The sequence below is a fragment of the Bacillus sp. RE35 genome (assembly GCF_052146655.1).
Taxonomy (GTDB): domain Bacteria; phylum Bacillota; class Bacilli; order Bacillales; family Bacillaceae_G; genus Bacillus_A; species Bacillus_A cereus.
This window is the reverse complement of the sequence record NZ_CP197377.1, coordinates 4,986,726-5,102,068: the sequence shown is the minus strand read 5'-3', so window position 1 is coordinate 5,102,068 and position 115,343 is coordinate 4,986,726. Positions and strand designations below refer to the sequence as shown.

The window sequence follows — 115,343 nt, the reverse complement described above, 5'->3', positions numbered from 1 at the left end:
GATAAAGCTGATGTCCTTTTACTTGGACCGCAAGTACGTTATTTATTACCGAAAATGAAAGAATTATGTAAGGATAAAGGGATACCTGTTGATGTCATTCAATCCGTTCATTACGGACTTTGTAATGGAGAAGCTATCTTGCAAGCAGCTTTGTCAATGAAACCATGAGGAGAGTGGGATAGATGATACGGTTTTTAGAGAAGTACGTGATGCCAGTAGCAGGGAAGGTTGCAGAGCAGAGGCATTTACAAGCAATTCGAGATGGAATTATTTTAACGATGCCTTTCTTAATTATTGGATCGTTTTTCCTCATTATTAGTGCACTGCCAATACCCGGATATAACGAGTTTATGGCAGGTTTGTTTGGTGAGAATTGGCAGAGAGCTTTAGGGTATCCAGTTAGTGCAACTTTTAATATAATGGCTTTAATAGCTGTTTTTGGAATCGCTTACAGGCTTGGAGAGTATTATAAAGTGGATGCTTTAGCATCCGGGGCATTGTCGCTTGTGACGTTTTTACTTGCGACGCCATTTCAAGTTGCATATATTATACCAAGTACAAAAGAAAGTGTACTTGTAGAAGGCGCTATCCCAGCTGCATTAATGGGAAGCCAAGGGTTATTTGTAGCAATGATTATTGCACTTATATCTACTGAACTTTATCGATTTATTGTACAAAAAAAGATAATCATAAAGATGCCAGAGACAGTTCCACCAGCTGTCACGCGTTCATTTGCGGCACTTGTTCCAGGATTTATTGTTGTAACAGTTATTTGGATTTTACGCTTAATTATAGAAAATACTTCTTTTGGCAGTATCCATAATATTGTAGGACAAATTTTACAGGAACCACTTAGTGTACTTGGTGCTAGTCTTTGGGGCGCAATAATAGCAGTTATTCTCGTTCATGTTCTTTGGTCGTGTGGAATTCATGGTGCTACTATTGTTGGTGGTGTAATGAGCCCCGTTTGGTTGTCGTTAATGGATCAAAACCGAGTCGCTTTTCAAGCTGGGCAAGATGTACCAAATACGATTACGGCACAGTTTTTTGACTTATGGATTTATATGGGCGGTTCTGGTGCAACGCTTGCTCTAGTTGTCGGAATGTTACTATTTGCACGAAGTCAACAATTAAAAAGTTTAGGGAGATTGTCAATTGCACCTGGTATATTTAATATTAATGAGATGGTAACTTTTGGTATGCCGATTGTGATGAACCCACTTTTACTAATTCCATTTATATTAGTTCCAGTTGTGTTAACAATTGTTTCGTACTTTGCAATGGAATGGGGATGGGTCGCACGTCCGAGTGGGGCCGCTGTACCTTGGACGACACCTATTCTTTTTAGTGGATATTTAGGATCGGGCGGGAAAATTTCAGGTGTTATTTTACAACTTGTTAACTTTGCGCTAGCATTCTTCATTTATTTACCGTTCTTAAAAATATGGGATAAACAAAAACTGGCGGAAGAAAAGGGGGAGTAAAGAACTAAAATGGATACGATAGAGACGAAAGCTTTTCATTTAATCTTGCATGGGGGAAACGCGAGAAGTTGTTCAATGGAAGCAATTGATTGTGCGAAGCGTGGGGAGTTTACAGAAGCTGAAGCTAAATTACAAGAAGCACTAGAGGAATTAAAAGAGGCGCACCGTGTACAAACGGAGCTTATCCAGAAAGAAGCTGGTGGTGAAAAGACCGAAGTTACTCTTTTAATGGTACACGCACAAGACCATTTAATGAATGCAATTACGGTGAAAGAATTAGCGAGTGAGTTTGTAGAGTTATATAGGAAGATGTCGGTGGATGAATGAACCTTGCTTATGCAAGGTTTTTTTATCTCGAATTAACGGGCAGTAAAACTTCCACTAATTAAAATTTCATTTTATGTATGTGCCTGTACCATCAGTGGAATGTTCATCCCACTGATGGTATTTTACAATCCTCCTTTTTTCGGATGAGTAAGAGTTATAATTAATCGGCAGTAACAATTTCTCCTATACCACGAATTAATCTTTTTATATGCATCCGTTCCGGTTTTAATATATTTACGATATAATCAATCGCTATTTGTGGTTCAACGGTTGTACCGCAAGTATAACAGTCAATAGCCGCAAAATTTTGTTCCGGGTAAGTGTGAATGGAAAGATGGCTTTCTGATAATAACACTAATACAGTAACACCATATGGCTGGAACTCTTTTTTACTTACGTTTAAAACATGGGCACCAGAGTAATCTGCAGCTGTAACTAGATGATATTCTAAAAAGTGCATATCATCTAATAGGGAAAAGTCCACTCCCCACAAATCTACTATTATATGCTTGCCAAAAGTAGAATATTCCATAGGGTAGCACTCCTTATTATAATATTGTCAAAACTTCATTTCCTGTTTGTAGCATTGATGTAAGATAAGATTTGATTCTGAATTTAAAAGAGCGAGGTTACGTTGTTCTAGATGTTCTTCTTTAAATTGAAATAAAGGAAAAAGAAGAGCAGGCAATGTTCGAGGAGTTGGTACTACATATAATTGTTCAATTTGATCGAGTACATGTGCAGAATTAGTAGCAAGATGAAATCCCCAGTCAGTTCCGAAAGAAGGAACGATTGTATGATAACTCTTCACAGTTAATCCAGCGTGTTCAATTGTATTACCGATACTCCAATATACTAGAGGTGCATCAGCAGGTGAATTAGATTGACAGACGAAAGCCCCATCTTCTGTTAAGAATGTAGCTATACGAGCAAATAGTTCGCTTGTATATAAAGTACTTAATAATTCTGTCGCTGGGTCTGGAAAATCAATAATGATTACATCGTATAAAGATGAAGGTGAATTTAGAAATTCTTTTGCATCGCATACGTGCACGTTCACACGATTATCAAAAAAAGCATTTTTGTTTAAAGATACTATTTCTGGAACATTACGTGCCATATTAATCATTGCCTCGTCTAAATCAACAAGGTCTACATGTAGCACAGTTTCATATTTCAAAACTTCTCGTAAGGCAAGGCCATCGCCACCACCTAATATGAGAACACGTTTTGGATCAATTACTTTTGCCATAATCGGATGTACAAGTGCTTCATGATAAATTTGCTCATCAACGGAACTGAATTGTAGTTGCTTGTCCAAGTATAAGCGAACATCGTTTACTTGGACTAAATTAATATTTTGATAATTACTCTTTTCTTCAAATAGGCTCGTATGTTCACCAGCTTGTATTTCCTTTAGAGAAATTTCATCCCACACATCTAAGCTGTGTGAATCTGTAGGTACTATAGTTACATTTTCCGATTGTACTTGCTTATCTTGCTTATTCTGCTCATCCTGTTTGTCCTGTTTGTCTTGTATATCATGCTTGTCCTGCTGTTCTAGTTCAAATTTGTCAGAGTCTAATTCAGAACGCTTGTCTTTTTTATAGCTTGTTATTCTATAAATCTTTATTTTGCTTTGTTTTCTATGTTTTGGCATAGGAATCCCCTTTCGAATTGTGTTATTTTATTCTATTCTATTTTATTTTATTTTATTTTATGTAATCTAGTAGAGTATGCTTGGACAATAGAATAGATAGAAGACTGAGCTCAAGAAAATGTTGTTTTTTACTAGATTTCTACGATAAAAAATTTTTTTAGTGTTTTTTCATATTAAACATAACTAGACAACTAAACACTAATCTATTTTCATACAGTTATGTGTTAAAAGCGTGTTGTTTTATAACACACTGTGTGTTTTTTAGACGACACACTAATTGAAAGCGTTAACACACAAAGAAAATGCTCGAAAAAGCACTGATTTTAGTGGTTTTAAAAAGTTGGCACGCTAATTGCATTAATAAATAGCGTAAAGAAAAATAAATAAAACATAAATTTTTTATACTACACAAGGGGGATTTTCAAATGAATATTTTATTATGTTGCTCAGCAGGGATGTCTACAAGTTTACTAGTTACAAAAATGGAAGCGGCTGCAAAAGCTCGCGGTTTAGAAGGAAAGATTTGGGCTGTATCTGGGGATGCAGTAAAAACGAATATCGATCAAGCAGATGTATTATTACTAGGACCACAAGTTCGTTACATGCTTTCTTCAATGAAAACGCTTGCTGATGAGAGAAACGTTGGAATCGACGTTATCAATCCAATGCACTACGGCATGATGAATGGAGAAGCAGTTTTAGATCACGCATTAACACTTAAAAAATAATTAGGGGGGAAGCGAAATGCAAAAGTTTATTGCATTCATGGAGAAATATATTGTTCCTGTCGCTGGTAAAATCGGGTCGCAACGTCATTTAGCTGCGATCCGTGACGGATTTATCGCAGTTATGCCACTTATTTTAGTTGGTGCACTGGCATCACTAATTAATGGTTTTCCATCTGAGGCTTTCCAAGATTTCATGAAAGGTTTGTTTGGTGAAACGTGGAAACAAGTTGGCGGTGGAATGTGGACTGGTTCTTTCGCGATTCTAGCACTAATCATAGCATTTACAACAAGTTATAACTTAGCAAAATCTTACGGCGTTGATGGTTTGTCAGCAGGTATTATTTCATTTGGTGCGTTAATTATTCTTACGCCAACAACACCGAAAGAAGGCGGATTGAACTTAGCTTGGACAGGTGCACAAGGGTTATTCGTAGCAATTATTGTGGCACTCCTTGTTACTGAAGTATTCCGTTTCTTCGTACAAAGAAACATTACTTTTAAAATGCCTGATGGAGTACCACCAGCAGTTTTAAGATCTTTCGCAGCTATAGTTCCAGCATTTGTTATCTTAACAGTAGTTGCAGGTATTCAATTAGCAGTGAAATTAGCTGGTACAAGTGTTCATGAATTTATCTTTAATACGATTCAATCACCACTGCAAAGTTTAGCAGGGACATTACCAAGTGCAATTGTCATTGTACTCCTTGTTCATCTTCTTTGGTTCTTCGGTTTACATGGTCCAAATATCGTTGGTGGTATTATTGAGCCGTTATACTTACCAGCATTAGAGAAAAATATGAAGTTATTCCAAGGTGGCACATCTGCATTTGATGTTCCAAACATTGTTACAAAACCATTCTTTGATACTTTCGTATATCTTGGTGGTTCTGGTGCAACATTAGCGTTCTTAGTAGTTGTATTACTTGTAGCAAAAAGTGCACAATTACGCGGTGTATCCCGCTTATCAATTGGTCCAGGTGCATTCAACATTAACGAACCAGTAATCTTTGGTACACCAATTATTTTAAATCCAGTTTTATTCTTGCCGTTTATCATAACACCAATTGTATTGGTAATTACTTCTTATACAGCTATATCTATTGGTTGGGTACCAAAAACAGTTGCAATGATTCCATGGGCAACACCACCAATTATTAGTGGTTATCTTGTAACAGGTGGGCATCTTTCAGGTGCAATTCTACAGTTATTCAACTTTGTAATTGCGATGGTAATCTACTATCCATTCGTTGTATTGTGCGATCGTTCTGTTGTTCGTACTGAAAAAGCAGCAGCAAAAGGAAATAACAACTCTGTACCTATGTAACACAGTAATTGTTCTCACAGATAACACTATCTGTGAGGACAATCACCTTTATATCATGTTCAAAAAGATGAAACTCATCTACAAGAACACCAAACTATCATTCATAAAATAATAATGTAATAGAAATGTTCAAACTGAAGGGGTATTTAAATCGGTTGAACCTTATAGAGAGGGCGGTAATTATGATGACTACAGCAGAACAAATTCCATTCCAATTGATTTTAAATAGTGGTAACGCACGAAGCTTTGCGATGGAGGCACTTCAATTTGCCAAACAGGGGAAAATGGTAGAAGCAGATGAAGCGATGGTAAAGGCAAAAGAAGCGATTAATGAAGCGCATCATTTCCAAACAGAGCTCATACAATCAGAAGCAAGAGGAGAAAAAACAGAGGTTAGTGTTCTTTTAATTCACGCACAAGATCATTTAATGAATGCGATTACAGTGAAAGAATTAGCAGCAGAGTTTATCGATCTTTATAAAAAGCTTGAAGCGAAAGGGGAATAAAGCATGACTGGAATTAAAATTGCTACAATCGGCGGTGGATCTAGTTATACACCAGAGTTAATTGAAGGATTTATTAAGCGTTATGATGAACTGCCTGTTCGTGAAATTTGGTTAGTAGATATTGAGGCAGGAAAAGAAAAGTTAGAAATCGTTGGTAACTTAGCGAAACGTATGGTGAAAAAATCAGGTTTACCAATCGAGGTACATTTAACACTTGATCGTCGCGAGGCATTAAAAGATGCTGACTTCGTAACAACACAACTTCGCGTTGGTTTATTAGAAGCACGTGCAAAAGATGAAGCAATCCCATTAAAATATGATGTAATCGGTCAGGAAACGAATGGTCCTGGTGGTTTATTCAAAGCGTTGAGAACGATTCCTGTTATTTTAGATATTTGTAAAGATATGGAGGAGCTCTGTCCGAATGCATGGTTAATTAACTTTGCAAATCCAGCTGGTATGGTAACAGAAGCTGTTCTTCGTTATACAAATATTCAAAGAGTAGTTGGTCTATGTAACGTTCCAATCGGAATTCGTATGGGTCTTGCAAAATTACTTGAAGTAGATGCGAGTCGTGTTCACGTTGATTTCGCAGGTTTAAATCATATGGTATATGGATTAGACGTATATTTAGATGGCGTGAGTGTAATGGACCGTGTGTTAGAGCTTGTGACAGATCCAGAAAAGCAAATTACGATGGAAAATATCGCAGCGCTTAACTGGGAACCAGACTTTATTCGAGGACTTCGTGCAATTCCATGTCCATACCACCGTTACTACTACAAAACACGTGAAATGTTAGAAGAAGAGAAAGAAGCTTCTGTTGAAAAAGGTACACGTGCAGAAGTAGTAAAACAATTAGAAAATGATTTATTTGAGTTATATAAAGACCCGAACTTAGATATTAAACCACCACAATTAGAAAAACGTGGCGGAGCTTATTATAGTGATGCAGCATGTAGCTTAATTACGTCTATTTACAATAATAAAGGTGATATCCAGCCTGTTAATACACGAAACAACGGAACAATTGCAAGCTTACCACATGATTCAGCTGTTGAAGTGAACTGTATTATTACGAAAGAAGGCCCAAAACCAATTGCAGTGGGAGATCTTCCAGTACCAGTTCGCGGTTTAGTACAACAAATTAAATCATTTGAGCGCACAACAATTGAAGCTGCTGTTACAGGGGATTATCATAAGGCGCTGCTTGCTATGACAATCAATCCACTTGTACCATCAGATAAAGTTGCAAAACAAATTTTAGATGAAATGTTGGAAGCACATAAAGAGTATCTTCCGCAGTTCTTCAAAAAGGTAGAGAAGTAAAAGCGGCGCTATTTAGCCCGCTTTTTTTATTCTATTAGGAGGTATTATGATGATTAAGTTAATTGTAAATGCAGATGATTTCGGTCTTACAGAAGGTACAAATTACGGCATTATTGATGGGCATATAAATGGACTTGTAAATTCAACGACGATGATGATGAATATGCCAGGAACAGAGCATGCGGTACGCTTAGCGAAAGAGTACAACCTACTCGGAGTAGGCGTACATCTCGTATTAACGGCAGGAGAACCACTGTTAAAGGATGTACCGTCACTCGTAGGGGAAAACGGATCGTTTCATAAACAAAGTGTTGTAAGGGAAGGGAATATAAATCCAGAAGAAGTTGAGAGAGAATGGACTGCTCAAATTGAGAAGTTTTTATCTTACGGATTAACACCAACTCATTTAGATAGTCATCATCATGTGCATGGTTTACCGATCTTACATGATGTTCTTGAGAGATTAGCGGCTAAATATAATGTTCCGATTCGTCGTTGTGAGGAAGATAGAGCGGTGCATCCATTTTCTGATGTGTTTTACAGTGATTTTTATGCGGATGGTGTGACGGAAGATTACTTTGTGAAGTTAAAAGAAAGAGTACAAGGTGAACAAACGGTAGAAATTATGGTTCATCCAGCATATATTGATCCAGAGCTTGTGAAGCGTTCTTCTTACGTAATGGATCGTGTGAAGGAATTGCGTATTTTAACAGAGAGTGAGTTGCCAGAAGGCATAGAGCTTGTGAAGTTTTAATAGAAAAAACGACGGCTACATCATGCCGTCGTTTTTTATTTATAAAATGGACAGAATATATCCGCCAAAGGCTCCCAGTATAACGATAACCCAAGGTGGTGTTTTCCAAAAAGCTAGTAAGCAAAAAAGAAGCGAAGCGAAAACGAAATCTGAAGCATTTATAACTGTACTCGTCCAAATAGGATCGTAAAAAGCGGCAATTAAAATACCAACAACTGCGGCGTTAACACCAAGTAGTGCGCCTTGTATGAATGATATTTTTCTCACACTGTTCCAAAATGGTAAAACACCAATAACGAGTAAGAAAGCAGGGAGGAAAATCGCAATTGTTGCGAGTGTTGCCCCAAGCGTCCCGTTTAATACTGCTCCTATATAAGAGGCGAATGTAAATAGTGGTCCTGGTACTGCTTGTGTTAATCCGTATCCAGCTAGGAACTGTTCTTTCGTCATCATTCCGTTTTGTACGAACTCACCTTCAAGAAGGGGCAGCACGACGTGTCCTCCTCCAAATACAAGTGCGCCAGAACGATAGAAACTATCAAATAAAGCGATGTAATAAGAAAACGGTCTTAATATCGGTAGCAGCAGTAATAGTCCAAAGAATAAGACGAGACAAGAAACTGCTATCTTTTTTGAAATAGGTACTTTTATATTTTGTGATTGGCTAATTGGTTGGTTGCGATATAAAAACCAGCCGATAAAGCCACATATTATAATAAGGATGACTTGTGTCCAACTACTTGGCCATAATAAGGCAATTGCGGCAGTTACAATCGCAATCGTCGCACGGTTGCGATCTGGAGTTAACTTTCGCGCCATTCCCCATATGGCATGAGCGACAATAGCTACTGCTACAAGTTTTAGTCCATGAATCCAGCCAGCACTTCCAAGATCGAACTGATTAAGGAATGAGGCGAAGAAAACCAAAACAAGTACAGACGGTAAAGTGAATCCAATCCATGAAATAATAGCTCCTAATAGTCCGCCTCTTAATAATCCAACCCCCATACCGACTTGACTGCTGGCAGGACCAGGAAGGAATTGACATAGCGCTACTAAATCTCCATAGCTTCGTTCATCCATCCATTTTCTTTTTTGCACGTATTCGTGGTGAAAATAGCCGAGATGAGCGACAGGACCGCCGAATGAAGTAAGTCCTAATTTAAATGAGACGAGAAAAATCTCTAATAATGTGTGAAAGATGTGTTTGTTTTTTTTCAAAATAACCTCCTATAATGTTTTTCTATGTGCATTATACAAGAGACTTTCAATCTACAGGAACGATTTTAATGTAAAGATTTTGTGAATCTTTTCTTTGTAATTAAAAATTGAAAAAGTCATAAATGATTATGTCTAAACCATAAAGTAGTAGAAGTAGTGCTGGGAAATTTATATAAGGAGAATGCCTTATGACAACACATTTCTTTGCCAGGTTAACAGGTAAGAGGGAAGTGCCTCCTGTAAATACAGAAGCTTTTGGGGTAGCAGAGTTTATTTTTAGTGATGATTTAACGAAATTGCATTACAGAGTAATACTAAAAAATATAGAAAAGGTTACATCGTGTCAAATTCATTTAGGGAAGTCTACTCAAATTGGTCCTGTTGTTTTATATTTGTATGGTCCACTGGAGCAAGGGATTAGTTTGAACGAGGGAAGTATTACTGGTGTAGTGAATGTAGAGGATTTTGAGGGACCTTTACAAGGGAAATCATTTGTACATTTACTTCAAGAAATTATTCAAGCAAATGTATATGTTAATGTCCATACGAAATCACAAAAAAGAGGAGAAATAAGAGGGCGAGTTAGAAAAGTAAAGAAGTAGATGAAAAGGCTGTCCATATGTTGGAACAGCCTTTTCTCATTATATAAGGTGCTAGTTTTAGCGATTATTGTCGGTAAATCGATATGTTTTGAAAATCGCCGATATAACTCACGTTACGGTCGATATTTTTAAAAACGGCCTCAATTAATTTTTAACAGGCTGATTTTTAATAAAGAAGTCCATAACGTAAAATACTTCGTCATCAGGTATTTGTATTTCAAATGTATTTTCAATCGGTTGCAATGCTTTTTTTACTTTCATATACATCCAGTATTCATCTTGTCTTCTTTTCTCTTTATCAGGGTGAGGAAGAAGGCTTTCTCCTTTTTGAAGACGGTCAACCATACAGCTCATATGCAGAATAACCCCCATTAAGCTATCAGGAGTTAGCTGTAAGGAAATTAATTCTTGAATTGTATTTAATGCGTAACGAATTGTTTTAATAAGTAATGCCCCATCGTTACGCTGCATTTGTTGTTCAAGAATATCCGCCATTTTTGCATATGTTTCTTCATACGTAATTAATTCTTGAATGGGCTGAATCGCTGTGTAGTTTACGATGTCTTGGAAATGATATGTTAAGCACGGCACTTGCACATCGAAATTCGTGACGATACAAATGATATTACGCTCTTTTTTTATGTTCTCGATCATTTTCGTTAAATCTTTTTCATGGACGATACTAATCGGAATAATTTCAATTAAGTCTTTATCAAATCGTAAATAGTTCTCTAACATTTTTTGAATAGCTAAAGCACTTCCTTCACCAGTTAAACAAGCTGTTAAAATAACAGATTTCATTGGAGAGAGAGGTTTTTTCTTTTCTTCTTGTACGTTTAAGTAAAACGGTGTTAAATTTTTTACTGTTTCATACAGCGCATCTAATGAATAACCGAGCTGAGCTTTTCGAGCTGCTTCTAGTGCATGTGGTGTGCTCGTCATCGAGAGAACACGTACAGGGATTTTGAACTCCGTTTCTAATATGTCACCGATATAAGCAAGTGACCCCATATCGACAAGTAAGAGAAGCCCATTTACATTTTGTAGTGTTTTCATATACACTTTCACACGTTCCAAGAAATCTTTCGGTGATTCGTGTAACGGCATATCAATACCGGTTACTTCCTCAATGCCGAGAAGTTCGTTTGCAACGTTTGCCATTTCAGTTGCGATACCATTACCGTGTGCTAATATTAATACTTTTACTTCTGTTTGTGAGGCAGGAATTGGATCAACAACGAAGAACATTGTTAAAAAGCCAGCTTCATCAATAGGCATTGTTATTTGTAATTCTTCCTCCAGTAGTTGAATGCATTGCATAGCTACGGAAAAAGCTTCTTTATATTTCGTACGAATTTGATTTAATTGTGGGTGATGTATTTGTTTTCCGCTTTGTAAACGTTGTAGAGTTGTCTGTACATGTAAACTTAAAGCAAGAAATACTTTTTCATCAAACGTCTTAGATAAATGCTTTTCAGCAAGTTCCGCTATTTTTTCACATACGGAAACGATATTACGATCCACAATTTTAAAAACATTTTCATGGCTTGTTTTTTTGGATATTTGGTTAAAATATTGTACGAAAAAGCTTTGAACATCATTTTCTATTAGTAATTCTAATTCTTCCTCTTCGATACCACGTGCTTGAAGTTCTTCGTATTTATAGTCAATATAATCGTAAATAGAAGAGCGTTTTTCATCTTCTGTTTTATGATTACTCCAACCTTCCTCACCTGTAAATACAAATGTTTCATTTGGTATTTGGTATAAGTGACGGCTCTTCCTTTCAATGAACAACCCTTCTTTCATATACCAAGGTAAATCTGTACTTGAAACATAGACAGAATCACGTTTCTTTGTGACCAAATCAGAATAGGCTTTCGCACAGGCAATTTGAACATCTGTTTTTAATTGACCGATGTTATTGGGACAATTGTAAAAGACGAAAGCACGCATTGCATTTGGGCTAACGTGAATGTCTTTTCGCAGACGAATTGCTTCATTTGTGAAAAATAGCTGTAGTAAAGCAAAGCGCTCTTTATGTGTACGCTCACGAAGTGGTGGCAGCGTAACAGTCATCGGTATACGTCTTGTAAATGTTTTTAATAAAAATGAATTTGGTTCTTCTGTTGTTGCAGTAATGATTAATACTTGTGCTTTACGTTCGTTCTCTGTTTCTCCAAGGCGGCGGTATACTCCGCGGTCAATAAAGGTGAAAAGCATTTCTTGTCCCTCTGGAGGCAGGCGATGTACTTCATCTAAGAAAAGAATTCCTTCATGTGCTTTTTCAATTAACCCTTTTTGATCACTTGCTCCTGTATAAGCTCCTTTTTTAATCCCAAATAATTGCCCGAGTAGTAACTGTGGATTATTTGCATAATCAGCACAGTTAAAGACGATAAATGGTGCATCTTTGGGAAGCTGTTCAACTTCAATTGCATATTCGTGCATTAAAGAAGCAAACATAGACTTTCCGACCCCTGTTTCTCCCAGTAGTAAAGTATGCATACCGTTTGGAGGATAGAGAATAGAAGCTTTCGCTTTTTCAATTGCAATTTTAAGGCTCGTATTTTCAATTGCAAATGTATCCAATGAAGTTATGTCTTTTGAATGCGTTTCCAACGAAGTGTTCGTTTCTATGTAAAAACGAACAGGTCGCGTATTTGTTTTTAATAAACGTTTATCTTTTACAAGTTTGTTTAAATCGCTACTTACATTGGCGCGATCTAGTTGCAGAAATGTAGCGAGTTCTGATGCGGTTACACCTTCTGTATAATTGCCTTTTTGTATTGCGTTAAAAATGAGATCTATTCGTTTCATTTCTATTCACCTCGAAACTTCATCACTATTTAAAATTTTACACAAAAATGGGAAGGGTGGGAAGAGAAAAATAAAACAGCTTTAGCACATAGGCACTAAAGCTGTTACAATCTTGTGTCTTTCCAAAAATTCACCTTGAGATGAGAAGAAGGATTATAGGGAAGAAGTTTGTATCCTTGTGACTGTAAGTAATCAATTACTTTTGGCAGTATTTGTACGGTTACACTCGAATCATGCATTAAAATGACTTCGACTTGTTCATCACTTTGATTACGTACTCTTTCGAGTATGGCAGAAGGATTGTCATAGCTTTTCCAGTCGTATGTATCGATCGTCCAATCCCACATTTTATACTGGGCCGATACAAGTGCGTCACGGTAATTCTTCTTTAAGTAAGGCATACTACCATATGGAACGCGAACGAGATGTGTATTTAATTTCGTAACTTGCTGGACAATGCTTTGTGTTTGTTCCATTTCTGCAATTAAAGTGGAAGGGTCACCAGTGTAAAGGCGTTTTACATCATGTGACATACTGTGAAGTCCGATATAATGTCCGTCTTTAATTAATCGTTGCATTGTCTTTTTATAATGTGGTACTTTTCCACCAATAACAAAGAAAGTTGCTTTTCCGTTCTTTTCTTTTAAGATGTTTAAAATTTGTGTAGTATATTTGTTTGGCCCGTCATCAAATGTTAAGTACGCAATTTTTTGTGTAGGAGAAGTTGTTGCAGTATTTGGATGATATTCAGCAGGAATAACAATTGTTGCTTCAGTATTAGATGATACGTACATAGTAATCGTTAAAAATAAAATAATACATTGAAATACTCGCTTGATCATAACATTCACCCTCAGTTTGACAATCAAGATGTAAAAAAGAAAACTTGATACTTTTCTTATTATGTATATCTTTCTCCAATAGAGGAACTCTCAAACAATCTATATTTTGGAAATATAAAATGAGAATAAAAAATAGCATCCTCTTATAAGAAAGAGGATGCTATTTGAATATTTCATAATTGAAAAGGCTATACTACAATTAGTCTTCGCGTTTTTTCACTTTTTTATAAAAGGAAATGATTGGTTTGTAGCGTTCATGTACAAGCCCGATTATTTCAGCGATGATTTCTGTGAAGAAAATCAAAGCGAAAAGAAGAATAATGGATAGCCATAACGTTGCACTAGTGAAAATAATGGCATTTACACTAAAGAAAATACCGAATGCGTATATAATTAGTACCGTTTTGCGATGAGAGAATCCCATTGCAAGTAAGCGGTGATGTAAATGCGATTTATCTGGTGCTGAAATAGGTTTTTTATTTACGATACGACGGATGATTGCAAATATCGTATCAAATATAGGTACACCTAAAATGATAATTGGAACGATAAAACTGAATAACGTTACACTTTTGTATAATCCAAGTAACGATATAACAGAAATACAGTATCCTAAAAATAGTGCTCCTGTATCTCCCATGAAAATTTTTGCTGGATGGAAGTTGTAGAATAAAAATCCAATTGTACTTGCTAATATAATTAATGCGAGTGGCAAGATAATAGCTGTTCCAGTGCCCCATGGGCTAGTGAAGGCCATATATGCTAGCGTTGCAAGTACGATAGATGAAATCCCAGCAGATAATCCATCTAAGCCGTCAATTAAGTTGATTGCATTTGTAATACCTACAAGCCAAAATACTGTAATTGGATAAGCAAGCCATCCAAGTTCAGTATCCCCAAGGAATGGGATATATAATACTTGCACTAATAATCCACTTTTTACAATCATAATGGCAACTAACAGTTGTCCACCGAATTTTACTCTCGCAGATAACTCGTACATATCATCTAAAATTCCGATGATTACAATGATAATCGCACCTAGCGTTATCGATAACATTCTTTGCTCATATAAGCCGCCGACAACAAATCCTACAGCTACACCAATAAATATTGCTAACCCGCCAAGACGTGGCATAATCTTTTGGTGCACTTTACGTGCGTTTGGCTTATCTGTCGCTCCTATTTTAAAAGCTAATTTAATAACTAAAGGAGTAACGACGAGTACAGTGATGAAAGATGCCAAAATGGCATAAATCACTTGTGAGTCCATTAATACCCCACCCTTTATAGTCTAACGTAATTTTTTTTTGAAAATATATTTATCTGAAAATTATGATGTTTATTTACAGGCTCATAACATATGGTATCACAAAAAGATTAGAATTCAATCTTTTTTTCTTTTTACGGTTAATGGAAGCGAATAGAATATATGACAATTGTATATAGAATGTTGAATCATATAAGAAGGTTAATCGTACTGGACTTCGGAATGTGACATTTCTTCTTTTTCTTCGATAGTGAATACTTTTATTTCAGTATTATAAGTGTTGCACGTAGAAATGAGTAAGTTTCGTGTTAAAATGTGGGAATTTATCACGCGTGACGTGGCAGCCTGATTCTCACTGATTAAGTTTTACTTTATAGTGCATTTAATTTTACAAAAACTTTAAAAAAAGTAAGGGAAGTAATTCATATAATGAAGAAGGAAAAGGGTTTTCTCATTTTTAATATGAGAGGGGGAAGCGCAGGGAGAGTTCTATATTTCATATCTTTTCTATTGTAAATTCCTGTGCGAAAAGGAAATGAAAATTACGATAGTAGGTACTGGATATGTTGGATTGATTACAGGAGTAGGATTGGCAAAATTAGGGCATTCAGTTACATGTTTTGATATAGATGATGAAAAAATTGAACGGATAAAACAAGGGGATTTACCTATTTATGAGGTTAGATTACATGAATTAATAAATTATGCATATGAGAATAATGCTTTAACTTTTACATCAAATAAAGAAGAGGCATTTGATGATGTAGAGTTTATATTTATTGCAGTTGGAACACCACCTTTATTAGATGGGACGGCAGATTTAACGTATATTCAGAGTGCTTGTAACGATATTGGATTATATGCGACGAACGATATTATTGTTGTTACGAAAAGTACAGTTCCAGTAGGTACAAATGATGTAATGAAGGGATGGATTGAGGAGAAGTTAAAAGGGAGGCATACAGTACATATCGTATCGAATCCAGAGTTTTTGCGTGAAGGTTCAGGTATTTATGATTTCTTTCATGGAGATCGTATTGTAATTGGAGCGGATAGTGAGGAAGTAGCAAGAAGAGTAGAGAGTTTGTATAGTGAATTATGTTTAGAAACGTATGTTACAGATATTAAAAGTGCAGAGATGATTAAATACGCGTCGAATGCCTTTTTAGCTACAAAGATTAGTTTCATTAATGAAATTTCAAATATATGTGAGAAGGTAGGCGCGAATGTATTGGATGTTGCCAAAGGGATGGGAATGGATAAGAGAATTGGTGCATCTTTTTTAAATGCGGGCATTGGCTACGGAGGGTCGTGTTTTCCGAAAGATACGAAAGCGTTGGTGCAAATTGCGGGAAATGTTGCTCATGATTTTCGTTTGTTAAAAGCGGTTATTGAAGTAAATAATAAGCAACAGCTGCTATTGATTGAAAAAGCGAAAAAAGTTATGAACATGAGTAAAAAGCGGATTGCAGTTCTTGGCGCATCCTTTAAACCGAATACGGATGATATTAGAGAGGCATCATCTCTTATTATAATAGAAGCATTACTTAATATAGGTGCAGAAATTGTTCTTTACGACCCAAAAGCAATTCAATATGTAAAAAATATATTTGGAGATGCTATACAATATAGTAGATGTATAGATGAATCGATTAGAGATACGAGTGCGGTTTTTATCGTAACAGAATGGGAAGATATTCAAACTTATCCGTTAGAAAAGTACGTACAACTTATGAGGGAGCCTATTTTATTTGATGGGAGAAATTGTTATACTGATGAAGATGTTAAGAAACAAAAGATAGATTATTACTCGGTGGGAAGAAAAAGTATTTGTAATAGACATGTTTCTATTATGCGTTAAAAAGGGATGTACTCATGCATATTTTTATATGTCATAATAGAAGCTGTAAATAGTGAAAGAAAAGAGGCAATCACATGACTGAACGTTTAAAAGTAATGACAATTTTCGGGACACGTCCAGAAGCAATTAAAATGGCACCTCTTGTATTAGAGTTGCAAAAACACCCAGAAAAAATTGAATCGATTGTGACTGTAACAGCACAGCATCGCCAAATGTTAGATCAAGTATTAAGTATCTTTGGAATTACGCCAGATTTCGATTTAAATATCATGAAAGACCGCCAAACTTTAATTGATGTTACAACGCGTGGTTTAGAAGGTTTGGATAAAGTAATGAAAGAAGCGAAGCCGGATATTGTACTTGTACATGGTGATACAACAACAACATTTATTGCAAGCTTAGCTGCTTTTTATAATCAAATTCCAGTAGGTCATGTTGAGGCGGGCCTTCGTACGTGGGATAAGTATTCTCCATACCCAGAAGAGATGAATCGTCAATTAACAGGTGTAATGGCGGATCTTCATTTCTCACCAACAGCAAAATCAGCAACGAACTTACAGAAGGAAAATAAAGATGAGTCACGTATTTTCATTACAGGAAATACAGCGATTGACGCGCTACAAACGACTGTAAAAGAAACATATAGTCATCCTGTACTAGAGAAACTTGGGAATGATCGTCTTGTACTTATGACAGCTCACCGTCGTGAAAACTTAGGTGAACCGATGCGTAATATGTTCCGTGCAATTAAGCGTCTTGTTGATAAGCATGAAGATGTACAAGTTGTGTACCCTGTTCATATGAACCCTGTTGTTCGTGAAATAGCAAATGAAATTTTAGGTGAACATAACCGTATTCATTTAATTGAGCCGCTAGATGTAATTGATTTCCACAATGTTGCAGCTCGTTCATACTTAATGTTAACGGATTCTGGTGGTGTACAAGAAGAAGCTCCATCACTTGGGGTACCAGTTCTTGTTCTTCGTGATACAACAGAGCGCCCTGAAGGTATTGAAGCAGGTACGCTGAAATTAGCAGGAACAGACGAAGAGACAATCTTTGGTCTTGCTGATGAGTTGTTATCAGATAAAGAAGCTCATGATAAGATGGCGAAAGCATCTAACCCTTACGGTGATGGTCGTGCATCAGAGCGTATTGTAGAAGCGATTTTACAACACTTTAATAAGTAAATAAAAAGGGCCCAATCGGATAGATTGGGCCTTTTTTTTTACGGCTGATTGCGCATAATCCACTCTGCATGAGCATTTGTAGAAGGTGGCGGATCAGTTGGTGTTTTATTTTGGTTTGTCTCTTTTTTTGTTTGTTCGTTAGAGTTAGAACTTGAATCAGGATTTGAGTTGTTTTTTGTAGTTGGATTTTTTGCTTTTTCTCCTAATTCTTTTTCAATTTCGTTACGCACCGTTTCTACACTGATTGGATCTGGAAGGAAGTAATAAATACCGCCTATCTTTTTGTCTTCTCCTTCAAGCTTTAACGTTTGCATTGTAGAAGGATCAAATCCAGAAAGTTTATTGTAAAGAGCAAGTCCGTCTGAAATAGGAATGTCGGTTTTTATATATTTTCCAACGACAGCTGTTAAATCTTTAATTTTAAATACAGTAGAGGTGGAGTTTAGTTTATGAGCAACAGCGGCCAGTAATTGTCTTTGTCTAGCAGCTCGACCATAATCGCCATTTGGATCTTGCTTTCGCATACGGACGTAAGCAAGTGCTTCTTCACCGTTTAAGTTTTGCTGTCCTTGCTTAAATTGAATTTTTTTGTAGTAATCCACGTCAGAGCGCTCCCAGAAATCGAAGGGTACGTCAACGGTAACGCCGCCAACAGCATCAACGATACCTTTAAAGCCTTGGAAATCAATTTTCAGATAATGGTCTACAGGAACTTTTAGAAAGCCTTCGACAGTTTTGATTGCCATTTCTTCTCCGCCGTAAGCATGGGCAGCGTTAATTTTGTCTTCCTTATTTTTGCCAACAATTTTAACTCGAGAATCACGAGGAATACTCATAAGTGAAATCTTTTGCGTTTTTGGATTGACTGTTGCAAACATTAATGAGTCTGTACGACCATTTTGACCATCTGTCGCATAATCTTCTATACCCATAATGAGAATTGTAAAAGGTTCTTTTGTAATTTCTACATCTTTGTTTCTTAAATCTGATTTTTCACGAGTAAAACCACTATACATCCCCATGAGAGAAGAGTAAGAATTTAACACATAAACTCCTATGCTGCCAAATAAAAATGCGAAAATAAGGAAGAAGAAAAGTTTCCTTCTTCGCTTCTTTTTTATTCTGCTATTTTGGAGATGATAATAACGTTCTTCCATATATAATCTCCTTAGTTCGTTAGTTCATTTGTAGGGAAGTAATTCACTACATTAATCTTTGAAGGTGATAAATGGGTTATGCTTAGATAACATCTTGTTCTAAGTACAACATATCTCCTTCTGTAATTGTACATTTCCCGTTTGTTAATTCAATCATCCAATCTGTAAATGCTTGTTTGCCGTCTTCTTCTACATACGTATCAAATGTGACATTTTCTAGATAATGAATATTTTTAATGGCATATTTTGAATTGCGTAATTCATTTTCCACTTTGCCAAGTAATGTGTAATCAATCTCGGTTTGCATCACACGCATTAGTTTTCGCTGGACAACACCGACATGATTAATGCCTTCGCTTGTACACTTTCCATATGCACGAATTAATCCACCTGCACCAAGTTTAATGCCACCAAAATAGCGTGTTACAACAACAACGGTATCTTTTAGTCCACGTTTTTTAAGTACTTCCAGCATTGGTACGCCAGCTGTACCGCTAGGCTCGCCGTCATCATTTGCTTTTTGAATATGATCTTGTTCGCCAATTAAATAAGCGGAACAATTATGTGTTGCATTCCAATGTTGTTTTTTTATTTTTTGTATAAATTCTTGAGCCTCTTCCTCAGTCGTTGCTCGGCTAATATAACAAATAAATCTTGATTTTTGAATGACGATTTCGTGTTCGCCGTAGTCTTTGATTGTTAAATATTGTAATAGCACTTGTGTACGCCCCTATCTATCAAAATGACTAGTACTTTCCATTTTAAAAGCGAGCCTTTTTATATTCAAACATTTTTTCTAAATATGCTGAAGTTTTTGGTGAGTATTTTATCTTTTTGTTGTAATTTGTCGAGATGGTAGGTATAATTTCAACCGGCATTTTCATGTATGGATGCACCATTTGTAGTTTTCGTGTAAAATTAGGAAATAAAACTTTTTATAAGGCAGGTACGAAAATGAAAATAGCTATTGTTACTGATAGTACGGCATATATACCGAAGCAAATTCGTGATGAACTCAATATATATATGATTCCATTAAACGTTGTGTTTGGAACAGAATCTTATCAAGAAGAAGCTGAAATTTCAGCAGATGATTTTTATGTGAAAGTACGTGAACAAGAGGAACTTCCAAAAACTTCTCAACCAGCAATCGGAAAGTTTGTTGAGCTATATGAAGAACTAGCTAAAGATTATGATGCAGTTATTAGTATTCACCTATCAAGTGGAATTAGTGGTACATATCAAACATCAACGACAGCTGGACAGATGGTAGAGGGTATTGATGTATACACGTATGACTCTGAAATTAGTTGTGAAGTACAAGGATTTTATGTGCGTGAAGGTGCAAAGTTAGCAAGTGAAGGAAAGAACCCAAAAGAGATTATCGCTCGTTTTGATGAAATGAAGAAAACGATGGACGCCTATTTTGTAGTTGATGATTTACATCATTTACAACGTGGTGGTCGATTGAATAGCGCGCAAGCTTTCATCGGCAGTCTGTTACAAGTGAAGCCAGTTTTATATTTTAGAGATAAAATCATTATTCCGTTTGAAAAGATTCGTACACGTAAAAAAGCATTAAAACGTATCATTGAAATTTTTGATGAGCAAGCAAGTAAAGGTGTACCTATGGAAGCAGTTATCATTCATGCACAACGTGAAGAAGAAGCGAATGAATGGAAGAAAGAATTAGAAGCAAAATATCCTCACGTCACAATTCGTACAGGTTATTTTGGAGCTGTAATTGGTACGCACTTAGGTGAAGGTGCATTAGGTCTTGGATGGTATACGAAGTAATAAAGATATAAAAAGCTCTCTTTTTAAGAGGGTTTTTTTACGGGTATGTTACGTTTGGTTGACAAGTTAATATTTGGAAATGGTAAAATGTACGTAAAATAAAATAATGAGGAAAGTTTTATAACTTACTTTTTACAAGAAACTATATTATAATAGAAGAGAGGTGAAACATATGGAGCATAATTCTTGTTTATGTCCAAAGTTTGAGTCAGCTTTTACTCTGCTTAGTAAGAAGTGGACTGGCTTAATTATTAAATCTTTGCTTGAAGAGTCGAAACGTTTTAGAGAAATCGCAGATATTATCCCAAATATGAGCGATCGTATGTTGTCAGAGCGTTTGAAGGAATTGGAAAGCGAGGGCATTGTAGTTCGTAATGTCTATCCAGAAGTACCAGTTCGAATCGAGTATGGCTTAACTGACAAGGGGAAAGCGTTAGAAAGTGTTATGGATGAGGTCCAAAATTGGGCTGAGAAATGGATGAAGTAGCATTTCATTTGTATTCGTATATTTAATAAAACGTAAGGGATTCCTTACGTTTTTTCTTTGTTTATAGAAGTAAGAAAAGTATGTAAATTTCTACACACACATACAAAAATATACGAATTTTGCGCTAGAGCTACATATAATATTACATTTGTTTTACAAAAACGTAACATTAGCAAAAAAAATCCCGAATTATGGTATAAATTTTATAGGTTATATACGGAAAAAGAAAAAAGAAAGCGGTGTAAAAAATAAAATGAAAAAGCTAAAAATGGCATCTTGCGCATTAGTTGCAGGGTTAATGTTTTCTGGGCTAACACCAAATGTATTTGCAGAAGATAAAATTTCTGACGTGAAATCACAAATTAATACACAAAATGACACTTTACATAAACAACAACAAGAACGTGATGAATTACAAAACCAAATGAATGACTTAAACAAAACAATTCAAGGTTTAGATAAATCTGTTCAAGAGAATGCTGCAAAGCTTGATGAAACAATGAAAAAAGTTTCTGATACTGAGCAATTAATTGAAAAGAAAAATAAAGATATTGCAGAATTACAAACAAAGATTGCAAAACGTGAAGAGCTATTAAGAAAGCGTTTAGTTGCACTTCAAGAACAACCAAATACGAACGTTGTAACAGAAGTTCTTGTAAACTCTAAAAACGTTGCTGATTTAGTTGATCGTTTAACTTCAGTTTCTAAAATTCTTGAGTCTGATGAAGATATCATGAAAACACAACAAGAAGACCAAGCTAGTGTGAAAAAAGATGTTGCAACGGTAAAAGAGAAACAAAAAGAATTAAAAGAAGCACAAGCTCAAATTGAAACTGCTAAGAAAGAACTTGACGCTGAAAAAGAGAAAAAAGCAACAGCGGTAAACGATTTAAGCGGTAAAATGGATACAGTTGTAACTTCAATGACAAGTACGGAAGGTCAATTGAAAGAGCTTGAGAAACAAGCACTGCAATTACAACGCATTGCAGAAGAAGAAGCACAAGCAAAAGCTGCACAAGAAGCTGCTGCTCAAAAACAAGCAGAGCAAGCTGCTAAAGCTGCGCAAGCTCAACCAGCACAAGCACCTGCAGAGCAAGCTGCACCAGCAAACAATGGTGGACAAGCTCAAAAAGAAGAACCTAAAAAAGAGGAACCAAAAAAAGAAGAGCCTAAGAAAGAAGCACCTAAACAAGAAGAGAAAAAGCCAGCTCCAACACCAGATTCAAATCCGACTCCGGGCGTAATTGGTAAGGCAAAGCAATACTTAGGTATGCCATATGTTTGGGGAAGTGCATCTCCATCAAACGGTGGTTTTGACTGTAGTGGATTCATTTCTTACATTTTTGGTGTAGGTCGTCAAGACGTTAATGGTTACTGGAATTCTGTTTCAAAAGTAAGTAGCCCGCAACCGGGAGACTTAGTATTCTTCCAAGGTACTTATAAAGCAGGTCCATCTCACATCGGTATTTACGTTGGTAATGGCCAAATGATCCATGCTAGTGATAAAGGAATTGCGTACGGTGATATTAACAGTTCGTATAACAAAAAACATTTCTTAGGATACGGTCGATTCTAGGATTTATAAAAGAATAAAACAAGTGTATAAAGTCGATAGCTTACTATTTTATAAGTAGGTTATCGGCTTTTTTGAGTTTTTACGAGATGATGAGAAAGGTTTATAGTAGTGCTGGAGGTGATTGTTGATGGTAGCGGGGAAACAGTTGCTATTAGAAGAACTTTCTTCAGATTTACAGAGGAAATTAAACGATTTGAAAAAGAAGGGAGAGATCGTATGTGTACAAGGTGTAAAAAAGAAGAATTCTAAATATATGTGCCAACGCTGTGGAAATGTAGATCGGCGGCTATTTGCGTCGTTTTTATGTAAAAGGTGCAGTAAAGTGTGCACATATTGCCGGAAGTGTATAACGATGGGGAGAGTAAGTGAATGTACTGTACTTGTTCGCGGGATTGCTGAAAGAAAGAGAGAAAAGAATTCAAATTTGTTACAGTGGAACGGGACGTTGTCTACTGGCCAGAATTTGGCGGCGCAAGGAGTTATAGAGGCTATTAAGCAAAAAGAATCATTTTTTATTTGGGCTGTATGCGGGGCTGGGAAAACAGAGATGTTGTTTTACGGTATTAACGAAGCGCTTCAAAAAGGAGAAAGAGTTTGTATCGCAACGCCAAGAACGGATGTTGTTTTGGAATTAGCACCGAGATTACAAGAAGTATTTCCATATATAAAGGTAGTGGCTTTATATGGAGGGAGTGTAGATAAAGAAAAAGATGCAGTACTAGTCGTTGCGACCACGCATCAATTATTACGTTATTATAGGGCGTTTCATGTCATAGTTGTAGATGAGATAGATGCTTTTCCATATTGTGCAGATCAAATGTTACAGTACGCGGTAAAACAAGCGATGAAAGAAAAAGCGGCGCGTATTTATTTAACTGCGACTCCAGATGAAACGTGGAAGCGAAAATTTAGAAAAGGTGAACAAAAAGGTGTTATTGTTTCTGGACGATATCACCGTCATCCGTTGCCAGTTCCTCTATTTTGCTGGTGCGGAAATTGGAAGAAAAGCCTCAACCGTGAAAGAATTCCTCGAGTTTTACTACAATGGTTAAAGATGTACTTAAACAAAAAGTATCCTGTTTTTTTATTCGTTCCCCATGTACGATATATAGAAGAAATAAGCTCGTTATTGAAATCATTGCATAATAAAGTTGAAGGGGTACATGCAGAAGATCCGATGAGAAAAGAGAAAGTCGCAGCGTTCAGAAAGGGAGAAATCCCATTATTAGTTACAACGACAATTTTAGAGCGAGGCGTAACGGTGAAAAATTTGCAAGTTGCAGTTTTAGGGGCGGAAGAAGAAATATTTTCAGAAAGTGCGCTCGTACAAATTGCGGGCCGAGCAGGGCGGAGCTTTGAAGCACCGTATGGAGAGGTCATTTATTTTCACTATGGCAAGACAGAGGCGATGGTGCGCGCGAAAAAACATATTCAAGGTATGAATAAAAATGCGAAAGAACAAGGATTGATCGATTAATGCATTGTTTACTTTGTGATGAGTATTTTGTAGAAAAGGTTAGTTGGTACACTTTTTTTGTAAAGTGTCATAGAAAATATATATGTGATAGATGTGAGCAGAAACTTTCCTATATTATAGGAGAAATTTGCATGGAGTGCGGGCGACCTTTAGAATTTGTTCCTGCCTCATTTCAAGAAGACGGTATTTGTATAGATTGTATAAGGTGGATGAAAGAGGAGAAGTATCGTTCTTTTAAAAACCGTTCGTTATATATGTATGATGATAAGATGAAAGAAATAGTAGCGCAGTTTAAGTTTCGGGGGGATGCAGAGTTAGTGCACATTTTTTATCGTCCTTTTCGAAGTTTATTTCAAAAGTGTTTTGCCAATGTTTCAACTGTTATCGCTGTTCCGCTTAGTAAGGAAAGGGAAGTTGAACGTGGTTTTAATCAAGCTGAGTTATTAGCAACTTGTTTGCCTGTCAAAATTTCTTATCCATCATTAAGAAGAAGGGAAACAGAAAAGCAAAGTAAGAAGACACGTAAAGAAAGGGTGTCAGGAAGCAATCCTTTTTATTTTCAGGGAGAAGAGATGTTTTCTGGGCAACATATTTTACTCGTTGATGACGTGTATACGACAGGGATTACGGTTAGGCAAATCGGAAGTTTGTTATATGAAAGAGGGGCAAGGGAAGTATCTAGTTTGACACTTTGTAGAAGTTAATATGACAGTGTCGAAAGGGATAATAAAAAGGCGATAAGTCTTCTTTGACTTCATATGTTGTCATTCGTTATAGTCAAAATATGGGGCGAATGCCCTGATTTTTAGAGTGAAGGGAATGGAATGAACATGCAAGGAAGAGTGAAATGGTTCAATGCAGAAAAGGGATTTGGGTTTATTGAGCGTGAAGATGGTGACGATGTATTTGTCCATTTTTCTGCTATTCAACAAGATGGGTATAAGTCATTGGAAGAAGGGCAACAAGTAGAGTTTGACATTGTAGATGGAGCACGTGGACCACAAGCAGCTAATGTTGTGAAACTGTAGGGTATATTGTTTTGGGAAGAGAAAGCTGCGTTTGTGGCAACGTTATATATATGTAGTAGAACCTCTTGTTTTTCGCAAGGGGTTTTTGTTATAGGGTAAGTTGTCAAAAAGTTGTTTCTTTTCTGTAACGAATTGTCCACAGAAATATTCGTTATTCACGATGTTAATAGGATAAAATAAAGATAGAAACGATGCATCTTTTCATTTCAACAAAAAACGATAAAAAAATCGCAATTCCACTAATTTTTTTAAAAAAGTTAGAAGGAGTTTTTAAGCCAATGTCGAAATTATAGTACATAGGCTTGAAAGGAGGAATTCATCTATGAAATTCAACATTCGTGGTGAAAATATTGAAGTAACTCCAGCATTAAAGGAATATGTAGAGAAAAAACTAAGTAAGTTAGAGCGTTATTTTGATACATTCCCAGAGATTAAAGTTAATTTAAAAGTATACTCTGACAAGCAACGTGTCGAGGTAACAATTCCATTTACTGATTTATTACTTCGTGCAGAAGAAACTAATAGCGATATGTACGCTGCTATCGATTTAGTAGTTGATAAAATTGAGCGACAAATTCGTAAACATAAAACAAAAGTAAATCGTAAGTTACGTGAGAAAGGTTCTATAAAAACGAACTTTATCCTTCCGGAAGCAGTAGCTGTTTTGGATGAGGTAGAAGAAGATGAATTAGAACTTGTACGTACAAAACGATTCGATTTAAAACCGATGGACGTTGAAGAGGCAATCCTACAAATGGATATGCTAGGACATAATTTCTTCGTCTTCACAAATGCTGATACAAATGAAACTAATGTTGTATATGGCCGTAAAGATGGGAAATACGGTTTAATCGAAACTAAATAATAATTCGAAAGCGCAGCCGAATGAGGCTGCGCTTTTTTTGCTGAAAATAGATTTTTAAAAAACTTTTCTTAATTTAGAACGAGACAATCGGCCGATTGTTGTCATAGTTATAAGACAAGTGTTACAATTATCATTAGGTATATACATTTTAGTTTTTTTAATTAGGAGAAAAATTGGCATAACATACATTTGATTTTTATAACGACTGATTGTAATAGAGAAAAAGAAAAACAATCGGAAGTTTTATTTTAATAAAAAGAGGAGCGTATTTCCTATGATCGGTATTTTAAAAAAGGTGTTTGATGTAAATCAACGCCAAATTAAACGTATGCAAAAGACAGTTGAGCAAATTGATGCATTAGAGTCATCTATTAAGCCACTAACTGATGAACAATTAAAAGGAAAGACGCTTGAATTTAAAGAACGTCTAACAAAAGGTGAAACAGTAGATGATTTACTACCTGAAGCTTTTGCAGTTGTTCGCGAAGCGGCAACTCGTGTTCTTGGAATGCGTCCATATGGCGTACAGTTAATGGGTGGTATTGCCTTACATGAAGGGAATATTTCTGAGATGAAAACGGGTGAAGGTAAAACGTTAACATCTACATTACCTGTATATTTAAATGCTTTAACAGGAAAAGGTGTTCACGTTGTTACAGTCAATGAATATTTAGCACAACGTGATGCGAGCGAAATGGGACAACTTCATGAGTTCCTTGGCTTAACGGTAGGAATTAACTTAAATAGTATGTCACGCGAAGAGAAACAAGAGGCTTATGCTGCTGATATTACGTATAGCACAAATAATGAGCTTGGATTCGATTACTTACGTGATAACATGGTTTTATATAAAGAGCAGTGCGTTCAACGTCCACTTCACTTTGCTATTATCGATGAAGTCGATTCTATTTTAGTCGATGAAGCACGTACGCCGCTTATTATTTCAGGACAAGCTCAAAAATCAACAGAGCTATACATGTTTGCAAATGCATTTGTTCGTACGTTAGAAAATGAAAAAGATTATTCATTTGATGTGAAAACGAAAAATGTAATGCTAACAGAAGATGGTATTACGAAAGCAGAGAAAGCTTTCCATATTGAAAACTTATTCGATTTAAAACATGTAGCACTTCTTCACCATATTAATCAGGGGCTTCGTGCACACGTTGTTATGCATCGTGATACAGATTATGTTGTACAAGAAGGTGAAATTGTAATTGTAGACCAATTCACTGGTCGTCTTATGAAAGGTCGTCGTTATAGCGAAGGATTACACCAAGCGATTGAAGCAAAAGAAGGTGTAGAAATTCAAAATGAAAGCATGACGCTTGCAACAATTACATTCCAGAACTACTTCCGTATGTATGAAAAATTATCTGGTATGACTGGTACAGCGAAAACAGAGGAAGAGGAATTCCGTAACATTTACAATATGAACGTTATTGTAATTCCGACAAACAAACCGATTATTCGTGATGATCGTGCCGATTTAATCTTTAAATCAATGGAAGGTAAGTTCAATGCTGTTGTTGAGGATATTGTAAATCGTCATAAAAAAGGGCAACCTGTTCTTGTAGGTACAGTTGCAATTGAAACTTCAGAGCTTATTTCAAAAATGTTAACGCGTAAAGGTGTACGTCATAACATCTTAAATGCGAAAAACCATGCTCGTGAAGCAGATATCATTGCAGAGGCTGGTATTAAAGGTGCTGTAACAATCGCGACGAACATGGCAGGTCGTGGTACAGATATTAAGCTTGGAGACGATGTGAAAAACGTTGGTTTAGCAGTTATCGGTACAGAGCGTCACGAAAGTCGTCGTATTGATAATCAGTTACGTGGTCGTGCTGGTCGTCAAGGGGACCCTGGTGTTACGCAGTTCTACTTATCGATGGAAGATGAATTAATGCGCCGATTTGGTTCAGATAATATGAAAGCAATGATGGACCGCCTTGGTATGGATGATTCTCAGCCGATTGAAAGTAAAATGGTTTCTCGTGCGGTAGAATCTGCACAAAAACGTGTTGAAGGAAATAACTATGATGCACGTAAGCAGTTACTGCAATATGATGATGTACTTCGTCAGCAACGTGAAGTTATTTACAAACAGCGTCAAGAGGTAATGGAGTCTGACAACTTACGCGGCATTATTGAAGGTATGATGAAATCTACAGTAGAACGTGCTGTTGCTCTTCATACACAAGAGGAAATTGAAGAAGATTGGAACATTAAAGGTCTTGTTGACTACTTAAATACAAACCTTCTTCAAGACGGAGATGTAAAAGAAGAAGAATTACGTCGCCTTGCTCCTGAGGAAATGAGCGAGCCAATTATTGCGAAATTAATTGAGCGATACAATGAAAAAGAAAAGCTTATGCCAGAAGAGCAAATGCGTGAGTTTGAGAAGGTTGTTGTATTCCGCGTTGTAGATACGAAATGGACAGAGCATATTGATGCGATGGATCACCTTCGTGAAGGTATTCATTTACGTGCTTACGGTCAAATCGATCCACTTCGTGAGTACCAAATGGAAGGGTTCGCGATGTTCGAGTCAATGGTTGCTTCTATTGAAGAGGAAATTTCTCGTTACATTATGAAAGCTGAAATTGAACAAAACTTAGAACGTCAAGAAGTTGTTCAAGGTGAAGCTGTTCATCCTTCTAGCGATGGCGAAGAAGCAAAGAAAAAGCCAGTTGTAAAAGGTGACCAAGTGGGCCGCAATGATTTATGTAAATGTGGTAGTGGTAAAAAATATAAAAACTGCTGTGGTATCGTTCAGTAATATAGGACGATAGCTTTGGCTGTTTTGCAAACTTTTATATCAAAAATGTATAATTAAGAAGGATTAAACTCTCTCCGTAATAAGTGGAGAGAGTTTCCCTTGTTTTCATACGAAAGTAACAGCAATTACATAGAGGTGAAGGAAATGGAATTAGTAGAAATTAGACAGGAATTAGAGAAAATGGCTAAGCGATTAGCGGCTTTTAGGGGGTCTCTTTGACCTCCCTACTAAGGAGAAACAAATTGCAGAATTAGAAGAGAAAATGATGGGCGCAGGATTTTGGGATGACCAACAAGGCGCACAAGCTGTAATTAATGAAGCGAATGCGTTAAAAGATATGGTTGGAAAGTTCCGTCAGTTAGATGAGACGTTCGAAAATTTAGAAATCACGCATGAGCTTTTAAAAGAAGAGTATGATGAAGATTTACATGAGGAATTAGAATCAGAAGTAAAAGGCTTAATTCAAGAAATGAATGAGTATGAGCTTCAGTTACTATTAAGTGATCCTTATGATAAAAATAATGCGATTTTAGAATTACATCCAGGTGCAGGTGGAACTGAGTCACAAGACTGGGGTTCTATGCTATTACGTATGTACACACGCTGGGCTGAAAAACGCGGATTCAAAGTAGAAACGGTTGACTATTTACCAGGTGATGAAGCTGGTATTAAGAGTGTAACTTTATTAATTAAAGGTCATAACGCTTACGGTTACTTAAAAGCAGAGAAAGGTGTACATCGTCTTGTACGTATTTCACCATTCGATTCTTCAGGGCGTCGTCATACATCATTCGTATCTTGTGAAGTTGTACCAGAGTTCAATGATGAAGTTGAAATCGAAGTACGTACAGAAGATTTAAAAATTGATACGTACCGAGCAAGTGGAGCTGGTGGACAGCACGTAAATACGACAGATTCAGCAGTTCGTATTACACATACACCGACAAATACGGTTGTAACATGTCAGTCGGAGCGTTCTCAAATTAAAAACCGTGAGCATGCGATGAAAATGTTAAAAGCGAAATTATATCAAAAGAAACTAGAAGAGCAACAAGCAGAATTAGATGAAATTCGCGGAGAGCAAAAAGAAATCGGATGGGGTAGCCAAATCCGTTCTTACGTATTCCACCCGTATTCTCTTGTAAAAGACCATCGTACAAATACGGAGGTTGGTAACGTACAAGCTGTTATGGATGGAGAGATTGATCCATTTATTGATGCTTACTTACGTTCTCGCATCTAATAAGCGAAAAAAAGCCAACGAAATTGTTGGCGCATGCTGAGGACAATAGAGGATATAAAGAATTTGATTTTATTTTTATAGATGAAGTAAAGAGGAAGAGAAGTTGGAAACGACAACTTCTCTTTTTGATGGGATTATATGTAGATTACAATGCTGTATATTGTTTTGTAAAAAGTAGAGAATAGTAAAATAGAGCGGTAATATGGTAAAGATTTATATAGAACTTTCTAATTTTCCTTTTAAAAAGGATGCTTTATAGGAGTTTTTTAAGTTGTTCACAGAATTGAAACAACTTATGAAAGCATTATTTTATCAAGGTTCTCACTGTATTTTTGAGGAATATGAAATACACCTTAGTTTTTCTATATAAAGATAATGCTTATAATGAAAATGAGTGTGTTAGGAATAAAAAGAATATCAACAATGGGGAGCGATAGAAGTGAAAAAGAAATTGTTGGCTATTGCGCTAGGGACATCGGTTGTTTTTGCTTTAGGAGCATGCGGAAATAAAGAAGAGAGTAAGTCTTCGAAACAGTCTGCAAGCACAGACAGCGCAGAACAAATTTTCCAAAGAAGTTGTGCGGGATGTCACGCAACAGATTTATCAGGGGCAACTGGACCTGATTTAAGAAAAGTAGGCGGTAAGTACGACGCTGCAGATATCGAAGAGATTATTAAAAAAGGCCGCGGTTCAATGTCACCAGGACTTATTCAAGGTGAAGATGCGAAAAAAGTGTCTGAATGGTTAGCTGAACATAAATAAAAAAGGTGAAATGGACGAGTTGATAATATAGTCAACTCGTTTTCCTTTTTTCTGGTATGTAACATAACTGTAACAAAAATGTATCCAAATTGGAAACCGTTTGATGTTACAATGGGGTTTGTAGAATTTTGCTGAAATATATTACATAGAGTGGTATTGCTTATGAGAAAGCATAAGTAAACTATCTTCAACAAGGATGACTAAATGAAAATGAAGGATGTCTTTTGTTTTCAGATGTACAGAAAAGTATTTCGAAAAAAATCATTAAGTATTGGGTGATAAATAATGATAAAAATGACGAATGTTTATAAGGAGTACCCGAATGGTATGAAAGCCATTGCTGGTCTTACAGTTAACATTAAACAAGGTGAATTCGTATACGTAGTTGGACCGAGTGGAGCCGGAAAATCTACATTTATTAAAATGATGTATCGTGAAGAGAAACCATCTACAGGATCTATTAATGTAAATGGACTTACTATCGAAACATTGGCAGAAAGAGATGTTCCGTATTTCCGTCGTCAATTAGGCGTGATTTTCCAAGATTTCAAATTGCTACCTAAATTAACGGTATATGAGAATGTTTCGTTTGCTTTAGAAGTAATTGAAGAAGAACCGGATGCAATTCGTGAGCGTGTAACAGAAGTTCTAGGTCTTGTAGGCCTTGAAGATCGTGCAGACGCACTTCCAAGTGAGCTTTCGGGCGGGGAGCAACAACGTGTGGCTATTGCAAGAGCAATTGTAAATAGACCAAAGGTTGTAATTGCCGATGAGCCAACAGGTAACTTAGATATTGAAACAGCTCTTGATATTATGAATATTTTTACTCGCATTAATGAGCGCGGCACAACGATTGTTATGGCGACGCATAATGCAGATATCGTAAATACAATCCGTCATCGTGTAATCGCGATTGAAGGCGGAAAAATTGTTCGAGATGAGATTGAGGGAGGATACGGATATGAAGGCTAAGACCCTTAGTCGACATTTGCGAGAAGGTGTAAAGAATCTATCACGTAACGGATGGATGACATTTGCTTCTGTTAGTGCAGTAACAGTTACATTATTACTTGTAGGTGTCTTTTTAACAGCGATTATGAATATGAACCATTTTGCGACGAAAGTAGAGCAAGATGTAGAGATTCGTGTACACATTGATCCAGCTGCAAAAGAAGCGGATCAAAAGAAATTAGAAGAAGATATGAGTAAGATTGCAAAAGTAGATTCTATTAAATATTCTTCTAAAGAAGAAGAGTTAAAACGTTTAATTAAAAGCTTAGGTGATAGTGGAAAAACGTTTGAGTTATTTGAACAAGATAACCCACTTAAAAACGTATTCGTTGTAAAAGCGAAAGAACCAACCGATACAGCGACAATCGCGAAGAAGGTTGAAAAAATGCAGTTTGTTAGTAATGTTCAGTACGGAAAAGGGCAAGTTGAACGATTATTTGATACTGTAAAAACTGGTCGTAACATTGGGATTGCGTTAATTGCTGGTCTTTTATTCACAGCGATGTTCTTAATCTCTAATACAATTAAAATTACAATTTATGCTCGTAGTACAGAAATTGAAATTATGAAACTTGTTGGTGCAACAAACTGGTTTATTCGTTGGCCATTCTTGCTAGAGGGATTATTCTTAGGAGTATTAGGATCAATTATTCCAATTGGCCTAATTCTAATTACGTATAATTCGTTGCAAGGTGTGTTTAATGAAAAACTTGGCGGAACAATTTTCGAGCTTCTACCATACAGTCCATTCGTATTCCAATTAGCTGGTTTACTAGTGTTAATCGGTGCTTTAATCGGTATGTGGGGAAGTGTAATGTCAATTCGTCGCTTCTTAAAAGTATAAAAAGTTGCAAACATAATTCGTACAAGCTTATCATATAGTAGAAATAGGTAAAGGCATCACACAATGTGTGATGCCTTTTGCTACACCACCTGTGTGTTTTGGAAAGGGGAATTCCGCATTGAAACGTAGAGTTGCAATTATTGGAATGGTTGTTGCATTTTTAATTGGTGCTGGCGGAATGTTTGCAGGCATGTCTGTATTTGGGGTTAACCCATCAGAAGTAACGCAAACAATTTCGAGTGGGAATGCTAGCACTGCGCAAGGGAATTTGGCAAAAATTAATGAGGCGTATGCACTAATTGATTCACGTTATGTGGAAGACGTGAAAGATGAAAAGTTAGTTGAAGGTGCAATACAAGGTATGTTGTCTACGCTGAAGGACCCTTATTCCACGTATATGGATAAAGAAACAGCCAAACAGTTTAGTGAATCGCTTGATCCCGAATTAGAGGGGATTGGGGCTGAGGTGAACAAGACGGACGGTAAGCTTATTATCGTATCGCCAATTAAAGGTTCACCAGCAGAAAAGATAGGAATTAAACCGAATGACCAAATTTTATCTGTAGATGGAAACAGTGTGAAAGACTTATCACGTGAAGAAGCAGTATTAAAAATTCGTGGTAAAAAGGGAACGACTGTCGCAATTGAAATTAAACGTGCGGGAGTAACTGATCCGATTGTATTTAAAATTAAGCGTGAAAAGATTCCGATCTTTACAGTGTTTAGTTCTGTGAAGCAAGAGAGCGGAAAAGATATCGGTTATATGCAAATCACTTCTTTTGCTGAAAATACAGCGAAAGAATTTAAGGATCAGTTAAAAGAGTTAGAGAAGAAAAATATAAAAGGCTTAGTTATTGACGTGCGTGGTAATCCTGGTGGCTACTTAAATAGTGTAGAAGATATACTAGGGGAAATTATGACGAATAAAAAGCCGATGCTACAAGTAGAGCAGCGAAATGGTGAGAAGAAGAAATTCTCTACGGAACTGAAAGAGAGAAAACCATATCCAATTTCAGTATTAATTGATAATGGAAGTGCTTCTGCTTCAGAGATTTTAGCGGGTGCGCTAAAAGAAGGAGAAGGATACGATTTAATTGGTGAAAAGACATTTGGTAAAGGTACTGTCCAGCAAGCTGTTCCATTTAAAGACGGCAGCAACATTAAATTAACGATGTTTAAATGGTTAACACCGGATGGGAACTGGATTCATAAAAAAGGAATCGCGCCAACAGTAGAAGTGAAGCAACCAAATTATTATCATGCGACACCAATTCAAATTGAAAAAACACTTTCATACAATTCAAATGATGTACAAGTAAAACATGCTCAAGAAATGCTTAAGAGCTTAGGTTATGTACCAGGTCGTGAAGATGGATACTTTAGTAAAGAGACAGAATCGGCTCTGAAAGCATTCCAAAATGCAAATGAAATGGAAGCGACAGGACAGCTTGATAAAAAGACAGCTGAAGCGATTCAAACTAAAATTATCGAAAAAATCCGTTCTGGAGAAAATGATCTACAATTACAGTCAGCATTAAAATTAATGGCAAAATAAGAAGAAATACAGGCAGTTTGCTGCCTGTATTTTTTTGTGTTAAACAAACGTTTGTTTAGTTATGATAATATAAAAAGAAAGAATGATATAAATGGTGGTGAATGAGTTCGTGGAGGCGTGGATTTTTGAAATAATGCGGGCAGTTGGACGTTTTTTCTTACACCCTGCTGTCTATATATTTGTAATAAGTAGTATCTTCGTTGGATACTTACGTATGTTAAGAGAACGAAAAGATTTTTCTTTTAAAGTTTATGATATTTGGTTTGAACTGCGAACCTCTCTATTTGCAGGGATTGGATACGGATTAGTAGTATCTATTATTACGATTGGGCTTGGACTTGTTGTTTCTAAAGCAAGCTTATGGGCCATTTTAATTTGGACGTTACTATTTGGATTAACGGCTATGTATCGATATTTATCGGCGGCTTATACATTTAGCATTGCGATTGTATGTGTTCTATTATCTTCTAAGCTACCAGTTTCCTTTTTACAGCTTCGAGAAGGTGAAGAGAGTACCATTGTATCCCTTGTTATTTTACTAGGCGTTATGCTTATTGTAGAAGGCTTATTGATTTCTAAAAACGCAGTAGGATATTCGACGCCGAGGATTAGGCAGGGGAAGCGTGGATTAAAGATTGGTTTACACGAATCAAAGCGTTTATGGATCGTTCCTATTTTTATTCTTGTACCGGGTGATGCGGTAACGCAGTTTATTTCATGGTGGCCTGTCGTTTCAATAGGTTCAAATACATATTCTCTATTCCTCGTTCCATTTTTAATTGGATTTATGAGAAATATTAAAAGTTATGAGCCGACGGAAGCTTTATTATTTACAGGAAGACGGGTTTATGGGTTAGCAGGACTTGTGCTCGTTTTAGGAATCGCAAGTTACTGGTGGCACGTACTTGCAATTATCGCGATGGGAGTCGCTATGCTTGGGCGTTTCACAATTTCGATGCAAGAAAAAATTGCCGATGAAACAAGACCAGCGTATTTTGCTGCACGCAATGATGGGCTCGTTGTACTAGATACAATTCCAAATACAATTGGAGCAGAGCTGAAATTACTGCCTGGAGAAATTATTACGAAAGTAAATGGAGTCATTCCAAAAAGCGCCGAGGAATTTTATGATGCGCTTCAAACGAAGACGACAGGAGCATTTTGTAAATTAGAAGTATTAGATACAAATGGTGAGCTTCGTCTTGCACAAACTGCATTATATGCTGGTGGACATCACGAATTAGGTATTGTATTCGTTGAACAGGAGCATGAGTGGGATTCGGAAGCGATGTAACAAATAAAAGAAGAGGTTGTATAACATTGTAGTTATATAGCCTCTTCTTTTTTGATTTACGGTTTTACTTGAGCGTAATGTTGCACAACAAATTCACGAAACGTTTGTGCAGCAAGTGATAAGTAGTGTTTTTCATTCCATACTAAATGAGGTGTCCATTGGCAAACGGGTTCTTCAAGCTGGAGAAGCGTTAGCGGTGGTAATTCCTTTTTTGCTGCGATTGGTAAAAAAGCAACGCCAAGTCCAGTGCGTACTAAGCCGCTTATTGCTGCAGGTTCATCTCCTTCACATACAATGTTAGGCGTAAACCCGGCTTGTCTGCAGAAATTGTCTGTAATCTCACGGAAGCTATACCCTGGTTTTAGGGAGATAAAAGGATCGTTTGCTACTTCACTTAGCTTGATACGGTCGCGATCTTTGAGTCGATGTGTACTTGGTACAGCTAGTACGATCTCTTCAGTCATTAATGGAAGACTATAGACTCCTAGTCGATCAATAGGTGAAGGTGTGAGACAAAAGTCGATTTCGCCTTTTTCAAGAAGCTGAATTTTTAATTCCTCTGTAGATGCTTGTGTTATACGGAAATTAATGTGTGGATATAAGGCTAGAAAAGGCGCTAGCAATTCAGAGACACGATTTAAAGTTGTAGTAGCTACTAAAACACTTCCTCGTTCTAATCCAGCCATATCTGTAACTTGTCGTTTACCAGTTTCCAGAGCCTCAAGGGCCGTATCCACTTGTTTGAGAAAAGTTTTTCCGAAAGCATTTAGGCGAATTTGACGCCCAATTCGGTCAAATAAGGGAACTCCTACTTCCTCTTCTAATCGAGCGATAGTAACGCTTAAAGCTGGTTGAGAGATATGCAGTTCTTGTGCCGCTTTTGTTATATGTTCCGTCCGAGCGACTGTTTTAAAATACTTGAGCTGCAGTAATTCCATAAAATATGTTCACCTTCTCTTATATACTTGAAGTTATTAATATGATAATTATTTTATATTTTTGTTTATCAATAATCAATTTTATAATATGAGTGTGAAAAGAAATACTGTAAAAATTTATATATAGATAAAAAATGAGGTGGATAATTTTGGATATTCAAAAATATTTAGAGCATATTCAATCTGAAAAAAGAGAGGTGAGTTTCTCTTACTTATCTCATCTTCAAAAGCAACATGTACTCAACGTTCACTTTGAGAATCTTGATATTCTTGCAAGAAAACCTCTATCTTTGCGTAAAGAAGATTTATATCAAAAAATTGTTCATGCGAAGCAGGGTGGCGTGTGCTACGAGTTAAACGGAATATTTTATTTTCTGCTAAAAGAATTAGGATTTGATCCCTATCTTATGGCAGGGACTGTATATGTAAGAGAAGGAATGTGGGCTCTTGAAAATGCTCATTTATTCATAATCGTATCAATTGATAATAAAGAGTATTTGGTGGATGTAGGTATGGGCGGTAATTCACCACGAATTCCTGTCCCGCTGAATGGAGAGGAAGTTGTGGATAGTGATGGTCTTTACCGAGTAAATAAAGACGAGACAACATCATTTTATTATTTGCAAAAAAAGACTGATGATAAGTGGGAAATTCTATATCGTTTTGAGCAGCCTTCTCATAAATGGAACCTAGAGAACATTCATCCAATTTGTGTTTTAACTGAAACAGCTCCAGATTCGATGTTCAACAAAATGTATTTCCTTTCAAGAGTGACAGAAAATGGGCGTATTACTTTGCTAGGAGATATGCTGATTATCGTTAACGGAAAAGAGAGAATAAAAGAAAAACTAAAAAAACATGAGATTGAAGAAACGGTTCGTCGTTATTTTCAAATCCAAATATAATGAGAAAATTTTAGGGAGGGTTTATGTATGACTTTAGATTTACAAGTTCAATCGTTTCTTGCGCAAGGTGGAAATTTGAATACACTTACAGGAGAAGAGCACGGAGAAGCAAAAGCTGTATTTAAGGTGGAAGATTTCTATATCCCTGTGAAGGACGGTGAAATTAAACTTCGAGTTTATACACCGAATGAAAAGGAATCATTACCTGTTTTTGTATATTTACATGGTGGTGGATGGGTAGCAGGAGATATTCAGGCTGTAGATACTTTATGCCAAAATATAGCGCATGACGCGGAGTGTATAGTTGTTGCGGTAGAGTATCGCTTAGCTCCTACGCATAAATTCCCGGTTCCGTTAGAAGATTGTTATGAAGCTACTAAATGGGTAGCTGAAAATAGTTCTATGCTTAATGCAGATAAAACAAAAATCGCAATTGGTGGAGATAGTGCTGGTGGAAATATTGCAGCAGCAGTTGTTATTATGGCTCAAAAATTCAACAATCTTTCATTGGTGGCTCAAGTATTAGTTTATCCTGTAGTTGATCTTACTTTAACTTTCAAAGCACAATCATATCGAGACAATGCTGAAGGTTATTTACTTACAACTGAAGGAGTTTTTTGGGCAACACAAATGTATTTACGTGACGAAATTGATAGGTACAATGTCTTTGCATCCCCTTCAGTGAATAATGAGTTAGAGAATTTGCCACCAGCGCTTATTATTACAGCGGAATATGATCCACTACGAGATGATGGCGCTGCATACGCAAAACGTTTAGAGGCAGCTGGGATTCCTGTAGAATATAAGTGCTACGAAGGGATGGTCCATGGTTTCTTCTGGATGGCGGGCATTATGGATAAAGGTCTCCAAGCACGATTACAAGTTTCAAATTATTTAAAGAGTGTATTTGTGGGGAAATAGAAGGGCATCTCTACTAGTAGAGCACCTTTGTTTTAATAAGATACGTAACATATAGAAAAAAGCCTAATTTCTCATTGGTATAAATGGGGAGTTAGGCTTTTTCAGATTTGTTCATTTTTGTAGTTTCATAGACGGATAACTTGAATAATTATTTGATAATGGTTATCATTTAGGGAGTCTTTTTAATTTTGGAAAATGGAGGTAAAATATGCTGCGTAAATTTTTCTCGTACTATAAACCGTATAAAGGTTTATTTATACTCGACTTTTCTTGTGCGGTTGTCGCAGGATTATTAGAACTCGGCTTCCCGCTTATCGTAAATCAATTTATTGATAAGTTATTGCCAGGGCAAAACTGGACGCTTATTTTATGGGCTTGTTTCGGTTTACTCGCAGTTTATATGTTAAACGCAAGCTTACAATATGTCGTTACATATTGGGGACATATGCTTGGTGTTAACATTGAAACAGATATGAGGCAGAAATTATTTGATCATATTCAAAAGCTATCATTCAGATTTTTTGATAATAATAAAACAGGTCATTTAATTTCACGCCTTACAAACGATTTAATGGAAATTGGGGAAATTGCTCACCATGGACCAGAAGATTTATTTATCGCCGTAATGACTTTAGTTGGGGCATTCTCATTTATGATGATGATCAACTGGAAGTTAGCGTTATTAACGTTCTTCGTCATTCCATTCCTATTATGGTTAGCGCTGTACTTCAATAAAAAAATGACAGGTACATTTAGACGTTTATTCTCAGATGTTGCTGATTTTAATGCATGCATTGAGAACAATGTAGGGGGCATTCGTGTTGTACAAGCATTCGGAAATGAAAAGTTTGAGAAAGAGCAATTCGCTGTGAACAACGCTCGTTTCCGTACAACGAAATTAATGGCGTATAAAATTATGGCTTTAAATTCATCGATTAGTTATATGCTCATGCGTCTCGTAACGCTCTTCGTCTTAATATGCGGTACATGGTTTGTTCTGCAAGGAGAATTAACGTACGGTGGATTTATCGGATTCGTTCTATTAACGAATATTTTCTTCCGCCCAATTGAAAAAATTAACGCGGTAATCGAAAGCTATCCGAAAGGAATCGCCGGTTTTAAAAGATATGTAGAGCTTCTTGAAACAGAGCCTGACATTGTAGATTCTAAAGATGCAATGGAAGTGAAGCATGTACACGGTGATATTCAATATAACAACATTACGTTTGGATATGAAAACAAAGAACCGATTTTAAATGACATTAGTTTGAAAATACATGCAGGTGAAACAGTTGCGTTCGTTGGACCATCAGGAGCTGGGAAAACGACGTTATGTAGCCTATTACCACGTTTTTATGAGCAATCATCTGGATCGATTCAAATTGATGGAATTGATACGAAAGATATGACATTATCTTCACTTCGTAAGCAAATTGGAATTGTGCAGCAAGACGTGTTCTTATTCTCAGGAACAATTCGTGAAAATATCGCTTACGGAAATTTAAAAGCATCAGAAGCTGAAATTTGGCAGGCAGTAAAACGTGCGCAATTAGAAGATTTAATTTACTCACAGCCGGACGGTTTAGATACTGTTATCGGTGAGCGCGGCGTGAAACTTTCAGGTGGACAAAAGCAGCGTCTAGCTATTGCTCGTATGTTCTTGAAAAACCCTCCAATTTTAATATTGGATGAAGCAACTTCTGCATTAGATACAGAGACAGAACTTGCGATTCAAAAATCGCTTGCGGAGCTATCTGTTGGCCGTACAACATTAGTTATCGCTCACAGACTTGCAACGATTAAAAATGCAGATCGCATCGTCGTTGTAAATAAAGATGGTATTGCAGAACAAGGTTCACATAATGAATTAATTGAGCAAGGTGGAGGATACAGTAGGTTATACGAAGCTCAGTTTAGTTCGTAAATATAATTTGTACAGAATTAGTGCACCATAAGTAGGTAAAAATCTCATATGGGAGGCTATAAAGTATGATTGTAACAACAACGTCTACAATTCAAGGAAAAGAAATTATTGAGTATATCGATATCGTCAATGGAGAAGCGATTATGGGCGCGAATATCGTTCGTGACCTTTTTGCCTCTGTCCGTGACGTTGTCGGCGGTCGTGCTGGCGCTTATGAAAGTAAATTAAAAGAAGCGCGTGACATCGCAATGGAAGAGATGAAAACTTTCGCAAGACAAAAAAATGCAAATGCAATTGTCGGTATCGACGTGGATTATGAAGTAGTTCGCGAAGGGATGCTAATGGTTGCAGTGAGCGGGACTGCTGTTCGTATTTAAAGTAAAAAGCCGTGCTAATGCACGGCTTTTTATATTCTATGTCGAAGTTTCAATATTTCTTGGGAAATGCGGAAGGCCTTGTCGATATATAGGGAAGACATTAGAGCGCTTCCTTACATTTCCGGATTTGAGCTAATAATGTTTCGTATTCTTGGTTGAGAGATGTGATGTCATCGTGATGATTTTGTATGGAAACTCGGCCAATGATTTCTGTTAGTTTTGTTTGTAATCGTAATAGTTCTTGTTCAGTAACGTTTACAGAATCCCCCGTTGTTCTTTTTGTGTATTGTTCGTAATTACCGTGGAATACCCTTGGTTCACTCTCGTCTACTTGTAGAATATGGTCTGCAACAGAGCGAATAAAGGCACGATCATGGCTAATGAAAAGTATTGTACCAGGGTATTCTTGTAACATGATTTCTAATTCTTCTTGCGTCGCTAAGTCTAAATAGTTTGTCAAACTTATTTCAGCTTGTGATTTTTGAATTCGTTATTATAAACTTGTGCCTTAGCTAGCGCCTCAGCATCGTTTTTAATTTCATCCAGTCCATTCGCATCTCCAATAACATAACCTTCAAATGAAGAACCAACAAAATCAAAGATATATTGGAATTGAGCAATAAGCGGTAATGCTTTTAGCTTTGGATTATCCCCGCCAACGATGACAACATACATTTTTTTGCCTTTCATTTTTTCTTTGAAATGAAGAGATGTATCGCGCAAGCTTTGTGACCAGCGATCAACAAAGTTTTTCATATGTCCACTCATTCCGTACCAATATAATGGTGTAGCAAAGATAATCGTGTCGTGCTCTAGCATGCGTTTGGTTAACTGCTCATAGTCATCATTTACGGATTGGAATCCTTCTGCATCATGACGTTGGTCTGTAATAGGATAGACGGTATGATCACGCAAATAAATTTGTTCTGTTTCAATGTCCTCTATCATCATATGTGTTAAAGCTTCTGTATTTCCGTTTTGTCTTGAACTGCCATGTATAACAAACATGTAATCATTCCTTTTCTTTTGCTTGTTTTAGGAGTGAAACGTGTTTTTGCAAATTCGCTTGGATGTTGGAAAGTAATGTGATTTGCTTTGTTACTTCATTGAGTTTATCTTCGTAAAGCGTAAGGATACTGCTACACGGATTGTCGTACAGGTGCGGTTCAATTTCAAGGCAGCGCAGCATCCTTGCCGTCTCTTCTAAATTTAAGCCAATTTGTAAGTACATTTGAATAAGCTCCACTTTTTCGATGGCACTTTCATCAAAATCACGGTAACCATTTGCGAGGCGCTTAGAAGGGAGTAAGCCCTTTTCTTCGTAATGTCTTAGTGATCTTTCACTAACGCCAGTTTCTTTTGATAATTCTCCAATTCGCAATGCGTTTCACTCCTTCTACATGTATTGTAAACCTTCACACTAATGTGAGGGTCAACTCTGTTTTTTCGCAAAAGAATCTACATGATTTAAGAACACTTGAATGGCTTTAGATGGAATGAAATATTTACCGCGTACGATGGAAAACGGACGGATTAGTTGTTCATTTGGAACTTCGACGTGGAATAGTTCTTTTGCTAGTAGCTCTTTCCGTACAGTCCAATCAGAAAGTATAGCGATGCCAAGACCGGCACTAACAGCTTCCTTTACACTTTGGATACTACTGAATGTAAAGAATCGTTTCATTTTTAAATGGTGTTGATGAATAAAGCGGTCACTATAAGCGCGTGTACCAGAACCACTTTCTCTTAGTACCCATACTTGATCTTGGAGTGTGCTTTCATTTATTTCCTTTGTGCGGAGTAGTGGATGATTTGGCGGAACGACGAGCTTCATTTCATCTTGCATAAATGTTTCAACGTTAACATCAGCGTATACGACTTGCCCTTCCACTAAGCCGATATCAATTTGATTAGAGCGAAGACTTTGCAAAACTTCTTCTGTATTTGAGATAAAGGTATGCACTTCGACGCGTGGATTTTCATTCGCATAGTTAGCGAGTATTTTTGGAAGTAAGTATTCGCCAATTGTAAAACTAGCACCGATGCGAAGTGTTCCTGTTACAACGTTATGTAGTTCATTAATTTCTTGCTTAGCATCTTCGTAAAGAGAGAGCATTTGCTTTGCATGAATATATAATATATTTCCAGCTTCCGTGACTTGGACATGTTTCGGAGATCGCTGAATGAGTGTAGTTCCAAATTCGTTTTCTAAGTTGCGTATATGCATACTTACGCCAGGCTGTGAAAGATTTAATAATTCCGCTGCACGAGAGAAGTGTTTCTGTTCAACGACAGTAACAAAAATTTTTAAAATGTCTACGTTCATTTGCAAAGCTCCTTTCGTTTTTCTTTCATCTTATCATAAGTATTTCTGATGATAGAGATTTGGTATTGGTATTAAACTTATTATAGAAACTCTCTTATAATGTAAGTAGAAAGAACATGCATGTTCCAATACGATTATTGGGGTGGTACAAGGTGGAACAAACACTTGTTATACAAAAGAAGAAGGGCTTTGGATTTTCGCAAGGAATTGGGATTACATTATTAATCGCAATTGCCGCGAAATATTTAGCAGAGCTTCCATTTTTAAATATTATGGGACAATTAGTAATTGCTATTCTAATTGGGATGGTTTGGCGCGCTGCAATTGGAGTTCCTCATGATGCGATTGCAGGAACGAACTTTGCGAGCAAGAAGTTACTGCGCTTTGGGATCATCTTACTTGGAATGCGATTAAATCTTGTTGATATTGCGAAGGCGGGGCCGAAAGTATTGGTCATCGCGGCGGTTGTTATTACATTTACTATTTTTGTTGTATACGGACTAACGAAAGTATTTAAAGTAGAAAAGAAACTTGGGATTTTAACAGCATGCGGTACGGCAATTTGCGGCGCGGCCGCGGTTGTGGCAATTGCACCGCAAGTGAAAGCAAAAGATGACGAAACAGCAGTTGGAGCGGCGATCATTGCAATTTTAGGTACAATATTTACGCTTATTTATACGTTATTATATCCAGTGCTTGGCCTATCTCCATACGGATATGGAGTGTTCTCAGGGGCGACACTGCATGAAATTGCTCACGTAATTGCGGCTGCGGCGCCAGGAGGAAGCACGGCTGTAGATATCGCAGTTATCGTGAAACTAACGCGCGTTGCAATGCTTGTACCAGTAGCGATTTTAATCGGATTATGGTTTGGTAAGAGTGAAGGTAGCGAGGGAAAAAGATCATGGCGCGAACTTCCAATACCATGGTTCATTTTCGGGTTCTTAGCGATGAGTGCAGTGCATTCGCTCGGGATTATTCCAGAAGTTGTTGCGGGATACATTGTTGTTCTTGCTTACATGCTTATCGCAATGGCGATGGCAGGGCTCGGTTTAAATGTAGAGTTTAAAACGTTCCGTAAATTAGGAAGTAAAGCATTTGTGGCGGGGCTGATTGGCTCGGTTTGCTTATCGGTTCTTGGATACGTTCTTGTATATGCGTTAGGATTTATGTAGTAGAGGAGAAAGCTGTTCCCGAAGGTATTTGGGGACAGCTTTTTCTTATGATTATAGTAGCGCTACGGATGTCGATATATTTGGAAAATCGCCGATATAAATGGAGTTGCGCTGATATATTTGGGAAATCGCCGATATATTTCAAGTTGCACTGATATATTTAGAAAATCGCTGATATAAATTGAATTACTCTTGTACTTTGTTAGAGTAGATGTTCAATGAAACATTTTTCTAAAATTTGTAAAGATATCTTTACTTATAACTGGAAAATATTTATAATTTAAGTAAAGATATCTTTACTTTTGAAGGTGGATCCTATGGGTGTGAAAAATAAAATAAAAGAGTTAAGAAAGCAAAATCATATAACACAAGTTGAAATGGCAAAGGTGATGCAGGTGACGCGGCAGACGATAGTGGCGATTGAAAATCATCATTACAATCCGAGTCTAGAGTTATCTTTAAAAATTGCCAAATATTTTGGAGTGAAGGTGGAGGAAATATTTACGCTGGAGTAAGGAGAAAGAAAATAAATGATAAGCTTGAGAGATTTCAATTAGAGTAAACGTTTAAATATATAAGGATTGGTTTTGATTTATTAATTAGTATCGCATCAACGAGCGTGTTAGCAACAAGGAATAATAGATAGAAAAAGGGGAACTGGGATGGGATTACCGGTGTTATGTGTCGCTACAGCTATATTTTCGCTTCTTTGGGGAATGCAAAACTTTTCTCGTAATCCAGTGCCGAGTATTTGTATTATGATTGGTACTGTAGGTTTATCGTATTATTTATTATTATTAGCCCATTATCATAAAACGGCAACGAGTGTTGTTGTTGGAGCACTTATTTTATTTTGTGGGCGCGCCATACAAAAGGGGTTATTTCCATAAAAGCTGTTTATACATTTTGTATAAACAGCTTTTTGTATTTTTTTTACAAAAAGCTTGAAAGTTACGTAACGTCATCTTTTATAATGAAAGGGAAGAGGTGATGGTAGTGATTTCAATACAAGAATTGACGAGAGAAACAGGGGTTACAGTACGTACACTACGTTATTATGATCAAATAGATTTATTAAAGCCGAGCGGAAAAACAGAGGGTGGACATCGGTTATATAGTGAAAATGACGTTATTCGTTTGCAACAAATTTTATTTTTAAAAGAAATGGGATTTTCATTAAAAGAAACTGCGAATATGTTAGTAAAAGGTGAGCTGGATTTAAAAAATTCGCTTGAAAAACAACTTCGGTTTGTACAGGAAGAACAAAAGAAATTTAATCGAATGGAGAGTGTTTTACAAGCAGTTGTTTATTCGGTAGATGTGGAGGGAGAACTCGATTGGAAAGTTATGTTTGAACTGATTCAGCTTTCGAAGCAGTCTCCTCGTATACGTGAAATATTTCAAAATGAAGTATTTTCAAAGGAAGAACAAAAATTGCTTCATAATTTACCAAACATGAGTAAGGAAGATCCGAATGTTTTAGAATGGGTAGATTTATTAAAGCAATTACGCACTTTTATGAAAGACGGTAAAGAAGCTGCTAGTGATGAGGTACAAGGGGCAATGAAGAGATTAATGCAGAAGTGTTTAGAAATGGCCAATGGTGATGAAGCGTTTTTAGATAAGTTATGGGAAGTTAGAAAATCGAAGGAAGATTCACAGAAAATGAGCATGTATCCAATTGAAGAAGAACTTTTAGTGTATATGGATGAGGCTTTTCGTATTTATGATGAAAGGGAGAAGGATAAATGAGCATACTCGCAGAATATCGTTGGTATTTTTTAATTGGGGCAGAAATTGTATTTTGGTTATCAGCTATCGGTTTCTTTTTACTTCGCTACGGATTCCGTTTGAAAAAGGCGAGTTTTATTATGGGAATTGTACTCCTCGTAAATGAAGTGTTTATTTTAACTTTAGGAGTAGTGGACTATTATCAAACAGGAAAGTTCTCTAACTTTCAAATTATTACTGTAATTATTTTATTGTATGCAGTTTTCTACGGGAAAAAGGATTTGAAGAAGCTTGATATATTTGCACAAAAATCAGTTGCGAAATGGCGTAATGAACCGGCGCCTATTATTGAAGAACAGGTAGAATTAATAGGCATGGCCTATGCAAAGCAGGAAATAAAAAATTGGGTATTACATCTTGTTTTATTCGTTGGTGTGCACATATTCTTTTTCTTCGCGTATGGATTTATTCCATTTGAACAATGGGGTAATTGGTTAGAATCGGGAATCGTTTTAAATAAAGCTGCAAGTCGCGTGAGCCAAGTGTGGGCGATTGTATTTTTAGTTGATACAGCAATTTCATTTTCATATGTGATTTTTCCGAAGAAGGAGAAAGGAAAAGAAAAGCTACTTTCATAGTTGAAAGTAGCTTTTCTGGTATACAAATAATTTTTATAGGAGAGGATGACAATAGAAAAAAGAATCAGCTGTATATGTCTATTTCTCTTTAGTTTAGTAGCATGTTCACCATCTAGCACTACAATTGATAAGAAGAATGATGTCATTGTAAAGGGAGTAGGAACTTCCAATCTAGATAAATTCGAACAGTTCGTTATGAACGTTGATCAAGGGAAAGTTGATAAAATAAGAATTGTACAGTATACCGATGAAGGTGACCCGGTTTTTCAAACGTTAGAGCATAGTGGGAAAGATATCCTTTATGTGTTAGATAGTAGACAAGACAAGTTTGCTGGTGACCATAAAGGATTACATAAAGATAGTTGTAAAAGTATTGTTAAAGAGCAGCGCGAATCAGAAAGTACTTATCGGTTAACAGATTGTACGAATGAAGATGGACGCAATGGATATGACTTATTATATGTATCAAAAAAATAGAGTTAGTAGAGGAAGGAAGTATTTACTCCTTCCTTTTTCTATGTGTATATTGTCGAAAACTTTACCGAATATCTGTTCGTTTTTTTAGGTTTTTTATAGGTATTCGTGGTAAAATAATAATACAGATTTTTATGAGGAGGTCGGATTTTCTTGGAACGTCAATTTGAAATTGTCTCAGCGTATTCCCCGCAAGGTGATCAGCCGGTAGCTATAGAGAAGCTTGTAGAGGGAATTAATAGTGGAAAGAAAAAGCAAGTGTTGCTTGGAGCAACAGGAACGGGTAAGACATTTACGATTTCAAATGTCATTAAAGAAGTGCAAAAGCCAACACTTGTTATGGCTCATAATAAAACGTTAGCAGGGCAGTTATATAGTGAGTTGAAAGACTTTTTCCCGAATAATGCAGTTGAATATTTTGTTAGTTACTACGATTATTATCAGCCAGAAGCGTATGTACCACAAACAGATACGTTTATTGAAAAAGATGCGCAGATTAATGATGAAATTGATAAATTGCGTCACTCGGCAACGTCTGCATTATTTGAACGGGACGATGTAATTATTGTTGCGAGTGTTTCTTGTATATATGGCTTAGGTTCTCCAGAAGAATACCGCGAGCTAGTTGTTTCGCTTCGAGTTGGTATGGAAAAAGACCGTAATCAATTGCTTCGTGAACTTGTTGATGTACAGTATGGACGTAATGATATTGATTTCAAGCGTGGTACATTCCGTGTGCGAGGAGATGTAGTTGAAATCTTCCCGGCATCACTTGATGAGCATTGTATTCGAATCGAATTTTTCGGTGATGAAATCGATCGTATTCGTGAAGTAAATGCGTTAACAGGTGAAGTATTAGCAGAACGTGATCATGTAGCAATCTTCCCAGCATCTCACTTCGTTACACGTGAAGAAAAGATGAAGGTCGCTATTGAAAATATCGAAAAAGAATTAGAAGAGCGTTTAAAGGAATTAAATGATAACGGCAAGTTGTTAGAAGCGCAGCGTATAGAACAGCGTACACGTTATGATTTAGAAATGATGCGCGAGATGGGATTTTGTTCAGGTATTGAAAACTACTCCCGTCATTTAACACTTCGTCCAGCGGGGGCAACGCCGTATACGCTATTAGACTATTTCCCGAAAGATTTCTTAATCGTTATGGATGAATCGCACGTATCAGTACCACAAGTAAGAGCGATGTATAACGGGGACCAAGCGCGTAAGCAAGTGCTTGTGGATCATGGATTCCGTCTGCCGTCAGCTTTAGATAATAGACCGCTCACATTCGATGAGTTTGAAGAGAAAACGAATCAAGTTATTTATGTTTCAGCAACGCCAGGACCGTATGAGTTAGAGCAGTCGCCAGAAGTAATAGAACAAATTATTCGTCCAACAGGGCTTTTAGATCCACCAATTGATATACGACCAATTGAAGGGCAAATTGACGATTTATTAGGAGAGATTCAAGATCGTATTGCAAAAAATGAACGTGTATTAATTACGACTTTAACGAAGAAAATGTCAGAGGATTTAACGGATTACTTAAAAGATGTAGGAATTAAAGTTAACTATCTTCACTCTGAAATTAAAACGTTAGAACGTATTGAAATTATCCGCGATCTTCGCCTCGGTAAATTTGATGTACTTGTCGGCATTAACTTATTGCGAGAAGGATTAGATATTCCGGAAGTATCACTTGTAGCTATTTTAGATGCTGATAAGGAAGGGTTCTTGCGTTCAGAACGTTCATTAATTCAAACAATCGGTCGTGCCGCGCGTAATGAAAACGGCCGCGTTATTATGTATGCAGATCGTATAACGAAATCTATGGGAATTGCGATTGAAGAAACGAAGCGTCGTCGTAGTATACAAGAAGCTTACAATGAAGAGCATGGTATTACGCCGAAAACGATTCAAAAAGGCGTTCGTGATGTTATCCGTGCAACGACAGCTGCTGAAGAGACAGAAACATACGAAGCAACTCCTGCTAAGAAAATGACGAAAAAAGAGCGCGAAAAGACAATTGCGAAGATGGAAGCAGAGATGAAAGAAGCAGCAAAAGCGTTAGACTTCGAGCGTGCAGCTGAACTAAGAGATTTACTATTAGAATTAAAAGCGGAAGGGTGAAAAAAGTGAGTAAGAGCAAGGATTTTATCGTTGTAAAAGGTGCTAGAGCACATAACTTAAAAAATATTGATGTAACCATTCCGAGAAATCAGCTTGTCGTTGTAACGGGATTGTCTGGTTCGGGGAAATCATCATTAGCATTTGATACGATTTATGCAGAAGGGCAGCGCAGATACGTAGAATCATTATCTGCGTATGCGCGCCAGTTTTTAGGACAAATGGATAAGCCAGATGTGGACACGATTGAAGGATTGTCACCAGCAATTTCAATCGATCAAAAAACGACGAGTCGTAATCCACGTTCAACTGTCGGAACGGTAACGGAGATTTATGATTACTTACGTTTATTATTTGCACGAATTGGTACGCCAATTTGTCCGAATCATGGCATTGAAATTACGTCACAAACAGTAGAGCAGATGGTAGACCGTGTTCTTGAATATCCTGAACGTACGAAATTACAAGTGTTAGCGCCTATCGTTTCTGGGCGAAAAGGTGCGCATGTAAAAGTACTTGAAGATATTAAGAAGCAAGGTTATGTTCGTGTTCGCGTTGACGGTGAAATGCTTGATGTATCTGAAGATATTGCGTTAGATAAAAACAAGAAGCATTCCATTGAAGTTGTAATTGACCGTATTGTTGTAAAAGAAGGGATCGCAAGCCGTCTTGCTGATTCACTTGAAAGTGCATTAAAGCTTGGCGGGGGACGAGTGTTAATCGATGTTATGGGAGAAGAGGAACTTCTGTTTAGTGAACATCACGCTTGTCCGCATTGTGGTTTTTCAATTGGAGAATTAGAGCCGCGTATGTTCTCATTCAATAGTCCGTTCGGAGCATGTCCTTCTTGTGATGGACTTGGTTCAAAGCTAGAGGTAGATTTAGAGCTTGTTATCCCGAACTGGGATTTATCATTAAATGAACATGCGATTGCACCTTGGGAACCGACAAGTTCACAATACTATCCACAACTTTTACAATCTGTATGTAATCACTACGGCGTTGATATGGATATTCCTGTGAAAGATATACCGAAAGATTTATTTGATAAAGTGTTGTACGGAAGCGGGGAAGAGAAGGTTTATTTCCGCTATGTAAATGAATTTGGTCAAGTAAAGGAAAATGAGATTTTATTTGAAGGTGTTATTCCAAACATTGAACGTCGTTATCGTGAAACGAGTTCCGATTACATTCGTGAGCAAATGGAAAAGTATATGGCAGAACAAGCTTGTCCAAAGTGTAAAGGTGGACGCTTAAAGCCTGAGAGTTTAGCTGTATTTGTTGGCAATAAAACGATTGCTGACGTAACGAAGTATTCAGTTCAAGAAGTACAAGAATTCTTCTCGAATGTAGAGCTAACGGAGAAGCAACAAAAAATAGCTCATTTAATTTTAAGAGAAATTCAGGAGCGCGTTGGATTCTTAGTGAACGTTGGTTTAGATTATTTAACGTTAAGTCGTGCTGCAGGAACTTTATCAGGTGGTGAGGCGCAGCGTATTCGTTTAGCGACGCAAATTGGTTCTCGTCTAACTGGCGTACTTTATATTCTTGATGAGCCTTCAATTGGTTTACACCAGCGTGATAACGATCGTCTTATTCGTACATTGCAAGAAATGCGCGATTTAGGTAATACGTTAATCGTTGTTGAACATGATGAAGATACGATGATGGCTGCTGACTATTTACTTGATATAGGGCCTGGTGCAGGTATTCACGGTGGACAGGTCGTTTCAGCGGGGACGCCGGCTGAAGTTATGCAAGATGAGAATTCATTAACAGGGAAGTATTTAAGTGGTAAAGAGTTTATTCCAGTTCCACTTGAAAGACGTAAAGGTGATGGACGTAAAGTAGAGATTGTCGGCGCAAAAGAGAATAACTTAAAGAATGCGAAAATGTCATTCCCACTCGGTACGTTTGTAGCGGTAACAGGGGTATCTGGTTCTGGTAAAAGTACGATGATTAATGAAGTATTATATAAATCGTTAGCTCAAAAGTTATATAAAGCGAAAGCGAAGCCAGGTACTCATAAAGAGATTAAAGGTCTTGAACATTTAGATAAGGTAATTGATATTGATCAATCACCAATTGGTCGTACACCACGTTCTAATCCAGCGACGTACACAGGTGTATTCGATGATATTCGTGATGTGTTTGCACAAACGAATGAAGCGAAAGTGCGCGGATATCAAAAAGGACGTTTCAGCTTTAACGTAAAAGGTGGCCGTTGTGAAGCGTGCCGTGGTGATGGAATTATTAAAATCGAAATGCATTTCCTACCAGATGTGTATGTTCCGTGTGAAGTTTGTCATGGTAAACGATATAATCGTGAAACGTTAGAAGTGAAATATAAAGATAAGAATATTTCTGAAGTGTTAGGGATGACAATTGAAGATGGAGTAGAATTCTTCGCCAATATTCCTAAAATTAAGCGTAAACTTCAAACTCTTGTAGATGTTGGGCTTGGTTATATGAAATTAGGTCAACCAGCAACAACATTATCTGGTGGGGAAGCACAGCGTGTGAAATTAGCTTCTGAATTACACCGTCGTTCTACAGGTCGTACGTTATACATTTTAGATGAGCCAACGACTGGTTTGCATGCGCATGATATTGCACGTCTTCTAGAAGTGCTGCAACGTCTTGTTGAGAGCGGTGAGACGGTACTTGTAATTGAACATAATTTAGATGTAATTAAAACAGCGGATTATATCGTTGACCTTGGACCAGAGGGCGGAGATAAAGGTGGACAAATCGTTGCTTCCGGAACGCCAGAGCAAGTAGTGAAAGAAGAACGCTCATACACAGGTAAGTATTTAAAAGAGATTTTAAATCGTGATAAAGCAAGAATGAAAGAGAAAATAAAAGAAGTAGAGTTATCGCAATAAGTTTATTGATGAAAACCGAGTGGAAATGACGCTCGGTTTTTATTTTACGAGGAAAAACTGGTAAGCATGTTAGTAGGTATACAAGCATGAAAGATAGAATAAGTTGATATAAGTGTTTGTATCATACTTGCGTTTATTATCTATTAGCGTATGATGAAATATATATGTTTAAAAGGATGTGTGACGAAATGAGATGGATTGTATCACTTCTTGTAAATAGCGTTGTGTTAATCGCTGTATCGGGACTTTTAAAAGGGATTGCACCAGATGCATTTTACGTAGCAAATATACAAACTGCAATTATTGCGAGTATTATATTGGCGGTTTTAAATGTGTTCGTAAAGCCATTTTTAATTTTAATTACGCTACCAATTACTGTTGTAACTTTCGGCTTCTTCTTAATTGTTATTAATGCGATTACGTTAAAAATAGCAGATTCATTATTAGGAGATGCTTTTAATATATCAGGATTTGGTGTAGCGATTGTTGCGGCAATTTGTATTTCAATTTTTAATATGATAATTGAAAAGGCAATTGTTGAACCTCTATATGAAAAAAAGAGAAAGTGACAAAAAGAAAAACATTTCATTATTCGTATGAAATGTTTTTTTCTATTTATTAGAAACCGTATTTCTTGTTTCCAGAAAAAAATGGTACAATATCCGATAGAATGGAATTTTACATCAAACGAGACTGAACCCGCAGCGGAGTGGAGGTTTATACATATGCCGAAAGTAAGGACAAAAGATTTAATTGAACAATTTCAATTGGAGTTAATCAGTGGTGAAGAAGGCATTCATCGTCCGATTGATACAAGTGATTTATCACGACCTGGAATTGAAATGGCAGGATTTTTTACATATTATCCAGCAGATCGTGTGCAGCTTCTTGGAAAGACGGAGCTTACGTTCTTTGACACGTTAACGTCAGAGCAAAAACAAGAGAGAATGAAAGCGCTTTGTACTGAGGAGACGCCATGTATTATTGTAACTCGTAATCAAGATGTACCAGATGAGTTATTACAAGCATCACGTGAATCAGGTATGCCTTTATTACGTTCTTCTCAAACGACAACTAGATTATCAAGTCGTTTAACCAACTATTTAGAAGGTAAGTTAGCACCAACAACTGCTGTTCATGGTGTGTTAGTAGATATTTACGGTGTTGGTGTTTTAATTACAGGTCAAAGTGGTGTTGGTAAAAGTGAGACAGCTCTTGAGCTTGTAAAGCGTGGTCACCGTCTTGTTGCGGATGATAGTGTAGAAATTCGTCAAGAAGATGAAGACATGTTAGTCGGAAGCTCACCAGATTTAATCGAGCATTTATTAGAAATTCGTGGTCTAGGTATCATTAACGTTATGACGTTATTCGGTGCAGGGGCAGTACGAAATTATAAGCGTATTACACTTGTTATTAATCTTGAAATTTGGGATCAAAAGAAAAATTACGATCGCCTAGGTCTTGATGAAGAGAAGATGAAAATTATTGATACAGAGCTTACGAAGATTACACTTCCAGTTCGTCCTGGTCGAAACTTGGCTGTTATTATTGAAGTAGCAGCGATGAACTTCCGTTTAAAACGCATGGGAGTCAATGCAGCACAGCAGTTCTCTGAACGATTAATGAGTGCAATTGAGTTAGGAAATCAGGAGTAAACTTTGGAGAGGGAGGTCATATACATATGCTGTTAGCTTCTGTACCACAGCTTGACCGTGTAGCTATCCAACTTGGGCCGTTTCCTGTGTATTGGTACGGGATTATTATCGGTACAGGTGTGCTATTAGGTCTTTGGCTGGCAACTCGCGAGGGAGAAAGGCTAGGTATTCCAAAAGATACATTTGTTGACCTTGTATTAATTGCAGTACCGATCGCTATTCTTTTTGCGAGAATGTACTATGTTATTTTTGAATGGGAATATTACGCACAAAATCCGAGTCAAATTATTAATATTCGTCAAGGTGGTTTGGCGATTCATGGTGGTTTAATCGGGGCTGTTATTACAGGTGTTCTTTTTGCGAAACGACGCGGACTTTCTTTCTGGAAGTTGGCTGATATTGCTGCACCAAGTATTTTACTAGGACAAGCAATTGGCCGATGGGGAAACTTTATGAACCAAGAGGCGCATGGTGATGAAGTAACGAGACAGTTTTTAGAAGGTCTTCATTTACCGGATTTTATTATTAATCAAATGTATATTGAGGGTGTGTACTATCATCCGACGTTTTTATATGAATCATTATGGAATTTTGCAGGCGTAATTTTACTACTTGCATTAAGAAAAGTGAATTTACGTCGCGGGGAATTATTCTTCACATATTTAATTTGGTATTCAGTAGGACGCTTCTTCGTAGAAGGCTTACGTACAGATAGTTTAATGCTAGGACCACTTCGTATTGCACAAGTAATGTCAATTGGACTTGTTGTTATTTCTATTATTTTCATTATTGTGAGACGAAAAATGGGGCAAGCTGATAAAAGATATTTAGAAAATTAGAGACAAGTAGCATCTTATTATAAGATGCTGCTTCTTTCATATTCAGGAAGGCGAAAGGACTAAGTCGATGAGAATAAATACAGTTTTATTTGATTTAGATGGAACTTTAATTAATACAAACGAACTTATTATTTCTTCTTTTTTACATACTTTAAATACATATTATCCAAATCAATATAAGCGTGAAGATGTGTTGCCATTTATCGGTCCATCTTTGCATGATACTTTCAGTAAGATTGATGAAAGTAAGGTTGAAGAGATGATTACAAGTTATCGCGAATTTAACCATGATCATCATGATGAATTAGTAGAAGAATATGAAACTGTATATGAAACAGTTCGAGAGTTGAAGAAGCAAGGTTATAAAGTTGGTATTGTTACAACGAAAGCGAGACAAACCGTTGAGATGGGATTACAGTTGTCAAAGCTTGATGAATTTTTTGATGTTGTCGTGACAATTGATGATGTAGAGCATGTGAAACCACATCCAGAGCCACTTCAAAAAGCGCTTGAATTATTAGATGCAAAACCAGAAGAAGCATTGATGGTTGGGGATAATCATCATGATATTGTCGGTGGTCAAAATGCGGGGACGAAAACAGCTGCGGTTTCATGGACGTTGAAAGGTAGAGCGTATTTAGAGGCTTACAAGCCGGACTTTATGCTAGATAAAATGAGTGATTTGCTACCGATTTTGTCTAATATGAACCGTTCATAAAGGTCCAAGTAAGTTAGTAGAGGAGCGAGCTAAGTGCGACGGACAACGCGCTATCCTGTTTCAGGAGAAAATTCATTATGGAATGTGTATAAAACAGTGTCTTTTTGGAAGGTAATGAAAAACTTTATTATTATCCAAATTGCACGTTACACGCCATTTTTATCTGTGAAGAATTGGTTGTACCGCACTTTTTTACGGATGAAAGTAGGAAAGAAAACATCATTTGCGCTTATGGTAATGCCGGATATTATGTTCCCAGAAAAGATAACTGTGGGAGAGAATTCGATTATTGGCTATAACACAACGCTTTTAGCACATGAATATTTAATTCGTGAATATCGACTTGGGGAAATCGTCATTGGAAATGAAGTGATGATTGGAGCGAATGTAACAATATTACCAGGTGTGAAAATTGGAGACGGTGCGACTGTCTCAGCTGGCACACTTGTTCATAGAGATGTACCGAGCGGTGCTTTCGTAGGTGGAAATCCAATGCGTATTATTTATACGAAAGAGCAAATGACCGCCAGAGAAGGTTCATGGTGAAAATGTAACATTTCTCCTCTTTTTTTATGAATAAAAAGGAAATAATTGAGTATAATATACTGTTTTGTTTTTTACGGAATCGTTTATACTTATAGATAGAAGAATGTGTGAACGAAGAAAACAAAAAACTGGAGGATATATGGGGAAAAATCAAAGGATATATAAGGAGAACGGACAAGTTATCTCTTTTAATCAATTAGCGGACTTCTTTTATAAAAAAGGGATGAGAGCTTACAAAGGACAAAAATTGCAAGATGCAATTAAATATTTTCGAAGAGCGGCACAAAGTGAGAAGGAGCCGTTTATTTTATGTCAATTAGCAACAGTATTATCTGAGGCTGGTGAATATCAAGAGTCGAATCAAACCTTCTTAAAGTTAGTTAGATCTAATCCTGAACTTGAACAGTGCTATTATTTTATTGCAAATAATTATGCATATATGGGGTTATTTCAACAGGCGAAGAAATATGCGGATCGCTATTTAGAAGTTGCAAAAGAGAAGGAATTCGTAGAAGATACATTAGAACTTCTAGAGATTATGGAAGAAGAAGCAATGGGTGCGGAAGAGATTGAAGATGAAGATGATTTAATTGTTATGCAGGAAGAAGCGAATCGTTATATTCGTAATGGACAATTAGAAGAAGCAATTGCTACATTAGAAATTGTTACGAAAGATTATCCGGAATTTTGGTCAGGTCATAATAATTTAGCCATTGCACATTTTCAATCGGGTAATGTAGACAAAGCGCTGAAGTTAACAGAAATGATTTTAGAGAAAAATCCTGGTAATATACATGCGCTTTGTAATACACTTATTTTTCTATATTCAATTGGAGAGCATAAACAAGTAGAAGCATTAGCGGGACAGCTAGTTTCAGTATATCCAATTTCATTTGAACATCGTTTGAAACTGGGAACTACACTTGCAACAATTGGTTATTTCGAGCATGCATATAAATGGTTCAAACTATTAAAGCGTCAAGGATATGAGGGAGACGTTAGTTTTTATTATTGGTTTGCATATTCTGCTTATATGGTGAAAGATCAGCAACTAGCTGAAAAAATGTGGCAATATGTCGTGGAATTGCATCCTGATAAAAAGGGAAAAGAACCGTGGAATGCGCTGAATTTAGCAGATGAAGGACAAAACATGTTATTTGAAGAATTACGAAAATCATTTCAGCAAAGTGCGACGCTAGAAGAACAAATGCTAGCTTTATATTTAATGAATGAATTGTCAACGCCGGAGAAGGTGGGATTCTTCTTTGATATAACGCAAGCGAAGAACGGTGTTCCCATCGTATCACAACTTGCAAAGTACTTCTTTTTACTTAATAGTCATAAGAGTATTCCAGCTGATTTACAGCAATTTGAGCAGTGCGCGAGAATCGCGGATGCATTATACAATTATACGAAAAAAGATGATGAATTAATTGAAGAGTGTTTACACTTTTGGTTTTGTACGTTCATACGTTTATATACATCTGGAGACATATTTACAAATGTGTACGGCTGGTCAGCTGCGATTGAATACATTGTACGCGGCGAACAAGGAAATAAAATGACACAGTCGGAGCTTGGAGATGTATATAATGTATCTGTAGCGACTGTCCGAAAGTATGTGCAAGCTGTTAAGCGTACGCACACATAAGATAAGCAAATCATTGGGAAAAAAATGATGCTAACAGTATAATGAGGGTAACTTAATTGTGTAGGAATGGATAGGAGTGAATAGTGTGTCAGAAGAAAAAATTTATGATGTCGTTATTATTGGTGCAGGACCAGCTGGTATGACAGCTGCAGTATATACATCTCGTGCAAATTTAAGCACATTAATGCTTGAGCGTGGTATTCCAGGTGGCCAAATGGCAAACACGGAAGATGTAGAAAACTACCCAGGTTATGAGTCTATTTTAGGACCAGATTTATCAAATAAAATGTTCGAGCATGCGAAGAAATTTGGTGCTGAATATGCATACGGTGATGTGAAAGAAGTCATCGATGGTAAGGAATACAAAACAATTATTGCTGGTAAAAAAGAATATAAAGCACGTGCAATTATCGTTGCAAGCGGTGCAGAGTATAAAAAAATTGGTGTACCGGGTGAAACAGAACTTGGCGGCCGCGGTGTATCATATTGTGCAGTATGTGACGGAGCATTCTTTAAAGGAAAAGAACTTATCGTAATTGGCGGCGGAGATTCTGCTGTTGAAGAGGGTGTGTTCTTAACGCGCTTCGCATCAAAAGTAACGATCGTTCACCGTCGTGACACGCTTCGTGCACAGAAAATTTTACAAGACCGTGCTTTCCAAAACGAAAAAGTAGATTTCATTTGGAACCACACGATAAAAGAAATCAACGAAGCAAGTGGTAAAGTAGGAAGTGTAACACTTGTGGACGTAAATAGTGGAGAAGAGAAAGAAGTCAAAACTGACGGCGTATTCGTATACATCGGTATGTTACCTTTATCAAAACCATTTGTTGAACTAGGTATTACAAATGAAAATGGTTACCTTGAAACGAACGAGCGTATGGAAACGAAAATTCCTGGTATTTTCGCAGCTGGTGATGTTCGTGAAAAAATGCTTCGTCAAATTGTAACTGCAACAGGTGACGGTAGTATTGCAGCGCAAAGTGCACAACATTACGTAGAAGAATTATTAGAGGAATTAAAAACTGTATCAGAAAAATAAGGGATAATATACCTTGTGAGAAGAAAGCTACCGACAGGAGCTTTCTTCTTTTTTTGTGTGAAAATGTCAAAGTTTTGTCAAAAAATATAAGGATTATAAGCTTTCTTATTGATATACTGGACTTTACGGAAAAAATCACTATAAGAAATGAGGAATTTATTCAGTATGGAATGGCGTAATATATATCGTGGATTTTGTATGGGCGTTAGTGATTTAATTCCTGGTGTGAGCGGCGGTACAATCGCTGTTGTGTTAGGGATTTATGAACAATTGCTTGCGGCAATTAGTGGATTCTTTAGTCGTGAATGGAAAAAACATTTAGGATTTTTAATTCCACTTGCAGCTGGTGTGGCAGCGGCATTTTTAACGTTAAGTCACGTTATTAAATATTTACTTGCAAATCATTATGAACCGACTCAATTTTTCTTTCTCGGTTTAATTATTAGTATATTACCGATGTTAATGAGGGAAGCTGATGCAAAGTCGTCGTTTAAAGGTAAGCACATCGTTTTATTAATAGTTGCAGCAATTCTTGTTGCGATTACAGCTTTCTTTAAACCAGATAAGGCAGCAGATCCAATTACGACGTTAACAATTTTAAATGCAATTGGTTTATTTTTCGCAGGATGGATGGCTAGTATGGCCATGCTGCTTCCTGGAATTAGTGGATCGTTTATTTTATTAATTATTGGTGTGTATCCAACAGCAATTAACGCTTTAACTACACTTAACTTACCTTTAATCGTGGTTATCGGTGCTGGTGTTATGGTTGGATTTGTTGTAAGTAGTAAAGGCATTAGTTTTTTATTAGATCGTTATAAAAGTATGACATTTGCGGCAATTATTGGACTTGTAATCGGTTCGATTGTAATTGTATTCCCTGGGATTCCGACTGGCGGATTTTCAATTATAAGTTCAATTATTACCTTTATTTTAGGATTTGCGATTGTTACTTATTTCGGTAAGAAATAAGTACTTTAATCCCCTTGGCGATAAAAATCGTTAAGGGGATTTTTCATGCTATTCATTCAAAGTATAAGCATTTACATTACTTGTTATAGAAAGCTTTTTTAAAATTGCTGAGTAGCATATGCTTAGCGAAAGAGGACTGGCTCCTTCGTTGTAGCAAACTGTTTTTGATAGTATAATGAAAGAAGTATGCAGTGAGAAATTTTACTGCAAGTAGCTGAGGTGAAGAAACATGCAAAGAGTGACAAACTGTGTGTTAATTAGAGATAATGAAGTACTCTTACTCCAAAAACCTCGCCGAAATTGGTGGGTTGCACCAGGCGGGAAAATGGAGCGTGGTGAGACTGTAAGAGATTCCGTTGTTCGCGAGTATCGTGAAGAAACAGGTATTTATTTGAAAAACCCAGCGTTAAAGGGGGTCTTCACCTTTGTCATCCAAGAAGGTGATAAAGTTGTTTCTGAATGGATGATGTTCTCCTTTTTAGCGACAGATTTTGCAGGAGAAAACAAACTAGAGAGCGAAGAAGGCATCATTGGTTGGCATACATTTGATAAAATTGATGATTTAGCAATGGCGCCAGGAGATTATCACATTATTGATTATTTAATTAAAGGAAATGGCATAATCTACGGTACATTTGTATATACCCCAGATTTTGAGTTGCTTTCATATCGATTAGATCCGAGTTAAACCGTCAAGGAGAGGATACAATGACAGAGAATAATGATATAAAAATGGTAATTATTACAGGGATGTCTGGAGCTGGAAAAACAGTAGCTTTACAAAGTTTTGAAGATTTAGGATATTTTTGTGTGGATAATTTACCACCGATGTTATTGCCAAAGTTTATTGAGCTTATGGCGGATTCAAAAGGGAAAATGAATAAAGTGGCACTTGGTATTGATTTACGTGGCCGCGAGTTTTTCGAACATTTATGGGGAGCACTTGATGATTTATCAGAACGTACATGGATTATTCCTCATATTTTATTTTTAGATGCGAAAGATAGTACGCTTGTAACTCGTTATAAAGAAACGAGACGTTCGCATCCACTTGCACCAACTGGTTTGCCGTTAAAGGGAATCGAAGCAGAGCGTAATTTATTAACAGATATGAAGGCACGAGCGAATATTGTGCTTGATACATCGGATTTAAAACCGAAAGAATTACGTGAAAAAATTGTTCACTTGTTCTCAACAGAAACTGAGCAAGCATTTCGTGTAAATGTTATGTCATTTGGATTTAAGTACGGTATTCCAATTGATGCAGATTTAGTATTTGATGTTCGTTTTTTACCAAATCCATATTACATTCCACACATGAAGCCATTAACAGGACTAGATGAAGAAGTTTCTTCGTATGTACTGAAATTTAATGAGACACATAAGTTTTTAGAGAAGTTGACGGATCTGATTACTTTCATGCTGCCTCATTATAAAAGAGAAGGCAAAAGTCAACTTGTAATTGCAATTGGATGTACAGGTGGACAGCATCGTTCTGTTACGCTTACAGAATACCTTGGGAAACATTTGAAACCAGAGTATAGTGTTCATGTATCTCATCGTGATGTGGAGAAGAGAAAGGGCCATTAAGGGATGAAAAAAGAGAGAAAGCCTAAAATTGTCATCATGGGAGGCGGAACTGGACTCTCTGTTTTATTAAGGGGATTAAAGCAATATCCTGTTGATATTACAGCAGTTGTTACAATTGCTGATGATGGTGGCAGTTCGGGTAGATTACGTGATGAGCTAGAAATTCCACCTCCAGGTGACATCCGTAACGTACTTGTTGCGTTATCGGATGTAGAGCCACTGGTGGAAGCTTTATTTCAGCACCGTTTCACAACAGGAGACGGACTGAAAGGTCATGCGTTAGGAAATCTATTGTTGGCAGGTATGACCTCGATTACAGGAGACTTTTTCCATGCAATTACAGAAACAAGTAAAGTATTAAATGTCAGAGGACGTGTATTACCAGCAGCGAATCAAAGTGCGGTACTTCATGCGGAACTTGAAGATGGGGAAATTGTAACAGGTGAATCAAAGATTCCTTATTACGGAAAGAAGATTAATCGTGTCTTTTTAACTCCAGAAGATGTAGAGCCATTGCATGAAACGTTGGCTGAGATTAAACGAGCTGATTTACTTGTTTTCGGTCCTGGAAGTTTGTATACGAGTATATTGCCCAATTTAGTTGTTAACAAAATTGGAGACGCTGTTCTTGCTGCAAAGGCGAAGAAGGTATATGTATGTAACGTTATGACACAAGCGGGTGAAACGATGGGATATACTGCTTTTGATCATGTGCAGGCGTTACACGATCATTTAGGGCAACCATTTATCAATACTGCAATTGTAAATAACCGTGAGATTCCTTGTGAATTACGCAAGTCATATGAGGAAGAAATGTCTACACCAGTTGTAGTGGATGAAGAACGTTTTGTTGAAAATAATATTGATGTTATTCAAGAGGGATTAGCGAAGTATGATGATCATGTTGTAAGGCATGATACGTTAAAGTTAGCGTCCATTTTATATTCATTGTTATAAATATGCGTTGCCTCGTTTGAGGTAGCGCTCCTCATTCATATAGGACAAGAATTTTGTTCCATAATAATCGTATAAGGAGGTGTTGACTGTGTCATTTGCATCAGAAACAAAGAAAGAGTTGACGAATCTTGAGATGAAGGAATGCTGTGAGAAAGCAGAATTATCAGCGTTACTTCGAATGAACGGGTCGCTTTCTTTTTCAAACCGTCGTCTATCTATCGATATTCAAACGGAAAATGCGGCAATTGCAAGAAGGATTTATACGCTTTTGAAAAAAGGATATGACGTGACGGTAGAATTGCTTGTCCGTAAAAAAATGCGCTTGAAGAAAAATAATGTATATATTGTGCGGCTTGTTGAGAAGTCTCGCGAAATATTAGCTGATCTTCATATCGTTCGAGATGACTTTTCATTTATTCGAAATATATCACAAGAATTGATTGAGAAGAAATGTTGTAAACGATCGTACTTACGTGGCGCATTTTTAGCAGGTGGTTCAGTAAATAACCCAGAAACATCATCTTATCATTTAGAAATCTTTTCGTTATATAAGGAACATAATGATGCTATATGTGAACTGATGAACGGATTTGATTTAAATAGTAAGACGTTGGAAAGAAGAAAAGGGTACATTACGTATTTGAAAGAAGCAGAAAAAATTACAGAGTTTTTAAATATTATAGGTGCTCATAATGCACTTTTAAGATTTGAAGATATTCGAATCGTACGTGATATGCGTAATTCTGTAAATCGTTTAGTGAACTGCGAAACAGCTAATTTAAATAAAACAATTGGTGCAGCACTAAGACAGATTGAAAATATTCGTTATATTGATGAGACAGTTGGTCTTGATATTTTGCCGGATAAATTACAAGAGATTGCACAATTACGAAGAGATTATCAAGATGTAACATTGAAAGAGTTAGGTGAGATGGTATCCGGGGGGAAGATTAGTAAGTCGGGTATTAATCATCGTTTGCGTAAAATCGATGAAATCGCAGAGAAATTACGCGCGGGGGAAACGTTAGTAAAAAAATAAGAGGTTAAAGGGGAAATGGAGCTGTGGTTCAAAAACGAGTTCAGGTTTCATTAAAAAACGGTTTACAAGCACGTCCGGCTGCGTTGTTTGTACAAGAGGCAAATCGCTTTCATGCAGATATCTTCATCGAGAAAGATGGAAAGACAGTAAATGCAAAGAGCATAATGGGGATTATGAGCTTAGCAATTGGAACTGGAAGCATGATAACAATTACAACAGAAGGTTCAGATGCAGAAGAGGCTTTAGAAGCATTAGCTGCATATGTACAATAAGAAGCTATCGCGTATATGCGATAGCTTTTTGTTTTTGCGGTTTACTTAAAGGGAGTTTTCGGGATAGGGGGTATGTAGGTGGTTTGTCCTTGTCGTAGATTGTCGGTAAATCGATATGTTGTGTCGAACCGTTGATATATTAAAAAAATCGTTGATATAATTTAAGTTTTGTTCGATATAATTGAAAAATCGTTGATATATTTAGAGGGATACTGGATGGGGTATGTGAGCGGGGAACAATATATAAAAGAAGCGCCCAATTATAGGGCGCTTCCACTTTTAGTTATATCCAGCTCCAGCGGTTAGAATCTCCGGTCGCTTCGCCCCTTCATTCGAGGCAAAAAGCGCCTCGGAATCAGGTGCTCCATCGCCCTGTGATTCTGAATGAGCCGCTTCCGCTTTTAGTTATTAACGATTTGTAAAGATCTTATCGATTAAACCGTATTCTAAAGCTTTTTCTGCTGTCATGAAGTTGTCGCGGTCTGTGTCGCGTTGTAGTACTTCAAGTGGTTGACCAGTGCGGTCAGCAAGAATTTGGTTTAGTTTTTCACGTAAGAATAGGATACGTTTTGCAGCGATTTCGATTTCAGTCGCTTGACCTTGTGCTCCACCAAGTGGTTGGTGAATCATTACTTCACTGTTTGGAAGTGCATAACGTTTTCCTTTTTCACCTGCTGCAAGTAAGAATGCACCCATAGATGCAGCCATACCGATACAGATTGTTGATACTTGTGGCTTAATAAACTGCATTGTATCATAGATTGCCATACCCGCTGTGATAGAACCACCAGGGCTGTTGATGTAGATGTGAATATCTTTTTCTGGATCTTGAGATTCCAAGAATAAAAGCTGGGAAACGATTGAGTTAGCTACGTTGTCATCAATTGCACTACCAAGCATAATGATGCGGTCTTTTAATAGTCGAGAGTAAATATCGTAAGCGCGTTCTCCACGATTTGTTTGTTCAATTACTGTAGGAATTAAATTCATCTGTTATTTCCTCCTTATAAAGCTTTCTTAGTCTTATAATACAATTATGGTCAATAAAGGTCAAACGAAACCACTTTAAATCAAAAAAATATGTAGTTGTACCATGAAATATTCGCTATGTTTTCGAAATTCCCTGCTTATGTATCTTCAACATCATAACCGAATTACATAAATTTAAACGTTACGAAAACTGGAGAAAAAAGAAAAGAACGCCTTTTAACTGAAGCGTTCTTTCGATAATTAGTCTTTTAAAAGATAGGTTACTTTATTTAAAATCTTTTCGATTTGTTTCGCGTTTTTACTATACATTTCGCTTGCTGACTTCGACTTTGTTTCTAGGGAAAATAGTTCAAGATCAGCATGACATTTTTTTAAAGATGCTAATAATAAAGGTTTGTTTTGAGGAGAAGGCATTTGGAGTTTGTCATTGTAAATGTCGATAGTAAGTTGTCCGTATGAATCCACTTGACCGAGGAAGACATTTTCAATAACAACACCGATTTTTTCTAATTCTGAATGTAGCCAAGCGCGGTTATGTCCGCTTGCTGAAAGAGGTTCATCTAGTACATTTCCATCCATAATAACAGTTTGTGGTTCTTTCTCGTTTGGTACTTTTAAACCGATGTCTTTTGCTGTAAGTGGCTGAGAATCTTTCTTTAATAATACATTTAATTCTCCGCTCGGTTCTAAGACAGCAAATTCGACTTCAGCTACGCTGAACGCACTTTTTCCACGGAGAAGTTCCAGTAATTCGTCACTCGTATATTTTTCTTTCTTTAAATTATCTTCGAGTATCTTTCCGTCTTTTATTAATACGGTAGATTTTCCTTCAAAGAAGTCCCGAGCTGTTTTGTTCTTTAAAGAGAGGATTCCTGTTAAAAAAGGTACCACAGCGAAAATGAGTATTGCAAAGACACCGTGAAAAAATTTTGAATCGAGCCCTGTAGATACTTGGGCAGCGATGTCACCAATCGTCATTCCGGCTATGTATTCAAAAAAGGAAAGCTGAGAGATTTGTCTTTTCCCTAACCATTTCGTAATAGCGAATAAAATAATTAATATGAATACAGAGCGAAGAATGACAAGTGTCCATTCCGGCAGGTGAGACATAGTCGTTTCCTCCAGTCTACTTAAAACCCTTTATATTGAGGTTCTTCACGTTCTAATACTGAAATTCTATCCTTTAAATCAGCGATGACGCTGTCCATTTCTAACATACATTCATGAAATACGCGTTTTGATTCTTCGTCTTGTGAATTTAATGAAAGGGAGCTTAAACTTGCTTGAGCGCCCCTTACACTAGCAAGGCAAGTTTTTACGCTAGCGATAACAGTCATATAAACACCTCTTATCCTTTCGGTTTGAATAATAATGCTCCAATGAAGCCGAAAATAATAGCTGCTGATACACCGGCGCTCGTTACTTTAAACATGCCGGTAATAACGCCAACGATGCCATGTTTTGCAGCTTCTTCCATTGCGCCATGAACGAGGGCATTACCAAAGCTTGTAATAGGTACAGTTGCCCCGGCTCCAGCGAAATCAATTAATGGCTCATACAAATTAAATCCATCTAATATAGCTCCAGCAACAACGAGTGTTGCCATTGTATGAGCGGGTGTTAGTTTGCCGACATCAAACATAAGTTGGCCGATTACACATATGAGTCCGCCAATGACGAAAGCCCAGAAAAAAATCATTGCGTTGCACCTCCAAATTCAATCGAAACGGCATGAGCGATACATGGAATTGTTTCTTCTTGTTGGAATGTAAGTGGAGATAGTAAAGCGCCTGTCGCAACGACAAGTATTTTTTTGAACTCTCCTCTTTTCATTCGGTTTAATAAATGACCGTACACGACTGTTGCGGAACATCCAGGCCCACTAGCACCAGCTATGACAGGTTGTCCTTCTCTATAAATGATAATTCCGCAATCTTGAAATTGTTCGCTCGTTACTTTCGTTCCGTGTTTATGTAGTAAGTCATAAGCAATTTCGCGTCCTACATGTCCGAGATCGCCTGTTACGATTAAATCGTAGTAAGAGGCATCAATTTGGCGTTCACGTAAATGGGCTTCAATTGTATCAACTGCAGCTGGAGCCATTGCGCCTCCCATATTAAACGGATCCGTTAATCCCATATCAACAACTCGCCCAATCGTTGCAGATGTTACTCTTGGACCATGGCCAGTATCGCTTAAAATAGCGGCTCCTGCTCCGGTTACTGTCCACTGTGCAGTAGGCGGCTTTTGTCCACCGTATTCGGTAGGGTAGCGGAATTGTTTTTCTACAGCAGTATTATGGCTTGAAGCTCCAGTTAATAAATATTTTGCACCTTTTGCATTTACGATACTTGCCCCAAGTGCTAAACCTTCCATAGAAGTAGAGCAAGCCCCGAATAATCCGAGATAAGGAGTGCCGAGTGTGCGGCAAGCAAAGCTTGTTGGAGTAATTTGATTAATTAAATCTCCTGCGAGTACAAATTGAATATCATCTTTACGAAGCTCTGCTTTTTCAGTAGCGCGACTACAAGCTTCTTCGAATAAAATTTTATGTGCTTTTTCATAGGAATCTTGTCCGAGCCATAAATCTTCATGAAGGATATCGAAGTCTTCTGGGATGTTCCCCTTTGCTTCAAATGGTCCACCGACAACCCCTGTTGAGATAATGACTGGTTTGTTTTCAAATACCCACGTTCGGTGTCCTTGTAACATTTATAGCCCTCCCCATTGAACGAGAATAGTTTTAATAAGTGCGATGACGAAAGCGGAAAATACACCAAATAAAATAACAGAACCAGCTAGTTTAAACATATTGCCGCCAACGCCAAGGACAAATCCTTCCGTTCGATGCTCAATACATGCGGCAATAACAGAGTTACCAAATCCAGTAACAGGTACAGCTGTACCTGCTCCGGCAAACTGTCCAAAACGATCGTATATACCAAATCCAGTTAGTAACATGGAGATGAAAATGAGAGTTGCGACTGTTGGATTGCCTGCTGAGCGTTCAGTGAAATCAAAATATGTGATGTAAAAAGTAGAAATAAGTTGTCCGATGAAGCAAATAAAACCACCGACGAAAAAGGCTTTTATACAATTTTTTAAGACAGGTCGTTTCGGTTCGCGTTCTTGTTCGAATTTTTTATACTCCTGTTGTACAGGGGTTAAGTTTTTATCTTTACTAGCCATTGCAATCCTTCCTTTTCTTTTAAAAAGCGTTAAGTGTTAGACTCCATTTTTTTACCAATGAATTTTAATTGTTTATTAATTTCATCTTTAGATACTTCTTTTTCCTTAATTTTTCTTTCGAGTTTTTCGAGTAACATAAAGATTTTTTTATCTGTACTGACACGAACATCGAAAGTAGGGTGCTCATCACTTAGTTGCTTTTGAAGCTTTTTACGCAGCGGCTTTAATCCAAACCTTTCGTGATGCTCAGGTGTAACTGCTATGTAGAGATCTAAATTTGAATTCACTGCTGTGCTTTTTATAATTTCATCCATAGCGAGAGCTCTTTTCTTCGCTCCTTGTGATATAGATTGATTAAAGGATTCCGTACTCGTCTTTGTTAACTTTGGACCTTTTTCTTTCTCCGTTCGTTTTGCTTCTTCTTTCACTTTTTTATCTAAAGGACTATTATCACATCCGGTAAAAGAGCTAAATAGAAGTGCAAATAATGCGGTTATGAGGCCGAGTTTTCGCATAATTATCATTCCATTTCTATTACAATATGTAATGTGATAGAAAAAGGATGACTGCATATCATCCTTTTTCTATTTCACAGCAAGACTGATTTGTTATTGCTGTGAGTATTGTGGTTCTTCTTGTTGGACTTCTTCAACGCGTGGGTTTAAAGAATCGATAATCGTTTGTGTTTGCTGCGCAGCTGTTTGGAAAAGTTGCTTCGCTTGTTGGTTATCCGTATCAAGAGCGAATCCCTCTAAGCTAGCTTGTGCACTTTTTAATCCAGAAACAGTTTGCTTTAGTTTCGTAATTACAGTCATTGAATGAAGCCCCCTTTGGAATATCAATTCAAAGATTATAATTTGTGAGTTGGGGTGAATTTATGATTGGAAAATTTAGGGGTGAAATAGATTTTATATGCTTTTAGCTAAGATGCATAAGGTATTACGGGGATATTTTTATTGATTTAGATGGATTTTATTGCTATTATTATGAGAAGAAAATGAAGTGTTTTCTATAATCATGCGCCCATAGCTCAGTCGGATAGAGCGGTGGTTTCCGGTACCACGTCTGCCGGGGGTTCGAATCCCTCTGGGCGCGTCAAAAAGTCCTAACTTACGTTTTGTAGGTTAGGACTTTTTTTTATTTTTCTCTTGTTATATCTGGTGATAAGATTTACTATTAGTACTTGATTATAATTTTTAAACTTATTATTTTCTTTCAATATTATTCAAATTTAGGTTGTAAGTTGTAAATCTCATTAATACATATAAATTAATAATATTTTGGAATGGGTGTCTGTGATAGCATTCTCCTTTTATCAAACTTATTGTACAATAGAAACAAGGGGGAGATTAGTTTGAAGGCAAGTCTTTTACAAGAACAAAGCTTACGTTTGGCAATGACACAAGAGTTAAGGCAAGCGATTACAATGCTCCAGTATAATGTGCAAGAATTATCGGAGTTTTTGTATGAGCAATCGTTAGAGAATCCCCTTATTGAGTTAGGTGGTTTTGAGAGGGAGAAGAAAAAGAGCTCTAACAACAGTAAAAGTACCAGCAAACAAGTCGAGAATCAGATGGAGATCTACAGTGTGGATTCTACAACGATTCAGCAACATTTATTAAATCAAATACAGTATTATAAAATAGATGAAGAAGAGCGAAAAGTAGCTTCTTTCATTATTATGAACATGGATGGAAATGGATATTTACAAGAAACGAATGAAGAGTTAGCAGAGCTCCTTTCTGCGCCCATTCATGTAGTCGACCGCTCTGTAGAGCTTGTCCAATCACTGGAACCAGCAGGGGTAGGGGCGCGTAATATTCAGGAATGTTTAACTTTGCAATTGAAGCGCTTACAAAGACGTAATGGATTAGCAGAAGAGGTTGTAGAAGATCATTTCGCTTATTTCGTGAAGAAAGATTGGCGAAAGCTCGTTCAAGTGTTGAAGTGTAGTAATGAGGAATTGCAGAGTGCGGTAAATTGTATAACGTCATTACAACCAAAACCTGGTCTTGCGTTTTCTTCAGATAAACCACTTTACATTGTACCTGATATGGCGGTGAAAAAAGATGGCGATCGCCTCGTTTTACAAATGAATGAGAGAAATATGCCGAGAATTGAAATTCACTCTGAATATAGTGCGCTTCTTAATAATAGTGAAAGTGAAGTAGCGTCTTACGTATCAGAAAAGTATCAGCATGTGCAGTGGATTATGCGTAGTTTGAAGCAGAGAAAACAGACATTGCTGCAAGTAATGACTATTATTATGGAAAAACAACGTGATTTCTTCTGGAAAGGTCCAGAGTATTTAAGACCTCTCGCTTTAAAAGAGGTAGCGGAAGAGTTAAGTGTGCATGAATCGACAATTAGTCGTGCGACGCGAAATAAATATGTGCAAACACCACACGGTTTATTTGAGATGAAATCGTTCTTTAGCAATGCCGTTTCGACGACTGAAGATGAAGCAGTTTCTACAAAACGTGTAAAACAATTTATTCAAACGCTAATTGGGGCAGAGGATAAGAAAAAGCCACTTTCGGATCAAAAGATTTCAAAATTATTAGAAGAAGAGCATGAAATTGTTATTTCTCGAAGAACAGTGGCGAAGTATAGAGAACAAATGCATATCCCAGCTTCGTCATTACGAAAAACGATCGGATAGGTGAAGAAGATGAAAGTTGTACTGTATACTAAAAAAGATTGTGGCCTTTGCGTGAAGGCGAAACAAGTTTTACAGGAAGTACAATGTGAATATTCTTTTCAAATCGAGGAAATAGATATATATGAAGATAATGACCTTTTAGAAAAATATCACTTAATGATTCCGGTTGTAGAAATGGACGGAAAACAAGTAGAATATGGTAACATTCACAAAGGTGTCATAATAAACTATATAAAGAATGCAGTTAAGAGTTGAATAAGTTTCTATCTCCTGTTACAATAATACACGTAGCAGGGATTATTTTTTTAACCTATGTGGGACACAAAATGTCACTACGGGACGTAAAGTGACCACGAAGGAAAAATGAACCGATGTAGTGAGGAGAAAAGATATGCGCTCATGGATTCAGAACACAAAAAAATTATTACCTGATCTGCTACCTGTTATGCAAACGAGAATGCAAATTCTTCAATACATTAGGCTCATGCAGCCGATTGGAAGAAGAAACTTATCAGCAAGTCTCGGTATGACAGAACGAGTATTGCGAAGTGAAGTTCAAGTTTTGAAAGAACAAAACTTAGTTCACGTCGCTTCTTCTGGAATGACTTTGACAGAAGAAGGAACAGCTTTAGTTCTTGCTTTGGAAGACTTTATGAAAGAAATTTCCGGGTTAAAGGTTTTAGAAAAGCAACTTAAGGAAACATTAGACTTGGATGAAGTTTTCGTTGTCCCTGGTGATAGTGATGAATCACCTTGGGTCAAACTGGAGATGGGCCGTGCTTGTGTGACTTGTATAAAAGACCGTCTGACAGCGAATAATATCGTTGCTGTGGCTGGAGGAACTACGCTAGCTGCTGCTGCGGACATGATGCAACTTGATTGCAAAGATTTACATATGCTATTTGTCCCAGCACGTGGTGGAATTGGAGAAGGCGTCGAATTAGAAGCCAATACCATTTGTGCCAAGATGGCGCAAAATACGATGAGTAATTATCGCTTATTGTATGTTCCAGACCATGTTAGTAGCGAAGCATATGCGTCTATTGTGACAGAGCCTTCCGTGAAAGAAGTTCTTGAGTTGATTCGATCTTCCAATATCGTCATTCATGGAATAGGTGATGCGTTAACAATGGCACGTCGCAGAAGTACTTCAGAAGCAGATTGGTTAAAGATTCAGGCAAGCGAAGCAGTTGGCGAAGCTTTCGGTTACTACTTTAATGAAGAAGGAAATGTTGTTCATAAAGTAAGAACAGTTGGTATGCAACTAGAGGATTTACAAAATGTATCTCACGTTGTTGCAGTCGCTGGAGGTTCTTCAAAGGCAAAAGCAATACAGGCTGTAATTAAACAAGGGCACACTTCAATTCTAATTACAGATGAAGGTGCAGCAAAACAGTTAACAAAGGGTTTTACCCTTTAATATAATCCCCCAAGGAGGAAATTCAAATGACTAAAATTGGTATTAATGGATTTGGACGTATCGGACGTAACGTATTCCGCGCAGCTCTTAACAACTCTGAGGTAGAAGTAGTAGCAATCAACGACTTAACAGATGCTAAAACATTAGCTCACCTTTTAAAATATGACACAGTTCACGGAACTTTAAATGCAGAAGTATCTGCTAACGAAAACAGCATCGTTGTTAACGGTAAAGAAATTAAAGTTATCGCTGAGCGTGACCCAGCTCAATTACCATGGAGCGACTACGGAGTAGAAGTAGTAGTAGAATCTACTGGCCGTTTCACTAAAAAATCAGATGCTGAGAAACACTTAGGTGGATCAGTTAAGAAAGTTATCATCTCAGCTCCAGCTTCTGACGAAGATATCACTGTAGTTATGGGTGTTAACCACGAACAATACGATGCAGCTAACCATAACGTAGTATCTAACGCTTCTTGTACTACAAACTGTCTAGCTCCATTCGCTAAAGTATTAAACGAAAAATTCGGCGTAAAACGCGGAATGATGACAACAATTCACTCTTACACTAACGACCAACAAATCTTAGACTTACCACACAAAGATTTACGTCGTGCTCGTGCAGCAGCTGAAAACATGATCCCAACATCTACTGGTGCAGCTAAAGCTGTAGCATTAGTATTACCAGAACTTAAAGGTAAATTAAACGGTGGCGCTGTACGTGTTCCAACTGCTAACGTTTCTCTAGTTGACCTAGTTGTTGAACTTGACAAAGAAGTAACAGTTGAAGAAGTAAATGCAGCATTCAAAGCAGCAGCTGAAGGCGAATTAAAAGGTATCCTTGGATACAGCGAAGAGCCATTAGTATCTATCGACTATAACGGATGTACAGCTTCTTCTACAATCGATGCATTATCTACAATGGTAATGGAAGGTAACATGGTTAAAGTACTTTCTTGGTACGATAACGAAACTGGTTACTCTAACCGCGTAGTAGACCTAGCAGCTTACATGACTTCAAAAGGTCTTTAATTCTTAATTATATAAGTTATCAATGACAAAACGAGGGAGAGGGTTTGTTCCCTCTCTCTCTTCTTTCGTTTTAAAAGCAAATGTGTTAAGCTTTTGAGTGGGTTTTGTCAATCCTAACTAGTAGTCGGAGGGAAATCCAATGAACAAAAAATCAATTCGTGACGTAGATTTAAAAGGTAAGCGTGTATTTTGCCGCGTTGATTTCAACGTACCTATGAAAGAAGGCAAAATTACAGATGAAACTCGTATCCGTGCAGCTCTTCCTACAATTCAATATTTAGTAGAGCAAGGTGCGAAAGTTATTTTAGCAAGTCACTTAGGCCGTCCAAAAGGTCAAGTAGTAGAAGAAATGCGTTTAACTCCAGTAGCAGCACGTTTAGGCGAGCTTCTTGGTAAAGACGTTAAAAAAGCGGACGAAGCATTCGGACCAGTTGCACAAGAAATGGTTGCAGCAATGAACGAAGGCGACGTATTAGTTCTTGAAAACGTACGTTTCTATGCGGGCGAAGAAAAGAACGATGCAGAACTTGCGAAAGAATTTGCAGCACTTGCTGACATCTTCGTAAACGATGCATTCGGTGCAGCTCACCGTGCTCACGCTTCTACAGCAGGTATCGCAGACTACCTACCAGCAGTATCTGGTCTATTAATGGAAAAAGAGTTAGATGTACTTGGTAAAGCACTTTCTAACCCAGAACGTCCATTTACAGCTATTATCGGTGGTGCGAAAGTAAAAGATAAAATCGGTGTAATTCGTCATCTATTAGACAAAGTAGATAACTTAATCATCGGTGGTGGACTTGCTTACACATTCGTTAAAGCTTTAGGTCATGAAATTGGTCTATCTCTATGTGAAGACGACAAGATCGAACTAGCTAAAGAATTTATGCAACTTGCAAAAGAAAAAGGCGTAAACTTCTACATGCCAGTTGATGTTGTAATCACTGAGGAATTCTCTGAAACTGCAACAACTAAAATCGTTGGTATCGACTCTATCCCTTCTAACTGGGAAGGCGTGGACATCGGTCCTAAAACACGTGAAATTTATGCAGATGTAATTAAAAATTCTAAGCTTGTTGTATGGAATGGACCAATGGGTGTATTCGAAATGACTCCATTCGCAGAAGGTACAAAAGCAGTAGGACAAGCATTAGCAGATGCAGAAGATACATACTCTGTTATCGGCGGTGGTGACTCTGCAGCAGCTGTTGAAAAATTCGGTATGGCTGATAAAATGAGCCACATTTCTACTGGCGGCGGTGCGTCATTAGAATTCATGGAAGGTAAAGAGCTTCCAGGTGTAGTTTGTCTTAACGACAAATAAGTAGCAGCCAAAGAAAAAGGACGGTGCAAAGCATGCGTAAACCAATTATCGCAGGTAACTGGAAAATGAATAAAACTCTATCAGAAGCAGTTAGCTTCGTAGAGGAAGTTAAAGGTCAAATCCCAGCAGCTTCAGCTGTTGATGCAGTAGTTTGCTCTCCAGCTCTATTCTTAGAGCGCCTTGTAGCAGCAACTGAAGGAACTGACTTACAAGTAGGTGCACAAAACATGCACTTCGAAAAAAATGGTGCATTCACTGGCGAAATTAGCCCGGTAGCACTTAGCGACTTAAAAGTTGGCTATGTAGTACTTGGCCACTCTGAGCGTCGTGAAATGTTTGCTGAAACAGATGAGTCAGTAAACAAAAAGACTATCGCAGCATTTGAACATGGTTTAACACCAATCGTATGTTGTGGTGAGACTTTAGAAGAGCGCGAAAGCGGAAAAACATTTGACCTAGTAGCAGGTCAAGTGACAAAAGCACTTGCAGGTTTAACAGAAGAGCAAGTTAAAGCAACTGTTATCGCTTATGAGCCAATCTGGGCTATCGGTACAGGTAAATCTTCTTCTTCTGCAGATGCAAACGAAGTATGTGCGCACATCCGTAAAGTTGTTGCAGAAGCTGTTTCTCCAGAAGCTGCAGAAGCTGTTCGTATCCAATACGGCGGTAGCGTAAAACCAGAAAACATTAAAGAGTATATGGCACAATCTGACATCGACGGCGCTTTAGTTGGCGGTGCTAGCTTAGAGCCTGCTTCGTTCTTAGGTCTTCTGGGGGCGGTAAAATGAGAAAGCCAACAGCTTTAATCATTCTTGACGGTTTCGGACTTCGTGAAGAAACTTACGGGAATGCTGTAGCACAAGCTAAGAAACCTAATTTTGATGGTTACTGGAACAAATTCCCTCACACAACGCTTACAGCTTGTGGCGAGGCAGTAGGTCTTCCAGAAGGTCAAATGGGTAACTCTGAGGTTGGTCACTTAAATATCGGTGCTGGCCGCATTGTATATCAAAGCTTAACACGCGTTAACGTTGCAATTCGTGAAGGTGAGTTCGATAAGAACGAAACGTTCCAAAGTGCAATTAAAAGCGTAAAAGAAAAAGGTACTGCACTTCATTTATTCGGTTTACTTTCTGACGGTGGTGTGCACAGTCACATGAATCACATGTTTGCTCTTCTTCGCTTAGCAGCTAAAGAAGGCGTTGAGAAAGTATACATTCATGCATTCTTAGATGGCCGCGATGTTGGACCAAAAACAGCACAAAGCTATATCGATGCAACAAATGAAGTAATTAAAGAAACAGGAGTAGGACAATTCGCGACTATCTCTGGTCGTTATTACTCCATGGACCGTGACAAGCGTTGGGATCGCGTAGAAAAATGTTACCGTGCTATGGTGAATGGTGAAGGCCCTACTTATAAATCAGCAGAAGAGTGTGTAGAAGACTCTTATGCGAACGGTATCTATGATGAATTCGTATTGCCGTCTGTAATTGTTAACGAAGATAACACGCCAGTTGCAACAATCAATGATGATGATGCAGTTATCTTCTATAACTTCCGTCCAGACCGTGCAATTCAAATTGCTCGTGTATTTACAAACGAAGACTTCCGTGAGTTCGATCGTGGTGAAAAAGTACCTCACATTCCAGAATTCGTATGTATGACACACTTCAGTGAAACTGTAGATGGTTACGTGGCATTCAAGCCAATGAACCTTGATAACACTTTAGGTGAAGTTGTTGCGCAAGCGGGATTAAAGCAACTTCGCATCGCGGAAACTGAAAAGTATCCGCACGTTACATTCTTCTTTAGCGGTGGTCGTGAGGCTGAATTCCCAGGAGAAGAGCGTATCTTAATTAACTCACCAAAGGTTGCAACGTATGACTTGAAACCTGAAATGAGCATTTACGAAGTAACGGACGCTTTAGTAAATGAAATCGAAAATGATAAACATGATGTTATCATTCTTAACTTTGCGAACTGTGATATGGTTGGCCATTCTGGGATGATGGAACCAACAATTAAAGCAGTAGAAGCAACTGACGAATGTTTAGGAAAAGTTGTAGAAGCGATTCTTGCAAAAGATGGTGTAGCACTTATTACTGCTGACCATGGTAATGCGGATGAAGAATTAACTTCTGAAGGAGAGCCAATGACAGCTCATACAACTAACCCGGTTCCTTTCATCGTTACTAAGAACGACGTAGAATTACGTGAAGATGGTATCTTAGGTGATATCGCTCCAACAATGCTTACACTTCTTGGTGTTGAGCAACCGAAAGAAATGACAGGTAAAACAATTATTAAATAATTTGCTTATATAAAAAGGAGAGAATTTATTATGTCAACAATTATTGATGTTTATGCTCGCGAAGTCCTTGACTCTCGTGGTAACCCAACTGTAGAAGTAGAAGTTTACACAGAAAGCGGCGCTTTCGGACGCGCTATAGTACCAAGTGGTGCATCTACTGGTGAGCACGAAGCAGTAGAATTACGTGACGGTGACAAATCTCGTTACCTTGGTAAAGGTGTTGTTAACGCAGTAAACAACGTTAACGAAATTATCGCTCCAGAAATCGCTGGTTTCGATGTAACTGACCAAGCTGGTATTGACCGTGCTATGATCGAATTAGATGGCACTCCAAACAAAGGTAAACTAGGCGCTAACGCTATCCTTGGTGTATCTATGGCAGTAGCTCACGCAGCAGCTGACTTCGTAGGTCTTCCATTATACCGTTACCTTGGTGGATTCAATGCAAAACAATTACCAACTCCAATGATGAACATCATCAACGGTGGTTCTCACGCTGATAACAACGTTGACTTCCAAGAGTTCATGATCTTACCAGTTGGTGCTCCAACATTCAAAGAATCAATCCGTATGGGTGCTGAAGTATTCCATGCACTTAAAGCTGTATTACATGACAAAGGTCTTAACACTGCAGTAGGTGACGAAGGTGGATTCGCTCCAAACCTTGGTTCTAACCGTGAAGCTCTAGAAGTAATCATCGAAGCTATCGAAAAAGCTGGTTACAAAGCTGGCGAGAACGTATTCTTAGGAATGGACGTTGCTTCTTCTGAGTTCTACAACAAAGAAACTGGTAAATATGACCTTGCAGGCGAAGGCCGTACTGGCTTAACTTCTGCAGAAATGGTTGATTTCTATGAAGAGCTTTGCAAAGACTTCCCAATCATCTCTATCGAAGATGGTTTAGACGAAAACGACTGGGATGGTCACAAATTATTAACTGAGCGTATCGGTGATAAAGTACAATTAGTTGGTGACGATTTATTCGTAACTAACACTCAAAAACTTGCTGAAGGTATCGAAAAAGGTATCTCTAACTCAATCTTAATTAAAGTTAACCAAATCGGTACTTTAACTGAGACTTTCGAAGCTATCGAAATGGCTAAACGTGCTGGTTACACAGCAGTTGTATCTCACCGTTCTGGTGAAACTGAAGATGCTACAATCGCTGACATCGCAGTTGCAACTAACGCTGGCCAAATCAAAACTGGTTCTATGAGCCGTACTGACCGTATTGCTAAGTACAACCAATTATTACGTATCGAAGACGAGCTAGGCGAAGTAGCTGTTTACGATGGTATCAAATCTTTCTATAACATCAAACGATAATTGTAGAAAATAAACGACAGACCGTGAGAAATCACGGTCTGTTTTTTTATGCTAAAATTGTTCACCCGTCATAAGTGACATGAAATGTTTGAAGAAGCGGTTATAATCAAAATCAATTGCTATTTGATGACTCGGCCAATCAATAAATGGTTTAGATTCTCCTAAAGAGCGAAATTCGCCAATGCTTGCCCCTTGTGCATAAGATTCTGTCATGACAACGATAGGTGATTTGTGATAGGTAAACATAGAGTTATCAAGTAAAGCGAGTATTGGTATTGTGTCATGGAAGGGGCTCCCCTTTAAATGTGGTAGGGTGTCTTTATAATATCCGTAGTAATAATGATCAAATAACGGTTTGACAAGTGGAGCTTTTCCTTTTGCCTCAATGTATTCTGCCATTTCTGGTGTAATGATGGAGTATTGAGTGACGTTTAATGGGTATATGTACATGTTAGCTGTGGATTGAAGGACTATATTAGCGGCAGTAGGATCGCCATAAAAGTTTGCTTCGGAAATAGGGGTAACATTACCAGGATGTAAAAAGGCACCGCCCATTACATAGTAAGATTTAATTTGTTTCATTAACTGTTTGCACATGATAAACAAAATTGCTAGGGAGGTAAGTCTTCCTAAACTCACAATAATTAATTCATCTTTATACTGTTCAATAAGAGGAATAACTTCAAAAAAATTCTCCATTTCTCCGTTAGTTATATTCACCTTTGGAATAATTGGCCCAAGCCCCTGTTTCCCATGTACATCTGTAAAAAAAGCAGGAGGGGCACCAGTAATTGGCCGTTCTGATCCACCAAAGATTTTGATGTTTCTATCCTTTACTTCGTTTGTAAGAAAATGAGCATTTTCTACTGCCATTTTTTTTGAAACATTGCCGTAATCAGCAACGATACCGACGATTTCTATTTCATCGATAAAGAATGCTAAGAGGAGAGCCATCGTATCATCAATCCCAGGATCACAAAAAATGAGAACTTTTTTGGGCATATGTTCACCACCTATCTTGTTTATCCCGTACAAACCGGCTTGGTGAGGGCTAATAATCAATAAGGATGAGGGGAAATCTCATTGATTAAAGTTTCACTTTATATATATGTAAGTTTAAGGATAAAAAGATTATTTTATTGAAATAATAGTCTTTTAAATTCAGAAAATAAAAACTTTTTATATTAGGTCAAGGTTTTTGACGTAATTTTCATTTGGAAATGCAGTCATATCAAGGTTGTAAGCGTATAACATAGGCTGTTTTTGCTGTCAAGTTGATAAATTGCAGCTTTTTACAATTTATACTATGATAAAGATATTAACAGAAGATCGTATAAACATGAGGGATGATGAACATGAAATTTACAAAGATTCTTGTCCAAATTGCTGCTCTTTACGTGTTTTATATGGTTGGAACTTGGGTGCAAGAAATGTTAAATATTCCGATTCCAGGAAGTTTGATTGGAATGTTCCTCTTACTTGTTTTACTTAGCCTAAAAGTTCTTCCAGTGAAATGGTTCGATTTAGGAGCAGAAACACTCGTTGCTATTATGCCGTTTTTATTAATTCCGCCAACGCTTGGCCTAATGAATTACGGTGCTTTTTTTATGAGTAAAGGAATTTCTCTTTTCATTACAGTTGTAGCGAGTACGTTTTTAATTATTATTGTCGCAGGACATACAGGACAATATCTTGCGAATAGGAAGGAAAGAGAGTCGCGATGAGCCAAATATTAATCGGAATCGGTTGGGTTCTTTTTACGGTGCTATTATATCAATTATCTAAAAAAATCTATAAATTATTTCCAACACCATTCACCATTCCAATGCTTGTAGCAACAGGATTAATGGCTTTCCTATTTATCGTGCTTGATATACCATATCAACATTATATGGAAAGTGGTGGTGGCTGGATTGCAAAGCTACTTGGACCTGGTGTTGTAGCATTTGCAATTCCTCTTTATAAACAACGCCATGTTCTGCAAAAATATGTTGTACCGATTGCTGGTGGCGTATTAGTAGGTACAACAGTTGCAATCGCTAGTGATTTTGCGATTGCTTCACTTATGGGAACGGATAAAAGCTTAATCTTATCGTCTTTACCAAAATCGGTGACAATGCCAGTTGCGATGAGTGTTTCAGAGCAAGTCGGTGGTGTACCTTCCTTAACAGCAGCTTTCGTTGTTATTGCAGGTATTACTGGAACGATTACAGGACCCCTTTTATTAAAATGGAGTCGTGTTACAAACTCAGTTGGTAAAGGTATCGGATTTGGATGTGCTTCTCATATTATGGGTGTTATGAGAGCGATGAAAAATAACGAACATGAAGGTGTTATTGGATCGGTAACAATGACATTAACAGCAATTTTGACATGTTTACTTGGACCGTTATTTGCGATGATGTTTATGTAATAGAAGAAAAGCGAGAGCGCCTCTATAGCTCTCGCTTTTCTATAGAATTTATGCTACAGTTACAATAACTGAATCTTTGTAGGAGGTACGCCAAGTGCATACGTTATTATCAGTTTTACTTATTATTGTATCGATTTTAATGATTGTTATGGTACTTATGCAATCTAGTAATAGCTCAGGCCTTTCAGGTGCAATTTCAGGCGGTGCGGAGCAATTATTTGGTAAGCAAAAGGCACGTGGAATTGAAGCGGTATTAAACCGTATTACAATTGTTTTAGCTGTATTGTTCTTTATATTAACAATTGGTGTTACGTACTTCAATTTATAGAATTGAAAGAAGAAGCGTTAGTGAATGGTACTAATGGTTCTTCTTTTTTTGTTTTGCTATTTGAAAGATGTTTCTAATTAGATTATAGAAATACAAATATGGTACACTAGATATAGAAAGAATACGACTAGATTACAGAAGAGAAAGAGGAGAAATACATGATGAAATTAGCATCTCCGAAACCATTTACATTTGAGGGTGGAGACCGCGCTGTTTTATTACTACATGGATTCACAGGGAACTCAGCTGATGTACGTATGTTAGGGCGTTTCTTAGAAAAGAAGGGCTATACTTGTCATGCGCCAATTTATAAAGGGCACGGTGTACCACCAGAAGAGCTTGTTCATACAGGGCCTACAGATTGGTGGCAAGATGTAACGGAGGCATATCAGCTTTTAAAAGATAAAGGTTTTGAGAAAATTGCTGTTGTTGGATTGTCACTTGGCGGCGTATTTTCTTTAAAATTAGGTTATACAGTACCGGTTTTAGGTGTAGTACCAATGTGTGCACCGATGTATATTAAGAGCGAAGAAACGATGTACCAAGGTATATTGGCATATGCCCGCGAATATAAAAAACGTGAGCAAAAATCACCTGAACAAATTGAACAAGAAATGTTGGAATTCCAAAAGACACCGATGAATACATTAAAAGCATTACAACAATTAATTGCTGACGTACGTAACAATGTGGATATGATTTATGCACCAACATTTGTTGTACAAGCACGTCATGACGAAATGATTAATACAGATAGTGCTAACATTATTTATAACGGTGTAGAATCTACGTTAAAAGACATTAAATGGTATGAAGACTCTACGCATGTCATTACACTTGATAAACAACGTGACGAGCTACATGAGGATGTATATAACTTCTTGGAGCAACTAGATTGGTAAGATCTAGTTGCCTCTTTTTTTCATAAGGAATTTTTTGTGAAAACTGTAAAAATCATAAGGGGAGTATTGAAGTTTCACTTTATACATCCCCTATCTTTCGGATACACTAAATAATATAAGGTTTTAAAGGAGGTATTTTTGCTTGGAAGAAATCATACAAGAACATATTGATAAGTTGTTATTATTTATGAGAGAAGAAGCGTATAAACCGCTAACGATACAAGAGTTAGAAGAGGCATTTGGGATTGAAGGTTCTGAGGGCTTTAAAGATTTCGTAAAGGCACTTGTAACGATGGAAGAAAAGGGACTTGTTATTCGTACTCGTAGCAACCGTTACGGTCTTCCTGAAAAGATGAATTTAATACGCGGTAAGTTAATTGGACATGCACGTGGTTTTGCATTCGTTGTACCAGATGAGAAGAAAACGGGAGACGATGACCTTTTCATACCGCCTACAGAATTAAACGGTGCGCTTCATGGCGATACAGTATTAGCACGCCTTAGTTCCCAATCGAGTGGTTCGCGTCAAGAAGGTTCAATTGTACGCATTTTAGAACGCGGAACGAAAGAGTTAGTTGGTACATATACAGAATCGAAAAACTTTGGATTTGTTATACCTGATAATAAGCGCTGGACGAGTGATATCTTTATCTTGAAAAGCGCATCAATGGGTGCTGTAGAAGGTCATAAAGTAGTTGTGAAAATTACGAGCTATCCAGAGAATCGTTTAAGCGCAGAAGGTGAAGTTATTCAAATTCTAGGTCATAAAAATGATCCAGGAGTAGATATTTTATCTGTCATTCATAAACATCATTTACCTTTAGCGTTCCCTGAGGAAGTGATGGAGCATGCAAACAGTGTACCAGAAACGATTTCAGAAGAAGATTTAAAAGATCGCCGCGACCTGCGTGATCAAATGATCGTAACGATTGATGGTGCAGATGCGAAAGACTTAGATGATGCTGTTACAGTAACGAAGCTTGAAAATGGTAACTACAAGCTTGGCGTTCACATTGCGGACGTAAGTCATTACGTTCAAGAAGGTTCTCCAATTGATGTTGAAGCAGCGGAAAGAGCGACGAGTGTGTATCTTGTTGACCGTGTAATTCCGATGATTCCACATCGTCTATCTAACGGTATTTGTTCATTAAATCCGAAAGTAGACCGTCTGACATTATCTTGTGAAATGGAAATCAACAACTTAGGTGATGTTGTTAAACACGAGATTTTCCAAAGTGTAATTAAAACGACAGAGCGTATGACGTATGCTGACGTAAGAAGCATTTTGGAAGATGAGGACGAAGAGTTAATTAAGCGTTATGAGCCATTAGTACCGATGTTTAAAGAGATGGGCCAATTGGCACAAATTTTACGTGAAAAACGTATGCGCCGTGGTGCAATTGACTTTGACTTTAAAGAGGCGAAAGTATTAGTGGATGAAGAAGGAAAACCGACAGACGTTGTCATGCGCGATCGTTCTGTATCAGAGAAGTTAATTGAAGAATTTATGCTTGTTGCGAATGAAACAGTAGCAGAGCACTTCCACTGGATGAACGTACCATTCATGTACCGTGTCCATGAAGATCCGAAAGAAGATAAGCTTGAGCGTTTCTTCGAGTTTGTAACGAACTTCGGATATGCAGTAAAAGGACGTGCGAATGAAGTGCATCCTCGCGCGCTACAACAAATTCTTGAAATGGTTCAAGGACAGCCAGAAGAAGTAGTTATTTCAACAGTTATGCTTCGTTCTATGAAGCAAGCTCGTTACGATGCGGATAGTTTAGGACATTTCGGTTTATCAACTGAGTTCTACACACACTTCACATCACCAATTCGTCGTTACCCAGATACAATCGTTCATAGATTAATTCGTGAATACATTATTAACGGTAAAGTCGACAACGAAACGCAAGCAAAATGGCGTGAAAAATTACCTGAGATTGCAGAGCATTCTTCTAATATGGAACGTCGTGCTGTTGAAGCAGAGCGTGAAACAGATGAGATGAAAAAAGCAGAGTATATGGTTGATAAGATCGGTGAAGAGTATGACGGTATGATTAGCTCTGTAACAAACTTCGGTTTATTCGTAGAGCTTCCAAATACAATTGAAGGTCTTGTACACGTTAGTTATTTAACGGATGATTACTACCGTTATGACGAGCAACATTTCGCTATGATCGGAGAACGTACAGGAAACGTATTCCGCATCGGTGACGAAATTACAATTCGCGTTATTAACGTAAACAAAGACGAGCGTGCAATCGACTTTGAAATCGTTGGCATGAAAGGCACACCTCGCCGTAAGTTCAAAGATCGTCCAGTCGTTATCGAGCAGCCAAGAACAGGCAGAAAGAAACGCGGTGGACGTAGCGAGCGCAGTAATGAGCGCGGCGGTGAACGTGGCACAGGTAGAAAATTTGACCGTGGTGGTAAAGGAAAAGGAAGAGGATCTGCATCTGCATCCGCTTCTGCTAGCCAGCCGGGAAAAAAAGATGGTAACGGTAAGAAGAAAAAAGCATTCTTCGAAAACGTACCAGGATTCAAGAAGAAAAAGAAAAAGCGTAAGTAAGAAAAGAGTGGCTTCGCTTTGATGAAAAGCGGGGCCGTTTTCTTTTTTCTTCGTGGCTTGAGAGCGAGCCACTTTCGCTTTTTATCGGAATCCAGCTACAGTGGCTAGAATGTTCGGCGGCTTCACTTCTTCCCGAGAGGCAAAGAGCGCCTCAAGGTCAGAAGCTCCATCCATCTCACATTCTGAGCGAGCCACTTTCGCTTTTTATTAACATTTGTTACAATAGTAAAAATAGAGGAGGGACGTTATATGCCAAAGGGTACAGGTAAGGTTATTGCACAGAACAAAAAAGCATTTCATGATTATTTCATCGAAGAAACATACGAAGCAGGGCTTGTCCTTCAAGGAACGGAAATTAAGTCGATTCGCGCTGGACGCGTAAACTTGAAAGATGCGTTTGCACGTGTACATAATGGTGAAGTATGGGTTCATAATATGCACATTAATACGTACGAACAAGGGAATCGTTTCAACCATGATCCACTTCGTACGAGAAAATTACTTCTGCATAAAAAAGAAATTGATAAACTAGCGGGCGCTGCGAAAGAAACAGGTTACGCATTAGTTCCACTTAGAATTTATTTGAAAAATGGATTTGCAAAGATGGCACTTGGTTTAGCAAAAGGTAAGAAGCAATACGATAAACGTCACGATTTAAAAGAGAAAGAAGCTAAACGTGAAATTGCACGCGCGTTCCGTGATCGCCAAAAGATGTAATACAGATATTTACATTTGTAAAATGGAGCGCGTATGTTATAATAATTTATGTAAGGTTGTTGCACATTGAAAAACAGCTCTTAGTAGCTATCACGATATTTTCTTCGTATGCTCCATTTTTATCATGGGGACGTTACGGATTCGACAGGGATAGTTCGAGCTTAGGTTGCGAGTCGAGGGGATCGGCCTCGTTAAAACGTCAAAGCCTATAATTGGCAAACAAAACAATCTTTCTTTAGCTGCTTAATTGCACTAAAGGTTCCTCCCTCCATCGTCCATGTGGTAGGGTAAGGGACTCAAACTAAGTGGACTACGCCGGAGTTCGCCGTCTGAGGACAAAGGAAGAGAACAACCAGACTAGCAACTTGGAAGCCTGTCGATAGGCCGAAGAGTTCGCGAAATGCTAATATATCGACTACACTCGTAGAAGCTTAAGTGCCGATATTTTTGGACGTGGGTTCGACTCCCACCGTCTCCACCAATACATATTTGGTGGTTTTTTTATTTTATATATAACAAGAAGCATAAGGCGGCCGTTTTGGCCAACTTATGCTTCTTTTAGTTTACGGCCAACTTATGCTTCCAATATAAAAAAATGGGTTAATAAGTCAGCTCTTTAGTTCATATAAGGGTCCCGCCAACCAAATGACATACAAAAAACGCCATCCTTTCCTGTGATTCTACAGAAAGAATAGCGTATTTTTTCATTTTTGGGGGTATTTTATTTTGTTAACTTGATAGCGATGTGGTGCTACCCCTAAGTATGAAAAATTTATTTTGGAAGCCTGATTTTATTCTCTAATCCTATAACCCGCATTGGTCCTTGTAAGGTTAGTTTAGTTAACAAAGCGGCCATAAAAGCAGGACTATATTTCATACCATTTTCTAGCCAAGTACTAATGACACCTATATGTGCTGAAGTAATATAGCTAGTAAAAATCTCCTTTGGAATACCTAATTCTTCATCAGATTCTACAATAGAAGATAATAAATCACCATATACTTTTTCTTGAACAATTTGTAACATACGACGTCGGAATTCTGGTAACCCTCTATCCCCTAACATCACTTTAAAAAAATCATGATTTTCGGCTATATATTCAAAAAGCCTTAAAAAAGAAAGTGGTGGATTATGTTCATTAACTTCTTGGATTGTTCCATTTATTTCTTTAGGTTTTACTCGTTCTATTAATTCTTCTAACGTCTCATCCATACTTTTCAAAAGAAAATCCTGCTTATCTTGGTAATGTAAATAAAACGTGCCACGAGTAAGCTCCGCTTTATCTGTAATATTTTGAACAGAAATCGTATTCAAATCTCTTTCTTCCAGAAGCTCAATAAGAGCATCCCTTAAATACCTAGTAGTTCTCTTTACACGAGGATCAATTTTTTTATTTTTAGACATAGTTCCTTCTCCTTGTCTATAATTTCAAATCTTTTGGACGATATGTATCGAATTGTCTTTTATAAGACATTATAGAGTTTTTTGCACATTGACCAAAATCCATAACTTGATAAAATTATTATATACAAAGCGTTCATTAATTGACAATGAGTAAACTAATGAACATATTGTATAAAATACAACATGAAGGGAACGATTTATTATGAAAGCATCACGTCTTATTGATGTTCACCATCACATTATTCCAGAGGAATACAGTTCAACTCTTGAATATTTTGGAGTTGCAAAATCAGGAGGCATGCCTATCAAAAAATGGACTCCTGAAGATAGCATTGCAATGATGGACCGTTTAGGAATTGAAGTTGGTATCGGTTCTATTTCCGAACCTGGTCTAATTCCTGTTGCAAATCCTGATTTAGCAAAAAAACTTGCTCGCAGTATTAATGAATTCCAAGCAGAAATGATTGCTAAATATCCAAAACGTTTTGGAGGCTTCGCATTTTTACCACTTCCACACGTTGAAGAATCAATTGAAGAGTTAAAATATGCCTTAGATGAACTTAAACTAGACGGCGTTGGTTTATTATCTAACTATAATGGTCATTTTCTAGGTGACCCAATCTTTGACGAATTAATGGATGAATTAAACAAACGTAATGCAGTAGTATTTATTCACCCTAGTGCACCAGTTGAAGCAAGCCCACGCGCAAGATTCTTAACAGCGGACTTCATGGCAGAGTTTACATTCAATACAACTCGTGCGGCTGCTAACCTTGTGTTAAGTGGTACAATCGAACGTTGTCCAAATATTAAATTTATCCTTGCTCATGCAGGTGGTACACTTCCATATTTAAAATGGAGAATCGGACAATCTTACCGTTCAGCTAAAGTTTGGATGAATGATCCATTAGTATCTGAAAGATGGACAACACTAACAAAAGACCCTGAAGAATATATCAGCAATTTCTATTTTGAAACAGCAATTTCTACTCAACCAGCAACTTTTGAAGCTTTAAAAGATACAACTGATTCATCACACATTTTATTTGGTAGTGATGCACACTATGCTCCTGAAGACTGGACAAAAGAAATGATTGAAAGAATTTCTAATTATCCAAACTTCGATGATAAAACTATCGAAGACATTTCAAGAAATAATGCTCTTAAACTCTTCCCACGCTTTAAATAATGGTTTAAATACGGGTTTAAATAAAGACAAAAGGTACAGATAAAAATAAACGCTAGTCATAATGAATGGACACCCCGACGAATGTCGCAGGCATTTTAAAAAGCTCAATTTGAACATCACTGTTTGAATTGGGCTTTTACTGTTTATTAATTTGTATAACTTTGGAGCGAATGAAAATAAATCATGAAACAAAGAAAAAACCTGTTATTATTGCATTACTCATTGCAACAGGAATGTTATCTGGTAAAAAAGAAAAACATTTTTTTGCACAGTAGACAAGTTGAAGCAGAAAATTAAGCTAACTTTGTAGAATAACCTAACTACGTTTAGGTTCTAGATGAAAAATTATAAAGAAAAACACGGAGGTGCTCTTATGAGTATACGAAATAAACGATTCGCTTATGGAAAAAATCAGTTGCAGTTTGGGGATCTGCGTCTCCCAGAAGGAAAGGGGCCTTATCCAGTTGCAATTGTTCTGCACGGTGGATTTTGGAAAAATATTTGGGGCTTAGATATGATGGAACCTGTAGCAAAAGATTTGGCGTCAAGGGGTATAGCGACTTGGAACATTGAATTTCGTCGTGTTGGCGATGAAGGCGGAGGATGGCCAGGCACTTTAATTGATGCTGCAAATGCGACCGACTATTTACAACAAATAGCGGAAGAAAATCATCTTGATTTAGGCCGGGTTATTGCTATTGGGCATTCTGCAGGAGGTCATTTGGCTTTATGGTTAGCGGGTCGTAAGAAACTACCGGAAAATAGTGTTTTAAGAATTACTGATCAACCGCTTTCTCTTAAGGGAGCAATAAGCTTAGCAGGAGTTAACGATCTTGCACTAATGGATGATGTCCATCATTTACGTCTATCAGAATTCGGTAAAGAAAATAACCATCCTGTAACTGATTTGTTAGGCGGGACACCGAAAGAGGTTCCAGAGCGTTATGAGGAGGCTTCTCCAATTCAATTATTGCCCCTTCAGGTTCCACAAGTTCTTATTCACGGATCACTCGATATTAATGTGCCAATCGGAATTAGTTATAACTACAAGCGTGTAGCAGATGCTTCTGGGGATCAAGTGAAAATGGTGGAAATACCATCCGCAGAGCACTCTAAAGTGATCGATCCCAATGTGGAAGAATGGTCGTATATCGTCACAGAAGTTATCAACTTATTAGATATGGGGCAATAACACCTAGCCATCAATATAAGTTTGTATGAGCTTAATTTCATAAAGCAGCTTTAGTATTATAAACTTATTTTTAAAGCTTGATTTGTTGTCCTTCCATGCCCATCAAGCTGAAACTTTAATTTGCTGTTTTGTGAATTTTGCTGTCAGCTTATGGGTTAATAATTAATTTACGGCCAATTTATGCTTCCAATTCTGTTGAATAATTAGATAACCATCTACAAAAATAAGTGTTTTCTGGCCAACTTATAGGTAAAGTGACATTGTATGATATGAAACATAATTTTCCGGTTTGGTGAGGTTATGGTTCTTTTTGTTTTGTAATTTTATAAAATGTTTAAGTTGATGGAGCGTTACCCCTGAAATAGAAAATGAAGAAATGGGTATTGATGATAAGCAAGTAGATACTATAGATACTCGTAAACGAGCGATTGGTGATTATTTATTTTTATTACACTTTATTCAAATGTTTATATATTTTGTCTTTTTATCCATACCTATTGTAAGATTATATAGAGTTCTCCTAATAAGCTGTTTTAATGGATTATTTAGGGGTTTTAAATTTATAAATCTTAAATTGTTTTTTTCGGGATAATTTTTTATCTAAATAAGTTATATTGAAGTAGAGGTGAACCATCGGTGAAGCAGGTGTTGGTGATTAAAAATGAACGGTCTTCAGCAAAGAAAATCGTAAGCGGTCTAACGCAAGAAGGCTATTTCATTTTAAAACTTCACAATGAAAACGAAGGTTTAAATATAATATATGAACAAGATTGGGATATTATCATATTGGATTGGGATTCATTAAGTATACCGGGACCAGAAATTTGTAGACAAATACGACTTGTTAAAACGACACCGATTATTATTGTGACCGACAATATTTCTAGTAAGGATTGCGTAGCAGGGTTACAAGCAGGAGCAGATGATTATATAAGAAAACCATTTGCGAAAGAAGAATTAGTAGCAAGGGTTCAAGCGATTTTAAGGAGAAGTGATTGTAACCAGCAAAAGGAGATAAACTTTTTTCAGTTTAAAGATCTCTTTGTTGATGCATCTAGCAATATTGTGAAAAAAGGTGGCGAAAACCTCTCGCTTACTAAGCGGGAGTACGATTTACTTGTATTTTTAATCAAGAATAAAAACACAATATTGAGCCGTGAAATGCTTTTGAATCAAGTATGGGGATATAATGTAGTAGTAAATCCAAATGTAGTAGACTTATATATTGGGTATGTAAGAAAAAAGTTAAAGTGCGAGAAGAAAGACAGATATATTCAAACGATACATGGTAGAGGCTATTCAATGATTGAATGATAAAATAAGGTAATAGAAAAAAGAGTAAAACTGTTTCATTCAGTTTTACTCTTTTTTCTATTAAACCTAATAATCAAATAGTTTCTTAGAAGTATTAAAAGACGTAAAAAAATGGATTATAAAAATATTAGCTATTAATGGGCGTGTTTTGTAGAGGAAATTATGGCTAATCAATACGCCCGACTGCACATATTACTTTCTATGCCTGATTTTATGAATTCGCACCATTCACAAGATTTTCACAGGATTAATGACTATACTAATTAACAGGATGTTCAAATGAAAATGATTATCAATAGCGATTCAATTGAATAAAAGTTACCTTCTAATTCAATCTATGGATGTCATCATTTTCGAAATAAATTACACTATAAGGAGTATACATATGAAAAAATCTATGCTTTTAAAATTAGTGAGTATTCTAGCAATTTTTACTTTAATGTTAGTGGCTTGCTCAGATTCAAGTAAAGAAACTTCGAAGGCTAATAATAAAGATAATGGTAGTGATAAGTCAAAAACGGTTGAAATCACTGATGCTCATGGAACTGTTAAAGTCCCTGTAAACCCAAAGAATGTAGTTGCTTTGGATAACAGAACGTTTGAAACTTTATCTGATTGGGGAATTAAATTAGCGGCTGCTCCAAAGGATATCATGCCTGCTGATTCAGCATATAAAAAGGATGAAAAAGTTCAAAATATTGGGAATCACCGTGAACCAAATCTTGAAATTATTGCAGCGGCAAACCCTGACCTTGTAATCGTTGGTCAAAGATTTGCTGACCATTACGAAGAAATCAAAAAATTAGTACCAAATGCAGCAGTTATTGATCTTAATTTTGATGTTTCTGAGAAAGCTACTAAGCCTGGCGAAAACTTAGTAAAAGGACTTAAAGATTCTACAATTACTTTAGGAAAAATCTTTAATAAAGATAAAGAAGCTAAACAATTAGTAGCTGATTTTGATAAATCTATTGAAAAAGCAAAATCTGCTTATAACGGAAAAGATAAAGTTATGAGTGTTATCGTTACTGGTGGTAATATTGGTTTTGCTGCTCCACATTCTGGTCGTGTTTGGGGACCAATGTATGAAATTTTCGGTTGGACTCCAGCGTTAGAAGTTTCAAATTCTACTGCAGGTCATAAAGGTGATGACGTTTCTGTTGAAGCTATTGCACAAACAAATCCTGATTGGATTTTCGTATTAGATCGTGATGCTGCAACATCTGATGCAGCTAAGTCAACACCTGCTAAGGATGTTATTTCTAAATCACCTGCTCTTCAAAACACAACTGCTGTTTCTAAAAAACAAGTTATTTATGCACCAGAAGATACTTACACAAATGAATCAATTCAAACTTATATAGAGTTATTTGGAAATATGGCAAAAACTTTAGCTAAGTAGTGTAAAGGGGTACGAAACAGTGTCAAAAAATATGATTTCTAGGGTTGAGAATATTTCTCAACCCCAGTTTTATAATCAAAATAAAATATGGACAAAACCTTTTATAATAGCAGTTATAGTTGTTATAATTTTAGGGATTATATCACTGTTTACTGGAGTTTATGATATACGTGGACAAGAGGACGGGACAGAGATGTTTTTCATAACTCGTGTTCCGAGAACAGCTGCATTAATGCTTACTGGAGCTGCGATGGCGATGGCAGGGCTCGTAATGCAACTCATTACACAGAATCGCTTTGTTGAACCTACTACAACGGGGACTATTGAATGGTCAGGCTTAGGCCTGCTTTTTGTGTATTTATTATTTCCTGCCCCGACTTTAGTTCAAAGAATGACTGGTGCAATCATTTTTTCTTTTATAGGAACTATGATTTTCTTTCTATTTTTAAGAAGAGTTAAGCTTCGTTCGTCTTTAATTGTTCCGATTATTGGATTGATGCTTGGAGCAGTAATTTCTGCAGTGTCTACTTTTTTAGGACTCCTTTTTCAAAAGACGCAAAGTATTGAAACTTGGTTTGTAGGTTCATTTGCTAACATTCAGGTGGGAAGATATGAATATTTATGGCTGATTGTTATCATTACTTTTCTTATTTTTATGTATGCTAATAGATTGACTTTAGCTGGACTAGGAGAAGATGTCGCAACAAGTCTTGGAGTTAATTACAATAGAATTGTTCTTTTTGGGACTGCTCTTATCTCTGTTGCAGTTGGAATTGTTGCAGCTGTTATCGGACACTTACCTTTCTTAGGATTAATTGTGCCAAATATCGTTTCAATGTTTAGAGGTGATGATCTTAGGAGTAATTTACCTTGGGTTTGTGTGATCGGAATGGGATCAATAACTGCCTGTGACATCATTTCTCGAACAATTATACAGCCTTTTGAATTACCTGTTTCTTTAATACTTGCAACAGTGGGAGCAGTCGTGTTTATTACTATTTTATTGAGACAAAGAAAACCAAGGAGGCTACGATGATCACATTAGAATATAGAAAAAAAGAAAATGTCGAAATCGATTCTAGCCTTCATAATGAAAGTAGATCAGCTAGCGCTTTTCGGTCTAAGAAGGAAGCAAGACGTTATTGGATTTTACTGATAACATTGATTGCTTTAGGTCTTCTTTCTTCATATGGACTTTTAGTTTATAACAATCCAGTTCCGATAGATTCACCTTCTTTTATCCCAGTCGTTAAGAGAAGGATAGTAGCTATTGTTGCAATGATTATTGCTGCGGTTTGCCATAGCTTGTCGACAGTTGCTTTCCAATCTATTACGAATAATAAAATTATTACTCCATCGCTTTTAGGTTTCGAATCACTTTATTCAGCAATTCAAACGAGTACAGTATTCTTCTTTGGTGCTAGTGCGTTAATAAATTTTAATGGAATTGGATCATTTTTATTCCAAGTTGTTGTTATGGTCTTCATGAGTTTGATACTTTATGGATGGTTACTTTCCGGTAAATACGGGAATTTACAACTTATGCTTTTAGTTGGAATTATTATTGGTACCGGGCTAAATTCAGTGTCAACTTTCATGAGAAAACTACTTGCGCCTTCAGAATTTGATATTTTACAAGCAAGATTATTTGGTTCTGTTAATCATGCAGATCCTGCATATTTTCCTATTGTAATTCCTATGATCATAATTGTAGCGGTATTAATTTTTGCTCATTCTAAGAATTTGAATGTTTTATCACTAGGAAAAGATGTTGCTACTTCTTTTGGAGTTAAATACCAACCTAGTGTAATTTATACGCTTGTATTAGTAGCTATTTTAATGTCCATTTCAACAGCTCTAATTGGGCCACTTACTTTCTACGGCTTTTTAGTGGCAACTTTGAGTTATCAGGCAGCGTCAACTTATGATCATAGATATATTTTTCCGATGGCTTTTGCTATAGGATTTTTAATAATGACGAGCGCATACTTTTTAATGTATCATGTATTCCATGCTCAAGGTGTAGTTTCAGTTATTATTGAATTATTTGGTGGAATCATATTCTTAACTATAGTTTTAAGGAAGAGGGCTTTATGATAAAAATTGATAATGTTAAAAAGTTCTATACTGATAAGGTAAAAATAGGACCTTTGGATATTGAAATACCAAAAGCAGGCTTTACTTCTTTAATTGGACCAAATGGTGCTGGAAAGTCAACGACACTTTTGATGATTGGCAGACTTTTAGATATGGATGAAGGCCAAATTCAGGTAGCAAATATGGATGTTTCTGAATCCAAATCAAAAGACTTAGCAAAAGTTTTGACTATATTGCGACAAGAAAATCATTTTGTAACTAGGCTTACAGTTAGACAATTAGTTGGATTTGGGCGCTTTCCTTATTCAAAGGGAAGGTTGACTAAAGAAGATGAGGTTATCATTTCTAAATATATCGATTTCTTAGATTTAACTAGTTTAGAGAATAGATATTTAGATGAGCTTTCTGGTGGTCAAAGACAAAGGGCATATGTAGCGATGGTACTGTGCCAAGAGACGGAATATGTACTTTTGGACGAACCTTTGAACAACCTTGATGTTGCTCGTTCTGTTCAAATGATGGAGCATTTAAGACGTGCAGCTAATGAATTTGGAAGAACAATTTTGACGGTTATGCATGACATAAATTTTGCAGCTAAATACTCGGATAAAATTTGTGCTATGAAAGATGGACAAATTGCTGCTTTTGGAACAGTAGAAGAGGTTATGGACTCAACACTTTTGACAGATATTTTTGAAACAAAAATAGAAATTATTAATGGTCCTTATGGGCCAATAGCAGTTTATTAGTTATAAAATGTCTTGCGTAGATTATGCAAGACACTCTAGTTGAAGTTGCTGTCTGTATTTTATAGGCAGCAGCTTTTTTATGTGATTACTCATAAAATGCAAAAGAATGCTTCACCTTTTCAAGTATGTACCAAGTGGAAAAAATATCTCTGTATAATTTTTTAAAAGAATTCAGCTTGTTTTTTTATATGTAATATTGCATATCAGAGTGTATTGATAAAAGTGTAAGGGGTCACTATAATGAGGGCATAAAGATAAATCATATTTTCGTAGCAATAAAAAGGAGGAAATAATATGGAAATCGCAATGGCAGTTTTAAAATTTGTAGGTGGCGTAATCCCGTTAATTCAAGAACTTTTAAAAGCATTTATGTAAATTTATTAGTTAGCAATCATTTATCAATCATTATCATATTTTACTAAAAAAAGAACGGGGTGATTTTTCTGAATATTAAGAAAAACACTAAAAGAAGAAAGTTCCTTGCATGTTTATTAGTTAGTCTATGCACTATTAATTATTCATCTATTTCCTTCGCAGAAACACAAGCAAGTAATGCAACTGATGTAACCAAAAATGCTAGTGGCATTGATACTGGTATAGCAAATCTTAAATATAATAATCAAGAGGTTTTAGCTGTAAATGGTGATAAAGTAGAGAGTTTTGTTCCGAAAGAAAGTATCAATTCAAATGGTAAATTTGTAGTAGTAGAACGCGAAAAAAAATCACTTACAACGTCACCAGTCGATATTTCAATTATTGATTCTGTAGTGAATCGCACGTATCCAGGAGCTGTACAACTTGCAAATAAAGCTTTTGCAGACAATCAACCGAGTTTATTAGTGGCTAAGAGAAAGCCTTTGAATATTAGTATAGACTTACCGGGCATGAGAAAAGAAAATACAATCACTGTCCAAAATCCGACATATGGTAATGTAGCTGGAGCAGTAGACGATTTAGTATCTACTTGGAATGAAAAGTATTCTACAACACATACGTTGCCTGCAAGAATGCAGTATACGGAATCCATGGTTTATAGTAAATCGCAAATCGCAAGCGCTCTTAATGTTAACGCTAAATATCTTGATAACAGTCTAAACATTGATTTTAATGCGGTTGCAAATGGAGAGAAAAAAGTGATGGTAGCGGCGTATAAGCAAATATTTTATACGGTAAGTGCTGAACTACCTAACAATCCATCCGACCTTTTTGATAATAGCGTTACTTTTGATGAGTTAACTCGAAAAGGCGTAAGTAATTCGGCTCCACCTGTTATGGTTTCAAATGTAGCTTATGGTAGAACGATTTATGTAAAATTAGAAACAACATCTAAGAGCAAAGATGTACAAGCTGCTTTTAAAGCTTTACTTAAGGATAACAGTGTTGAAACAAGTGGACAGTATAAAGATATTTTTGAAGAAAGTACCTTTACTGCTGTAGTATTAGGCGGAGATGCGAAAGAGCATAACAAGGTTGTTACTAAAGATTTCAATGAAATCCGAAATATTATTAAAGATAATGCTGAATTAAGTCTTAAAAATCCAGCATACCCAATTTCATATACAAGTACTTTCTTAAAAGATAATGCAACTGCTGCTGTTCATAACAATACAGATTATATTGAGACGACAACTACAGAATATTCAAGTGCTAAAATGACACTTGATCATTACGGTGCTTACGTTGCTCAATTTGATGTATCTTGGGATGAATTCACATTTGATCAAAAGGGTAACGAAGTACTAACACATAAAACATGGGATGGTAGTGGAAAAGACAAAACGGCTCATTACTCTACAGTTATCCCTCTTCCACCGAACTCAAAAAATATAAAAATTGTAGCAAGAGAATGTACAGGTCTTGCATGGGAATGGTGGAGAACAATTATTAATGAACAAAACGTTCCATTAACAAATGAAATAAAAGTTTCAATTGGAGGAACAACATTATATCCAACAGCTAGTATTAGTCATTAAGTATAAAAAAAGCGCCCTATAAGTAGGGCGCTTTTTTACTTAGTCACAAATTTTATTCCTCTATTTGCCGGGCAGCCCGATTGATGAGGGCTGATTAATAATGTAATTCCTAATATAGTTAATCGGCGTTGATTTACTTCTTCACGTAAAATGGATTGAAATGAAATTCCTATTACTTGGACAAGTGTTGCTAAAAGTGTGGCAATTGGAGGAATAAAACTTTATGTTCCTTTGTTTTGGGCCAACTTAAGAAACTTTTGTAAAATGATAGGATTACAAAAATGTAATGTGGGTGTAAGGAAACTGGATTGTACCATCTGTATGGTTAAAGCATACTTAAGGTAAGGAAGATTTATATTTTAACGGGTATAAATCTTACAAGTAGAATAGAAAGGTTAGGTATTATCATATGAAATGGATCATGAGAATTTTTGTGTTATTAGCTATAGTAGGAGGTGCTTTCTACTATATGAAGTCAGGGAATGGATACTATTTGACTAAACAATATTATGTAAAAGTAACGACTGATTCTAAAGTAGAAAACGAAAAATTGAGTAATGGAGAAGTTCTTACGTATCATGTTTACGATGAGAAGGTGTACGATAAAAAAGGGGAAGAAAGAGAACTGAAAATTTCCTTGCAAAATGAATTGGAAAAAAATCAATATTATTTGATTGATTGGGAAGATCGCCGTGGGATTGTTTCTAAAATAGCTAAAGTGAATCAAGCAAAAATAGATAAAGGTATTTTAGATAAGTTGAACGCAAATTCATAATATTTCAGGATAAGTTAATCAAAAGCTGTGTTGGCGTAAGATTTATAAGAAAAAGGTATTGTAGCAAAAATAAAAGAGATTATTATAAAACAAAAAAGACCGAACCGTCTGGTTCTGTCTTTTTTTAGGAATGAAGAATGAATTTTACAAATGATGTGCACAAAGCTGGATTGCTACAATTGGGATGACATGTATGAATAGTGGACTGTAACACTTATGTAGATGGTTTGCAGAGATATAAAATCAATATAGAAGAGGAGTATTATTCTAGATGACTTATGTAACTACAATTTTATCAATAGCGGGTATCGTTATCATGTCTTTAGCGAGGATTAATTTTAAAATAAGGGCGTTTGCTAATAAACCAGCTTGGGGTGGCTTCACTCTTCCCTTAATTCTAATTGGATTTATTTTATTTTGTATCGGTATGTTTTTAGGTTTTGTAAATCATCAACTATAAGGTGGAAATATTGTGAAGACGAAAAGCTACATGTTTTTCGTCTTTTCGTTCTCTTGCTTAATAAGAAAGATCCTGCAACTCAGTACAGGATCTTTAATCAAACGTATTTAAAAACTAAATTGTGGCTTCATATCACCTTTATAAGGTTCATGTTCAACGAATATAGTTATATCCTTACCAGCTTGGTCTTTACCAGTTCTTTTATACGTAAATTTATTCTTATTTAGTTCAGTAAGTTCAAGAGCAGCACCGTATTTGTTATTTCCAATTGAAACATGGGCTCTTATTTTATTTTCGTGTACAACATCGAAGTAGCCATAATCACCGCGGCTTTGACCTGTTTCGCTATTGAAAAACTCATATTTATTAGATTTGTCATCAAATTTTGCTAAACTTATAAAATTCGAATTAAACTGTGTTACATCGTTACCAGCTTCATCTAATACCTTTGTTCCATGCCAAAGGGTACTGCCTAAAATTTTATCTCCATCAACGTTTTTAACAATATCTCCTGTAGTCGTGTTCAGCTGCTTGTCCGGATCAGTGAAAGAAAGTTCTTTTTCTTTATATGGGACATGTTCAACGAAAACTTCTACATCTTTACCGTTAGCGTCTTTCCCCATTCGTTTATAAGTAAATACATTTTTATTTAGTTTTGTCATGTCAACGACAGCTTGATACTTCATTGATTCTGAAATTAATATTCTCTTCTTCCCATCATTTGTGACAAAGAAAGTGCCTTTATCACCACGACTTGCACCTGTTTTAGCATCAAAAAATTCATATCTGCCGGACTTCGCATCATATTTTGCAAGACCAATGAAGTTTGCATTCTCTTTTGTTAAGTCATTCTTATCTTTGTCATACACTCGTGTACCTTGCCAATTTGTCTCGCTAAGAATATTAGCCATTTTTTGCCCTTTAGTTAATTTATTTTCCTTTTTTGTTTCTTTAGCAACTTGTTCTTGTTTTTGTTTCCCATGATTTTCTTCAGCTTTAGTACCAGCACACCCTGTTAATGCTAATGTGAATCCGAGCAGTACGGATGATAGTGCTTTTGCTTTTTTGTTCATGTTTTATCGTCTCCTTATTTTATGATTTCAAGTAGTACGGTTAGCGATTATAGTAGCAGTGCGTCATATATGAACTTAGTTGCTACGTTTCTTATGTTAATCCCCGACTATAAACTGCCTCTAAATAAAACATTAAAAAAAGATAAACTAATTCCTAAAAAATGTTCATATTTATAAAAAGTCGCTAGCTTGCTGTAGTGCCTACGAGTAATCCAAAAAATACATTGTAAAGAAGAAGGAAAGCCGCTAATAATAATGTAATTGCTAATTGTAGCTATGCGGAAGTAATAACGTTGTGAAACGATTTGGGGGTATATAGTTTCAGTGTGAAAAAAGTGAAAGTTGCTATAAGTACAAATGGATTTTGTGGACTTCACGGCAAAGTTATAGATAGAGTGGCATTGCAGGGTTAAAAACCATAACTTTGCTGGAGGAGCGGGTTATGGTTTTTTTATGAGAAAATACGATTTTAAGTTTTTGCTGAAGGTGTTTTTCTAGGATATGCTGTGAGTGATTGGAGTGAGGTAGTGTCAGATATTGTCGACCAATCGATATATTGGAAAAATCGTTGATATATTGTGAGTTGTGATAGATATATTGGAAAAATCGTTGATATATTGTGAGTTATGATAGATATATTGAAAAAATCGTTGATATATTTGTAAAGGGGTGTTTGAGGTGATTGTGAAAGAAAGAAAAATGCCGATTTATATAAGACAGTTAGAAGCACTGCTTAGAAGGTTACCTGTACATCATCCAAAACGAAATTTAATTGGAGAAAACTTGGCAAAACACATGGCGGGGTATAAAGGGGAGCAAGCAATTGATTATCCACTTAGTTTTATTTCTGAGAAAGAGTATAGTGTTTTACATGATGTTCGCTTATCTAATCATGATCAATACTTTCAAATTGATACTATTATCATTTCCACAAAGTTTCTTCTTTTTCTTGAGATAAAAAATATAGCAGGTACATTAATGTTTGATGCAAAGTTTAATCAACTTATCCGAATAACAGAAGGAAATTCAGAGGGATTTCCAGATCCGGTTTTACAAATAAAAAGGCAAGAAATACAATTAAAGAAATGGTTAAGCTTACATGGATTTTCCTCTAGTCTTCCAATCGAGTCCCTCGTTGTTATTAGCTCGCCTCGTACCATTATAAAATCTTCAGATGACAATCTTCTTCATACAATTATTCATAGTGCAAATTTACCTCATAAAATAAAGTGGTTTGAAAGTAAATATAAGAGAAAAGTTATAGATAATGTAGATAGGCTCATTCATCAAATAATAATGGAGCATTCTCCACTTCAACAAAATATACTTGAGCAATATAAAATAGAAAAAGAGGAGTTGTTAAATGGAGTACAATGTGAGAAATGCTTAGTTATTCCAATGGTTAAAGTGAAGAAGGGCTGGCGTTGTACAAGTTGTAAAGATTTTTCAAAAGTGGCACATGAGGATGCTATACGAGATTATGCATTGCTCATTAGTACGACATGTACGAACGGTAATTTGAAAGAGTTTCTCCATGTTTCGTCGGGTATGGTTGTAAACAGAATTCTCCACACACTAAATCTCCCCTACACTGGCAACAACAAAGGACGAATATATGATTTAACTTCTTTCCAATCGTAATTTTGCTATAATAAATAAGTACTTATACGAAGGGGAGTCTAAAGAGAAAATGAAGTCATTTAATATCGATCATGTTATAGCTAGTGTTTTGCAATGGATATTAAATATAGCTTTAATTATATTATCCATTGTGTTATCGATTTTCTTAGTGAATGAGACAATTACGTTTGTGCAGTATATTTTTTCGGCAAAAGAGTATACGTCTTATAAATTGGTTGAAAGTATCATCGTCTATTTCTTATACTTCGAGTTCATTGCATTAATTATTAAGTATTTTAAATCGAACTATCATTTCCCGTTACGTTATTTTATTTATATCGGAATTACGGCCTTAATTCGATTGATTATTGTGTCTCATGAGGAACCGATGGAGACGTTATTATACGCAGGAGCAATTCTTGTTTTAGTTATTGCTTTATACATATCGAATATGAGAGATTTGAGAAAAGAGTAGTAGTGCAGACATAAGTTTGCACTACTTTTTTACATCTTGACCTTCAAGTTGCTTGAAAGTTTACAATGAAATTAGGGCGTTTGAAATCGAAAAAAATTGAGAAATTAAGTGAAGAGGTTTCTTTTACTTGGAGGTTATAGAAATGAATCAGGAATTGAAGTTACGTCCATTAGAACGAGAAGATTTAAAGTTTGTACACGAACTGAATAATAATGCGCATATTATGTCGTATTGGTTTGAAGAGCCGTATGAGGCATTTGTGGAGCTGCAAGACTTATACGATAAACATATACATGATCAAAGCGAACGCCGATTTATCGTTGAGAAAGACAATGAAATGGTTGGATTAGTTGAGTTAGTAGAAATCGATTATATTCATCGTAGAACAGAATTCCAAATTATTATTGATCCGAATTATCAAGGATATGGTTATGCAGTAGAGGCGACGCGTTTAGCAATGGATTATGCTTTCGCTGTATTAAATATGCATAAGATATATTTAGTTGTGGATAAGGAAAATGAAAAAGCAGTACATGTTTATAAAAAAGTTGGGTTTATGGTAGAAGGTGAGCTTATCGATGAGTTTTTCGTTGATGGTAACTATCATAATGCGATAAGAATGTGTATGTTTCAGAAGCAATATTTTGAAAACAAGTAGTTGAAAGATTCGGAAGTAATGTTGACGCTTCGTAAAAACGTATGCTAAAATCCCTTTTAAGTATTAAGGAAGGTGCAGAATATGCTTTATATAAAATTTGTAAAACTCATTAGAAAACTTTGCTCCGCACAAATGTATACGGTGAAGCGTTGTACGGAGCTTAATCAAGGGGTATAAATCCCCTATATTCATCGGCTGAATAACTTTTCTAAAAAAGTATAGTTTATCTATGCTTATTTCGTTATGGTTTTTCAGCTGGTGTATAAAATAGATTAAGGGGCCATAGACAATGCTTTGTCTATGGCCCTTTGTGTATATTATTCCGATGAGTCTTTACTATAAATTGGAGTAGTATAGGAAAAACCATGAAGCAGAGGGCTAGTGTCGAATGACGCTATCTCTCTGCTTTTTTTAATTTCAGGAAAAGAGGAATAAAAATGAGTTTACTTAAAGTTGAAAGTTTATCACATAGTTTTATAGATAAAGTATTATACGAAAATGCTTCTTTTGATTTGCATAAAGGGGAGCATATGGGAATTGTTGGGCAGAATGGTGCAGGAAAAAGCACATTAATGAAAATATTGGTGGGGGAAATTATTTCTGATAAGGGAGACATAAAGTGGCAACCAAATATTCAAATTGGACATCTTGATCAATACGCAGAAATTGATGAGGGTTATACCATTTCTCAATATTTAAAGAGAGCCTTTTATGATTTGTATGAAATGGAAAAGAGAATGAACAAGTTATATGAAGAAAGTGCGATGACTGGAGATGAAAATCAACTATTGAAAGCGGCAGAAATTCAAGGACTGCTCGAGGCTCATGATTTTTATTCAGTAGATAGTATTACGAATAAGGTGGCATCCGGCTTAGGTATTGATGTGATTGGGATGGATCGTGTTATTGGTGAATTAAGCGGAGGGCAGCGTGCAAAGGTAATTTTAGCGAAGCTCTTATTAGAAGAGCCTAATATTTTATTACTAGATGAACCGACGAATTTTCTTGATAAGGAGCATGTGGAGTGGCTTGCTAATTATTTAATGAATTTTGAAGGAGCGTTTATTGTCATATCACATGATTTTGATTTTCTGGAAAAGGTAACTTCTTGCATATGTGATGTAGAGTTCGGGACAGTTAAGAAGTATTACGGAAAATACTCAGATTTTGTAAGGCAGAAGGAGCATTTGCGAAAAGATTATATTCGCCAATATTATGCACAGCAAAAGAAAATTGAAAAAACGGAAGAGTATATTCGTAGAAATATTGCTGGGGTGAATTCAAAAATAGCGCAAGGTCGTCGAAAACAATTACAGCGTATGGAAAGAATTGCGCCACCAAGTTTTACTCATAAACCGTCTATTCATTTTCAGGAACTTCCCATTTCAGTTCAGACAGTTCTTGAAGTAAATAACCTTGAAGTTGGTTACGACTTCGCTCTCTTACCAAAGTTGAATTTTTCAGTAATGGGTAGGCAAAAACTTGTTATTACAGGTTTCAATGGAGTAGGAAAATCTACTTTATTAAAAACAATCGTTGGAAATATTGATAGTATTTCTGGAGAGTTTCACTTTTCAGAGCAAATAAAGATTGGATATTATGAGCAAGATTTAAATTGGAGCAATGATTCTTTAACGCCGCTTCAAATTATTTCAGAACAGTTTCCTAAACTGAATATGAAGGAAATACGCCATCATTTAGCTGCGTGTGGAGTGAAGGATACGCACGTTTCGCAAGAAATTCGTACGTTAAGTGGTGGTGAACAATCGAAGGTGAAACTGTGCGGATTATTATTATCACCTTGTAACTTATTAATTTTAGATGAGCCGACAAATCATTTAGATGCAGAAGCGAAGGAAGCTTTGCAAAAGGCGTTAATTAAGTTTAAGGGCAGCATTATACTCGTATCTCACGAAGCGAGTTTTTATCTTGATTGGGCAGATAGTATCTTTCATATAGAGACGGGATTAGTTAAGGGGGTGTGAAACATATGAGTGAAAACAATTGGAAAACGAAAATTATATTATTTTTGACCGCTCAAACTATTTCGTTGTTCGGTTCCTCTCTCGTGCAATACGCGATTATATGGTATATCACCCTTACAACATCATCAGGAGTGATGTTGACTATTTCAACTGTTTGCGGTTTTCTACCACAAATTGCGATATCTTTGTTTGCAGGTGTTTGGATTGATCGTTATGACCGTAAAAAGATGATTATGTTATCGGATGGAATTATAGCGATTGCGACGTTAGTTTTAGCAATTTTATTTTTAACAGGATATAAAAGTATTTGGTTACTTTTTATTGTGTTACTCATTCGTTCAGCTGGAACAGGAGTACAAACGCCAGCTGTGAATGCATTAATTCCGCAAATCGTTCCGAAAGAGTATCTTATGAAAGTAAATGGAATAAATAGCAGTATTACATCTTTAATTATGTTTCTTTCTCCAGCAGCAAGTGCGATGATTCTTTCTATTGCCAGCATTGAAACAACATTTTTTATTGATGTTATTACGGCTATGATTGGAATTAGTATTATGTTTATCATTCAGGTGGAAGGACATGTGAATGTAGAGAGTAAGCAAAAATCTAATCTACAAGGAATTAAAGAAGGATTCTCTTATTTAAAAGAAAATGTATTTATTAAAAGGCTAATCGTTTTATTAATTATCATCATGATTTTAATAAGTCCAGCTGCTTTTTTAACACCTTTAATGGTAACTCGTTCTTTCGGGGCCGAAATGTGGAGACTTACTGCTAGTGAGATGACCTTTAGTGCGGGTGCGGCAGCTGGTGGCGTATTAATTGCGGCGTGGGGTGGTTTTCGTAATCGTATGTATACAACAGCGCTAGCTTGTGCATTATATGGACTGCTTATGATTGGACTCGGAATAGCACCGATATTTATTATGTATTTAGTATTTAATTTTTTAATTGGTATAACGATGCCGTGCTTCAATACACCAGTTACTGTGTTATTGCAGGAAAAAGTAGAACCATCAATGCACGGACGGATGTTCAGTCTTGTACAAATTGCGAATTCATGCGCGCTTCCTCTAGGAATGATAATATTTGGGCCATTGTCGGATATGTTTAGTGTAGAGATTTTGTTAATTTATGCTGGGATATTCGTGCTATTTTGCGCAATGTATATTGTATTAAGCAAGAGGTTTGAAGTGTAAATATTTATAATACAGAGGGTTTGCGAAGTGATTTAATATGCTTCGTAAACCTTTTTGTTATTATCCTAGTCAATAATTATTTATTGTTAAACGATAAATAATTATTGACTTTTAATGGTTTTTTGGATAATATGATGTTAAGAATCTAAGGAGAATTACATGAGTAGAGGAGAATGTGAAATGAAAAATAAATACGTAGTAGCTATTTCTTTCATGATTTTAGCGATTATTTCTTTAACTATACATGCTTCAAACAGTAAAGTAGGAGCGGATGGATTCCTTGAAGAACCTTTCTTTTTCCTAGTACCGATAAGTTATGTATTGTTCCTTAGTGGTATTGGCGTATTATTATTTGGATTTATTACTTCAAAGCTGAAAAAGGGCAATAAATAGGGGTTACCAATAGGGACAAAATACTCACTATGAAATAGAAACATACCATATGGAAGAAAAAGAATAAGTGAGATGAATCATGATGAACCATCATTTTTATAATGGAAGACAAGTAGGAGCAGCTATTACGCTGGCTGGGGCACAGGGAACAATTCATGCTATGAATCAAGCTATTCAAATGCAACAACAAGCATATTTTGCACAAATGATGCAAAGTCAGTATATGCCGTATTCACAGCTTCCGATGCAAATTGTACATTACGATGTACATCCAGCTGGTTTATTTTCTATTCCATATGGCGGGACATATTTCTTATGAAAGAAAGCGACTCAATAGAGTCGCTTTTTTTCATATTCCGCCTAGCTTCATTCCAAGGAATGCGAAGAGGATACCAATTATGTACGTAGCGCTTAAGTATAAAAGGAAAGTGCTAATATTTTTTCGATTGAGAAGTTGAACGGCTTCTAATTTAAACGTAGAAAATGTAGTGAATGCGCCCATAAATCCAGTACCTAATAATAGTTGCCAGCCTGTAGTAACTCCGTTGCCGATTATATATCCAAGTAAAAACGCCCCTGTTATATTAATAAGGAATGTAGCAAGTGGAAATTGTGTTTTATTTCTTTTCTTAAACCAATTGCTAATTGCAAATCGTGTAATCGCACCGAAAAATCCTCCTGTTGCGACTAATAAGGCTTCTATCATGAGTAATCACCTTCCGTAAGAGATTTCTTAATTAAGAAATCCCCAAGTATATAGCCAAGGCCAGACATAATGAGGCCACCAAGTATGCTACATGATACATATAAGAAGGCTATGCTCCACTCAGAATGATTGATCAATTGCACAGTTTCTACACTAAATGTTGAAAAAGTCGTAAAGGAACCGATGAATCCAGTTCCGATGCCTGTGATAACCTCTGAAGGTAAGATGTTTAGCCGGGTGATATAAGTAGTTAGCCACGCTAAGAAGAAGCAACCGATTAAGTTAATGAGTAATGTTGCTAATGGAAATGAATGATGCCAAAATGTGGTGATATTAAGACCTAAATAATAACGAGAAAGAGCTCCTAATATACCGGCAATGCCGACGATAATATAAATCAATTTTCTCACCTCTTTAAATAGCTTGCTCAAAAAAATAGACTCCTACCAGTATGTATACTGGTAGGAGTCATTAGCTAAGCAGCGTTTATGGCGAACTCCATCGCCTAGGATTATTACATATAGTGTACTAAATATACCGTTTAAATTCCAGTGAGGAGGTGGGTGTAACGTTTCTTTTTTTGATGTCTGAAGGTTTTTCAAGTAATTAAAATGGGATCGATTACTTATCAACTAAATATAGTGATATAAGGTTTTAATTATGATAAAATGTTTCTTATGTGTGTCGTTTTGTTTTATTTGACTGAAAATAAAGAAAAATAAATTCGCGTGAAAAGGAGTCATTTATTTGAAGAAATTTTTAAAAATCGTATTTACATGTGTTTTAGTAGTAGCGGGCATTGTAGGAGGATTTCTAGCGTATATGACACTTACTAAAGAACAGCCTGCTGATGTTATAAGCTTGAAGGTGGAGAATAATAAGGAGCGCGTATTAGCGACTGGAAATGAGTTTAAAGTTACAACATTTAATATTGGATATGCTGGGTTAGATAAGGATCAAGATTTCTTTATGGATGGTGGAAAGGGATCTGGTTCAAGTAGTAAAGAGCAAACGGAAACTAATTTAAAGAATATGCTTTCGTTTTTACAAAATGAGAATAGTGATTTTGCACTATTACAAGAAGTTGATATAAAGTCACTTCGTTCATTTGATGTAAATGAACATGAATTTTTGAAAAAAGGATTACCTGATTATGTTTCGTCATTTGGCAAGAACTACGATACGAAATGGGTTCCAGTGCCAATAATAAATCCAATGGGATATGCGGAGGCTGGATTAAGTACGTTTTCTAAATACACTGTTCAAGAAGCGAAGAGGTTCCAGCTTCCTGGAATGGAGCCTTGGCCAAAGCGTTTGTTTGATTTAGATCGAGCAATTGTGGAATATAAAATTCCTGTTAATAATGGGAAACATGTTAGACTCGTAAATTTACATTTGTCTGCTTATGATGAAGGCGGGAAAATTAGAAAACAGCAAGTAGAGTACTTAAAAGAATATATGAACAAGCATTATGAAAATGGTGATTACGTAATAATGGGCGGAGATTGGAATCAATTAGTTTCAAACGCTCAATTAAGTGATCCGAAGTTCGTGAAAGAGCGCCCTGAGTGGTTAGTAGAGTTACCGAAGGACTTTACAGACGGTGGCTTTAAGTGGGCTGTAGATCCGTCTGTTATGACTGTGAGAGATGATGTAAAGAAATATGTAGAAGGTGAAAATTTCGTCACTATTATTGATGGCTTTATCGTTTCACCGAATGTAGAGATTGTAAATGTACAAGGGAAAGATTTAAAGTTTGAAAATAGCGATCATAACCCAGTAAGTGCGGTATTTAAACTGAAGTAATTGATATGTATAAGTAGAAGGTGGGGCTTCATATGGAGTGGTTAAAGAGGACTTGTTTTTCTAACCTTGAGAAAGAATCACAGAAAAATCATTTATTACTGTTTATAACGATTTGTAGTTTCTTTCTTGGTATAATCGCAATTGGGTATTATGGATATATTTTTACAGAGAGAGCAATAGCGTTTTGGATTTGTGGTATTTCTGTCGTTGCATTTGGAACGCTTTTTACTTTTATAAAAAGTATGGAATCAGCGTATAAATATATCATGACATTTATGTTGCTTACAATGTCTTACATTATGGTACAAGCCTTTAATGAAAGCCCGGCTGTATTTCAAATGGTCTATTTTACATTAGCTGTTTCACTTATTTACTTAAGTGAGCGCCTCATTTTAATTCTTGGCGGGGTAGCTGTTGTGATCACATTTATCCTTTGTAGCTATTGGCCGGAGCAATTTTTTGCTTATACAGCCTCGTCTGAAGCTGCTAATTTCGCAAGTTTGTTAGCGATTGTAACAATCGCTATGTGGGGCGTCACGAAAATCGGTTCTAATCTGCTCCTTCGTTTAAGTGATGAGAAGCAAGAAGTAATGAGAAAAGCTCAGGAGTTAGAAGAGACGCAAAGACTTATTGAAGAAACAGTTGTGAAACTAGATAGTAATTTCAATCATTTAAGACAAAATATGAACACGTCGATGGAATCGATGAGTGAAATTAATTTTGCCTTTGAAGAGGTGGCAGTTGGTACGCAATCACAATCAGAGATGATGTATCGTTCGGTAGAAGTATTGAATGATATGGAGGGAAATATTGAACAAATCATCTCTCAAGTAAGAACTGCATCGGCTCGTGTGGATGAAAGCTTAGAAATTTCAAAAGGTAGTGTACATACTCTAAGAAATTTTGAAACTAACATGAGAAGTTTAAATGATGTTGTTTCACAGTCTGGAATTATATTTAGAGATTTAATGATGCAATCGAAACAAATTAATGAAATTGTAGATGTAATAACGAATATTTCAAGTCAGACGAGTTTGCTAGCTTTAAATGCAAATATTGAAGCTGCGAGGGCAGGCGAGCATGGAAAAGGTTTTGCTATTGTAGCGAGTGAAGTGTTAAAGCTTGCTGAAGAATCAAATCGTTCTGCGGGAAGAATTCAAGGGATTTTGAAGGAGTTTAGTAATCAAGCAAGTAAGGTAGAAGTGCAAGTAGAAAAGTCAGAAAGAGTACAAGAAGAATGTAACGAGATGTTAGCAAGCGTTTTAACAAATGTAACTGATTTAGGGAAGTTTATTGATGCGATTAATGAAGTAATGCGAGAGGTTGTTGTTCATCAAGAAAGTTTCCAAGTTAAAACGACGAATATCGTAAAGGATGTTACGCATGCTTCTAACGTAATTCAGCAAACTTCTACAGCTACAGAAGAAGTGCTAGCGAGTGTGGAAGAAGAAAAACATCGAAATGATACGTCAGTGAAGACGTTACAAACTGTTAGCGAGCAAGTGAAGTTGTTAGAAGATATTTTAGAAAAGTAATATTGCTTGGAAAGAGCACGAATGATGTGCTCTTTTTTCATTGAAACGAATACTTGATAGGAATTTAATTGCTTTTCTGCGCGTTTTCTGCCAAGCTTAAGGAGATAAAATTCAGCTAATAGCGGAATTAAAATACTTCAAAGAAAGAATTAAATAGGTGACGCATATGATCGAAGTTAAGACTTCTGAACTTAGTGATGGAGAATTTAATAGAGGTGTATTTGCAACTCGTGATATTAAAAAAGGTGAGTTGATACACGCAGCACCAGTTATCTCTTATCCGAATGAACAGCATGAACATATTGAGAAAACATTACTTGCTGACTACGCATTTGAGTATGGAATCAATCATACGGCAATCCTTTTAGGATACGGTATGTTATTTAATCATTCATATACACCGAATGCAACGTATGATATTGTCTTCGAGAACCATACGTTTAACTTCTATGCTTATAAGGATATAAAAGCAGGAGAAGAAATTTTAATCAATTATAATGGTGAAGTTGATAACGATGAGCTGTTATGGTTTGATAAAGAAAAAGAAGAGAACGAAAAGTAATATAAAGAGTATAGAAAGAGCACATTCTGTCGGATGTGCTCTTTTTTTATTGATGTAAATAAAGTAAAAAGTACAAAAAAATACCACTTTCTTTTTGTGTGGTATAGTAAGATACTGAGGGATAGTGTTTTGAAAAAGTCACATATTTTACAAATTGTTGTCTTTCTGATGACATGTCAAGTTTAGTAGTCCATTTGGGTTGCTTTATTATGCAATATATATTTTAATATGAGTGGCACCTCTTATAAATTAAGAGGTTTATAGGTGTCTCGAATTGATTTTGGGTACACTGTATCCACCACTTTAGGTTCTTTCATGTACGTGGGGATATTATGGGCCCGTATAACGGGATAAAATGAATATAGAAATAGAGGAATCGTAAAATGAATATGCAAGAGGTTTATAAATATTTAAGTACGGTATTGCCTGAAGGACATGTTAAACAAGATGAAATGTTAAAGAATCATACGCATATTAAAGTTGGCGGAAAAGCAGATGTTTTTGTTGCGCCTACAAATTATGATGAAATTCAAGAAGTTATTAAATATGCGAACGAATATAATATTCCAGTTACGTTTTTAGGAAATGGATCGAATGTCATTATTAAAGATGGTGGAATTCGCGGGATTACAGTAAGTTTAATTCATATTACAGGTGTTACTGTAACAGGAACGACGATTGTAGCACAGTGTGGTGCAGCAATTATTGACGTATCACGTATTGCCTTAGACCATAACTTAACGGGTCTTGAGTTTGCTTGTGGTATTCCAGGTTCAGTTGGCGGAGCATTATATATGAATGCTGGTGCATACGGCGGTGAAATTTCGTTTGTATTAACAGAAGCTGTCGTAATGACAGGTGATGGAGAGCTACGTACTTTGACGAAAGAAGCATTTGAATTTGGATATCGTAAGAGTGTATTTGCGAACAACCATTACATTATTCTTGAAGCGAGATTTGAACTTGAAGAAGGTGTACATGAAGAAATTAAAGCAAAAATGGATGATTTAACGTTTAAACGTGAGTCAAAACAGCCTCTAGAATATCCTTCATGTGGTAGCGTATTTAAGCGCCCGCCAAATAACTTTGCTGGTAAGTTAATTCAAGACTCAGGACTACAAGGTAAGCGAATTGGTGGAGTAGAAGTTTCTTTAAAACACGCTGGGTTTATGGTGAATGTTGATAACGGAACAGCACAAGATTACATCGATTTAATTCACTTCGTACAAAAGACAGTTGAAGAGAAATTTGGCGTGAAGTTGGAGCGAGAAGTAAGGATTATTGGAGAAGATAAGGAATAAAGAAATACGTATGAAGATATGAATTATTTTAAAATAATATTTGGGTATTGTTGACAATTTGTTTTCAATTCAATATAATGGCTAATAATTTAACAAATAACATACGTTGAAAGAGCCCAGTAGCAGTTTGTCACTGTTAACGAGAGAGCTAGGGGTTGCTGGAACCTAGCACAAACAAACTTGTGAATTACACTCTGGAGTATCTTAGGTAATGCTAAGCGGACTGGCAATCGATATTATTGCTAAGAGTGGTATGAGTAGCTATGCTATTTATACAAACTGGGTGGTAACACGGTGAATAATCGTCCCTATGTCATAGACATAGGGATTTTTTGTTTTAAAAAAATAAAGGGGATGACAAAAGATGAATATCATTGATGAGTTAGAATGGCGCGGCGCCGTTAATCAACAGACTGACGAAGAAGGCTTACGTAAGCTAGTAGAAGAGAAAAAGATTTCACTATACTGCGGAGTTGATCCGACTGGTGATAGTATGCATATCGGACATTTGATTCCGTTTATGATGATTAAGAGATTCCAATTAGCTGGTCATCATCCTGTTATTTTAATTGGCGGGGCAACAGGAACAATTGGTGATCCGAGTGGACGTCAATCAGAGCGTCAACTTCAAACGTTAGAAGTGGTTCAGCATAATGTAGATGCGTTAACAGCACAAATGAAAAAGCTATTTGATTTTGGTGGAAATAGCGAAGTGAAGATGGTAAATAACTATGATTGGACACATGAAATAAATATTATTGAGTTTTTACGTGATTACGGGAAAAACTTTAGCATCAATAGCATGTTAGCGAAGGATATTGTAGCAAGCCGTTTGGATACAGGTATTTCTTTCACGGAATTCACGTACCAAATTTTGCAAGCGATGGACTTCCATCATTTATACACGAAAGAGGATGTTCAACTGCAAATTGGTGGTAGTGACCAATGGGGAAATATTACGAGTGGTTTAGATTTAATCCGTAAGTTAGAGGGTCATGAGGCGAAAGTATTCGGATTAACGATTCCGTTATTATTAAAATCGGACGGTACGAAGTTTGGTAAATCAGCGGGTGGTGCGGTTTGGCTTGATCCTGAAAAAACGACACCGTTTGAATTTTACCAGTTCTGGGTAAATACAGATGACCGTGACGTAATTAAATACTTGAAATACTTTACGTTCTTAACGAAAGAGCGTATTGATGAATTAGCAACGAAGGTAGAAGCGGAACCTCATAAACGTGAAGCGCAAAAAGTATTAGCGGAAGAAATGACGAAGTTTGTTCATGGAGAAGAGGCGTTCCTGCAAGCTGAGAAAATTACAGCAGCGTTATTTAGCGGAGATATTAAATCGTTAACAGCTGATGAAATTGAACAAGGCTTTAAAGAAATGCCAACATTTCAGTCTTCAAAAGAGACGAAAAACATCGTAGAATGGCTAGTTGATTTAGGAATTGAACCATCTAGACGACAAGCGCGTGAAGATATTAATAACGGAGCGATTTCTATGAATGGTGAGAAAGTAACAGATGTGGGTACAGATGTTACTGTAGAAAATTCATTTGATGGACGATTTATTATTATCCGTAAAGGGAAGAAGAATTACAGTCTTGTGAAGTTAGGCGAATAGTTTGTGTGAAAGGATGGGAGTAGGAAGAATACTTCCATCTTTTCGTATACACAATTTGGACATAAAATAATCAGTAAATTTAGATAATTAAAAGGGTTATACGATTCTTCTGCCGAATAAATAAGTTAGAGAAAATTACGGATAAAAATAGCCCGAACCATGCAGGGCATGATTCGGGCTTATATTCAGATTAGTAAGCTAAGCTGAATAGACCTTTAATGTGTGATAAGTAACGAACGTTACTTGCTTCTTTCATTAATGATGCTGGTAAGCCTTTAAGTGGAGTATTGCTTGCTCCAATTGTAGCAACCGCATCTTTACGTCCTAGACTAGCAAGTGTTCCAGAGTTTACAGGTGCGAACTCTTCGAATGCTTTGCCTTCTAGTGCTGCGTATAAGTTGTATCCAATTAACTCACCCATTTGCCAAGCGATTTGTGCAGTTGGTGGGTATGGACGTCCGTCTGGAGCGAAGACAACAGCGCTGTCTCCAGCAACGAATACGTCTTTGTGAGAAGTAGATTGTAGGTATGCATCAACTGTTGCACGTCCACGGTTAACTTCAAGACCTGATTCACCGATTAATGGGTTACCTTGTACGCCGCCCGTCCAAACGAATGTGTTAGCAACAAGTTTTTGACCGTCTTTTAAGTCGATTTCGTTGCCAGCAACGTTTGTTACAGGAAGACCAGTTAAGAATGTAACGCCGCGCGCTTCTAGGCTAGTAGTTGCACGTTCGATTAAGTGGTCTGGTAATACTGGAAGGATTTTTGGACCTGCTTCAACAAGAAGAAGTTTCACTTCTTTTGGATTTACGCCGTGGCTTTTTGCAAGTTTAGGCATAATGTCAGCAAGCTCACCAACTAGCTCAACGCCAGTTAATCCGCCACCACCTATTACGATTGTAGCATCAGCTTCGTTTTTCGTTTTCGCGTATTCACGAATACGGTCTTCAACGTGTTTGTAGATTTTATTTGCATCAGCAGCAGATTTTAATACCATGCTGTTTTCTTCTAGTCCTGGAATACCGAAGTAAGCAGTTTTACTTCCTAAAGCAACTACAAGTGCATCGTAAGATAAAGTAGTGCCGCCAGCTAGTTTGATTTCTTTGCTATCAACTGAGAATGACTCAACTGTTGCGATTTTAAGATCGATATCTTTACCTTTGAAAAGCTTTGTAAGTGGCATTGCAACTGCTTGCTCAGACACGTTACCAGCTGCAAGGCGGTGTAGTTCAGTGATGATTTGGTGCGTTGGGTATTGGTTAATCACTGTAACTTGTGCTTCTGATTTACTGTAATATTTACGTACGTTTAAAGCGGCAAGAAGACCGCCATAACCAGCGCCTAAGATGACAATTTGTTTTGACATAGTATGATATCCCCCGTCTTTACTAATTGTTGTTATAAGTTAACTTATTTATTGTTACGTTCTGCACTAATTTGAAGATATGCGTTCACAAAGCGGAACATTTTTTGTGCTTGTGGATCTTTTAATAATTTTAATAGACCGAACAGGCCGATAACTTCGTTGCTTTCGTCAGCACGATCTTTCGCTTCGATTGCAGTAGCAGCCATGCTTTTCACTGTATCTTTTACAGGTTCTACAAGCTCTGTGATTGCACCAACAGTGTCGCTTTTTAATACTTCATCAGTAGCAACAGTTTGAGCGAAGTCATAAGACTTAGTTAAAATGTTAACAAGCTCAGTTAATTTTGGAAGCTGTTCTACTAGTGTTGTTAATGATTCTTGTACCTCAGGTTTTAACAACTGATCAAGTACATCAAGTTGTCCTTGGCTAGCAGAAATTTGTACAGTTTCTTGTTCTGGCTTTGTTTGAGTCATAGTTTCTGGCATCTCCAATTCTCCTTTACGATAGCAATACTCTTATTTTTTATAAGTAAGATAGTAAACGGTTACGAAACTTTATACAAAGTTTCACAAAACACAATAAAATGCCTTTAAATTTATGACAGCAAGTAAGCTGACATAAATCTAAAACCATAACGTCTTACTTATTATTTATGAACTGTCCGATACATGGCTTGTCCGCATAATGGAAAAGCTCCGTTACCGGAAAGTGTATATAATATATATCCTATATTATATACTATATACACCTATGTTAACATAAAAATGATTCCTAATTATTTGATATTGAGTGTATAACGTAGTGCTGACAAGGTATGAAAGCGTATAAAATATTTTGTTCCAGTTAGAAATGTACATATATATATAGAAAAAAAGGAAAAAATGAACAAATTCATGTTCGTTTTTTCCTTTTTCCTATTATTCACCTTCTGCAATTAGCATCGATGTGTTACCTTCTTTTTCAAGATGGCATTCGCCCCAAGAACAAAGAGAATCAAGAATGGATTCTAAAGACCAACCGTAGTCGGTAAGAGAATATTCTACTTTCGGTGGGACTTGGTTGTATACTTTTCTTTGAATGACGCCGTCGTCTTCTAATTCACGTAATTGCTGTGTTAACATTTTTTGTGTAATACCAGGCATGGAACGTTTTAGTTCACTCGTTCTCTTTGTACCTTTCGTTAAGTGACAAAGGATAACAACCTTCCATTTTCCGCCGATAACTTCTAAAGTCGCCTCTACAGGAATATTGTATTTCTTCATATGAAATCCTCCCTTTGTGAGTAAAATAAGTTAAATCATACAAATGTTACTTTTTAGTACCTATAGCACTTTAAAGTACGTACTTTTTATTATGTTAAATATGTTTCATAATAGCACATGTAAGAGGCAAATGAGTAGTACGGTACCAAAAAGTGACTATGTTACTTTTTAGTGCCTATCGTACTTTAAAGTGCGTTCTTCAAAAAAGGAATGAAACCATTCATAATAGCATTTGTAAGTATGAAATATATTTTTTAGAAGATAAAAGGGCCTTTTTATCATACTATTATGATTGGATTTCTTGTAATAAGGAGGAATTCAATTGAGTTCATATACAGTACCATCTTCGGAAGCTCAGACGAGCCGAAGAAGTATGTTTGCTTTATTAGCGCTAGCAATTAGTGCGTTTGGGATTGGTACGACCGAGTTTATTAGTGTCGGTTTACTACCATCTATTTCAAAAGATTTAAATGTTTCGGTTACAACAGCCGGTTTAACGGTTTCCTTATATGCGTTAGGAGCAGCGGTAGGA

The 115,343-nt window shown here is 36.7% G+C and carries 116 protein-coding genes, 1 tRNA gene, 1 other RNA gene, 1 riboswitch and 1 other annotated feature (2 of these 120 cut by a window edge); of the genes, 89 read left to right on the top strand and 29 right to left on the bottom strand.

The genetic code is table 11. The features are described 5' to 3' along the window. The 3 genes in view from ACTL4X_RS26190 to ACTL4X_RS26180 are tightly spaced (at most 14 nt apart) and all read left to right on the top strand, a layout consistent with a single transcriptional unit that may run on beyond the window. Positions 1-168, top strand: the 3' portion of a protein-coding gene (locus tag ACTL4X_RS26190) for a PTS sugar transporter subunit IIB (RefSeq protein ID WP_001023543.1). Its footprint begins 135 nt before the window's first position; 168 of the gene's 303 nt are visible here — the last part of the coding sequence; its start codon lies off the left edge, out of view; its stop codon occupies positions 166-168. 14 nt (positions 169-182) lie between these two features. Beyond that, entirely contained in the window at positions 183-1,484 is a 1,302-nt protein-coding gene (gene celB, locus ACTL4X_RS26185; protein ID WP_000617789.1) for a PTS cellobiose transporter subunit IIC, read from the top strand. 9 nt (positions 1,485-1,493) lie between these two features. Beyond that, positions 1,494-1,811 carry a PTS lactose/cellobiose transporter subunit IIA gene (locus ACTL4X_RS26180; protein WP_000379645.1) on the top strand — a complete coding sequence of 106 codons (318 nt, stop codon included), beginning with the start codon at positions 1,494-1,496 and terminating at the stop codon, positions 1,809-1,811. A gap of 160 nt (positions 1,812-1,971) precedes the next feature. On the opposite strand, the gene speD is transcribed toward ACTL4X_RS26180, so the two are convergent. Next, a complete protein-coding gene (gene speD, locus ACTL4X_RS26175) occupies positions 1,972-2,343 on the bottom strand; it encodes an adenosylmethionine decarboxylase (protein ID WP_000456821.1) in 372 nt (123 codons plus the stop codon). A 27-nt stretch (positions 2,344-2,370) separates the two neighbouring features. Continuing rightward, on the bottom strand, positions 2,371-3,471 hold the full coding sequence (locus ACTL4X_RS26170) for a polyamine aminopropyltransferase (protein ID WP_001123965.1): 1,101 nt from the start codon (positions 3,469-3,471) through the stop codon (positions 2,371-2,373). Positions 3,472-3,896: 425 nt separating this feature from the next. Here ACTL4X_RS26170 and ACTL4X_RS26165 point away from each other — a divergent pair, with 425 nt between their 5' ends. From ACTL4X_RS26165 to chbG, 5 genes are all read left to right on the top strand, one after another. Next, complete coding sequence (locus ACTL4X_RS26165) at positions 3,897-4,199, top strand: PTS sugar transporter subunit IIB (RefSeq protein ID WP_001023569.1); 303 nt, start codon at positions 3,897-3,899, stop codon at positions 4,197-4,199. Positions 4,200-4,215: 16 nt separating this feature from the next. After that, positions 4,216-5,523 (top strand): PTS cellobiose transporter subunit IIC, encoded by a 1,308-nt coding sequence (gene celB, locus ACTL4X_RS26160; RefSeq protein ID WP_086402100.1) that lies wholly within the window; start codon positions 4,216-4,218, stop codon positions 5,521-5,523. 182 nt (positions 5,524-5,705) lie between these two features. After that, positions 5,706-6,029 carry a PTS lactose/cellobiose transporter subunit IIA gene (locus tag ACTL4X_RS26155; RefSeq protein WP_000989059.1) on the top strand — a complete coding sequence of 108 codons (324 nt, stop codon included), beginning with the start codon at positions 5,706-5,708 and terminating at the stop codon, positions 6,027-6,029. Positions 6,030-6,032: 3 nt separating this feature from the next. Then, entirely contained in the window at positions 6,033-7,358 is a 1,326-nt protein-coding gene (celF, locus tag ACTL4X_RS26150; RefSeq protein ID WP_000145750.1) for a 6-phospho-beta-glucosidase, read from the top strand. A 49-nt stretch (positions 7,359-7,407) separates the two neighbouring features. Next, positions 7,408-8,112 (top strand): chitin disaccharide deacetylase, encoded by a 705-nt coding sequence (gene chbG, locus ACTL4X_RS26145; RefSeq protein ID WP_000593496.1) that lies wholly within the window; start codon positions 7,408-7,410, stop codon positions 8,110-8,112. A 39-nt stretch (positions 8,113-8,151) separates the two neighbouring features. Here chbG and ACTL4X_RS26140 read toward each other — a convergent pair whose 3' ends face one another. Further along, positions 8,152-9,333: a chromate transporter gene (locus ACTL4X_RS26140; RefSeq protein ID WP_000739648.1), complete on the bottom strand. Its 1,182-nt coding sequence runs from the start codon at positions 9,331-9,333 to the stop codon at positions 8,152-8,154. Between the two features lie 188 nt (positions 9,334-9,521). On the opposite strand from ACTL4X_RS26140, the gene exsM reads away from it, so the two are divergent. Then, entirely contained in the window at positions 9,522-9,935 is a 414-nt protein-coding gene (gene exsM / locus ACTL4X_RS26135) for an exosporium regulatory protein ExsM (protein WP_000207046.1), read from the top strand. 144 nt (positions 9,936-10,079) lie between these two features. On the opposite strand, the gene ACTL4X_RS26130 is transcribed toward exsM, so the two are convergent. The 3 genes from ACTL4X_RS26130 to ACTL4X_RS26120 form a co-directional block, all read right to left on the bottom strand. Further along, complete coding sequence (locus tag ACTL4X_RS26130) at positions 10,080-12,755, bottom strand: PRD domain-containing protein (protein WP_000820967.1); 2,676 nt, start codon at positions 12,753-12,755, stop codon at positions 10,080-10,082. A gap of 104 nt (positions 12,756-12,859) precedes the next feature. After that, positions 12,860-13,597, bottom strand: coding sequence for a polysaccharide deacetylase family protein (locus ACTL4X_RS26125; RefSeq protein ID WP_086402102.1), 738 nt, complete (start codon positions 13,595-13,597; stop codon positions 12,860-12,862). Between the two features lie 199 nt (positions 13,598-13,796). Then, positions 13,797-14,870, bottom strand: coding sequence for a glycosyltransferase family 4 protein (locus ACTL4X_RS26120; RefSeq protein WP_000378319.1), 1,074 nt, complete (start codon positions 14,868-14,870; stop codon positions 13,797-13,799). Positions 14,871-15,402: 532 nt separating this feature from the next. On the opposite strand from ACTL4X_RS26120, the gene ACTL4X_RS26115 reads away from it, so the two are divergent. Both ACTL4X_RS26115 and wecB read left to right on the top strand, forming a co-directional pair. Continuing rightward, a complete protein-coding gene (locus ACTL4X_RS26115; RefSeq protein WP_086402103.1) occupies positions 15,403-16,728 on the top strand; it encodes a UDP-glucose dehydrogenase family protein in 1,326 nt (441 codons plus the stop codon). A 74-nt stretch (positions 16,729-16,802) separates the two neighbouring features. Then, on the top strand, positions 16,803-17,918 hold the full coding sequence (gene wecB, locus ACTL4X_RS26110; RefSeq protein ID WP_000140145.1) for a non-hydrolyzing UDP-N-acetylglucosamine 2-epimerase: 1,116 nt from the start codon (positions 16,803-16,805) through the stop codon (positions 17,916-17,918). A 38-nt stretch (positions 17,919-17,956) separates the two neighbouring features. On the opposite strand, the gene ACTL4X_RS26105 is transcribed toward wecB, so the two are convergent. Together ACTL4X_RS26105 and ACTL4X_RS26100 are read right to left on the bottom strand one after the other, a co-directional pair. Beyond that, the gene (locus tag ACTL4X_RS26105) at positions 17,957-19,075 is read right to left on the bottom strand and encodes an LCP family protein (RefSeq protein WP_000392799.1); all 1,119 of its coding nucleotides are present in this window, start codon (positions 19,073-19,075) and stop codon (positions 17,957-17,959) included. An 82-nt stretch (positions 19,076-19,157) separates the two neighbouring features. Then, on the bottom strand, positions 19,158-19,793 hold the full coding sequence (locus ACTL4X_RS26100; RefSeq protein WP_086402104.1) for a YigZ family protein: 636 nt from the start codon (positions 19,791-19,793) through the stop codon (positions 19,158-19,160). Positions 19,794-20,029: 236 nt separating this feature from the next. On the opposite strand from ACTL4X_RS26100, the gene ACTL4X_RS26095 reads away from it, so the two are divergent. From ACTL4X_RS26095 to ACTL4X_RS26030, 14 genes are all read left to right on the top strand, one after another. Further along, positions 20,030-20,872 (top strand): DegV family protein, encoded by an 843-nt coding sequence (locus tag ACTL4X_RS26095; protein WP_000684725.1) that lies wholly within the window; start codon positions 20,030-20,032, stop codon positions 20,870-20,872. Between the two features lie 172 nt (positions 20,873-21,044). Next, positions 21,045-21,359, top strand: coding sequence for a winged helix-turn-helix transcriptional regulator (locus ACTL4X_RS26090; RefSeq protein WP_000400857.1), 315 nt, complete (start codon positions 21,045-21,047; stop codon positions 21,357-21,359). A gap of 148 nt (positions 21,360-21,507) precedes the next feature. After that, complete coding sequence (locus ACTL4X_RS26085; RefSeq protein WP_140161684.1) at positions 21,508-22,935, top strand: C40 family peptidase; 1,428 nt, start codon at positions 21,508-21,510, stop codon at positions 22,933-22,935. A 127-nt stretch (positions 22,936-23,062) separates the two neighbouring features. Further along, a complete protein-coding gene (comFA, locus tag ACTL4X_RS26080; protein ID WP_000225362.1) occupies positions 23,063-24,412 on the top strand; it encodes an ATP-dependent helicase ComFA in 1,350 nt (449 codons plus the stop codon). Continuing rightward, positions 24,412-25,116 (top strand): ComF family protein, encoded by a 705-nt coding sequence (locus ACTL4X_RS26075; protein WP_002183001.1) that lies wholly within the window; start codon positions 24,412-24,414, stop codon positions 25,114-25,116. Before comFA ends, ACTL4X_RS26075 begins: the two co-directional genes overlap by 1 nt. Positions 25,117-25,242: 126 nt before the next feature. Further along, positions 25,243-25,440: a cold shock protein CspC gene (cspC, locus tag ACTL4X_RS26070; protein ID WP_001990088.1), complete on the top strand. Its 198-nt coding sequence runs from the start codon at positions 25,243-25,245 to the stop codon at positions 25,438-25,440. Between the two features lie 322 nt (positions 25,441-25,762). Then, the gene (gene hpf, locus ACTL4X_RS26065; RefSeq protein WP_000671185.1) at positions 25,763-26,305 is read left to right on the top strand and encodes a ribosome hibernation-promoting factor, HPF/YfiA family; all 543 of its coding nucleotides are present in this window, start codon (positions 25,763-25,765) and stop codon (positions 26,303-26,305) included. A 274-nt stretch (positions 26,306-26,579) separates the two neighbouring features. After that, complete coding sequence (gene secA, locus ACTL4X_RS26060) at positions 26,580-29,087, top strand: preprotein translocase subunit SecA (RefSeq protein ID WP_000579385.1); 2,508 nt, start codon at positions 26,580-26,582, stop codon at positions 29,085-29,087. A gap of 144 nt (positions 29,088-29,231) precedes the next feature. Further along, a protein-coding gene (gene prfB, locus ACTL4X_RS26055; RefSeq protein ID WP_096001716.1) for a peptide chain release factor 2 occupies positions 29,232-30,330 on the top strand; the annotation gives its coding sequence in 2 pieces (ribosomal slippage) (positions 29,232-29,303 and positions 29,305-30,330; 1,098 coding nt in all). A 439-nt stretch (positions 30,331-30,769) separates the two neighbouring features. Continuing rightward, positions 30,770-31,093 (top strand): cytochrome c551, encoded by a 324-nt coding sequence (gene cccB, locus ACTL4X_RS26050; RefSeq protein ID WP_000727971.1) that lies wholly within the window; start codon positions 30,770-30,772, stop codon positions 31,091-31,093. A gap of 285 nt (positions 31,094-31,378) precedes the next feature. After that, entirely contained in the window at positions 31,379-32,065 is a 687-nt protein-coding gene (gene ftsE / locus ACTL4X_RS26045; protein ID WP_000594321.1) for a cell division ATP-binding protein FtsE, read from the top strand. Continuing rightward, positions 32,055-32,948, top strand: a complete 894-nt coding sequence (gene ftsX, locus ACTL4X_RS26040) for a permease-like cell division protein FtsX (protein ID WP_000645027.1) — start codon at positions 32,055-32,057, stop codon at positions 32,946-32,948. The genes ftsE and ftsX overlap by 11 nt, the downstream gene beginning before the upstream one ends. A 118-nt stretch (positions 32,949-33,066) precedes the next feature. Next, complete coding sequence (locus ACTL4X_RS26035) at positions 33,067-34,503, top strand: S41 family peptidase (RefSeq protein ID WP_000830313.1); 1,437 nt, start codon at positions 33,067-33,069, stop codon at positions 34,501-34,503. A 91-nt stretch (positions 34,504-34,594) separates the two neighbouring features. Further along, entirely contained in the window at positions 34,595-35,797 is a 1,203-nt protein-coding gene (locus ACTL4X_RS26030) for a PDZ domain-containing protein (protein ID WP_033687181.1), read from the top strand. A gap of 56 nt (positions 35,798-35,853) precedes the next feature. Here the strand turns inward: ACTL4X_RS26030 and ACTL4X_RS26025 are convergent, their stop codons facing one another. Beyond that, positions 35,854-36,735: a LysR family transcriptional regulator gene (locus ACTL4X_RS26025; protein ID WP_048538373.1), complete on the bottom strand. Its 882-nt coding sequence runs from the start codon at positions 36,733-36,735 to the stop codon at positions 35,854-35,856. A 149-nt stretch (positions 36,736-36,884) separates the two neighbouring features. On the opposite strand from ACTL4X_RS26025, the gene ACTL4X_RS26020 reads away from it, so the two are divergent. From ACTL4X_RS26020 to ACTL4X_RS26005, 4 genes are all read left to right on the top strand, one after another. After that, positions 36,885-37,640: an arylamine N-acetyltransferase family protein gene (locus tag ACTL4X_RS26020; RefSeq protein WP_048538374.1), complete on the top strand. Its 756-nt coding sequence runs from the start codon at positions 36,885-36,887 to the stop codon at positions 37,638-37,640. Positions 37,641-37,667: 27 nt separating this feature from the next. Continuing rightward, a complete protein-coding gene (locus tag ACTL4X_RS26015; RefSeq protein WP_017656399.1) occupies positions 37,668-38,561 on the top strand; it encodes an alpha/beta hydrolase in 894 nt (297 codons plus the stop codon). Between the two features lie 208 nt (positions 38,562-38,769). Then, positions 38,770-40,485 carry an ABC transporter ATP-binding protein gene (locus ACTL4X_RS26010; protein ID WP_086402105.1) on the top strand — a complete coding sequence of 572 codons (1,716 nt, stop codon included), beginning with the start codon at positions 38,770-38,772 and terminating at the stop codon, positions 40,483-40,485. A gap of 65 nt (positions 40,486-40,550) precedes the next feature. Beyond that, complete coding sequence (locus tag ACTL4X_RS26005) at positions 40,551-40,862, top strand: heavy metal-binding domain-containing protein (protein ID WP_000637523.1); 312 nt, start codon at positions 40,551-40,553, stop codon at positions 40,860-40,862. Positions 40,863-40,962: 100 nt separating this feature from the next. Here the strand turns inward: ACTL4X_RS26005 and ACTL4X_RS26000 are convergent, their stop codons facing one another. From ACTL4X_RS26000 to ACTL4X_RS25985, 4 genes are read right to left on the bottom strand one after another with little or no spacing between them, the layout of a single operon-like run. Continuing rightward, positions 40,963-41,322: a macrolide transporter gene (locus ACTL4X_RS26000; RefSeq protein WP_017656400.1), complete on the bottom strand. Its 360-nt coding sequence runs from the start codon at positions 41,320-41,322 to the stop codon at positions 40,963-40,965. Positions 41,323-41,324: 2 nt separating this feature from the next. Then, positions 41,325-41,870: a flavodoxin family protein gene (locus ACTL4X_RS25995; protein ID WP_048538375.1), complete on the bottom strand. Its 546-nt coding sequence runs from the start codon at positions 41,868-41,870 to the stop codon at positions 41,325-41,327. A 4-nt stretch (positions 41,871-41,874) separates the two neighbouring features. Beyond that, on the bottom strand, positions 41,875-42,243 hold the full coding sequence (locus tag ACTL4X_RS25990; RefSeq protein ID WP_001219204.1) for a MerR family transcriptional regulator: 369 nt from the start codon (positions 42,241-42,243) through the stop codon (positions 41,875-41,877). Between the two features lie 51 nt (positions 42,244-42,294). Then, on the bottom strand, positions 42,295-43,188 hold the full coding sequence (locus ACTL4X_RS25985; protein ID WP_001100009.1) for a LysR family transcriptional regulator: 894 nt from the start codon (positions 43,186-43,188) through the stop codon (positions 42,295-42,297). A gap of 152 nt (positions 43,189-43,340) precedes the next feature. Between ACTL4X_RS25985 and ACTL4X_RS25980 the strand changes: the two genes are divergently transcribed. The 21 genes from ACTL4X_RS25980 (at position 43,341) to ACTL4X_RS25880 (ending at position 63,499) form a co-directional block, all read left to right on the top strand. Next, positions 43,341-44,363, top strand: a complete 1,023-nt coding sequence (locus ACTL4X_RS25980) for a YeiH family protein (RefSeq protein WP_000438415.1) — start codon at positions 43,341-43,343, stop codon at positions 44,361-44,363. Positions 44,364-44,680: 317 nt separating this feature from the next. Next, complete coding sequence (locus tag ACTL4X_RS25975; protein WP_000538370.1) at positions 44,681-44,878, top strand: helix-turn-helix transcriptional regulator; 198 nt, start codon at positions 44,681-44,683, stop codon at positions 44,876-44,878. 147 nt (positions 44,879-45,025) lie between these two features. Further along, positions 45,026-45,253: a hypothetical protein gene (locus tag ACTL4X_RS25970; RefSeq protein WP_000524139.1), complete on the top strand. Its 228-nt coding sequence runs from the start codon at positions 45,026-45,028 to the stop codon at positions 45,251-45,253. 100 nt (positions 45,254-45,353) lie between these two features. Continuing rightward, complete coding sequence (locus ACTL4X_RS25965; protein ID WP_000260344.1) at positions 45,354-46,115, top strand: MerR family transcriptional regulator; 762 nt, start codon at positions 45,354-45,356, stop codon at positions 46,113-46,115. Continuing rightward, positions 46,112-46,732, top strand: a complete 621-nt coding sequence (locus tag ACTL4X_RS25960; RefSeq protein WP_000025210.1) for a hypothetical protein — start codon at positions 46,112-46,114, stop codon at positions 46,730-46,732. Before ACTL4X_RS25965 ends, ACTL4X_RS25960 begins: the two co-directional genes overlap by 4 nt. 45 nt (positions 46,733-46,777) lie before the next feature. Next, the gene (locus ACTL4X_RS25955; protein ID WP_086402107.1) at positions 46,778-47,209 is read left to right on the top strand and encodes a DUF4362 domain-containing protein; all 432 of its coding nucleotides are present in this window, start codon (positions 46,778-46,780) and stop codon (positions 47,207-47,209) included. Between the two features lie 150 nt (positions 47,210-47,359). After that, positions 47,360-49,336, top strand: coding sequence for an excinuclease ABC subunit B (gene uvrB / locus ACTL4X_RS25950; RefSeq protein ID WP_000441059.1), 1,977 nt, complete (start codon positions 47,360-47,362; stop codon positions 49,334-49,336). 5 nt (positions 49,337-49,341) lie between these two features. After that, positions 49,342-52,218 carry an excinuclease ABC subunit UvrA gene (uvrA, locus tag ACTL4X_RS25945; protein WP_000045559.1) on the top strand — a complete coding sequence of 959 codons (2,877 nt, stop codon included), beginning with the start codon at positions 49,342-49,344 and terminating at the stop codon, positions 52,216-52,218. A 188-nt stretch (positions 52,219-52,406) separates the two neighbouring features. Beyond that, positions 52,407-52,787, top strand: coding sequence for a phage holin family protein (locus ACTL4X_RS25940; protein ID WP_001267308.1), 381 nt, complete (start codon positions 52,407-52,409; stop codon positions 52,785-52,787). A gap of 156 nt (positions 52,788-52,943) precedes the next feature. Then, on the top strand, positions 52,944-53,873 hold the full coding sequence (gene hprK / locus ACTL4X_RS25935) for an HPr(Ser) kinase/phosphatase (protein WP_001127250.1): 930 nt from the start codon (positions 52,944-52,946) through the stop codon (positions 53,871-53,873). Positions 53,874-53,899: 26 nt separating this feature from the next. After that, the gene (gene lgt / locus ACTL4X_RS25930; RefSeq protein WP_000922849.1) at positions 53,900-54,712 is read left to right on the top strand and encodes a prolipoprotein diacylglyceryl transferase; all 813 of its coding nucleotides are present in this window, start codon (positions 53,900-53,902) and stop codon (positions 54,710-54,712) included. Between the two features lie 67 nt (positions 54,713-54,779). Then, positions 54,780-55,430, top strand: a complete 651-nt coding sequence (gene ppaX / locus ACTL4X_RS25925) for a pyrophosphatase PpaX (RefSeq protein ID WP_001222403.1) — start codon at positions 54,780-54,782, stop codon at positions 55,428-55,430. Positions 55,431-55,463: 33 nt separating this feature from the next. After that, the gene (locus tag ACTL4X_RS25920; protein ID WP_001255070.1) at positions 55,464-55,976 is read left to right on the top strand and encodes an acyltransferase; all 513 of its coding nucleotides are present in this window, start codon (positions 55,464-55,466) and stop codon (positions 55,974-55,976) included. 139 nt (positions 55,977-56,115) lie between these two features. Next, entirely contained in the window at positions 56,116-57,627 is a 1,512-nt protein-coding gene (locus ACTL4X_RS25915) for a tetratricopeptide repeat protein (RefSeq protein ID WP_000517739.1), read from the top strand. Between the two features lie 85 nt (positions 57,628-57,712). Next, positions 57,713-58,669 carry a thioredoxin-disulfide reductase gene (gene trxB, locus ACTL4X_RS25910; RefSeq protein ID WP_001288078.1) on the top strand — a complete coding sequence of 319 codons (957 nt, stop codon included), beginning with the start codon at positions 57,713-57,715 and terminating at the stop codon, positions 58,667-58,669. A 165-nt stretch (positions 58,670-58,834) separates the two neighbouring features. Beyond that, positions 58,835-59,641, top strand: a complete 807-nt coding sequence (locus ACTL4X_RS25905) for a DUF368 domain-containing protein (RefSeq protein WP_000455196.1) — start codon at positions 58,835-58,837, stop codon at positions 59,639-59,641. A 229-nt stretch (positions 59,642-59,870) separates the two neighbouring features. Beyond that, positions 59,871-60,329 carry an NUDIX hydrolase gene (locus ACTL4X_RS25900; protein ID WP_001190080.1) on the top strand — a complete coding sequence of 153 codons (459 nt, stop codon included), beginning with the start codon at positions 59,871-59,873 and terminating at the stop codon, positions 60,327-60,329. A gap of 20 nt (positions 60,330-60,349) precedes the next feature. Next, positions 60,350-61,231 (top strand): RNase adapter RapZ, encoded by an 882-nt coding sequence (gene rapZ, locus ACTL4X_RS25895; protein ID WP_000138459.1) that lies wholly within the window; start codon positions 60,350-60,352, stop codon positions 61,229-61,231. A gap of 3 nt (positions 61,232-61,234) precedes the next feature. After that, positions 61,235-62,188, top strand: a complete 954-nt coding sequence (locus ACTL4X_RS25890; RefSeq protein ID WP_000712188.1) for a gluconeogenesis factor YvcK family protein — start codon at positions 61,235-61,237, stop codon at positions 62,186-62,188. 88 nt (positions 62,189-62,276) lie between these two features. After that, positions 62,277-63,227: a DNA-binding protein WhiA gene (gene whiA / locus ACTL4X_RS25885; protein ID WP_000006558.1), complete on the top strand. Its 951-nt coding sequence runs from the start codon at positions 62,277-62,279 to the stop codon at positions 63,225-63,227. A 23-nt stretch (positions 63,228-63,250) separates the two neighbouring features. Continuing rightward, entirely contained in the window at positions 63,251-63,499 is a 249-nt protein-coding gene (locus tag ACTL4X_RS25880; RefSeq protein WP_000250307.1) for an HPr family phosphocarrier protein, read from the top strand. A 408-nt stretch (positions 63,500-63,907) separates the two neighbouring features. Here ACTL4X_RS25880 and clpP read toward each other — a convergent pair whose 3' ends face one another. The 8 genes from clpP to ACTL4X_RS25840 all read right to left on the bottom strand — a co-directional run bounded on the left by clpP (position 63,908) and on the right by ACTL4X_RS25840 (position 68,493). Next, positions 63,908-64,489: an ATP-dependent Clp endopeptidase proteolytic subunit ClpP gene (clpP, locus tag ACTL4X_RS25875; RefSeq protein ID WP_001049162.1), complete on the bottom strand. Its 582-nt coding sequence runs from the start codon at positions 64,487-64,489 to the stop codon at positions 63,908-63,910. Between the two features lie 240 nt (positions 64,490-64,729). After that, on the bottom strand, positions 64,730-65,599 hold the full coding sequence (locus ACTL4X_RS25870) for a DUF421 domain-containing protein (RefSeq protein ID WP_000018922.1): 870 nt from the start codon (positions 65,597-65,599) through the stop codon (positions 64,730-64,732). 20 nt (positions 65,600-65,619) lie between these two features. Beyond that, a complete protein-coding gene (locus tag ACTL4X_RS25865; RefSeq protein ID WP_000215909.1) occupies positions 65,620-65,826 on the bottom strand; it encodes a DUF1657 domain-containing protein in 207 nt (68 codons plus the stop codon). Between the two features lie 11 nt (positions 65,827-65,837). Next, entirely contained in the window at positions 65,838-66,188 is a 351-nt protein-coding gene (gene spoVAE / locus ACTL4X_RS25860) for a stage V sporulation protein AE (protein WP_000575919.1), read from the bottom strand. Beyond that, the gene (gene spoVAD, locus ACTL4X_RS25855; RefSeq protein ID WP_000938972.1) at positions 66,185-67,201 is read right to left on the bottom strand and encodes a stage V sporulation protein AD; all 1,017 of its coding nucleotides are present in this window, start codon (positions 67,199-67,201) and stop codon (positions 66,185-66,187) included. Before spoVAD ends, spoVAE begins: the two co-directional genes overlap by 4 nt. Beyond that, the gene (spoVAC, locus tag ACTL4X_RS25850) at positions 67,202-67,678 is read right to left on the bottom strand and encodes a stage V sporulation protein AC (protein WP_000146953.1); all 477 of its coding nucleotides are present in this window, start codon (positions 67,676-67,678) and stop codon (positions 67,202-67,204) included. A 29-nt stretch (positions 67,679-67,707) separates the two neighbouring features. Further along, the gene (locus tag ACTL4X_RS25845) at positions 67,708-68,193 is read right to left on the bottom strand and encodes a YhcN/YlaJ family sporulation lipoprotein (protein WP_001228545.1); all 486 of its coding nucleotides are present in this window, start codon (positions 68,191-68,193) and stop codon (positions 67,708-67,710) included. A gap of 93 nt (positions 68,194-68,286) precedes the next feature. Next, positions 68,287-68,493 (bottom strand): DUF1657 domain-containing protein, encoded by a 207-nt coding sequence (locus ACTL4X_RS25840; RefSeq protein ID WP_000216166.1) that lies wholly within the window; start codon positions 68,491-68,493, stop codon positions 68,287-68,289. Between the two features lie 204 nt (positions 68,494-68,697). Between ACTL4X_RS25840 and ACTL4X_RS25835 the strand changes: the two genes are divergently transcribed. From ACTL4X_RS25835 to eno, 9 genes are all read left to right on the top strand, one after another. Then, positions 68,698-68,773, top strand: a tRNA-Arg gene (locus tag ACTL4X_RS25835). 259 nt (positions 68,774-69,032) lie between these two features. Continuing rightward, a complete protein-coding gene (rpoN, locus tag ACTL4X_RS25830) occupies positions 69,033-70,340 on the top strand; it encodes an RNA polymerase factor sigma-54 (RefSeq protein WP_000647959.1) in 1,308 nt (435 codons plus the stop codon). A gap of 9 nt (positions 70,341-70,349) precedes the next feature. After that, positions 70,350-70,595, top strand: coding sequence for a glutaredoxin family protein (locus ACTL4X_RS25825; RefSeq protein WP_000869730.1), 246 nt, complete (start codon positions 70,350-70,352; stop codon positions 70,593-70,595). A 136-nt stretch (positions 70,596-70,731) separates the two neighbouring features. Beyond that, complete coding sequence (gene cggR, locus ACTL4X_RS25820; RefSeq protein ID WP_001258185.1) at positions 70,732-71,760, top strand: gapA transcriptional regulator CggR; 1,029 nt, start codon at positions 70,732-70,734, stop codon at positions 71,758-71,760. A 26-nt stretch (positions 71,761-71,786) separates the two neighbouring features. Next, positions 71,787-72,791 (top strand): type I glyceraldehyde-3-phosphate dehydrogenase, encoded by a 1,005-nt coding sequence (gene gap, locus ACTL4X_RS25815; RefSeq protein WP_000161236.1) that lies wholly within the window; start codon positions 71,787-71,789, stop codon positions 72,789-72,791. Between the two features lie 139 nt (positions 72,792-72,930). Then, the gene (locus ACTL4X_RS25810) at positions 72,931-74,115 is read left to right on the top strand and encodes a phosphoglycerate kinase (protein ID WP_001036350.1); all 1,185 of its coding nucleotides are present in this window, start codon (positions 72,931-72,933) and stop codon (positions 74,113-74,115) included. A gap of 32 nt (positions 74,116-74,147) precedes the next feature. Beyond that, on the top strand, positions 74,148-74,903 hold the full coding sequence (gene tpiA, locus ACTL4X_RS25805) for a triose-phosphate isomerase (protein ID WP_001231038.1): 756 nt from the start codon (positions 74,148-74,150) through the stop codon (positions 74,901-74,903). Further along, on the top strand, positions 74,900-76,429 hold the full coding sequence (gene gpmI, locus ACTL4X_RS25800) for a 2,3-bisphosphoglycerate-independent phosphoglycerate mutase (RefSeq protein WP_001231152.1): 1,530 nt from the start codon (positions 74,900-74,902) through the stop codon (positions 76,427-76,429). Before tpiA ends, gpmI begins: the two co-directional genes overlap by 4 nt. A gap of 30 nt (positions 76,430-76,459) precedes the next feature. Beyond that, a complete protein-coding gene (gene eno, locus ACTL4X_RS25795) occupies positions 76,460-77,755 on the top strand; it encodes a phosphopyruvate hydratase (protein ID WP_000103954.1) in 1,296 nt (431 codons plus the stop codon). Between the two features lie 51 nt (positions 77,756-77,806). Here eno and ACTL4X_RS25790 read toward each other — a convergent pair whose 3' ends face one another. After that, entirely contained in the window at positions 77,807-78,757 is a 951-nt protein-coding gene (locus ACTL4X_RS25790) for a nucleoside hydrolase (RefSeq protein WP_071740929.1), read from the bottom strand. A gap of 353 nt (positions 78,758-79,110) precedes the next feature. Between ACTL4X_RS25790 and ACTL4X_RS25785 the strand changes: the two genes are divergently transcribed. The 7 genes from ACTL4X_RS25785 (at position 79,111) to ssrA (ending at position 85,165) form a co-directional block, all read left to right on the top strand. Further along, the gene (locus tag ACTL4X_RS25785; RefSeq protein ID WP_000673222.1) at positions 79,111-79,479 is read left to right on the top strand and encodes a CidA/LrgA family holin-like protein; all 369 of its coding nucleotides are present in this window, start codon (positions 79,111-79,113) and stop codon (positions 79,477-79,479) included. Beyond that, entirely contained in the window at positions 79,476-80,168 is a 693-nt protein-coding gene (locus ACTL4X_RS25780; RefSeq protein ID WP_000078304.1) for an LrgB family protein, read from the top strand. The genes ACTL4X_RS25785 and ACTL4X_RS25780 overlap by 4 nt, the downstream gene beginning before the upstream one ends. 94 nt (positions 80,169-80,262) lie before the next feature. Next, a complete protein-coding gene (gene secG / locus ACTL4X_RS25775) occupies positions 80,263-80,496 on the top strand; it encodes a preprotein translocase subunit SecG (RefSeq protein WP_151639570.1) in 234 nt (77 codons plus the stop codon). A gap of 161 nt (positions 80,497-80,657) precedes the next feature. Beyond that, the gene (estA, locus tag ACTL4X_RS25770) at positions 80,658-81,398 is read left to right on the top strand and encodes a carboxylesterase (RefSeq protein ID WP_000761986.1); all 741 of its coding nucleotides are present in this window, start codon (positions 80,658-80,660) and stop codon (positions 81,396-81,398) included. Between the two features lie 142 nt (positions 81,399-81,540). After that, positions 81,541-83,967, top strand: a complete 2,427-nt coding sequence (gene rnr / locus ACTL4X_RS25765; RefSeq protein WP_000391077.1) for a ribonuclease R — start codon at positions 81,541-81,543, stop codon at positions 83,965-83,967. Between the two features lie 249 nt (positions 83,968-84,216). Continuing rightward, the gene (smpB, locus tag ACTL4X_RS25760) at positions 84,217-84,684 is read left to right on the top strand and encodes an SsrA-binding protein (protein WP_001123919.1); all 468 of its coding nucleotides are present in this window, start codon (positions 84,217-84,219) and stop codon (positions 84,682-84,684) included. Positions 84,685-84,810: 126 nt separating this feature from the next. Continuing rightward, positions 84,811-85,165, top strand: a transfer-messenger RNA (tmRNA) gene (ssrA, locus tag ACTL4X_RS25755). A 291-nt stretch (positions 85,166-85,456) separates the two neighbouring features. On the opposite strand, the gene ACTL4X_RS25750 is transcribed toward ssrA, so the two are convergent. Beyond that, a complete protein-coding gene (locus ACTL4X_RS25750) occupies positions 85,457-86,089 on the bottom strand; it encodes a TetR/AcrR family transcriptional regulator (protein ID WP_000041936.1) in 633 nt (210 codons plus the stop codon). A 199-nt stretch (positions 86,090-86,288) separates the two neighbouring features. Here ACTL4X_RS25750 and ACTL4X_RS25745 point away from each other — a divergent pair, with 199 nt between their 5' ends. From ACTL4X_RS25745 to ACTL4X_RS25700, 10 genes are all read left to right on the top strand, one after another. After that, the gene (locus tag ACTL4X_RS25745; protein WP_033689835.1) at positions 86,289-87,278 is read left to right on the top strand and encodes an amidohydrolase family protein; all 990 of its coding nucleotides are present in this window, start codon (positions 86,289-86,291) and stop codon (positions 87,276-87,278) included. A gap of 373 nt (positions 87,279-87,651) precedes the next feature. Next, a complete protein-coding gene (locus ACTL4X_RS25740; protein WP_000027824.1) occupies positions 87,652-88,470 on the top strand; it encodes an alpha/beta hydrolase family protein in 819 nt (272 codons plus the stop codon). A gap of 636 nt (positions 88,471-89,106) precedes the next feature. Next, positions 89,107-89,784, top strand: coding sequence for a response regulator transcription factor (locus tag ACTL4X_RS25735; protein WP_074553716.1), 678 nt, complete (start codon positions 89,107-89,109; stop codon positions 89,782-89,784). 385 nt (positions 89,785-90,169) lie between these two features. Next, positions 90,170-91,186: a siderophore ABC transporter substrate-binding protein gene (locus tag ACTL4X_RS25730; protein WP_074555606.1), complete on the top strand. Its 1,017-nt coding sequence runs from the start codon at positions 90,170-90,172 to the stop codon at positions 91,184-91,186. 19 nt (positions 91,187-91,205) lie between these two features. After that, positions 91,206-92,222 carry an ABC transporter permease gene (locus ACTL4X_RS25725; protein WP_000042077.1) on the top strand — a complete coding sequence of 339 codons (1,017 nt, stop codon included), beginning with the start codon at positions 91,206-91,208 and terminating at the stop codon, positions 92,220-92,222. Next, positions 92,219-93,283, top strand: coding sequence for an iron chelate uptake ABC transporter family permease subunit (locus tag ACTL4X_RS25720; protein WP_000631245.1), 1,065 nt, complete (start codon positions 92,219-92,221; stop codon positions 93,281-93,283). Before ACTL4X_RS25725 ends, ACTL4X_RS25720 begins: the two co-directional genes overlap by 4 nt. Continuing rightward, positions 93,280-94,032, top strand: a complete 753-nt coding sequence (locus ACTL4X_RS25715; RefSeq protein ID WP_000590071.1) for an iron ABC transporter ATP-binding protein — start codon at positions 93,280-93,282, stop codon at positions 94,030-94,032. Before ACTL4X_RS25720 ends, ACTL4X_RS25715 begins: the two co-directional genes overlap by 4 nt. Before the next feature lie 434 nt (positions 94,033-94,466). Next, complete coding sequence (gene alo, locus ACTL4X_RS25710; RefSeq protein ID WP_000576727.1) at positions 94,467-96,005, top strand: anthrolysin O/cereolysin O family cholesterol-dependent cytolysin Alo; 1,539 nt, start codon at positions 94,467-94,469, stop codon at positions 96,003-96,005. A gap of 409 nt (positions 96,006-96,414) precedes the next feature. Next, positions 96,415-96,780: a YxeA family protein gene (locus ACTL4X_RS25705; RefSeq protein WP_002164645.1), complete on the top strand. Its 366-nt coding sequence runs from the start codon at positions 96,415-96,417 to the stop codon at positions 96,778-96,780. Positions 96,781-97,051: 271 nt separating this feature from the next. Further along, positions 97,052-97,240: a hypothetical protein gene (locus ACTL4X_RS25700; RefSeq protein ID WP_000222858.1), complete on the top strand. Its 189-nt coding sequence runs from the start codon at positions 97,052-97,054 to the stop codon at positions 97,238-97,240. Between the two features lie 107 nt (positions 97,241-97,347). On the opposite strand, the gene ACTL4X_RS25695 is transcribed toward ACTL4X_RS25700, so the two are convergent. Beyond that, positions 97,348-98,313, bottom strand: a complete 966-nt coding sequence (locus ACTL4X_RS25695; RefSeq protein WP_001034145.1) for a DUF4822 domain-containing protein — start codon at positions 98,311-98,313, stop codon at positions 97,348-97,350. 684 nt (positions 98,314-98,997) lie between these two features. On the opposite strand from ACTL4X_RS25695, the gene ACTL4X_RS25690 reads away from it, so the two are divergent. From ACTL4X_RS25690 to ACTL4X_RS25660, 7 genes are all read left to right on the top strand, one after another. Then, positions 98,998-99,954: a nuclease-related domain-containing protein gene (locus ACTL4X_RS25690; protein WP_078386336.1), complete on the top strand. Its 957-nt coding sequence runs from the start codon at positions 98,998-99,000 to the stop codon at positions 99,952-99,954. Positions 99,955-100,003: 49 nt separating this feature from the next. After that, positions 100,004-100,408, top strand: a complete 405-nt coding sequence (gene psiE, locus ACTL4X_RS25685; protein ID WP_000834708.1) for a phosphate-starvation-inducible protein PsiE — start codon at positions 100,004-100,006, stop codon at positions 100,406-100,408. A 142-nt stretch (positions 100,409-100,550) separates the two neighbouring features. Beyond that, positions 100,551-101,066, top strand: coding sequence for a spermidine N1-acetyltransferase (speG, locus tag ACTL4X_RS25680; RefSeq protein ID WP_001071095.1), 516 nt, complete (start codon positions 100,551-100,553; stop codon positions 101,064-101,066). 437 nt (positions 101,067-101,503) lie between these two features. Beyond that, positions 101,504-103,051 (top strand): ABC-F family ATP-binding cassette domain-containing protein, encoded by a 1,548-nt coding sequence (locus tag ACTL4X_RS25675; protein WP_017657025.1) that lies wholly within the window; start codon positions 101,504-101,506, stop codon positions 103,049-103,051. Positions 103,052-103,056: 5 nt separating this feature from the next. Next, positions 103,057-104,250 (top strand): MFS transporter, encoded by a 1,194-nt coding sequence (locus ACTL4X_RS25670; RefSeq protein ID WP_048538385.1) that lies wholly within the window; start codon positions 103,057-103,059, stop codon positions 104,248-104,250. Between the two features lie 180 nt (positions 104,251-104,430). Further along, positions 104,431-104,643, top strand: a complete 213-nt coding sequence (locus ACTL4X_RS25665; RefSeq protein ID WP_025118109.1) for a DUF3955 domain-containing protein — start codon at positions 104,431-104,433, stop codon at positions 104,641-104,643. A 79-nt stretch (positions 104,644-104,722) separates the two neighbouring features. Next, positions 104,723-104,962: a DUF3947 family protein gene (locus ACTL4X_RS25660; RefSeq protein WP_000980930.1), complete on the top strand. Its 240-nt coding sequence runs from the start codon at positions 104,723-104,725 to the stop codon at positions 104,960-104,962. Positions 104,963-104,992: 30 nt separating this feature from the next. Here ACTL4X_RS25660 and crcB (ACTL4X_RS25655) read toward each other — a convergent pair whose 3' ends face one another. Then, positions 104,993-105,349 carry a fluoride efflux transporter CrcB gene (gene crcB, locus ACTL4X_RS25655; RefSeq protein ID WP_000568587.1) on the bottom strand — a complete coding sequence of 119 codons (357 nt, stop codon included), beginning with the start codon at positions 105,347-105,349 and terminating at the stop codon, positions 104,993-104,995. After that, a complete protein-coding gene (gene crcB / locus ACTL4X_RS25650) occupies positions 105,346-105,750 on the bottom strand; it encodes a fluoride efflux transporter CrcB (RefSeq protein ID WP_063225491.1) in 405 nt (134 codons plus the stop codon). The genes crcB (ACTL4X_RS25655) and crcB (ACTL4X_RS25650) overlap by 4 nt, the downstream gene beginning before the upstream one ends. A 54-nt stretch (positions 105,751-105,804) precedes the next feature. Next, positions 105,805-105,864, bottom strand: a riboswitch (Fluoride riboswitch). Positions 105,865-106,096: 232 nt separating this feature from the next. On the opposite strand from crcB (ACTL4X_RS25650), the gene ACTL4X_RS25645 reads away from it, so the two are divergent. The 5 genes from ACTL4X_RS25645 (at position 106,097) to tyrS (ending at position 112,180) form a co-directional block, all read left to right on the top strand. Further along, positions 106,097-107,155, top strand: coding sequence for an endonuclease/exonuclease/phosphatase family protein (locus ACTL4X_RS25645; RefSeq protein ID WP_000714050.1), 1,059 nt, complete (start codon positions 106,097-106,099; stop codon positions 107,153-107,155). Positions 107,156-107,187: 32 nt separating this feature from the next. Next, complete coding sequence (locus ACTL4X_RS25640) at positions 107,188-108,690, top strand: DUF4077 domain-containing protein (protein WP_000455083.1); 1,503 nt, start codon at positions 107,188-107,190, stop codon at positions 108,688-108,690. Between the two features lie 166 nt (positions 108,691-108,856). Beyond that, positions 108,857-109,252 (top strand): SET domain-containing protein, encoded by a 396-nt coding sequence (locus ACTL4X_RS25635; RefSeq protein ID WP_000573649.1) that lies wholly within the window; start codon positions 108,857-108,859, stop codon positions 109,250-109,252. A gap of 383 nt (positions 109,253-109,635) precedes the next feature. Continuing rightward, on the top strand, positions 109,636-110,553 hold the full coding sequence (gene murB, locus ACTL4X_RS25630; RefSeq protein WP_001057102.1) for a UDP-N-acetylmuramate dehydrogenase: 918 nt from the start codon (positions 109,636-109,638) through the stop codon (positions 110,551-110,553). 97 nt (positions 110,554-110,650) lie between these two features. Continuing rightward, positions 110,651-110,866, top strand: a binding site (T-box leader). A gap of 51 nt (positions 110,867-110,917) precedes the next feature. Next, the gene (gene tyrS / locus ACTL4X_RS25625) at positions 110,918-112,180 is read left to right on the top strand and encodes a tyrosine--tRNA ligase (RefSeq protein ID WP_001021082.1); all 1,263 of its coding nucleotides are present in this window, start codon (positions 110,918-110,920) and stop codon (positions 112,178-112,180) included. A gap of 190 nt (positions 112,181-112,370) precedes the next feature. On the opposite strand, the gene ACTL4X_RS25620 is transcribed toward tyrS, so the two are convergent. From ACTL4X_RS25620 to ACTL4X_RS25610, 3 genes are all read right to left on the bottom strand, one after another. After that, the gene (locus tag ACTL4X_RS25620) at positions 112,371-113,549 is read right to left on the bottom strand and encodes an NAD(P)/FAD-dependent oxidoreductase (RefSeq protein ID WP_000043202.1); all 1,179 of its coding nucleotides are present in this window, start codon (positions 113,547-113,549) and stop codon (positions 112,371-112,373) included. 44 nt (positions 113,550-113,593) lie between these two features. Further along, positions 113,594-114,034: a DUF1641 domain-containing protein gene (locus ACTL4X_RS25615; protein WP_001115309.1), complete on the bottom strand. Its 441-nt coding sequence runs from the start codon at positions 114,032-114,034 to the stop codon at positions 113,594-113,596. 432 nt (positions 114,035-114,466) lie between these two features. Beyond that, a complete protein-coding gene (locus ACTL4X_RS25610; RefSeq protein ID WP_000760481.1) occupies positions 114,467-114,811 on the bottom strand; it encodes a winged helix-turn-helix transcriptional regulator in 345 nt (114 codons plus the stop codon). Between the two features lie 373 nt (positions 114,812-115,184). Here ACTL4X_RS25610 and ACTL4X_RS25605 point away from each other — a divergent pair, with 373 nt between their 5' ends. After that, positions 115,185-115,343 carry the start of an MFS transporter gene (locus ACTL4X_RS25605; RefSeq protein ID WP_002026553.1) on the top strand. Its footprint extends 1,005 nt past the window's final position, so 159 of the gene's 1,164 nt are visible here — the first part of the coding sequence; its start codon is at positions 115,185-115,187; its stop codon lies off the right edge, out of view.

What these genes read in the sequence shown, in the direction of transcription:
- celB (WP_000617789.1), top strand. Translation starts at nt 183, where the DNA reads ATGATACGGTTTTTAGAGAAGTACGTGATGCCAGTAGCAGGGAAGGTT.
- ACTL4X_RS26180 (WP_000379645.1), top strand. Translation starts at nt 1,494, where the DNA reads ATGGATACGATAGAGACGAAAGCTTTTCATTTAATCTTGCATGGGGGA.
- speD (WP_000456821.1), bottom strand. Translation starts at nt 2,343, where the DNA reads ATGGAATATTCTACTTTTGGCAAGCATATAATAGTAGATTTGTGGGGA.
- ACTL4X_RS26170 (WP_001123965.1), bottom strand. Translation starts at nt 3,471, where the DNA reads ATGCCAAAACATAGAAAACAAAGCAAAATAAAGATTTATAGAATAACA.
- ACTL4X_RS26165 (WP_001023569.1), top strand. Translation starts at nt 3,897, where the DNA reads ATGAATATTTTATTATGTTGCTCAGCAGGGATGTCTACAAGTTTACTA.
- celB (WP_086402100.1), top strand. Translation starts at nt 4,216, where the DNA reads ATGCAAAAGTTTATTGCATTCATGGAGAAATATATTGTTCCTGTCGCT.
- ACTL4X_RS26155 (WP_000989059.1), top strand. Translation starts at nt 5,706, where the DNA reads ATGATGACTACAGCAGAACAAATTCCATTCCAATTGATTTTAAATAGT.
- celF (WP_000145750.1), top strand. Translation starts at nt 6,033, where the DNA reads ATGACTGGAATTAAAATTGCTACAATCGGCGGTGGATCTAGTTATACA.
- chbG (WP_000593496.1), top strand. Translation starts at nt 7,408, where the DNA reads ATGATTAAGTTAATTGTAAATGCAGATGATTTCGGTCTTACAGAAGGT.
- exsM (WP_000207046.1), top strand. Translation starts at nt 9,522, where the DNA reads ATGACAACACATTTCTTTGCCAGGTTAACAGGTAAGAGGGAAGTGCCT.
- ACTL4X_RS26130 (WP_000820967.1), bottom strand. Translation starts at nt 12,755, where the DNA reads ATGAAACGAATAGATCTCATTTTTAACGCAATACAAAAAGGCAATTAT.
- ACTL4X_RS26125 (WP_086402102.1), bottom strand. Translation starts at nt 13,597, where the DNA reads ATGATCAAGCGAGTATTTCAATGTATTATTTTATTTTTAACGATTACT.
- ACTL4X_RS26120 (WP_000378319.1), bottom strand. Translation starts at nt 14,870, where the DNA reads ATGGACTCACAAGTGATTTATGCCATTTTGGCATCTTTCATCACTGTA.
- ACTL4X_RS26115 (WP_086402103.1), top strand. Translation starts at nt 15,403, where the DNA reads ATGAAAATTACGATAGTAGGTACTGGATATGTTGGATTGATTACAGGA.
- wecB (WP_000140145.1), top strand. Translation starts at nt 16,803, where the DNA reads ATGACTGAACGTTTAAAAGTAATGACAATTTTCGGGACACGTCCAGAA.
- ACTL4X_RS26105 (WP_000392799.1), bottom strand. Translation starts at nt 19,075, where the DNA reads ATGGAAGAACGTTATTATCATCTCCAAAATAGCAGAATAAAAAAGAAG.
- ACTL4X_RS26095 (WP_000684725.1), top strand. Translation starts at nt 20,030, where the DNA reads ATGAAAATAGCTATTGTTACTGATAGTACGGCATATATACCGAAGCAA.
- ACTL4X_RS26090 (WP_000400857.1), top strand. Translation starts at nt 21,045, where the DNA reads ATGGAGCATAATTCTTGTTTATGTCCAAAGTTTGAGTCAGCTTTTACT.
- comFA (WP_000225362.1), top strand. Translation starts at nt 23,063, where the DNA reads ATGGTAGCGGGGAAACAGTTGCTATTAGAAGAACTTTCTTCAGATTTA.
- ACTL4X_RS26075 (WP_002183001.1), top strand. Translation starts at nt 24,412, where the DNA reads ATGCATTGTTTACTTTGTGATGAGTATTTTGTAGAAAAGGTTAGTTGG.
- cspC (WP_001990088.1), top strand. Translation starts at nt 25,243, where the DNA reads ATGCAAGGAAGAGTGAAATGGTTCAATGCAGAAAAGGGATTTGGGTTT.
- hpf (WP_000671185.1), top strand. Translation starts at nt 25,763, where the DNA reads ATGAAATTCAACATTCGTGGTGAAAATATTGAAGTAACTCCAGCATTA.
- secA (WP_000579385.1), top strand. Translation starts at nt 26,580, where the DNA reads ATGATCGGTATTTTAAAAAAGGTGTTTGATGTAAATCAACGCCAAATT.
- ftsE (WP_000594321.1), top strand. Translation starts at nt 31,379, where the DNA reads ATGATAAAAATGACGAATGTTTATAAGGAGTACCCGAATGGTATGAAA.
- ftsX (WP_000645027.1), top strand. Translation starts at nt 32,055, where the DNA reads ATGAAGGCTAAGACCCTTAGTCGACATTTGCGAGAAGGTGTAAAGAAT.
- ACTL4X_RS26030 (WP_033687181.1), top strand. Translation starts at nt 34,595, where the DNA reads ATGGTGGTGAATGAGTTCGTGGAGGCGTGGATTTTTGAAATAATGCGG.
- ACTL4X_RS26025 (WP_048538373.1), bottom strand. Translation starts at nt 36,735, where the DNA reads ATGGAATTACTGCAGCTCAAGTATTTTAAAACAGTCGCTCGGACGGAA.
- ACTL4X_RS26015 (WP_017656399.1), top strand. Translation starts at nt 37,668, where the DNA reads ATGACTTTAGATTTACAAGTTCAATCGTTTCTTGCGCAAGGTGGAAAT.
- ACTL4X_RS26010 (WP_086402105.1), top strand. Translation starts at nt 38,770, where the DNA reads ATGCTGCGTAAATTTTTCTCGTACTATAAACCGTATAAAGGTTTATTT.
- ACTL4X_RS26005 (WP_000637523.1), top strand. Translation starts at nt 40,551, where the DNA reads ATGATTGTAACAACAACGTCTACAATTCAAGGAAAAGAAATTATTGAG.
- ACTL4X_RS25995 (WP_048538375.1), bottom strand. Translation starts at nt 41,870, where the DNA reads ATGTTTGTTATACATGGCAGTTCAAGACAAAACGGAAATACAGAAGCT.
- ACTL4X_RS25985 (WP_001100009.1), bottom strand. Translation starts at nt 43,188, where the DNA reads ATGAACGTAGACATTTTAAAAATTTTTGTTACTGTCGTTGAACAGAAA.
- ACTL4X_RS25975 (WP_000538370.1), top strand. Translation starts at nt 44,681, where the DNA reads ATGGGTGTGAAAAATAAAATAAAAGAGTTAAGAAAGCAAAATCATATA.
- ACTL4X_RS25970 (WP_000524139.1), top strand. Translation starts at nt 45,026, where the DNA reads ATGGGATTACCGGTGTTATGTGTCGCTACAGCTATATTTTCGCTTCTT.
- ACTL4X_RS25965 (WP_000260344.1), top strand. Translation starts at nt 45,354, where the DNA reads ATGGTAGTGATTTCAATACAAGAATTGACGAGAGAAACAGGGGTTACA.
- ACTL4X_RS25960 (WP_000025210.1), top strand. Translation starts at nt 46,112, where the DNA reads ATGAGCATACTCGCAGAATATCGTTGGTATTTTTTAATTGGGGCAGAA.
- ACTL4X_RS25955 (WP_086402107.1), top strand. Translation starts at nt 46,778, where the DNA reads ATGACAATAGAAAAAAGAATCAGCTGTATATGTCTATTTCTCTTTAGT.
- ACTL4X_RS25940 (WP_001267308.1), top strand. Translation starts at nt 52,407, where the DNA reads ATGAGATGGATTGTATCACTTCTTGTAAATAGCGTTGTGTTAATCGCT.
- hprK (WP_001127250.1), top strand. Translation starts at nt 52,944, where the DNA reads ATGCCGAAAGTAAGGACAAAAGATTTAATTGAACAATTTCAATTGGAG.
- lgt (WP_000922849.1), top strand. Translation starts at nt 53,900, where the DNA reads ATGCTGTTAGCTTCTGTACCACAGCTTGACCGTGTAGCTATCCAACTT.
- ppaX (WP_001222403.1), top strand. Translation starts at nt 54,780, where the DNA reads ATGAGAATAAATACAGTTTTATTTGATTTAGATGGAACTTTAATTAAT.
- ACTL4X_RS25915 (WP_000517739.1), top strand. Translation starts at nt 56,116, where the DNA reads ATGGGGAAAAATCAAAGGATATATAAGGAGAACGGACAAGTTATCTCT.
- ACTL4X_RS25905 (WP_000455196.1), top strand. Translation starts at nt 58,835, where the DNA reads ATGGAATGGCGTAATATATATCGTGGATTTTGTATGGGCGTTAGTGAT.
- ACTL4X_RS25900 (WP_001190080.1), top strand. Translation starts at nt 59,871, where the DNA reads ATGCAAAGAGTGACAAACTGTGTGTTAATTAGAGATAATGAAGTACTC.
- rapZ (WP_000138459.1), top strand. Translation starts at nt 60,350, where the DNA reads ATGACAGAGAATAATGATATAAAAATGGTAATTATTACAGGGATGTCT.
- ACTL4X_RS25890 (WP_000712188.1), top strand. Translation starts at nt 61,235, where the DNA reads ATGAAAAAAGAGAGAAAGCCTAAAATTGTCATCATGGGAGGCGGAACT.
- clpP (WP_001049162.1), bottom strand. Translation starts at nt 64,489, where the DNA reads ATGAATTTAATTCCTACAGTAATTGAACAAACAAATCGTGGAGAACGC.
- ACTL4X_RS25870 (WP_000018922.1), bottom strand. Translation starts at nt 65,599, where the DNA reads ATGTCTCACCTGCCGGAATGGACACTTGTCATTCTTCGCTCTGTATTC.
- ACTL4X_RS25865 (WP_000215909.1), bottom strand. Translation starts at nt 65,826, where the DNA reads ATGACTGTTATCGCTAGCGTAAAAACTTGCCTTGCTAGTGTAAGGGGC.
- spoVAE (WP_000575919.1), bottom strand. Translation starts at nt 66,188, where the DNA reads ATGATTTTTTTCTGGGCTTTCGTCATTGGCGGACTCATATGTGTAATC.
- spoVAD (WP_000938972.1), bottom strand. Translation starts at nt 67,201, where the DNA reads ATGTTACAAGGACACCGAACGTGGGTATTTGAAAACAAACCAGTCATT.
- spoVAC (WP_000146953.1), bottom strand. Translation starts at nt 67,678, where the DNA reads ATGGCTAGTAAAGATAAAAACTTAACCCCTGTACAACAGGAGTATAAA.
- ACTL4X_RS25845 (WP_001228545.1), bottom strand. Translation starts at nt 68,193, where the DNA reads ATGCGAAAACTCGGCCTCATAACCGCATTATTTGCACTTCTATTTAGC.
- ACTL4X_RS25840 (WP_000216166.1), bottom strand. Translation starts at nt 68,493, where the DNA reads ATGACTGTAATTACGAAACTAAAGCAAACTGTTTCTGGATTAAAAAGT.
- ACTL4X_RS25825 (WP_000869730.1), top strand. Translation starts at nt 70,350, where the DNA reads ATGAAAGTTGTACTGTATACTAAAAAAGATTGTGGCCTTTGCGTGAAG.
- cggR (WP_001258185.1), top strand. Translation starts at nt 70,732, where the DNA reads ATGCGCTCATGGATTCAGAACACAAAAAAATTATTACCTGATCTGCTA.
- gap (WP_000161236.1), top strand. Translation starts at nt 71,787, where the DNA reads ATGACTAAAATTGGTATTAATGGATTTGGACGTATCGGACGTAACGTA.
- ACTL4X_RS25810 (WP_001036350.1), top strand. Translation starts at nt 72,931, where the DNA reads ATGAACAAAAAATCAATTCGTGACGTAGATTTAAAAGGTAAGCGTGTA.
- tpiA (WP_001231038.1), top strand. Translation starts at nt 74,148, where the DNA reads ATGCGTAAACCAATTATCGCAGGTAACTGGAAAATGAATAAAACTCTA.
- gpmI (WP_001231152.1), top strand. Translation starts at nt 74,900, where the DNA reads ATGAGAAAGCCAACAGCTTTAATCATTCTTGACGGTTTCGGACTTCGT.
- eno (WP_000103954.1), top strand. Translation starts at nt 76,460, where the DNA reads ATGTCAACAATTATTGATGTTTATGCTCGCGAAGTCCTTGACTCTCGT.
- ACTL4X_RS25790 (WP_071740929.1), bottom strand. Translation starts at nt 78,757, where the DNA reads ATGCCCAAAAAAGTTCTCATTTTTTGTGATCCTGGGATTGATGATACG.
- ACTL4X_RS25785 (WP_000673222.1), top strand. Translation starts at nt 79,111, where the DNA reads ATGAAATTTACAAAGATTCTTGTCCAAATTGCTGCTCTTTACGTGTTT.
- ACTL4X_RS25780 (WP_000078304.1), top strand. Translation starts at nt 79,476, where the DNA reads ATGAGCCAAATATTAATCGGAATCGGTTGGGTTCTTTTTACGGTGCTA.
- estA (WP_000761986.1), top strand. Translation starts at nt 80,658, where the DNA reads ATGAAATTAGCATCTCCGAAACCATTTACATTTGAGGGTGGAGACCGC.
- smpB (WP_001123919.1), top strand. Translation starts at nt 84,217, where the DNA reads ATGCCAAAGGGTACAGGTAAGGTTATTGCACAGAACAAAAAAGCATTT.
- ACTL4X_RS25750 (WP_000041936.1), bottom strand. Translation starts at nt 86,089, where the DNA reads ATGTCTAAAAATAAAAAAATTGATCCTCGTGTAAAGAGAACTACTAGG.
- ACTL4X_RS25740 (WP_000027824.1), top strand. Translation starts at nt 87,652, where the DNA reads ATGAGTATACGAAATAAACGATTCGCTTATGGAAAAAATCAGTTGCAG.
- ACTL4X_RS25730 (WP_074555606.1), top strand. Translation starts at nt 90,170, where the DNA reads ATGAAAAAATCTATGCTTTTAAAATTAGTGAGTATTCTAGCAATTTTT.
- ACTL4X_RS25720 (WP_000631245.1), top strand. Translation starts at nt 92,219, where the DNA reads ATGATCACATTAGAATATAGAAAAAAAGAAAATGTCGAAATCGATTCT.
- ACTL4X_RS25715 (WP_000590071.1), top strand. Translation starts at nt 93,280, where the DNA reads ATGATAAAAATTGATAATGTTAAAAAGTTCTATACTGATAAGGTAAAA.
- ACTL4X_RS25705 (WP_002164645.1), top strand. Translation starts at nt 96,415, where the DNA reads ATGAAATGGATCATGAGAATTTTTGTGTTATTAGCTATAGTAGGAGGT.
- ACTL4X_RS25700 (WP_000222858.1), top strand. Translation starts at nt 97,052, where the DNA reads ATGACTTATGTAACTACAATTTTATCAATAGCGGGTATCGTTATCATG.
- ACTL4X_RS25695 (WP_001034145.1), bottom strand. Translation starts at nt 98,313, where the DNA reads ATGAACAAAAAAGCAAAAGCACTATCATCCGTACTGCTCGGATTCACA.
- psiE (WP_000834708.1), top strand. Translation starts at nt 100,004, where the DNA reads ATGAAGTCATTTAATATCGATCATGTTATAGCTAGTGTTTTGCAATGG.
- speG (WP_001071095.1), top strand. Translation starts at nt 100,551, where the DNA reads ATGAATCAGGAATTGAAGTTACGTCCATTAGAACGAGAAGATTTAAAG.
- ACTL4X_RS25675 (WP_017657025.1), top strand. Translation starts at nt 101,504, where the DNA reads ATGAGTTTACTTAAAGTTGAAAGTTTATCACATAGTTTTATAGATAAA.
- ACTL4X_RS25670 (WP_048538385.1), top strand. Translation starts at nt 103,057, where the DNA reads ATGAGTGAAAACAATTGGAAAACGAAAATTATATTATTTTTGACCGCT.
- ACTL4X_RS25665 (WP_025118109.1), top strand. Translation starts at nt 104,431, where the DNA reads ATGAAAAATAAATACGTAGTAGCTATTTCTTTCATGATTTTAGCGATT.
- ACTL4X_RS25660 (WP_000980930.1), top strand. Translation starts at nt 104,723, where the DNA reads ATGATGAACCATCATTTTTATAATGGAAGACAAGTAGGAGCAGCTATT.
- crcB (WP_000568587.1), bottom strand. Translation starts at nt 105,349, where the DNA reads ATGATAGAAGCCTTATTAGTCGCAACAGGAGGATTTTTCGGTGCGATT.
- ACTL4X_RS25640 (WP_000455083.1), top strand. Translation starts at nt 107,188, where the DNA reads ATGGAGTGGTTAAAGAGGACTTGTTTTTCTAACCTTGAGAAAGAATCA.
- ACTL4X_RS25635 (WP_000573649.1), top strand. Translation starts at nt 108,857, where the DNA reads ATGATCGAAGTTAAGACTTCTGAACTTAGTGATGGAGAATTTAATAGA.
- murB (WP_001057102.1), top strand. Translation starts at nt 109,636, where the DNA reads ATGAATATGCAAGAGGTTTATAAATATTTAAGTACGGTATTGCCTGAA.
- tyrS (WP_001021082.1), top strand. Translation starts at nt 110,918, where the DNA reads ATGAATATCATTGATGAGTTAGAATGGCGCGGCGCCGTTAATCAACAG.
- ACTL4X_RS25620 (WP_000043202.1), bottom strand. Translation starts at nt 113,549, where the DNA reads ATGTCAAAACAAATTGTCATCTTAGGCGCTGGTTATGGCGGTCTTCTT.
- ACTL4X_RS25615 (WP_001115309.1), bottom strand. Translation starts at nt 114,034, where the DNA reads ATGCCAGAAACTATGACTCAAACAAAGCCAGAACAAGAAACTGTACAA.
- ACTL4X_RS25610 (WP_000760481.1), bottom strand. Translation starts at nt 114,811, where the DNA reads ATGAAGAAATACAATATTCCTGTAGAGGCGACTTTAGAAGTTATCGGC.